The sequence below is a fragment of the Pseudovibrio sp. FO-BEG1 genome, from assembly GCF_000236645.1.
GTDB lineage: Bacteria > Pseudomonadota > Alphaproteobacteria > Rhizobiales > Stappiaceae > Pseudovibrio.
Genome location: NC_016642.1, coordinates 3,110,772 through 3,226,114, shown reverse-complemented (window position 1 = coordinate 3,226,114; position 115,343 = coordinate 3,110,772). Strand labels below are relative to the sequence as shown.

Below are 115,343 nucleotides of genomic sequence, written 5' to 3'. Positions count from 1 at the left end.
CTACACTCAGAAGGCTTCCGTTGGTGGCCACAAAGTGTACCTGACAACCGGCGAATACGAAGATGGCCGCATCGGCGAGATCTTCATCGACATGCACAAGGAAGGCGCTGCGTTCCGCTCGTTGATGAACAACTTCGCGATCGCGATCTCTCTTGGCCTGCAGTACGGCGTGCCGCTTGAAGAGTACGTAGACGCATTCACCTTCACCCGTTTTGAGCCGGCTGGCATGGTGATGGGTAACGATGCGATCAAGAATGCAACATCCATTCTTGACTACATCTTCCGTGAGCTGGCTGTGTCTTATCTGGGTCGTAACGATCTGGCACACGTTCCACCGGAAGCGCTGGACAGCGCAACCTCTACCTCCCGCTCTTCTGCTGAAGGTCAGGGTGATGAAGGTGGACCGGCTATCGTGTCTCACGGCCTTGTTCGTGGTCAGACCGAGAAGTTCCGTCTGGTTCCAGGTGGTGATCCAGCTGTTCAGCTGGCCGGTGCAATCACAGCTCAGTCTGATGCCATTGCAACCGCATTCCAGCGTGGCGGCGAAGCAACCGCAACAGCAACTGTTGGCACAGCAACTCCAGCTGCTGCACAACCATCCGTTGCCAGCCAGGTCGCTCAGGCCCGCATGAAGGGCTATGAGGGTGAAAGCTGCGCAGAATGCGGCAACTTCACCATGGTTCGCAACGGCACCTGCCTGAAATGCGACACCTGCGGCTCCACAAGCGGCTGTAGCTGATTGAAACCTGAGATCAGCGCGAGATAACTCCGCTGATCTTTGACACCTGATTACAAAAAAGGCCCTGAGCTTCGGTTCGGGGCCTTTTTTGTGTTTACAATTTGGAAAATGCCAAACATCGCATCACTAACTTCGCAAATGAAATGGACGTTGCCGATCAGGCTTATTTGACAGCAGCCTAATGCATTTCGCCAACTTGAAACTCACTAATTTTTCATACGGGCTAAGCGTGATTTACTTGAGCTGATTTCATTCATATTTTCAGGTGTTTCATGTCCCTCTTAAAATTCTTTTCTGCATTTTCTGCTGTTTGCTTGCTCATACTCGTTTCACAATCAAATGCGGTGTTGGCCGATCAGAAGTCAGAGATCGCATGTGTCCAGACCTTTCTTGATTTCTGGAAGTTAAAACCGGGACCAATCGACGGCGCTCTTGGAGCTAAAACAGTTAGAGCCTCTAAGGCTTTTCAGGAAAAAAGAGGTGGTGGCCTCCCTACTCTTTCCAGCGAGACTACTTATGAGTGGTGCCAGCATGCCCTTGTTTCGCGCCAATTTGCACGGTTGTTGGCAGGCGACAAGCAACCAGTAAAGTCATTCAGTTATGCAAAACCAAGACTCAGCGACATCTTTATAGGAGGTCATGGGAGTAGGTATGAGCAAGCAAAACGAAACATCAAAAACCCTAGAGCACTGGAGCTTGTGCCTCTTGCTGATGGAAGTGCAGCGGCCCGTATTGCTGTAAACTATGAAGACAAAGGACATCCTGATGATTGGCTAGAGCTCAAACAACCGGGAATGACACAGCGATATGAGTTGACTGAAAAACGCAAGTTGTTTCAGCGACCCGGCCAAACTTATTGGCACCGTATTTCGATATTCATTCCCGCAGGTACCCACATTAAAGATCATGTCACACTGTTTGGCATGCACCCGTGGGGGAAGACTATTGGTCTAGACCCTGTGTTTTATCTCATGATTGCGCACGACTGGTTACGCTTCCAGCACACCCTAGATGAAAGCTTTAAATGTGTTGTCGGACCAAGCTGGCGAGGCGGAGATGTCTCTTATTGTGATGCTGATATTACTATTGAGCGGCTCAAGCCTGTCTACAAAATAACCGGCAAATGGATAACGTTGGTGTCCCGTGTTTACTGGGGCAGTAAGCAAGGCACCTATCATTTGTGGATGAATAATGAGCTAGTCTTAGGTGTGAAAGGTCCAACCCATCCCCCCCGCACCATTTCGATCGGAAACAAGTTTGGAGTGTTGAGGGGCTATTATGAAACGCATGGCACGCCTTCCCCAGATCTCTCTATTTACTTTTCGAAGATAGGTCGGGCCAAAGATTGCAAGAGCCTGGAGCTTTTGAACTGCGCACAGTTTGAAGCAGACATCAAAACCTTTGGTAAGTTTACCGTTCACAGTACCAAGAAACTCATCACCCGCGAGATGAGTAAGTATTTGAAAAAAGGTGGTCGCGTTAGGTACCGAATGTATTAGCGCTGGTCTGTTCGCTGCTCGAACAGACATGACCCATCATATCAGGATAAAGCGCGATCTGGGTGCTCTGAAAGACAAGAAAGTACGTATCTCTTTAATAAAACAGGAGAAACAGGAGATGGTAGATGATTTACTATCTGCCGCTTCCCTCTAATTCCCAAGATTGTGGGCGCGAACTGTTCACTTTAGGCTGGCGGTGAGTGTCAGGTTTTTCCACCTGCCCCGCCAAAACAACGCCTTGACTGAATGGAGGCCTTCTTATGCCTGAGACTGCACCGAAAGCGCCGATGAAAGCTTCTGATCTTCTTGTGGCGGCACTGGAGGCGGAAGGGGTTGAGTACGTTTTTGCCGTTCCCGGCGAAGAAAACCTCGATATCGTTGAATCGCTGCGCACATCAACGATTGAGTTGGTACTCAACCGGCATGAGCAAGGCGCAGGCTTTATGGCAGCGACTTATGGGCGTCTGACGGGCAAGGCTGGTGTATGTATGGCAACGCTTGGGCCCGGCGCCACCAATCTGGCGACACCTGCGGCATACGCCTACCTTGGCGGGATGCCGCTGATCATGATAACAGGTCAAAAGCCGATCAAGCAATCCAAACAAGGACAGTTTCAGATCGTTGATATCGTGAGCCTTTATGAGCCGATCACGAAGATGTCGAAGGCCATTATCAACGGGAACACCATCCCTGCCCTTGTTCGTGAAGCCTTTCGGGTCGCGGAAGAAGAACGTCCCGGCACGGTACTTCTGGAGCTGCCGGAAGACATTGCAATCGAAGAAACGGATGAGCCACTGCTGCTGCCTCATCCGCGATACTATGCCATTGCTGGCGATACGGTGCTAGATGAAGCTGCGGAGATGATCCGCGACGCCAAGATGCCACTGCTCCTTTTAGGTGCTGGTGCAAACCGGAAGGATGCGCACGCTGCGCTGAGTGCGTTTGCTGAAAAAACACAGATTCCGTTCTTTAATACCCAGATGGGCAAAGGGGTGATCGATGAGCGCTCTGATCTGTTTTTGGGAACGGCAGCGTTATCTGATGGTGACTACATCCACTGCGCAATCGCGCGGGCGGATCTTATTATCAATGTGGGCCATGACGTGGTTGAGAAGCCCCCTTTCCTGATGGAGCCTGGCGGTACGAAGGTCATTCACTTGAACTATAAGGCCGCGCAGGTGGATCAGGTTTATTTCCCTCAGGTGGAAGTGGTTGGTGATCTTGCAAAATCCATTACGCGTCTAGGAGATATCCTCGGCGGACCGCTGGAATTTGATCGCAGCTATTTTGAGCGCATCAAAAAGGAAACGGACCTGCACACCTCAGAAGGGTCCGATGTCTCCCGCTTTCCAGTGATCCCACAACGGTTTGTGGCGGATACCCGTAGGGTGATGGGAGATGACGACATCATCGCCCTGGATAATGGCATCTACAAAATTTGGTATGCCCGTAATTACAAGGCTCATAAGCCCAACACCATTCTTCTGGACAACGCGCTGGCGACCATGGGCGCAGGTCTGGCGTCTGCCATGATGGCTGCCAAGCTTAATCCGGATAAGCGGGTCATGGCGATTTGCGGAGATGGCGGCTTCATGATGAACAGCCAGGAGATGGAGACCGCCGTTCGTGAAAAGCTCAATCTGGTGGTCGTTGTACTTGATGACAGGTCATACGGCATGATCCGCTGGAAGCAGGCCCATGCCGGTTTCCCTGACTGGGGCCTGCAATTCGGTAACCCAGATTTCGTTGCCTATGTAAACAGCTATGGTGCCACTGGCCATCGTATCACCCGCACAGAAGATCTGGTTCCCACGTTCGAGAAAGCCTTCGAGGCTGGCGGCGTGCATCTGGTGGATGTCCCCGTTGATTACAGTGAGAACCAACGGGTTCTGATTGATGAACTGGCGGCAAAGACCTGCTTGATTTAGCCGTTAGTGAGCCAATCCAAGGCGTTTTTGGAAGAAGGCTTCCAGCTGGGTGAGTGCGTCGTAGATCAGGACGGCGAACAGGCCGACGATGAGGCCGCCTTGCAGGACGTAGGCGGTGTTATTGGTGAGCAGGCCGGCGATGATGACCTCTCCCAGTGTGCGAGCTGCAACAGTTGAACCGATTGTGGCTGTACCGATGGCGATGACGACTGATAGGCGGATACCCGTGAGGATCAATGGGAGTGCCAAAGGGAGCTCCACCTGAAACAGGCGCTGGCGACGGCTGAGGCCTATTCCTCTGGCAGCTTCCATTGTGGCGGGTGGCAGAGTTGAAAGGCCGGTCATAGTGTTTTCAAAGATCGGCAGGATGCCATAAAGAAACAAGGCGACCAGCGTTGGGCCTGAGCCGAACCCCAGCATAGGTACAGCCAGCGCAAGCACGGCAACGGGTGGGAATGTCTGCCCCATATTCGCGATTGTACGGGAGAGTGGCAGAAAGGCTTTGCCCGACGGTCTTGTCACAAGGATAGCCAACAACACAGCTACAATGATCGCAGCCACTGATGCAGCCGCGACTATGCCAAGGTGGCTCAACGAGAGCGACAGAAGTGAAGCACGGTCGTAGATGATTGCAGCGCCTTGTGGTGCAAATGGCGCGAACATGGGTTCGAACCACTCAGGACGCAAAACAAGCGCCAGCATCAAGGCACAAACGACAGCTCTCAGGAGGTTAACCCAGCTCATGGGTGCCCTCCGCTCTGGACCGGATTGCCTTCAGAGTCACATGACCGATCAGAGCGCCATTTCGTTCTACTGGGACAGCATCTCTTCCACTCCACAGACACGCAGACAAAGCCTCTCGTAGGTTCGCCATCTCATCTATAGGCTCACCCTCAGCAGTTCCGTCCTCCAGAATGTCAGAGATGGGTAGCAAAGACAGCAAGCGGAGTGGTCGATCAACGCCGCCAACCATTTCTGCAACAAAGTCCGTCGCTGGGTTGCTGATGATCTCTGCAGGGGTTCCATGCTGGACCAGACGTCCCTGATCCATAACCGCGACCTGATCCCCCAGCTGGATGGCCTCTTCCATGTCGTGCGTCACAAGAAGGATTGTGGAGCCAAGAGTACGCTGAATGCGGTGCAGGTCTGCCTGGGCTCTTGTGCGGATGATGGGATCGAGCGCACCGAATGGTTCATCCATGAGCAGAAGATCCGGACGGGATGCCAGAGCACGGGCGACCCCGACACGTTGCTGCTGTCCGCCTGAAAGTTCTGCCGGATAGCGACCGCGAAACTCCTCGGGTGGCATCGAGAACAGATCGAGGAGTTCGTCGACCCGATCCTGTGTCTTTGCCTTGTCCCATCCCAGCAGCCTTGGAACAGTGCCAATGTTGCGGGCAACGGTGTGGTGCGGAAAGAGGCCGTGCCCCTGAATGGCGTAGCCTATCCGTCTGCGCAGCGCATTCTTCGCCATGCCCGTTGTTGGCTCTCCGTTGATCCGCACTTCGCCTGAAGTTGGTTCAACAAGGCGGTTGATCATGCGCAGCAGCGTGCTTTTGCCGGAGCCGGACGTGCCGACAATGGCGGTGATCGTTGCGCTCTCAATGGTCATTGAAACGGCATCAACAGCAGGGCGATCCTCATAGATCTTTGTGATGTTGTCGATCTCAATCATTGATGCCTCATTGTGTTTGGCTGGGCGAGCTCGACCAGAATGTCCATTGTGATCGCAGAGATCAGAGCCAGTGCAACTGTTGGCAAGGCTCCAAGCAGGATCAGATCTGTTGCGGTTTGATTGAGGCCCTGGAAAACAAAGGTTCCAAAGCCACCGCCGCCAATCAGTCCGGCGATGACAGCAAGGCCGATGTTCTGCACCAGAACAATTCGGATGCCTGCGAGCATGACAGGTAGGCCAAGTGGCAACTGGACTTGTAACAGTCGTTGATTGCGTGTCATCCCCATACCGCGCGCTGCATCCATTGCCGCCGGTGGAGCCGCCTCCAGCCCTGCAACGGTGTTGGCAACAACTGGCAGCAATGAATAGATGACAAGCGCCAGAAAGGCCGGGAGAAATCCAATCCCGGCCACGCCCAGTTCCCGCGCACCGGGCACTGTTGTACCAACCCATGCCAAAATCGGGATCATGATACCGAACATGGCGAGCGAGGGAATTGTCTGAAGAAAGCTGAGTATCGGCAGCACTGCACTGCGCAGATTTTCGTTTCGGTGGCTCAGAACACCAAGCGGGAAGCCGATGGCTGCGGCCACAGCCAAAGAACCGAAGGCTAAATCCTAAATGCCGTCCTGCAGCATCAAAGAAGGCATCCTGTCTGCTGGCGTATTCTTTGAAGATGGAAAGGTCAGTCAAAGCCCCTGACCACAGGATCAGGGCCAGAGTCGCTATCGTCCCAATCAAGAGCGCACCTCGCGTGAGCGGACCGGGGGCGAGATACGACAACGCATCAGCTGCGAGCAATAGCAGGATCGCAAAGAGGAACCAGAACCCGCTTCCTAAAGACACCCTTGCATACGTCCCTGCCCCTTGCAGGAGCGTTTCACTGCCTTGCATGAGCAACCAGACCAAAGCGGCTATGCCCAAGGCTGAACCCGCCAATCGCAGCTTGGGCAGAGTGGCAGGCAGGCCCAGAACAAGGCTCAGGGCTATGACGATCAGCCCGGGACCCGTCACTTCCGGTGCAGCAACTGCCCAGACAGGGATACCTTCACCTGCAACGATCCGGTTGGCGGCAAGCGTCAGAAAAGGTGCGAACAAGGCAAAAAGCCCCAGAACCGCGAACAAAAGTCCGGGCCCTGAGACTGTCGATTTGATCCTGCTAGGCATAACGTGGGTAATTAGTCCAGAACACCAGTCTTGGTCAGATAGTCCTTCGCCACTACTGCGGCTGGCTCACCACCAACCTGAATGCGGCCATTGAGTTCCTGAAGCGTTGCCAGATCCAGACCAGCAAAGATTGGGTTCAAAACATCAGCAACCTGCGGATACTCTTTCAGGGTTTCGCTGCGGATGACCGGTGCTGGCTCGTAGACTGGCTGAACGCCCTTGTCGTCGGTCATCACCACAAGACCTGTTGCTGCAACGCCGCCATCAGTGCCATAGGCCATGGCGGCATTCACACCGGAGGTTCCACGTGCTGCTGCCTGAATGGTTGCAGCGGTATCACCGCCAGAAAGAACAACTGTCTGATCTGGAGAGAGTTTGAAGCCATAAGCTTCCTGCATTGCTGGCAGAACGGCTGGGGACGATACGAACTCAGTTGAAGCAGCCAGTTTGACATCACCACCTTTTGCAACCCATGCGCCGAAATCTGACATGGTGGCAAGATTGTTCTGGCTTGCCAGAGCACCGGTTACGGCAATCGCCCAGGTGTTGTTCGCTGGAGCTGGCTGCAGCCAGACCAGACCGTTTTTCTCACCATCCAGCTCAGCTGCACGGGCATAGCCGGCCTTTGCATCTTTCCAGATATTGCTGTCTGCTTCGTTGTGGAAGTATGCGGCATTGCCAGTGTATTCCGGATAGATATCAATCTGATCCGCCAGCAGCGCTTCACGCACCACTTGCGTGCCACCGAGCTGCAAACGACGCTCAACAGGCAGGCCAGCATCTTCAAGTGCTAGAGCAATGATGTTTCCGAGGAGGCCACCTTCTGTATCAATTTTGGAAGAAACAACGATTTCAGCGTGAGCCGCAACTGTGAGGGCTCCGGTCATGCCGATTGCAGCAAGAATTCGATTAAGTGTCATAGCGAAGTAAGCTCCTCAAAGCTCTCTGTTTTTGGCAATGCAATTTGAATTTTTGATTATGGGAAGAATGTGACGTTCGTGAAAGGACGATTGTCCTAAATTTGCGGATGCCCGATGGAATCGATTTCGCAAATTCCTTTGAATGTCACCTGAGAATTCTCCTAGCTCCGCGGCTATGTTTGCCTTCCAGCACGCTCTTGTGGGCCAAACTTGGCTTTGAGCTGTGCTAAGGAAATATCCATATAGGTAACCGCTTGCCACCAGACAACCGGAGCCCACCGCAAATTTCCGATTAATCCATTGTTCTTGCTGTCTGTCAGTTTCTCAGCATAAACGCAGCTCAGCCCTCACCGCAAGGTTTTGCATTAGTTGACTTCACAACCAAAACCTACCAATGATCTTTATGATGATATTGGAACACAATCAATAAACTTGGGTACTCAGGTTTGAGTGTATGCTAAACCTGTTTTGCCAATCGTGCTTATCATTAAAGAGGTAAGCAGATTGAACTATTGAAGCAAGTTGGGCTACTTCCATTTAACAAGCAGCCCCAGCACTCTTGAGAGAGTACCAGGGCGAGGTGTTGCAGCGAGCTGCAATGACTGGGAGATGTGTTGTCATCAAACAGGCTGTAAGTTGAGGAACTTGCAGGTCAGCTTGGAGGCACACTCAGTTCTTGTTGTTATGGGAGTAACAAGTTGCTTTCACACGGTTGCTGAGCAGGTTGCTCTGTTATGAGCGGTGGCCTGCTTCTAACTCATTGAGGGAAGGCAATGTCGCGGGTGCCGTTGAAGTCGAGCACGTTGATGCAGACTTCCGGGCCGGCACAGCGATCTGAGTGAACGTCATCTGCTTTGATGCGGACGAATGCGTTTTGTGCAGTGATTACTTCTCTGCCTTCCTCATCGGTATGTGCCCAGTTTCCCTGAATTGCCATACCCCAGTAGTCGTGGGAGTGCGTGTGGGGTGGGATGCCGACCCCCGGCTGAATGCGGAAAGCATAAACTGCGCTGCCGTCTTCTTCCTTGCCCCACAAGACGGCCATTTCAGCCCCTTCCAGCCCTGTTTCCTGCCATGCCACATCATCAAATTTGAAGATGTGTTTTTCCTCTGCCGCTTGAGCTGATGCCAATAAACTCACCATTGTTGCTGCGGTGAAAACTCCGGTCGTTACTTGCTTCATAAACATGGGTTTGTCTCCATTTTTTTGAGAGTTCAGCTGCTCTGATTTTAAAAGTATGGACAGCTGTTTGCGGTGCAGGTTGATGGGGCCTGCACATTGTTTCAGAAGGCAAATCGGTGAGGCTGCGCACAAGGCGCACTCCTTCATTGGCAGAACACCACTGTTGCTGCCTTCCATTCATTTTGTTGTTTTGCGGATCAGTCGCTCAAAGAACTCGTAACAAGAACTCGACTGCCTGTGACACGGTGGCCTTCACGATCTCAGGATTATCGTAGATATCCGTCTGCCCTTCTGACGTAACAACTGCTTGTTCTTTAGGCCCTGGCACTGCCTTGTAGAACTTATCTGCCCACGATGGGTTGAGGGCATTGGGCCCGTGCACCATGAGAAAAGGCGTCCTGATGTGCGGCGCGGCACTTTGTACGTCAAACTCCAGAAAATACTCGCGCGACATGACAGCGAAGCGATTTTCGTAGTTCGGATGAACGGCTCGCTTTGTGTAATAGTCGAATGTGGATTGCATCGTCATAGCAGCATCCTGGCTCAACGCTGCTGCAGGGATGGTTTCGACATAGCTTGTCGCCTCGTAATGCATCCGTGCCTTCTTGCCCTGCGCAACTTTGTCGGCAAAGCCTATTGGATCAGCAGCTTTCATGGCTTCGACATCACGGTAGTATCCCGCAATCCCAACAAAACCGCGAATGTCCGACCGGTTTGCAATTGCATGCGCCATGTAACCACATCCAAGGCAGATGCCGACTGCACCTATCTGATGCGAGGCAACTTCAGGCTGAGCTGATAGGGCATGAAACGCTGCTTCGAGATCCGCAATCTTGTCCTTATAGAACTCATAGTGCCTTGGTTCCCCGGCGCTTTCGCCAAAGTGGCGATGGTCAAACGCCAATGCGGCAATACCCTGTTTGGCCAACTCAGTAGCATAGGTTCCCGTCACTTGCTCCTTTACGGATGTCATTGGGCCGCACGTTACGACAGCGGGGTGAACACCTTTACTGGAAGGCAAGTGGAGATTGCCAATGAGTTGATCTCCTGCAACATCAAAGCTGATCCTTTTAATCGGCATCTTTAGAGCCTCTCATCTAACCACGATGGTACAGAAATGCTGCGTTGGTTCCTCCGCCTTGTCCAACAGCCAGCTCAATATTCAGGTGTGCTATTGCTTCCAGATAACGTCCAACCATCAACTTGTTGGCTGTGACAGGTGCAAAACCGATGCTTTTTGCGAAGTCAGCAACCGTCTTAACCGCATCATCGAGGTCGGAAGCGACGAAGACTGTCACTGCACTGCCATTGCGCGAAAGACCTTCGGTACTCATGATGTCTGCGAAGACTGTGTTGAAGGCTTTTACAATTTTGGAGTTCGGCAAGAGCTTTGCGATCTCTTCTCCGGCTGAGGTGTTTTCTCCCAGCATACGTGGCGACCAATCGTCATTGAGAGGGTTTGTTGCATCAATCACAATCTTCCCGGCAAGCAACTCGCTCAACGGTTTCAGTGCATCTTCCACGGCGTGATAATGGACGGCGATGAGGACGATATCACCGTGTCTGGATGCATCAACAAGTGAGGTTTCTCCTTTACGGCTGCCAACCAACACATCATGTCCTGCTGCGCGGGCCAGTTCTGCAAGGCGTGTGCCGACGTTGCCTGCACCTAAGATTCCGATTTTCATCTGCTGCTCCAGTCTTGCTTCAAGATGGAGTATAAATCTGCAATCTGGTATCTATAGTCAATTAGGTACCTGATGGTAACTATGTGCATTTTTTAGCTTTAGTGATAGGAATTGAGAGCGAGCCGAAAGCTAAACGAAGGTGACTTGCTCATTTTAAAGCTAGCTATTTCAATTAGTTATAATGAAAGAAAAGCATGCGATGGAGCGTGTCTATTTTTGAGATTAGAATTTCACCCACCCCTGTTGTTGCTCGCTTAATGCATCAATTTTTGATGGAGTTGATAGGTGCAATGAACGCGAATTAGCACCTTATTGGAGGCGTTACTGGGATGATTTGATTGAGCAGACGCGATGGGCGCGATGTGATGTGCAGCAGTTCGTTTCTGCCTCTCCCATCTCACGTGTTACTGCGCCACAATCTCATTGAAGTGGGCTTCACACCACTGCTTGATTTGTTTGATGAGAGGCAACAGGTCTTTGCCTAAGGCGGTCAGCTCGTATTCCACCCGTAGCGGCATTTCATCATAGACCTTCCGCGTGAGAAGCTTGTCCTGCTCGAGGTTTCGAAGAGTTTGGGTCAACATTTTTTGCGAAACGCCTTCCACCTTCCGCTTCAAATCTCCAAACCGTAGTGGCCCACCCTCTAGGGCAACAATCGTAAGCATTGTCCATTTTTCAGCCAACCGCACCAGCACCTGCCTCGACGGGCAAATCGCCACAAACGCATCCGGCTCAACTTTCTCGGCACTGCTCATTTAGTCACCTTTGGGTACTGTCCTTTAGTTTAACTCCAAATTTAGTGCATAGGGATTCTGAGATTCAATAGCAACTTCCATCTATAGAAAAGCAAACAACTGTGACTCTAAACAGCAGCTGACTTCTTCTCATTTAAAATCCAAACGTGAATATTCTGCACTGAGAACTGACAATTTTGGAAGTTTTCGCAGCGTGTTACAGCTTGCATTCATATAAGTTTAACGACGCGGCAGCAGCGCTTTCAGGGAAGTCAGAAAATGATTAATTTCGATGCTCTCAGGGCCTCCAATACTCGCACAAGTCCTTTCCAATACATGGTTGGAGAGAATGTTCTTACCAAAGAACAAGCTGCTGACATTCGTCGTGATTATCCTGAGATCAAACAGACTGGCTACTTACCTCTGTCCAAGTTGGAATCTACTGGAGCCTTTCAGAGCTTGATTGAGGATTTACAGAAGCCTGAATTGGCGGAGATCCTTTCTGACAAACTTGATCTGGATCTCATAGACAAACCACGGATGATCACCGTGCGCCGCCTTTCCAAACATGGAGATGGCCGGATACATAACGATTCCAAGTCCAAGATCTGCACCATGCTGATCTACCTCAATGATGATTGGGACAACGCAGAAGGTGGGGCTATTCGCGCACTGAACGGTGACAAGGACATGGATGACTATGCCGAAGAGGTGTCTCCTCTTGCTGGCAATGTTTTCGCCTTCAAACGCTCAGAAACAAGCTGGCATGGACACCCGTCGTTCAAAGGTGAGCGCTACGTGGTGCAAACGACGTTCTTGATTTCAGAGGAAGAGTTGGCACGCAAGGAAAAGCGTGGTGGTTTTCAAACAAAGCTGAAGCGGCTGCTACGGATTAACTGATCCAGCTAATTCGTTGTGGCTGAGTGTGACGGTTGAGAGCTTCCTTAAATCTCATAGCTGTAAGTGACGTTGCTTGTCAGTTGAATAGCAAGCGATACTGATGGAATGAGCTGCATGGCATTCAGCCCTGCATTGATGGCGGTCTATGGCTCTAAATCGCACTAGTTGGCAACGACTATTTTGGCCTTCCAACATTCTGCTGACTGATAGAACGTGTCGGTCGGTTTCTGCTCTGTGACAAGCGCATCAATCAAAGTTGGATCGCAGACATTGATGGGGGCTGTTCGGGTGAATTTTCTGGAATCTGCAGCTACGATTTTGCAGCTGGCGTGTTGCATGACTGTTCTGGAGATTTGAGCTTCTTCAAGGTCAAACAGCATGATGCCTTTGCTTGGGCTTATGGCAGCAGCCGATAAGATTGCGTAGTCTGTCTGGAAGTTCTCGAAGAAGCTTGCTGCAGTGGCACCAAAAGCACCGCCATCATGGGCGCGCAGTTCTCCACCGGCCATAAAGACACGGTTGTCATTTCGTGTGGCGAGTTTGTAGGCAACGGCTACCGAGTTGGTGACGACCATCAGGCGCTTATGGTCTTTAAGCGCATCGGCGATAAAAGCGGTGGTGCTGCCCACATCCAAAAAGAGTGAGCTTTCGTCTTCGATCATGTTTGCGACTGCTGCTGCGATTTTTCTCTTTGCTGCCGGGCACTCAAGCATTCGTGCGTGGAAGTCGCTTTCCTCATTGTCTTCATGGAGCAGTCGCACGCCCCCATGGACTTTCTCAAGAAATCCTTCTTTCGCGAGCGATTTCACGTTGCGGCGGATGGTTTCTTCGGAGACTGCAAGGTGCCTGGCAAGGCTTACGATTCGGCTCGTTCCTCCTGCCTTTCTGACTGCTTCCAGGATTTCACTTTGGGTTTGATTATTGATGTTTTCCATGAAATCCGCTCCACAACAGCTTTGTATATGCCAGTGTTAAGTCCCGTTATTCAAAACACAAAATACCTCAAATAGCCACATTAACCCACACATAAGCACATTATTTGAGAATTATATCTGTGGGATTATGTTGATTTTCTCAAATACCTCACCGTAAGCTAAGTGCGCGCTGATGGAGTTGTTCGGGGGCTGGGTTTCAATTCTTGCAGCGTTGAGATGAGGAAAATCATCTGTAGGAGGGGACAGGATGAAATACTCTGAAATTCCATCAATTGCTTTGGTCATGGCTTTGAGCATCAGTGCAGCCAAAGCCGACGTTGAATCTCTCGATCCAATCAAAATCACCACGCATGACTGGTCTGGACAGATCATCACCACCACCATCATGGGGGAAGTTCTGAAACGGGCTGGCTATAACATCGAGTATGTACAAGCCGACTACATTGCCCAGTTTGCTGGCCTGAAGACCGGCGATCTGCACGTTGCCATGGAGATCTGGGAAACCACAGGTCGGGAAGCGATGGATGAAGCCATTGAAACCGGGAATGTAGTGAGCCTGGGTGAAAGCGGCATGATTGCCATCGAGGAATGGTGGTATCCATCCTATATGGAAGACGTTTGTCCCGGCTTACCAAACTGGGAAGCTCTTAAGGACTGCGCCGAGGCATTTTCAACCGCAGAGACTGCACCATTAGGGCGTTATCTGGGTGGCCCGGTCACCTGGGGCGGGTTTGACGAAGAGCGAGTTGAGGCTCTGGAACTAGATTTTGAAGTTGTCCATGCCGGTACCGATGCTGCGTTGTTTGCAGAGTTGGAGTCTGCCTATCAACGCAAGGCGCCCATCATTCTCTGGCTTTATGAGCCGCATTGGGCGCCTGCAAAGTATGACGGTAAGTTCATTGAGTTTCCGCCCTACTCTGCCGCCTGCTATCAGGATGCGACAACGGGAGTTAACCCCAGTGCAGCCTATGATTGTGGCAAACCCACTGGCCCCATCTGGAAGGTTGCCTGGGCGGGTCTAGGTCAAAAATGGCCAGGCGCTGCTCAGGCAATCTCCAACTTCCACGTCAGCAATGCTGAAATGAGCGCCATGATCTCCAAAGTGGATCTGGAGGGGCAAGCTGTGGATGTCGTTGTCGGTGAATGGCTCTCTGCAAATGAAGAAAGATGGCAGGGCTGGTTGAAGTAACTCTGCCCCGGATCTGGCCTTGATACGAGGCCAGATCTTCCTTTGCTTTCAGTTGACGATCAGCGCTTGTGGGGACGTTTCATGAACCAGTCTGTCCTTTTGGATTGCCAGGATCTTTGGAAGATCTATGGGACTAACGCAGAAACCTTTCTGCGTGACAGACCGTCCACACCAGACCTTGAGGCACTGGATACTGCTGGGCTGACAGGTGCTGTTCGCGCAGCCAATCTGCAGATTATGAAGGGCGAGATCTTCGTAATCATGGGTCTTTCCGGTTCTGGCAAATCAACTTTGGTGCGCTGCCTTTCCCGTTTGGTGGAACCCACCGCAGGTGCAATACGGTTTAAAGGGCAAGACCTGCTCAGTATGTCTGAGCGCGAGCTCATTGAAGTACGGCGCAAGAAGATGGGGATGGTGTTTCAGCAGTTTGCCCTGCTGCCGCATCTGACTGTCCTTCAAAACGTCGCCTTTCCATTGGATGTGCAGGGTGTGCGTCGCGCGGAACGCGAAGCGCGTGCACAGGAGATGATTGACACCGTTGGCCTGACCGGGCGTGAATCCGCCTATCCTAGGGAGCTTTCTGGTGGGCAGCAGCAGCGGGTTGGGATTGCGCGCTCGCTCGTTGGCGATCCTCATCTCTGGTTTCTGGATGAGCCCTTTTCTGCGCTGGATCCCTTAATCCGGCGTGAGATGCAGAATGAATTTTTGCGACTTCAAAGCAAGCTTCACAAGACGATTATCTTCATCACCCATGATTTTGAAGAAGCTATTCGGTTAGCGGACAGAATTGCTGTGATGAAGGATGGCGAGATCGTCCAGATTGCAACGCCGGAACAGCTGGTCACTCATCCGGCAACAGAGTACGTGGAAGAGTTCACGCAACATATTCCTAAGACCAAAGTCATTCAGCTTGCAACGATCATGGAGCAAGGATGCTCCGCAGGCTCGTATGCCGGAGATTTGAATGCGCACCAGAAGGTCGCGGATGTGGCGGTTCAAGTTGGAAAATCAAACCGTCCATTTCGTGTGATGAATGATGATGGTGAGCCGATTGGAACCATAGATCGCGATAAGATTGTGAGCCTGATGCTGGAACAGGAGTTGGTGGAATGATCAACCAACTCTCGGAACGCTTTCGCAGTCCTGCTCTGTTTTGGGGTGTGCTTTTTACCGCAACCTGGTTGCTCTCCAACTATTCCTTTCAGCTGTACAAAGCCTTTGGGGCGCGATGGATCATTAAATTTCCCAGCGCGTGGGAATGGCAATTGGACAACCGGATCAGCGGTTTCATGTCGTGGTTGGTTGAAGAGGCCAGTTTTGGGCTTTTCACATTTCGTGAGCTCACACGTTTCTTTTCTGCCTTGATTGAAGTTCCCTATGATGCTGTGAGGGCTTTGCTAGCGGACGGTTTTAACTCCGGTGTGGGTCAGCAGGCTGTTGAGGTTCTGCCGTCCTTAAGCTGGATTGCAGTTACGCTGCTGCTGACACTAGTGGCACTTCGTGTTGGTGGCAGGCGTTTGGCGCTGTTGGTCGCTGGCTGCTTCTTTTATCTCGCGATCTTCGGGCAATGGCAAAGCGCGATGGTCACGCTGGCTTCAATTGCTATTGCGGTGCCATTTGGTGTGATTGGCGGACTTGTGCTTGGCATTCTGGCTTACAAGTCTGCGAGTTTTGAACGACTTCTGCGTCCGGTTCTGGATCTTATGCAGACCGTTCCCATCTTCGCCTATCTGGTGCCCATCCTGTTCCTGTTTGGCTTTGGGCCGGTTTCCGCGCTGGTCGCAACCATCATCTATGCCATGCCACCCATGGTGCGCGTTGTGTTGGTTGCTCTTCAATCCGTGCCAACACAGCTGCATGAAGCTGGGCAGATGGCTGGGTGTACGTCTCGACAGATGATGTGGAAGGTTCTGCTGCCTTCTGCTCTGCCAACACTGATGGTTGGCGTCAATCAGGTCATCATGCTCTCCCTGAACATGGTCATCATTGCATCAATCATTGGCGCCGGCGGGTTGGGTTATGACGTGTTGGCAGCCCTGCGGCGATTGGATATTGGCGGAGGCATCGAAGCTGGATTGGCAATCGTAGTTATCGCAATTGCATTGGACCGGTTGAGCCAGGCGTTTTCTCAGCAAGACCACGGACAAAGTGACGGGCTCGGTATTGATCGTATCAAGCCGCTTCCTCTCGTTGGGATTGCCCTTCTCAGTATTGTTGGGCTGGCATTGCTGGGCAAGTTGTTTCCATTTCTGCAAAGCTATCCAGAAACATTAACAATCACGACCGGTTCCTTTTGGGATGAGGCTATCAAGTGGATCAACATCAACTTCTTTGAGGTGTTTGAAGCGTTCAAGACCGCACTGCTGACCTATCTTCTGTTACCGATAAAGCGCTTTTTTGTTGGCATTCCGTGGGCATGGGGCATTGTGGCACTGGGGCTTGTAGGGTGGCGTGTTGGTGGCCTCAAGCTTGGCTTACTCTGCATCTCTCTTGCTGGGTTCATCGCGGTAAACGGTCTCTGGCGAGATGCGATGATCACCGTTTATCTTTGCGGGGTATCCGTCTTATTGGCCGCTGCCATCGGCATGCCACTTGGGGTTTGGGCGGGGCGGTCTGAACGGGTGAACCGTGTTCTTGGCACACTGGTTGATACGCTGCAGACGCTTCCGAGCTTCGTTTATCTCATTCCGGTTGTCATGCTGTTCAGGGTTGGCGAATTTTCCGCCATGGTGGCGATTGTGCTTTACGCTATGGCGCCCGCTTTACGGTATGCCGCTCACGGCATACGCGAGATCAATCCGCAGGTTATCGAGGCTGGCAAGGTTTCAGGATGCACGCGCTGGCAGTTGCTCTGGCATATCAAACTGCCATTGGCGGTCCCTTCCCTTCTTCTGGGATTGAACCAGACCATTATGCTGGCCCTTTCTATGCTTGTGATCACCGCATTGGTTGGAACACGCGACCTGGGCCAGGAAGTTTACATTGCTCTTACCAAAGCAAACACCGGGCAAGGCATCGTGGCGGGTCTTGCTGTTGCTTTCATTGCCATCATTGCGGACCGTATTTTATCCGCGCTCGCTAAATCCTCTCAAGCAAGATTGGGGCTGGTGACATGACTGAGACGTTGACGAAGGAATTAGCCGTAACCAAAGCACTTGAACTGCCGTTCTGGAAAGCGCCCAGCAATGCTGAGATACTTGGCGGTGGCATTACGAACTTCAACGTGAAGATCACCGATGAAGGCCGCACATATGTTGTTCGGCTGGGGGAAGACATCGTCGAACATGGGGTGATGCGATTTAACGAGCTTTCGGCCTGCCGGGCCGCTCATGCAGCTGGTGTTGCCCCTGCGGTTCGATACTTTCAAAAAGGCGCGCTTGTTCAGGATTACATTCCAGCTGATCCACTAGTTGAGGAAGAAATACAACAGCTAAAGATGCTTGAGTTGATCGCTGCTCTGCTCGGAAAAGTTCATAGAGACGCAACTCAGCTGATCCGGGGGCCTGTTTTGGCTTTCTGGGTATTTCATATTCTGCGGGACTACACAGAAACCCTGCGCTTACTCGATTCTGATCACATATCCAAGCTGGATGACCTGATGCAAAAAGCGCAAAAGCTTGAGGCTGCTGTTGGCAACGTACATCTGGTGCTGTGCCATAACGATTTGCTGCCCGCCAACATTTTGAATGAGAACGGTCGGCTTTGGCTGGTGGATTGGGAGTATGCCGGCATGAACTCTCCCTTGTTTGATCTTGGAGGTTTAGCCACCAACGCCGGCCTTTCAGAAGGCCTGCAGAAATTGCTTCTGGAAACGTATTTTGACACGCCCGTCTCAGATGAGTTGTGGGAGAGATACAACGCGATGAAATGTGCGTCTTTGCTGCGCGAAAGCATGTGGAGCATGGTTTCCGAGCAGACATCCAAGATCCAGTTTGATTACGCCGATTACACCAGAGAAAACCTGCTCCGGTTTGAACGTGCTTTTGCTGAGCTCCAGTTAAAATGAGGTTGCAATGAAGGAATTACCGAAAACGGCCAAAGCTGTGATCGTTGGTGGCGGCATTGTTGGATGCTCAACAGCGTATCACCTTGCCAAACTGGGCTGGGACGTCGTGTTGCTGGAGCGGAAGAAGCTGACCTCCGGTACGACCTTTCATGCTGCCGGCTTGGTGGGGCAGTTGCGGTCAAATGCCAACATCACGCAGCTGCTTGGCTACTCCGTAGATCTTTATAAGCGCTTAGAAGAGGAAACCGGGCAAGCGACGGGCTGGAAGATGAATGGCGGGCTTCGGCTTGCCTGCAATCATGAACGCTGGACAGAGGTTCAACGACAAGCAACGACTGCCCACTCTTTCGGGCTTGATATGCAATTGCTGACACCTAAGGAGGCACAGGAGTTGTGGCCGCTGATGCAGGTGGACGATGTGGTGGGGGCCGCCTTTTTGCCCAGTGATGGTCAGGCAAACCCATCGGACATTACTTTATCGCTTGCCAAAGGTGCACGGATGGCTGGTGCGCAGATCTTTGAAGATACCAAGGTGCTGAGCGTTGACGTTGAAAAGGGTGTGATCAAAGGAGTTGAGACTTCCCGTGGTCGGATCGGCTGTTCTGTTGTGGTGGCGTGCTGCGGACAATGGACACGAGACTTTGCTAAAAGCGTTGGTGTGAATGTGCCGTTGGTTCCGATGCAGCATCAGTATCTCGTGACTGAACCCATTCCTGGTGTTCCCAGAGATCTGCCGACATTGCGGGATCCAGACAGACTGACCTACTACAAAGAAGAGGTCGGCGGCCTTGTGATGGGTGGATATGAAGCCAATCCGCTGAGCTGGGCAGAGGACGGTATTCCAAAAGGCTTCCACTACACCTTGCTCGACAGCGACTTTGGCCACTTTGAGCCTTTAATGGAACTTTCCCTTGGCCGAGTACCAGCACTGGAGACTGCCGGGATCAAGGAGCTGATCAATGGACCGGAAAGTTTCACCCCCGACGGCAACTTCATCATGGGGGAAGCCCCGGAGCTGAAGAACTTTTATGTCAATGCGGGCTTTAACGCCTTTGGTATCGCTGCTGGTGGCGGGGCTGGCATGGCCCTGGCTGAATGGATCGCCAAAGGTGAGCCGCCGTTTGATTTATGGCCCGTTGATATTCGCCGCTTTGGTCGCCCGCATTTTGACAGTGACTGGATCAGAACGCGTACCAAAGAAGCCTACGCCAAACACTACACAATGGCGTGGCCCAATGAAGAGCATGAAAGTGGTCGCCCCTGCCGCAAATCACCACTTTACGAGTACCTGAAAGCAGACGGTGCTGTGTTTGGTGAAAAACTGGGCTGGGAGCGGCCCAACTGGTATGCAGATATCAAGAACGGTGAGCAGCAGAAAGACATCTACACGTTCTCACGGCCAAACTGGCACGAACCTGTGGGCCGGGAACACGAGGCAGCGCGGTCTGCTGCCGTTCTTTTTGACCAGACGTCCTTTGCCAAGTTTACTCTGAAAGGCCCTGATGCGGTTGATGCGCTCAGCTGGATCGCTGCCAACGATGTCGACAAGCCAATTGGCACATTGATCTATACCCAAATGCTGAATGATCACGGCGGTATCGAGTGCGATCTGACCTGTGTTCGCGTTGCGGAGGACGAGTACTACATCGTCACTGGAACTGGGTTTGCGACCCATGACTTTGACTGGATCTCGCGCAATATTCCCGTGGGGATGAATGTTCAGCTGATCGATGTCACCTCTGCTTATTCGGTGCTCTCCCTCATGGGGCCAAAATCACGCGACATCCTGGAGCGCGTGACGCGAGACGATGTGAGCAATGAGAATTTTCGTTTCGGTCAAGCGCGCAAGATCGGCATTGCAGGTTGCCCGGTCCACGCACTGAGAGTGACCTATGTGGGGGAACTCGGCTGGGAGCTTCACTTGCCAGTGGAGTATGCCACCAGTGTTTATGCGGCTCTGCATGAGGCTGGTAAAGAGTTTGGCCTCCGAAATGCGGGGTACCGCGCCATTGAAACATTGCGTCTGGAAAAAGGGTATCGTGCATGGGGCAGCGATATCGGGCCCGACCATACGCCGGAAGAAGCGGGCCTTGGATGGGCTGTGAAGCTGAAAAAGAACATTGCCTTTAAAGGGCGCGACGCGATCGAACAGCAAAGGACCCACGGCGTTAAGAAGATGCTCGCAACCTTTGTAACAGGTGGCGACATCATCCTCTCAGGCCGCGAGACGATCTATCGCGATGGGGTTCGTGTCGGCTGGCTATCCTCAGGCGGCTTCGGACATACCCTGCAAAAATCCATTGGCCTTGGATATGTCCGAAACAGCGATGGTGTCGATTCAGATTTCGTTTTGGATGGCCACTACGAACTTGAAGTCGCCACAGAACGTGTCCCCTGCGAGGTACACCTTGCACCGCTATATGATCCAAAGATGTTACGTGTGAAAGCATAATCTACGAAGCCTGCTTCACCTCAAAACCACCCTGCTCTTCGAGAAACGCAAGAACCTCGGAGAGCCCTTTTCTGCTTTTCAGGTCGGTAAACTGAAACGGTTTACCCGAGCGCATTTGAGTGGTGTCGACCTTCATCACGTCAAGATCAGCATCTACAAAAGGCGCGAGGTCTGATTTATTGATCACCAGCAAGTCAGATCGCGTTATGCCGGGACCGCCTTTACGAGGGATCTCCTCGCCCTGGCATACTGATATGACGTAGATCGTCAGGTCGGCTAAATCTGGTGAGAATGTCGCTGCAAGATTGTCTCCGCCAGACTCAATGAAGACGATATCCAGATCCGGATGACGCCTGTTTAACTGATCAATAGCCTGCAAGTTGATGGTGGCATCTTCGCGAATGGCAGTATGCGGGCAACCGCCAGTTTCAACACCGATGATCCGATCTTCCGAAAGGGCCTGCATTTTCACGAGCGCGAGAGCATCTTCCTTTGTGTAAATGTCATTGGTGACTACTCCGACTGAGAGTTTGTGGCGCAGTGCTGAGCAAAGAGCTGCGGTCAGACTGGTTTTACCGGAACCAACCGGTCCACCGATACCAACACGCAACGGTCCGTTTGAAGAGGTCATGATCTAAAAATCCTTGTGTGCTGGTGTTCGTGTGCAATGGCAAGAAAATCGCCATGGAGTGTTGCGCTGCCAAGATCGTCTAGGCTTGCAGTAGCTGCCCTCTTGGAGAGTTCAGTCAGATGAGGTTCCAGATCTGCGAGAATTTGCATGCCATCAGTCTGTCCAAGTGGAACCAGACGCATCATGACGCTGACCAGATTTGCACAGAAGCTGTGTTGATATGCGGCTAGAGTTACTATCAGGGGAACGCGGTTAGTTGCTGCGATTGCGGCAACGGCAATGGGATAAGCAAGATCAGCACTATCGAACTGAAGAGAAAATTTCTTAGAGCCCCATGGTTTTGCTGCTTTTAAAAACGCATCCCCTTGCAAGGACGTTTCCAGAAATCGCTCTTCTCCTGGACAAAGAGCAAGTGCAAGCTCATTCAGTTGGCCAAGAAATAGATTATCTTCTTGTGTGACCGCTTTCCAAGATAGTGATGCGAGGACCAAATCATTCCATAGGCTACCGGTGTGAACTAGATCATGTAGGTACTCCTCTGCATCGCTCCTACAAGTGATCAACTCTCGCTGGATCGCGCTTTCAAGCCCATGACTATAAGCGAATGCTCCAGTCGGAAAACTGGGTGAAAGCCAAGTCATGAGTTTTAGAAGAGCCGTAGTTGGAGCGACTTCATTCATGACTATGCTCATGGGCGTGACCACCATGTTTATGATAGGCACCACGCACCGGCGAGAACGGCAGTTCTACTTCCTCTATCCTTGCTCCAAGTCCTTCCAACATATGATAGATGACATGGTCTCGACCAATGAAGATGGCAGGAGGCGTGATTTGTGCCGGTAAATGCCTGTTGCCCAAATGCCAGCAAAGCTCAGCATAATGCAGCGGATCACGCGCTGTAACTTTGTAGAGTGGTTCAATCGTTGCAGCGACCACTGCAAGCTGGCCATCGGCTAACACAAGGACGTCCCCCTCACCCAGAACAACTGGTTCCGGCAAATCCACAATAATGCCTGTTCCACACGTCGATGTGAGGCGTTTGCGCCGTAAATGGCGTTCATCATGAGCGAGTGTGATGGTGAATGCGGGGGTGCCAGCGTAATCGCCAGCTCTTTTCAAAGAAGTTGCTTTGATCATCAGAACAGAAAATACCTTTGTGCCATTGGAACGATTTCAGCAGGTTCACAGGTCAGCAACTCACCGTTTGCACGCACTTCGTAGGTCTCGGGATCAACTTCCATGTGCGGCATCAAACTGTTGTGCACCATGGACGTTTTAGAGAGGCCGGAACGGGTGTTTTCTACTGCTATCATCTGCTTTGCAGTGCCGAGTTTTTCTCGCAGACCAGCCGCTTGAGCGGCCTTTGAAACCAACACGACCGAGGAGTTTGCCAGGCTCTTGCCAAATGAGCCGAACATTGGTCGATAGTGGACAGGCTGAGGGGTTGGAATGGAAGCGTTTGGATCGCCCATCACAGCATTTGCAATGGTGCCACCCACAAGTACCATGTCCGGTTTGACACCAAAGAAAGCTGGAGACCACAGCACCAAGTCCGCACGTTTGCCAACCTCAATGGAGCCTATATGTCTGGAAAGACCATGAGCTATGGCAGGGTTTATCGTGTACTTGGCGATGTAACGTTTGACGCGGAAGTTATCGTTTTCTCCGGTTTCTTCAGGTAGCGGTCCGCGTTGACGCTTCATCTTATCCGCAGTTTGCCAGGTGCGTATGAGCACTTCGCCTACACGGCCCATAGCCTGACTATCAGAGGCGATGATCGAAAAAGCACCCATGTCGTGGAGGATGTCTTCCGCTGCGATGGTTTCCTTGCGAATACGGCTTTCCGCAAAGGCAACATCCTCTGGAATGTTGGTGTCCAGATGGTGACAGACCATCAACATATCCAAATGTTCCGCCACTGTGTTTTCAGTGTAAGGGCGCGTCGGGTTGGTGGATGACGGGATCACATTAGGCAGACCGCAGACCTTGATGATATCCGGCGCATGCCCGCCTCCTGCTCCTTCAGTGTGGAACGCATGGATCGTGCGGCCTTTGAGGGCTGCAACTGTATTTTCAACAAACCCGCTTTCATTCAGCGTATCTGTATGGATCATCACCTGCACATCGTGTTCATCCGCCACGCTCAAGCAGGTATCGATTGCTGCAGGAGTTGTGCCCCAATCCTCATGCAGTTTCATGGCGCAAGCACCAGCGAGTACCATCTCTTCCAGTGCCTTGGGGTGTGAAGCATTGCCTTTACCGGCGAAAGCAAGGTTCATTGGAAATGCATCTGCCGCTTCAATCATGCGTGCAATATGCCACGGGCCTGGGGTGCACGTGGTTGCGAGGGTGCCGTGGGCTGGTCCCGTTCCTCCACCGAGCATTGTCGTGACGCCAGAGGTCAGCGCTTCCTCGATCTGCTGCGGGCATATGTAGTGGATGTGTGCATCCATTCCACCAGCCGTCAAGATTTTGCCTTCGCCTGCGATGGCCTCAGTTCCGGGACCAATAATGATGGTTACACCATCTTGCGTATCCGGGTTACCCGCCTTTCCGATAGCGTGAATTGAACCGTCTTTCAGACCGACATCCGCTTTGTAGATACCGGTGTGATCGACAATAAGTGCGTTTGTGATGACCGTATCTACGGCGCCGTCGGCTCGCGATAACTGACTTTGCCCCATGCCATCACGGATGACTTTGCCTCCACCGAATTTCACTTCTTCGCCGTATGTGGTCAGATCGGCTTCAACTTCGATGAAGAGCTCCGTGTCCGCAAGACGAACTCTGTCTCCAACAGTTGGCCCAAACATATCGGCATAGGCTGCTCTGGAAATTGTGGCTGCCATTTAAGCGGTCTCCACTTCTTTAATCTGAAATCCGGTGAGAGTTTGACTACCTCCAAAGGAGATCAAAGAGACTTCTCTGGTTTGCCCCGGTTCAAAGCGCACGGCAGTTCCTGGCGCGATATTCAGGCGCATGCATTGAGCTGCTGCACGATCGAAGCTGAGCGCACCATTGACCTCAGCAAAGTGGTAGTGACTACCCACTTGCACCGGTCGATCTCCAGTGTTGGAGACTTTAATCGTTACACTCGCACGACCTTCATTTAGGGTCAGCTCACCTGAGGATGTTATGAATTCTCCAGGGATCATGAACGCCTCCTACCGGATCGGATTGTGGACGGTGACGAGCTTGACTCCGTCCGGAAATGTGGCTTCCACCTGAATGTCATGGATCATCTCAGGGATACCTTCCATCACCTGCTCTCGGTTCAACACGTCAGCTCCGTTTGACATCAACTCGGCAACGGTTCGACCGTCCCTTGCACCTTCAACAACGAAGTCGGTGATGAGGGCAATACTTTCAGGATGGTTGAGTTTGACACCTCGCTGAAGTCGATTACGTGCGACTTGTGCGGCCATGGCGACCAGCAGCTTGTCTTTCTCTCTTGGTGTAAGGTTCATGATTTCTCCCGATATTTCTTAAAGGTTCCAGAGCTTCGGCAGCTCACGTCCCAACCGCAGACTTTGTAAAAGCGGGATCAGGGTTTGGCGCAAAGTATAGCCATCTTGCGTCATCACCCGTCCAACGAGCTTTCCTCGAAAAGCACTGAGGGCTACTTGCTTGGGATCTTGCAGTTTCTGGAGGTTTTGCGCGCGTGCCTTCAAAAGGTCTTCCTCATCTGGCCCGATATAGAGAATGGAGGCGAAGGCCCGTGCTCCGTTAAGGACTGCAGCATTTTTTGCTCTCGTTCCCAGACCACCGTTTAAAAGCACATCATCTGCATGAATAAGCTTTCCAGCTTTGCGTACACGCCATGTGTCTTTGAAGTAGGCGCGTTCAACTGTTTCCCCCATGGCCTGACGACCCAGTATGACTGCTTCAACCGCAAGAAAGCGCGCTGAGGGGGCGAGATCTACTTGAAGCGCTCGAGACAGGCTGGCCTCATTAAACAGGATCGTTTCCTGTGGCAGCCAGTGCAGTTCAGCATCATCTTTTACTTTCAATGTGTTGGTGATCTGTGCAGTGCCTTCTGAAGACTTGTAAATCTTCTCGCAAGCCTGTGTGGTCAGCACGGCTTTGGCACCTGTCTGCAGGTTCACGTGCCAATTCAACACGTCCCCGCCTGTTACACCGCCACTGGTGTTTATGAGCGCGGCCTCGGCCATATCATCGTAGACCTTTGGCAGACGGATTTTGGCTGCACCTTCCTGATAGAGTTCCTGTAAGGTTGGAGGCAGTCCATCGTGCTGAGCGGCTTTAAACCCTACTCTGCCAGTGCCTTTTGTGCGCTGCATAGCCGGTACCCGAGACACTTTCGATTCGAGTGGCTGGCTAACTAGCTTAAACGGTAAGATGCTGGCGGACATGGTCTTTATCCAGATCACTTGCCGGTCCTGTATGGACGATCTCACCACGGTCAAGAATGTAAACTGCATCAGCAAGTTCTCGGCAAAACTCGAGATACTGCTCTACAAGCAGGATCGTTAGCCCCTCCTCTTTCAGCTGTTTGATGGCTCTGCCTATATCTTTGATAATGGAGGGCTGAATGCCTTCCGTTGGTTCATCCAGCACCAGCAAGCGTGGGCGTGTTACCAATGCACGGCCAATGGCCAGCTGTTGTTGTTGCCCGCCTGACAGGTCTCCTCCCCGGCGGCCCATCATTTTTTTGAGGATCGGGAACAGCTCAAAGACCTTCTGCGGAATGAACCTTTCCTTGCGTGGCAGGCGAGCAAAACCGGTTTGCAGGTTCTCGCGCACGCTGAGCAGAGGAAAGATCTCCCTGCCCTGAGGCACATAGGCGATGCCTTGTGCGGCGCGGGCATATGGCTTTGAGCTGCCAAGGCTCGCTCCATCCACGCAGATGTCCCCATCAGAAATCCGTTGATGCCCTGTTATGGCACGCAGAAGCGAGGTTTTACCGACACCATTGCGGCCCAACACACAGGTGATCTGTCCTTCTTCCACATTAAGAGAAAGACCGCGCAGGGCTTGCGCAGCACCATAGTGCAGATCCACACCGCTGACTTCCAAGTTCAGCATGCTTTACCTCCCCAGATAGCTTGAAATGACTTTTTCATCGGAAGAAACATGGGCCAGAGAGCCTTCGGAAAGTACAGAACCTTCTGCCAAACATGTCACCTTGACGTTCAGATCCCGAATGAAGCTCATGTCGTGTTCAACGACAATGACGGATCGGGTTTTGGCGATCTCCCGCAGTAAACGAGCGGTTTCGATGGTTTCTGCATCCGTCATGCCTGCAACGGGTTCGTCGACCAGCAACAGTTTGGGGTCCTGTGCCAGCAGCATGCCGATTTCGAGCCATTGCTTCTGACCGTGAGAAAGGTCTGTTGCCAGTACATCACGGCGCGATGTCAGGCGGATTGTCTCCAGGATCTCTTCAATCCGCTTGTGCTGTTCTTCGTCCAGGCTATGGAACAGCGCTGCAAAAACACCAGGATCACCTGCTAGAGCCAGTACCAGATTATCGAAGACACTCTGGCTTTCAAAAACGGTTGGTTTCTGAAATTTTCGGCCGATCCCTATACGGGCAATATCGGCTTCATCCAATTGCGTCAGGTCAGTGCTTCCTTCAAAGAAGACTTCACCTTTATCGGGTCGTGTCTTGCCAGTGATGATGTCCATCATGGTGGTTTTCCCAGCACCGTTTGGGCCGATGATGGCGCGCATCTCCCCCTTTTCAACCACGAGCGACAGGTTGTTGATGGCCTTGAACCCATCGAAACTGACTGAAACGCCATCTAAGTAAAGAAGGGGTGCGTTTTGCGTCTGGATCATTCCGCGGCCTCCAGTGTTGCTATACTTTGCTTTTGAGGAATGCGGCGTGCCAATGAGTGGCGTAACTGTTCCATCAGACCGACAATGCCTTTAGGAAGGAAAAGAGTGACGATGATAAACAGGCCACCAAGGGTGAAGAGCCACAGATCCGGGAATGCAGCGGTGAAGTAGCTTTTGCCGCCATTGACGAGCACTGCGCCAATGATCGGACCAATCAATGTTCCCCGGCCACCGACAGCAATCCAGATCACCACTTCGATAGAGTTGGCTGGCGCGAACTCTCCCGGATTGATGATGCCCACTTGTGGGACATAGAGCGCCCCTGCGATACCGGCGATCATGGCAGAGAGGATAAAGGCAAACAGTTTCACATGCTCAACACGGTAGCCGATGAAGCGTGTACGGCTCTCAGCATCACGGACTGCCAGCATGACCTTGCCGAGTTTGGACCGCACAACAAAGGAGCACGCTACAAGTGACATTGCTAAGAAAACAGCTGTTGCAGCAAAGAGCACTGCCCGGGTTTCAGCAGCTTGTAATGAGAAACCGAGAATATCCTTGAAATCTGTGAGGCCGTTGTTGCCTCCAAAGCCCATATCATTGCGAAAGAACGCCAACAGCAAGGCGTAGGTCATCGCCTGTGTGATGATGGACAGATAAACACCTGTGACCCGTGAGCGGAATGCCAGATACCCAAACACGAAGGCCAACATACCTGGCACAGCGAGGATCATCAGCGCTGTGAACCAGAACTGATCAAAGCCATGCCAGAACCAAGGCAGTTCCTGCCAATTGAGGAACACCATGAAATCTGGCAGTACCGGATGAGCATAGACACCCCGGTCACCAATCTGGCGCATCAGGTACATGCCCATGGCATATCCGCCGAGCGCGAAGAAGGCTCCGTGACCAAGCGATAAAATTCCGCAATAGCCCCAGACTAAATCAAGGGCTAGCGCCAGCATAGCGTAGCACAGGTATTTGCCCAGCAAGCCGACAATGTAACCCGGCACATGCAAGGGGTGTTCGGCCGGTACAACCAGATTGAAGAGTGGCACGAGAACAGCCAGCATCATGATAACAGCTGCAAACCAGAGGATGTGTCCTTCCAGTTTTTCGAGAAGAAATCGGGAGATCATGCTTCTACCGCCCGTCCTTTCAGCGCGAACAGGCCGCGCGGTTTCTTTTGGATGAACAGGATAATGGCCGTGAGAGTGAGAATTTTTGCCAGAACTGCGCCAGAGTATGGCTCAAGGAACTTGTTGGCCACGCCGAGGCTCATGGCTCCAACAAGCGTGCCCCACAGATTGCCAACGCCGCCGAACACGACGACCATGAAACTGTCGATGATATAGAGCTGGCCGAGATTTGGTGAGACGTTAGAGATCTGAGAAAGAGCTACGCCGGCGATCCCGGCGATGCCCGAGCCAAGAGCGAATGTGAACGCATCGACCCATGGCGTGCGAATGCCCATGGAGGCGGCCATGCCTCTGTTTTGTGTGACGGCACGCATTTGCAGGCCGAAGTGCGTGCGTTTGAGGACCACGAGCAACACCGCGAACACAAACAGCGCAAAAACCAAGATCCAGAAACGATTAGCTGTAAGTGTGAGGCCGCCCAGTTCAAACGCACCGGACATCCAGTCTGGATTGCCGACTTCCTGATTGATTGGGCCGAAGATGGAGCGTATCGCTTGCTGGAGCATCAGTGAGACACCCCAGGTCGCCAGCAGAGTTTCCAGCGGCCGACCGTAGAGAAAGCGTATCACACTGCGTTCCAACGCAAATCCGACAGCGCTTGAAACGAGGAAAGCGGCAGGCAGTGCGATGGCCAGTGAATACTCAAAGGCTCCCGGGAAGCTGGTGCGGATGAGGTCCTGCACCACAAATGTGGTGTAAGCGCCAATCATCACCATTTCGCCGTGGGCCATGTTGATGACGCCCATAACACCAAATGTGATGGCAAGCCCAATAGCTGCCAGCAACAAAACTGATCCGAGCGACAGGCCATACCAGATGTTCTGTCCCGCTTCCCAGAAGACCAGTGTTTTTTCGACAGACGCAAGAGCCGATTGAGCAGCAGCCTGTTCCTGCGGCGAAGAAGCATGCGCTGCAAAAGCGGATATGATTGCGAGTGCTTGCTGGTTGCCCTTTTCTTTAAGGAGAATGAGGGCCGACAACTTTTCCTCTTCGGTTGCCTCAGGATCTTTCAAAGTCAAGGCTGCGATAGCGTCTGACAGCGCTGTTTTGATGGCTTCATGCTGCTCTTTTGCAAGGGCTGCCTTCAAATCCGGCAAGGCATTATGGTTTCCAGCTTTTGCAAGAGCATTCACTGCTTGCAAGCGCATACCTTCATCAGGGCTTGCTAATGTGAGATCCGCAATTACGGCTTTCAGTTGACGACGCAGCTTGTTGTTGACCTTGATTTTACGCAGGTTCTTTTGGGCTTCGGTCGCCACAATTGAACCGGTCAACGGCGCTATAAGCTGAAGTCCATCCCTGGTTGGCGCAGTTCTGAATACCGCTTTGTCGCTCTTCCGGTAAAACAGTGTCCCTGCCCCGAGAGCCTCCAGTACGGGAACCACGCGCACATCCTGAAAGCTTGCCAGTTGATCAATCTGGGTGGCTCGTTCTTTAAGCTTACCCGTTGCCAAAGTCTGAACAGCTTCTTCCAGTGTCGCGCTTGCATGTGCCGGCACTGCCAGGACAAACGCCATGAACAAGCAGAGTACTATTGGGTAGATCCTCTTCCCCATGTGCTCCTCATTTTTAAAGGGTCATATGATCGCGGATGCGTTTTGAGCGCACCCGCAATGGCTTGGTGGGAATTGGATCAGTTGGTGGCTGCGCCACCACAGGAGCCGGCAGTGACGTTGAAGTTTCCGCAGGAGAGCGGTTTGCGCCAGTCAGCTATGAGTTTGGAGGATTTTGGCAGGTAGTCAGACCATGCATCGCCTGCAACAAGACCGTCCGTTTCATCGACGATATCAAACTGGCCATCTTCCTGAATTTCACCGATCAGAACCGGCTTTGTGATGTGGTGGTTTGGCATCATGGTGGAGTGACCGCCGGACAGGTTGGGCACAGATACACCAACGATTTCATCAATCACGCTGTCCACATCCGTGGAACCTGCTTTTTCGACGGCCTTCACCCACATATTGAAGCCAATAAAGTGGGCTTCCATCGGGTCGTTGGTGACACGATCTTCATCACCCGTATAGGCCTGCCATGTTTCGATGAACTCACTGTTGATCTCTGTGTCGACAGACTGGAAATAGTTCCATGCAGCCAGATGACCGACGAGTGGTGCAGTATCCAGACCTGCCAGTTCTTCTTCTCCAACTGAGAAGGCCACAACCGGGATATCTTCTGCGGAGATGCCCTGGTTGCCCAGCTCCTTATAGAATGGCACGTTCGCATCGCCGTTGATGGTGGACACAACGGCAGTTTTCTTACCAGCTGAACCGAAGGCTTTGATATCAGCAACAATCGTCTGCCAATCCCCATGACCAAACGGAGTATAGTTGATCATGATATCTTCTTCAGACACACCTTTGGACTTCAAGTAGGCTTCTAGAATTTTGTTAGTCGTGCGCGGGTAGACATAATCAGTTCCCACCAGAATCCAGCGCTCCACTTCTTCGTTTTCAAGCAGATAATCAACTGCTGGGATGGCTTGCTGGTTTGGGGCCGCACCGGTGTAAAAGACGTTCCTCTGGCTTTCCTCGCCCTCATATTGCACTGGATAGAAAAGGATACCATTCAGCTCTTCAAAGACTGGCAAAACAGATTTACGGGAGACCGAAGTCCAGTTGCCGAATACCGCTGAGACCTTATGTACTTCCAGCAGTTCACGTGCTTTTTCCGCAAACAAAGGCCAGTTGGAAGCAGGATCGACAACAACGGGTTCCAGCTTTTTGCCAAGAAGACCACCCTTCTCATTCTGCTTTTCAATGAGCATGAGCATGACGTCTTTGAGTGAGGTTTCTGAGATGGCCATGGTACCTGAAAGTGAGTGAAGGACGCCAACCTTGATGGTATCTTCGGCCTTCGCTGCTCCGCTGATGATCGTAGATGCCAAAAGAGATGCACCTGCTGCTGAAATCACTTTTTTGCTGAAACGAACCATTCCCAACTCCAATTGTATGAGTGACGGCACCACTGGTTGTTCCAGAGTGCTCGGCGACCACAAAACGTTTAGGTCAGCATGAATTCAGCAAATCCTGTGCCAGAGCATTTCGAGGAGTTGAGAAAAATCAATATTGCTTTGTAATATTTGATTATTTTACATTTCTTTGAGCGCACGGAGTTTATCAGGCACTGCTCATAAGTGAGTATTTTTGATTATTATTTATGCGTTTTCTGGTCGTGACTATATTTTAGACACAACTTCATTTTTTACAGGTACCGTTTTCGGTGAGGGCATCTTAAGGAACCGACCGGCTTACGGTTTTCTTGTTTACTGAGAGCCCTTAAGTTAGAAGGCAGCTTGAGAATTGCCTTAGTTTTGCGCTTCGGGTTGGATCATGACAGACATCTTCATCATTGTCGGCGCTCTCTTCGGGATTATCGTTGTCCCTCTGGGCTTTTTTGTCGGTCTGCAGGTTTCGCCTGTGTTGGCGAACATACTCCTCCTACCCTTAATCACTATCAGCTGGTCCTCTGGTATCCCATTAGGAGATATGTCAGCACTGCTGCTTGTGTGGTCAACAGTACTCTCGGTTGCTTTCTGGGCGACTGTATTTGGGCTGATCGGTTTTGGGATTAAAAAACTGCGCGGCTAAGCTATCTTGGATTTGCGATAGGTGCTGGCGGTTTGGCCGGTGTGTTTTTGGAAGACCTTGTTGAAGTGGGATGCATCGAAGAAGCCGGAGCGGATTGCTACATCTGTTACGGTGGCGTCTGTTTCATCCAGTAAACGCTTGGCTTCTTCTACACGGATGTGACTGAGGGCTTCGGCGGGAGACTTCCCCAAGTCGGCTTTGAACTTCATCTCCAGACTGCGGCGCCCTACTCCCAGCATTTTGCAAAGTTGTTCGATACTGCGCAGGTTTTCTGTTTCCTGCTGCATCATGAGGACTGCACGCTGGACCAAGTTATCTTTGGCCTTGATAGATGTGGGTAGGAACGGCTGAGCTTTACTGTCATCCTGCGCTTCATCCACCATGAGGATGTTCAGACTTTTGCGCGCCTGGCGCAGACCGACATGTCGCTCCACCAAATAGGCCGCCACGTGCACAGCGCTTGTTCCGCCAGAGCAAGAGATCCGGTCCCGATCTACTACGAAGATCCGGTCCGAGACTGGCTCCAAGCCATCGAACTGTTCCAGAAAATCAGTACGGTGGAACCAGCTGACGCAGCATTTGTATCCATTCATAAGGCCGGCCCGGTGCAGAATAAAGCTGCCGGTACATAGGCCTATCAGCGGGACATCCTTAGCCACAGCGCTTTGCAGGTAGTCTACATAACGACGATCCAATCGCTCGATGTGCTCAATCAGGCCGCCCACAACAACCAGATAATCAAAGCTTGATGGATCAACCAGGCCATTATCAGGATGAATGCGCACGCCGCAACTGGCGCGGATGGGTTTCATGTCGGGAGCAATAACACTCCAGTTACAAAGGATCGGACGACTGCTGTCCCCTTCGTCTGCAGAAAGGCGCAGGACATCGATGAAACTAGCGAAAGCGGAAAGCGTGAAGCGGTTGGCAAGAATGAAGCCAACATTGAGTGCAGATCGAGATTTCCGGGAAGGACTAACGGTATTTGCCATCTGCACCCCTTGCGCAAAAATACTCCAAATTCTTCGCAAGAGTACCATACACGATTTTACTTAGTGGGCAAACTTGCTTGAATTCCAAGGAGGTAGCCTTGTCAAAATTTTCCGCAGTATCGCTCCTGAAGGGCGCGCTTACGGGCTATAAGAATGTTGAGCCGCAATGGCCTGATGCTGAGCTTAAGAGCGAGTATGACGTCATCATCGTGGGGGCTGGTGGCCATGGTCTTGGTGCAGCCTATTATCTGGCCAAGGAACATGGCATCACCAATGTGGCGGTGATTGACAAGGGATGGCTTGGCGGTGGCAATACGGGTCGCAACACCACTATTATCCGCTCCAACTATCTTTATGACGAAAGCGCGCGCTTATACGACCATGCTGTGGATCTGTGGGATGGGCTTAGTCAGGATCTCAATTACAACGTCATGTTTTCGCAGCGCGGCGTGATGATGCTGGCGCACAATATTCATGATGTGCAGAGCTTTAAGCGTCATATCCATGCCAACCGACTGAACGGTGTCGACAATGTGTGGCTCACACCCGAGCAGGCAAAAGAGAAGTGTCCGCCGCTCAACATCTCGCCAAACGCACGTTACCCGGTGATGGGAGCAGCCTTCCAGCAGCGTGGCGGGACTGCGCGGCATGATGCAGTGGCTTGGGGCTACGCGCGTGCAGCTGCAGCGCGTGGTGTTGATATCATCCAGAACTGCCCCGTTCTTTCCATTGAGCGCGGGCCTGACGGAGCCGTGACTGGCCTGCAAACGGCGCGTGGCTTCGTGAAAGCGAAGAAAATCGCGGTGTCAGCGGCAGGTGGCACATCTGTTGTGATGGATACGGCTGGGGTTCGCCTGCCGCTGGAAAGCTATCCCTTGCAGGCGCTTGTCTCAGAACCCGTAAAGCCTATCTTCCCTCAAGTGGTTATGTCCAACACCGTGCACGCTTACATCAGCCAATCTGATAAGGGCGAACTGGTGATTGGGTCCGGAACTGACCAGTATGTATCTTACTCCCAGCGCGGCGGGCTTCCGCTGATTGAGCATACGCTGGCTGCGATTTGCGAGGTGTTCCCGATTTTCCGACGCATGCGGATGCTGCGCAAATGGGGCGGTGTTGTTGATGTAACACCGGATCGTTCTCCAATCCTCGGCAAGACACCAGTGCAAGGGCTTTACCTCAACTGTGGCTGGGGCACGGGTGGCTTCAAGGCAACGCCGGGCTCTGCGCATGTGTTTGCGCATACAATTGCACAAGATGAACCTCACCCGATCAACGCGCCATTTACGCTTGAGCGTTTTGAAACCGGACGTCTGATCGACGAAGCAGCCGCTGCTGCTGTTGCGCATTAAGGAGGTAGCAGATGCTTTTAATTCACTGTCCTTATTGCAAGGAAAAACTACCCGAACTTGAATTTGAATATGCAGGACAAGCGCATATTGATCGTCCACTGAACCCTGCTGAGCAGAATGATGCTGAATGGCGGGATTACTTGTTCATTCGCTCCAATGTGCGCGGTGACCACGCTGAGCAATGGCGCCATACGCATGGATGTGGGCGTTATTTCAATGCCTTGCGCAACACCGTAAGCGACAAGTTTATCGCGACCTATGAGATTGGGCAGGCTCGTCCGACTGGTTCTGAAGAAGGTGAAGAGAGCAATGAGCAACTTGAGAGTTGATGGCAAAGGTCGTATCAATCGCGACAAGCGCATTCGCTTCACCTTTGATGGCGTTTCCTATGAAGGGTTTGAGGGCGATACAGTTGCTTCCGCCCTGCTGGCGAATGGCGTGCATCTTATGGGGCGTTCGTTCAAGTATCATCGCCCTCGTGGGCCTGTTACTGCAGGATCAGAAGAGCCCAATGCGCTGATTGGGACGTCTCGTGGAGGCGCCGGGCGGTTTGAGCCGAACACACGCGCCACGGTCCAGGAGATCTATGAGGGATTGACAACGGTCAGCCAGAATAAGTGGCCGAGCCTGAACTTCGACGTTGGCGCGATCAACGACAAGCTGCATAAACTCTTTGCGGCTGGCTTTTACTACAAGACCTTCATGTGGCCGAAGAGCTTTTGGGACAAGGTTTACGAGCCGGTTATTCGGGCCTCAGCTGGTTTGGGTGTTTCACCAAGTGAGCCGGATGCAGACACCTATGCATCGCGCTACTTATACGCTGAGCTGCTGATTGTTGGTGCTGGCCCTGCAGGGCTTGCTGCGGCGCTCACTGCAGCGCGTAATGGCACGGATGTGGTGTTGGTGGATGAAAACCGGGAGCTGGGTGGCTCTCTGCTTTCTGAAGCACCAGCCAGCATTGATGGTAAGCCTGCTGAGGCGTGGCTTTCTGAGTGTATTGAAGAGCTAAAAGCCTGCCCGAATGTACGCATCATGACACGGTCTGTTGCGATTGGGTATTACCATGAGAACATGGTGGGCGTGGCTGAGAAGCTGACGGACCATCTGGCATATCCGCCAGCAGGTGCACCGCGAGAGCGGATGTGGCGTATTCGGGCGAAAGAAGTCATTCTGGCTCAAGGGGCGCTGGAGCGGCCTTTGGTGTTTGATGGCAATGATCGCCCGGGCGTGATGATGGCAAGTGCTGCGCAGACTTACCTCAATCGGTATGGAGTGAAGGTTGGCACTGCGGCTGTTGTTATGACTTCGCACGATTCTGCCTGGTATGCGGCGTTTGATTTGGCTGATGCGGGTGTGACGATCGCTGCTCTGGTTGATGTGCGCTCTTCCGTTGGTGATCACTTGCTATCTGAGGCGCGAGCGCGGGGCATAACTGTCAAGACAGGTCACACAGTTACGAGTGTTGCAGGTAAGAAACGCGTTTCAGGCACTCAGGTTGGAAGGGTAACCGGTGACGGTAAGGTCGCTGATATTACGCAGGTTTCCTGCGATATAGTGTTGATGAGTGGCGGTTGGACGCCGTCGCTACATTTGTTCTCTCACACCAAGGGCAGCTTGCATTGGGATGAGGAAAACGAGGTCTTCCTTCCCGGTGAGAAAACCGAGCGCTGCCATATTGCGGGTGGTGGTCGTGGTTTGTGGAGCCAGCAGGCGGCGTTTGATGATGGCGTGCATGCAGCAGAGCAAGCACTGGTGTCTTTAGGTCAGACTGCGAAAACTATTTCGGTTGATGTGGATGGAGACCGTGCCGGATCTGGCATCGTGATGGAAGAGCTTCCGAGCAATGATGATAAGTTGGCGCGACGGGCTTTTGTTGACTTCCAGAACGATGTGACAGCGAAGGATATTCGTCTTGCTGTGCGTGAAGGTATGCTCTCTATTGAGCACGTAAAACGCTTTACAACCAATGGCATGGCGACCGATCAGGGCAAGATGTCCAACATGAACGGGCTGAAGATCGCAGCTGACGAGTTGGGACGCCCTGCCCCCAAGGTTGGTTTGACAACTTTCCGCCCGCCTTACACGCCGACCACCTTTGGCACCTTTGCTGGCTACCATAAGGATGAGCTGTTTGAGGTGACGCGCAAGACCAATATTGACAGTTGGGCCGAAGAGAACGGTGCTGTTTTTGAGCCAGTCTCGCTCTGGCGCCGTGCTTGGTACTATCCAAAGGCTGGGGAAGATTTACACGCGGCTGTTGCACGAGAATGCAGAGAAACCCGCGCTTCTGTGGGCATGTTCGATGCTTCTACTCTCGGTAAGATCGAGGTGGTTGGGCCTGATGCTGCCGAGTTCATGAACCGGATGTACACCAACCCTTGGACCAAGCTGGCGCCGGGGCGGTGTCGTTATGGTTTGTTGCTGGGTGAAGATGGATTCATTCGTGATGATGGCGTGATTGGGAGGATAAGTCAGGATCGGTTCCATGTGACGACGACAACTGGCGGTGCTGCGCGGGTTTTGACCATGATGGAGCATTTTTTGCAGACGGAATGGCCGGATCTGGATGTGTGGTTAACGTCAACAACGGAGCAGTGGTCCACAATTGCGCTCAATGGTCCGAATGCGCGTAAGGTATTGGAACCATTTGTCAAAGGCACTGATCTTTCTGCCGAAGCGTTTCCGCATATGGCGCTACGGGAGTGTACAGTTGGCGGGTTTGAGGCGCGGTTGTTCCGGGTGAGCTTTACCGGGGAGCTTGGTTTTGAGGTGAATGTTCCATCTGAGCATGGGCGGGCACTTTGGGAGATGCTTTATCAGGAAGGCAAGAAATATGACATGTGTGTCTACGGCACTGAAACCATGCATGTTTTGCGCGCAGAAAAGGGTTACATCATTGTCGGACAGGACACCGATGGCACAGTAACTCCTGCTGATGCGGGACTGACCTGGGCGATTGGTAAGAAGAAGCCTGACTTTGTTGGCAAACGGTCTTTAACGCGGCCTGATATGTTGCTCGCAAACCGCAAGCAGCTGGTTGGGCTTTTGACGGAAGATCCGAGTGTTGTGCTGGAGGAAGGCGCGCAGATTGTGGAATCTGGAGATACCTCCATTCCGGCTAAGATGTTGGGACATGTGACATCTTCCTACTGGAGTGAAGCTTTGGGGCGTTCCATTGCTATGGCCTTGATTGAAGGTGGTTTTGAGCGAGACGGTAAGTCGATTGACGTTCCGATGCCGGGGCAAACCCATCGTGCAACCGTTACCGGGACCGTGTTTTACGATCCTGATGGCGAGCGAATTAATCTTTAAAGGAGCGGCGCAAATGGCTTTCAACACCACAGTCGAAACTCTGCCAGCGATGGGCCGTTTTAGTTTGCGTTGTAAACGCGAAAACACCGTTGCTATGTCAAAAGCCCTCGGATTTGAGCTGCCTTCCTCCATCAGCGAGCTGGTTCGGTCCGGCAACGTGACTGCTCTCAAGTTGGGACCGGATGAGTGGATGCTGACCTGCCCGATGGATGGGCGAGCGAAGATCAAAGAAGCTCTGGCGGCAGTGTATGCAGATGCTGTTCATAGTCTGACGGAGGTTTCCAGCCGTGAAGTGAGTATCCGGGTTTCGGGACCGGAAGCTGAGGAGCTGTTATCCACGTCATGTCCCCGCAACTTGAGGGAGCTGACTGTTGGGCGTGGAGTACGCACGATTTTTGATAGTGTGCAGGTGATCCTGACACGGGAGGAGCAGGACCAGTTTCGGCTAGATGTCTGGCGATCGTTTGTGCCCCATGTGGTGGGGCTGCTTTCCGTTGCTACAAAAGAGTTTGAATGCGGCCTTTAGGGCCGCATTTTTTATGGCACTCGCCTTGAGTGATCAGCAAGGTCTAACAGTTTCCACCAGAAGTATTGCGACATGGGCTGCATCAGCATCCGTTGATTTGGCAAGGCGTTGCTGCGTGCAGTTGAGCGCTTGTCATGATTACACCAATCACAGTGTTCAGGCGTCGCATTTTTACTGGCAAAATGCCTCAAACTTCCTGCCAGTGTGAGATTAATTCGAACTAGATTTCCTGATTACTCTCGATTTTTCGGTGCGTGACGCAAAGATACGGCACCTGAAAATTAGGGGAGCTGCCGCACTATAAGAGGGAGGCTTAAAGTGTATCAGTCAGCATTTTTCAGGGCTTGTGCTCCGCTCAAGTCTTCCGGATTGCAAGCAGACCAACGGCTCTTCTGTGCTGAGCCAATGGTGGTCGCTGATCATTGTCCCCCTCAGGTTCGGCAGAGCTATAATAAAGTCTCCCGACGCCTTTTACTTGTCACTTTAACCAGATGCCCCAAGCATCTAAATCCCAAAAGGAATCTGCACTCGTTTTCCCTAGAGTCAGATTCGCCCCTCAACTCACTCGTTTGTCGCGATCAGGTTACATCCCTGATCATCTCAGCAACCTGCACCGGTCAACTCCCCAGGCACCATTTTTAGCCGAGGTATCTGAACATGAGCGTTCCGTCTTATATCAAAGATCTTATAGCTCACCGCGAAAAGGGCAAAAGCCTCAGAGCCCCCTTCTACAGTGCTCCCGACATTCTTGATCTGGACATGGAAGTGTTTTTTCGCAAGCACTGGATTTTCGTGGCTGTTGAACCTCAACTTCCCGAACCAGGTGATTGCATCACCGTCGAGATTGGCAAGACATCTGTTTTGCTTTTGCGCGGTGATGACATGGAGATCCGTGGTTTTCACAATATCTGCCGACACCGCGGCGCGAAGCTCATTGATGAGCCTGAAGCGACCATCGGCAACATCGTGTGTCGCTATCATGGCTGGACCTATAACGAGGATGGTGAGCTCATTCTGGCCGAGCATATGGGCAAGGACTTTGACAAGACCTGTCATGGTCTGAAGACCGTTCATGTCCGTTCCATTGCTGGTCTGCTCTTCATCTGCCTTGCCAAGAACCCGCCGGAAGACATCGAAGAGATGGCGCAGACCATGGAGCGATATATTGCGCCTCATGATATTGCCAACTGTAAGGTGGCTTACACCGCTGATCTTGTTGAGGAAGGCAACTGGAAGCTGACGCTTGAGAACAACCGCGAGTGCTATCACTGCGAAGGTACGCATCCGCAGCTGACCGTGCCGCTTTCCGAGTTCGGCTTTGGCTTCTCGCCTGATGAGATGGATGAGCGGCGCACTGCGGACGTCAACAAGTACCTGTCTCTGCTTGAGAGCGAGCATAAGCGTTGGGAAGCTGCAGGCCTACCTTCTGCTGAGGTGGACAAGCTTTCCAACACGACCAGCTTCCGCTGTATTCGCTTGCCGTTGATGGGCGAAGGCGAGTCTCATACCCTAGACACCAAGATTGCCTGTAAAAAGCTGCTTGGTGATTTCAAAGACGCCAAACTTGGGGGCTTGAGCTTCTGGCACAACCCCAACTCATGGCACCATTTCATGAGCGATCACATCGTGACGTTTGCGTCCTTCCCGCTGTCGCCGGATCGCACGCTGGTGCGGACCACGTGGCTGGTGCACAAGGATGCGATTGAGGGAGAGGATTACAATCTCGATAATCTGAAACAGGTCTGGATGATGACCAACCAACAGGATGCTGATCTTGTGCGGTTGGCACAGCTGGGCAGTGAAGACCCGGCTTATGAGCAAGGCCCTTATTCTGAGTACACGGAGCCTCATGTGGAAGCGCTGTGTGAATGGTACATTGAGCGTCATAAAGCGCACATGCCTGCCGATACAATTGAAATGGCGGATGCATGACCCAGAATGTAACTTTTGATGATCTGAAGACCGTCACGGACTACGATGAAGAGCACTTCACCGAAGCAACCCGGATCCCCATGTGGGATCCGGAGGTGGATGATGTTCTGGTCTGTCGGCAGGTTCGGCAGGAAACGCATGATGTGAAGACATTCCTGTTTTCGGCACGTGAGCCCCGTGTTTTCAGGTTTTATCCTGGCCAGCACATGACCTTTGAACTTCCTGTCGAAGGCATGATCATGCGCAGCTATACGATTTCAGCCAGTGCTGCGCGGCCTTACCGCATTGAAATCACAGTCAAACGGGTGCCGGGAGGTCCGGGGTCCAACTGGCTGCTGGACAATATGGTGCCGGGCAAGGAAGTAAATGTAACCGGTCCTGCTGGCGAGTTCACCACGGATGCGACGCAGGAAGAGAAGCTGCTTTTCATTTCGGCTGGCAGTGGCATTACACCGATGATGTCCATGACGCGCACGGCCTGTGATCTTTGTGCGCCGACTGATCTGCATTTTATTCATGCAGCACGCACTCCGGCAGATATCATCTTTAAGGATGAGCTGGAGTTGTTGGCAGCGCAAAACCCGGCTTTCAAGCTGTCTTTCACGTGCAGCACCACATCCGGCCATAACAGCTGGAGCGGTTTCGAGGGACGCTTGAGCCTGCAGATGCTTTCGCTGATGTCACCGGACTTCAAGGACAGGAAGATCCTGTGCTGTGGCCCTGCCCGCTTTATGGAAGGCGTGCAGAACATGCTGCTGGAAGCAGGCTTCGACATGGCTAACTACCATGAAGAAAGCTTCGACTTTGGTGCGGAAACAGCTGGCACGTTTGAAGATCAGGTTGCCGCACCAGAGATCAGCGATCAGACCTACCGCATCAGCTTCACCAAGACCGGTCATGTGGTGGAATGCGGTCCGGGTATGACGATCCTTTCTGCGGCCCGCGAGGCTGGTATCTTGCCGATGGCGTCCTGCCAACGCGGCATTTGCGGGACATGTAAATCTCAACTCGTTTCGGGTGAAACCGACATGCAGCATGGCGGCGGCATTCGCAAACGGGAGATCGATCAGGGCAAAATCTTGATCTGCTGCACGACACCACTTTCTGACATTGAAGTTGAACTTTAGTGTTAAACGCTCCCCCAACCATTGAAAACAAACACAAAAAACGGGTATCCGATCAACAAGAACGATAAGAAAGGTCCAGCCAAAGGATCTCTCCTGACCACAAAATAGAAGGTCCAACACAGGAGAAGCTGCATGACTGATTTACGCAATTCCGACCGCCCCCCAGCGGGGGTTTTAGATAGTCCATCGGACGAACTGGCAGACTCGGATTACAGTCTTGGCCAAGATAATATTGAAGGAAAACTTGGGCCAATCGGCTTTGACATTCACAATCCGGTATTTGCGATCTCAGCGCTGACTGTTGTTGCTTTTGTTGCTTACACCCTCTTTTTGCCAGAACAGGCAAACTCCGTTTTCAGCCTGCTGTTTTCGACAGTGACCAAAGGCTTTGACTGGTTCTTCATCGGCGCCGCCGATATCTTCGTTATTCTGTGTCTGGTTCTCGTGGTCAGCCCTTATGGCAAGATCCGCCTTGGCGGTAAGGAAGCGACCCCTGATTTCAGCTATATGAGCTGGTTTTCCATGCTGTTTGCCGCTGGTATGGGCATCGGCCTGATGTTCTACGGCGTTTCTGAGCCGATCAGTCACTTCTCCTCCGCCCTTGGAGGCACCGCTGTTGGGGCTGATGGCGTGCGCACAGACTGGGCACCGCTTGGGGCTGCGGCGACGCAGGAAGAAGCGATCCGTCTGGGCATGGCGGCCTCCATCTTCCACTGGGGTCTGCACCCATGGGCGATCTACGCTGTGGTTGGTTTGAGCCTTGCGTTCTTCAGTTATAACAGAGGTCTGCCGCTCACCATCCGTTCTGCTTTTTATCCGATCTTCGGTGAGCGTGTGTGGGGCTGGCCGGGTCACATCATTGATATTCTGGCAGTGTTCGCGACCCTGTTCGGTCTGGCAACCTCTCTCGGCCTTGGTGCCGTGCAGGCAAACTCCGGCTTTAACAAGCTGTTTGGTATGCCGATTGACAGCACTTGGCAGGTTATTCTGATTACCGGCATCACCGCTGTTGCTCTGGTTTCTGTTGTGCGCGGGCTGGAAGCAGGTGTGAAGCTGCTTTCTGAGATCAACATGGGCCTTGCCGTTCTGCTGGTCATGTTCGTTGTTATTGCTGGCCCAAGCATGATCCTGCTGCCGGATGTTCTGAACTACCTCGGCGCTTACCTGCAGTATCTGCCTGCGCTTTCCAGTCCGGTGGGCCGTGAAGATGTAAACTTCATGCAAGGCTGGACCTCATTCTACTGGGCCTGGTGGATCTCCTGGTCGCCGTTTGTGGGCATGTTCATTGCACGCGTGAGCCGTGGGCGTACGGTCCGTGAGTTCCTTGTCAGCGTGTTGCTGATCCCGTCACTGGTGTGCGTGCTCTGGATGTCTATCTTTGGCGGCGCTGCGATCAGCCAGATCGTCAATGACGGCTACACTGCAGTTCAGCAGGCTGCTCTGCCGGTTCAGCTGTTCACCATGCTGGACGCTATGCCATGGGCAACCATCACAAGCTTTGTCGGTATCGTTCTGGTGATCGTGTTCTTCGTCACCTCCTCCGATTCCGGCTCACTGGTGATCGACACTATCGCAGCTGGCGGTAAAGTGGATGCGCCTGCACCACAGCGTGTGTTCTGGTGTCTGTTTGAAGGCCTGATCGCGATTGTGCTGCTGCTTTCTGCAGGTGGTCTGAAGTCGCTGCAATCCATGGTGATTTCAACTGGTCTGCCGTTCACGATCGTGCTGCTTATCATGTGCGTTGCGATTTGGCGTGGTCTGGCGAACGAACCACGATAAAGCTGACTAATATTGCGAATGAAAATGCCGCTGAGGTTTAAGCCTCGGCGGCATTTTTTGTGTCAGGCAACCTGTTCTTGAGGCGCTGGCAGGCCGCGCAAGACTTGTGGCGTGCACCCATACCGGCGGCGGAACATGCGGCTGAGATGAGATGAATCGCAGAACCCACAGTCGACCGCAATTTGCGCAACAGACTTCTGGCTGGTGAGTATGAGATGTCGGGCGAGATCCAGACGGATGTTGAGGAACGCGACTTGTGGGGATGTTTCCAGAGACAGGCGGAAGTAACGTTCAATCTGCCGCTTGCTCTTGCCCATGCGCTGCGCGATTTCCTGAATGGAGATCGGAGCGTCGATGTTCTGCTGCATGATGTGCAGCGCACGTTGCACGATGGGGTTTTGGGTTTTCAGATCCAACGGGATGCCCGGTTGAGGCTTTTCCGCCTGATGGGCATCATCAATGATCATGATGTGCAGGCTTTTGTTGGCATGTGCCGTGCCCACGTGCTTGTCCACCAGATAGGCGGCCAGATGGGCAGAGCTGACGCCGCCAGCACAGGTGAGACGATCTCTGTCGACGACAAAAATCTGATCAGTGACCGGATCCAGCCCATCAAATTGCTCTTTGAAATCGGAGTGGCTGAACCAGCTGACGCAGCTGCGGTACCCATCCAGCAATCCGGCGCGGTGCAGAAGGAATGCGCCAGTGCAAACGCCCACGAGTGGCACTCCGGCGGCGGCGGCTTCCTGCAAGAAGTTCTGATAACCCGCGCTCAGATCTGTGCCGTCTTCAATGAGACCACCAACGACAACGATATAGTTGAACCTACGCGGATCACCCAGCCGTTCTTTTGGATGCACGGAGATGCCGCTGCTTGACGGGATCGGGTCCATGGTGTCGGAGAGAACCGTCCAGTTGCACAGGATCGGGCGGCTGCGATCACCTTCATCAGCGGCAAGGCGCAGCACATCCACGAAGTTGGCAAAGGCGCAGAGGGTGAAGCGTTTAGCGAGGATGAAGCCCACGGACAAGCGGGTTTTCTCCTGCCTGGCAACAGGTTTGCGAAGCGCGGTGGTCGATTGCGAGGTCGCTTGTGTCATACAAGATGCTCTCCCAAAATGCGGAGCGGTCTCAGCCCATGTCTCCATTGGCGTTCGCGCTCCGGGTCCATGCGATCCCGGTCAGTTTCCACCTGTCTTCAGTGGCACAAATATCCTGTTGCTCTGACCATCTCGACTTGATCTGCACTTGTCATTCCCCTTCCCGTTGGTGGCCTGTTTGATCGTGGACCTGCCAATGAGAAGAGATGCAGCAAACGCATCTAAGTCATGCAGTATTTATACTTAATTTGAGTCTGGTTGGCTATGCAATGAATTTGCTTTGCCGTGAAAATTGATCAGGCGTGAGCTCGGGAGTGTTGGGGCCGGCAAATGTCGTCTGGGTAATCCCATTGTGACGCAAATCTCCTATTTCCGGGCGGTAAATCTCGCCAAATTGATGGTTTGATGATGCCAAGGTCGCTGCAAAACGCCTTGTTTCATTTGGGAATTTGATTGGGAGAGACAATTCCAGTGAGTGAGACCACCTTCATCCTCCGCTTCACCTGTGTTGATCAGCCGGGCATTGTTTCGACAGTGACCTCTGCTTTGGCGTCGCGCGGCGCGAATATTGTTGAAGCGAACCAGTTCTGTGATCGCAAGACCAACCAGTTTTTCCTGCGCGTAGCCGTGCGTGTGCCTGAAAACATCGACAAGGCCGCGCTGGAGCTGGCCATGTCACCTGCGGTCGATCGATTCAAGATGCGGCTGAAGGTGGAGGATTTCTCACGGCGACCCAAGATCATCATCATGGTCTCCAGATTTGATCATGCGCTGCTGCATCTGCTCTATCAGATCAAAGTGGGCTGGCTGGATGCGGAGGTTGTGGCAATCGTCTCCAACCATGCGGATAGTCAGGGTGTTGCAGATCACGAAGGTATTCCGTTCCATCACTGGCCGATCACCAAGCAGAACAAGCTTGAACAAGAAGCCAAGCTATCGGAACTGATTGAAAGCACCAATGCTGAGCTTGTGGTTCTGGCGCGTTACATGCAGGTGCTGACCGATGAAATGTCGAGCAAATTCTTCGGCATGATCATCAACATTCACCACTCGTTCCTGCCAAGCTTCAAAGGCGCAAAGCCCTACCATCAGGCCCATGACCGCGGTGTGAAGCTGATCGGCGCGACGGCGCATTATGTGACGCCGGATCTGGATGAAGGGCCGATCATTGAGCAGGAAACCGAGCGTGTGAACCACGGTATGACAGCCGAGGATTTCGTGGCAACGGGCCGCGATATTGAATCGCGCGTGCTGGCCCGGGCGGTCAAATACCATCTGGAAGGCCGTGTCATGCTCAACGAAAACAGCACCGTCGTCTTCACCTCATAAATGCTCCCCCACACCAGCGAGTGCTCTACTGAAGTAAAGGATCGAGATCATGTCCGCATTTCCAAGCAAAGCGAAAGTTGTGATTGTTGGCGCTGGCGGCATTGTTGGAGCCTCGGTCATTCATCACCTCATTGAGAACGGCTGGGACGACATTGTCGGCATCGACAAGTCTGGCATTCCGACAGATATCGGGTCCACGGCGCACGCCTCTGACTTTTGCTATGCCACCAGCCACGATCTACTGACCTGTTGGACCACCATGTATTCCATGGATTTTTACGAGAAGATGGGCCATTACGCGCGCATCGGCGGTCTGGAAGTAGCCCGTGTGGGCGATGACGAACGCATGGCAGAGCTGAAGCGGCGCGTGGATTCTGGCAAGGCGTTTGGCACCAATGTAAAGATCATCAGCGCAGCAGAAGCAAAAGAGAAGTTTCCGCTTCTGGAAGAAGATCAGATCCAGGGTGCTATGTGGGATCCAGATGCGGGCCTTGTGGTACCGCGCTCGCAGACCGTAGCGGGTAAGCTGATTGATCAGGGCGTTGACAGCGGCAACTTGAAGATTTTCGCAAACACCTCCGCGCTTGAACTGGTGACAGAAGATGGCCGTATCACCGGCGTGGTGACAGAGCGTGGTACGATCCATGCAGATCATGTGGTGGTGTGTGCGGGGCTGTGGGGCCGCCTGATTGCGGAGATGGCAGGCGAAGACCTGCCCGTTATGCCAGTGGATCACCCCCTCACCTTTTTCGGCCCTTACAACGAGTTTGAAGGCACCGGCGCCGAGATCGGCATGCCGCTTTTGAGAGATCAGGGTAACTCAGCCTATATGCGTGATACAGGCGATCCGAAGAGCACTGAGGGTGGCCAGATCGAATGGGGCTATTATTACGAAGAGAACCCTCGCCTTGTGCACCCACGTGAGATTTTGGAGAAAGATCAGGCCCGTCTATCGCCATCTCAGCGAGATCTGGTGCTCGAAGACGTGATTGAACCGCTTGAGAAAGCCATGGAGCTGACACCGGTTCTGGCAGAGCTGGGGTTCAACGAAAGCCATTCTTTCAACGGTCTGTTGCAAACGTCTATTGATGGTGGCCCGTCCATGGGTGAAAGCCGCAAGCTGCGCGGGCTTTGGTATGCGGTTGGCATCTGGATCAAAGATGGTCCGGGCATGGGCAAGCTGATTGCCGACTGGATGACCTACGGCAAGACCCATATCGACCACAACTCCGTTGATTTTTCCCGGTTCAACGAATTCCAGCTGAACGAGCAGTACATTCATGATCGCTGCTGGGAAACAGCGAAGAAGATCTACAACCCGCCGGTTCATCCGCGTGAACCGTTTGCCAATGCGCGCGGCATCCGGCGCTCGCCGTTTTATGAGCGTGAGGTTGAGCTGGGCGGATACTTCATGGAACTTGGCGGTTGGGAACGTGCCCATGGGTATGCGGCCAACGAGCATTTGCTGGTCAAGCACGGCAACCGAGTGCCTGAGCGCGAGAACGAGTGGGACAACCGACATTTCTGGCGGGTTTCCAATGCTGAGCATCTGGAGATGAGTGAGGATTGCGGCATCATCAACCTTTCGCACTTCCACATCACGGATATTTCCGGCCCGGACCATATCACGCTTATGGAGTGGTTATGTGCGGCCAAGATTGGCGGTGACAACAACATCGGCAAAGGCATTTACACACATATGCTGGATGATGATGGCAATGTGCGTGCAGACTTTACTCTGTTCCGCATGGAAGATCGCTGCAGACTGGTGAATGGCGCTGATGCAGGGCCACGTGATCTTGTTTACATGCAGCGCGTTGCGGATGACAACGGCTGGGACGTGACCATCACCGATGTGACTGAGGACTACACCACCATTGGCATTTGGGGCCCGAATGCCCGTGAGAACCTGCAGAAGGTGGTTGATGATCCTGACGCTTTGAGCGTGGAGAACTTCCCGTTTGCAGCTATCCGAGAGATTACTATTGCAGGCAAAACGGTTTCTGCCTTCCGCATCTCCTATGTGGGGGAGCAAGGCTGGGAGCTGCATATGCGCTATGAAGACGGCCTTGCCGTTTGGGATGCCCTTCGTGAGATTGGAGTGATCGCGGTTGGTGTTGAGACCTACGCAAACTCGCGCCGTCTTGAAAAATCCCTGCGCCTGCAAAATGCTGATTTGCATACACAGTACAATCTGTTTGAAGCTGATCTGGCCCGTCCGAAGGTGAAGGCCGCAGATTTCCGGGGCAAGGAGAAGCATGTTGTGTATCGTGCTCGTGAGGCTCAGCCAGCGATGCTCTGCACTTTGGTGATGACAAACAACATCGACAAGGATGGAGTGGCCCGCTTCCCGGTTGGCAATCTGCCTGTCATGCATCCTGAGACGGGTGAAACCCTGATGGATGAACTGGGGCGGCGCTCCTATACAACCTCTATCGCCTATGGCCCGAGCGTCGGCAAAAACATCGCGCTGGCCTACCTGCCCAAAGAGTACTGCAAGGAAGGCCGTAAGCTTGAAGTTTCTTACTTCGACGAGGTCTATCCGGTAGAAGTTGTCGGCATCGGCTACGCTCCGCTGTATGACCCGGAGAACCTGAAACCGCGGAGCTGATTTGCGGTTCTCAACTCCAACGCCTCAAAACAAAAATCCCGGGCTGTGACCCGGGATTTCTTTTGGTTTAAGTGCTTTCAGCTCAATCAGCTCTTCTTGTTATGGAAGATGAAGCCGATAAAGTTGAGGAGGAGTTGGGCGGCGAGGATCTGGGTTGAATCAGATGGGTCATATGCTGGGGCTACTTCCACCAGGTCCATACCGACCACATCGCCGCGTTTGCTGAGGCCCTGCAGGATTTCCAGAACATCGTAGTACTGGAAGCCGCCATGGCTTGGGGTGCCGGTGCCGGATGCGATGGATGGGCAGAAAGCGTCGATATCAATGGTCACGTAATAACGTGCGCCTTCCGGAATGCGGCTGAGTACAGCTTCCGTACCCAGTTCACGCACCTGACGGACGGACAGGATGTCAGAGCCTCTTGCGCGAGCATCGTCGTAGCCTTCTTTGGCGGTTGAGGACACGTTGCGGATACCAAGCTGGGTCATGCCGGAAACGTAGTCTTTCTCAATCGCGCGGCGCATCGGGTTGCCGTGGCCCTCAGTCACGCCGTGGCGCTCATCCACGAAGTCCAAATGTGCATCGATCTGAATGACGTGGATTGGACCATTCTTGGCACAGTCTTCCTCAAACGCACGAATACATGGGATGTTGATGGAGTGATCACCACCGATCACCACAGGCAGCGCGCCGGCATCCAGGATTTTCTTTACGCCCACCTGAATGTTTGCGTGGCTTTCCTCCGTTTTCGTATGAATGATATCTGCATCTCCGATGTCAACGATACGGACATCCCCGCCCAGATAGGTTGCATCATCCTCATGGTCGTAAGCCCCCGCGTGACCGAAGGAAAACAGCGTGGATGCTTCGCGGACAGCACGTGGGCCAAAACGAGCACCGGAGCGCCACTGGGCACCGAAATCAAATGGTGCGCCCAGGACTGCAACATCTGCATCAATGGCATCCCAATCCCATACGTATTCTTTTTTGCCAAAGGTTGAGATGCCGACAAATGGCAGGTTCAAACGCCCGGACGCATATCCATGTTCAGACATATTTTTTCTCCGTTACTTGATTATCTGTAGGCGAGTTCCGGGAGGAACAACGCAATTTGTGGGAACGCCATCACCAGTGCCGTGGTCAGCAGTAGGATCAGCAGGAACGGCGGTACGCCGCGCACAACATCCACGAAGGGTCTGCGGAACACAGCTATGGCCGTGAACAGGTTGCAGCCGAATGGCGGTGTGGCTGCCCCAATGGCGACCTGCAATGTAATGAGAACACCGACCAGAACCGGATCCAACCCTGTGGATTTGATGAGCGGTGCGAAGATTGGCACCAGGATCAAAATCACCACGATTGAATCGACAAACATACAGCCGATGAAAAAGGCCAGAATGATCGCCGTCAGCGTGAGCATTGGACCGGCTTCGTTGAGGCCCAGTGAGCTGATGATGGTTTGTGGCACCTGCGCAAAAGACAGGGTCCATGAGAACGCCGCGCCAGCCGCGATCAGGATGAACACCACAGAGGTGATTGCGCCCGTTGAAAGCGCGATATCCGGCAGGTCCCTCAGGCGGATGGATCTGAAGATCAACGCTTCCAGAACAACCGCATAGAGCACACAGATGGCCGCAGCTTCTGTTGGTGAGAAGACACCGCCATAGATGCCGCCAACGATGATGACCGGGAAGCCCATGGGCCAGACGGCACGTCTGACAGCCGTAAGTCGCTCGCCCCAGTCTGAGCGTTCCAGCACCGGAATGTCGTGCTTATAGGCATGCCACATGCAGTAGGCGGAGAAGAACGCCACGATGATCAGTCCTGGTACAATTCCCGCGATGAAGAGCTGAGAGATCGAGGTGCCTGAGACAACGCCGTAAATGATCATGCCGATGGATGGTGGGATCAGGTAGGCCAGATCAGCGGCGTTGACGATGAGGCCGATGGTGAAGCTGTCTGAATAGCCGGACTTGAGCATGCGTGGACGCATGGCGCCACCAACCGCCACTACGGTGGCCTGTGTTGAGCCGCAGACCGCCCCGAACAACGCGCAAGCGCTGGTGACTGAGATGGCCAGACCGCCTTTGATATGCCCCATGAACCGCATCACCACATCAATCAGGCGATCGGCTGAATGACCTCGTGTGATCACATCTGCTGCCAGAATGAACATGGGCACGGCGACCAAGGCGGATGGCTTGACGCCGCCGATCATCTGCTGGATCAGGATTTGCGGACTGAAGTTTGGAAAGTAGATCAGAAAGCCGATGAACGCCGCCGAGATCAGCGGCATCTTCATGGGAAAGCCGAAGAGCAGCAGGGCGATCATGACCGTGAGCATGAGTTCTGTCATTTTGCAGCCCCCTCTTCTTTTTCCACGAAGCGCGCCACAGCAGCGGCTGTTTCCGGGTCTTCGTAGCTGTCCACTTCCAGATAGGAGACGTAGATCTCCTCCTCAGCCAGATTGAGGTTGCGTAGGGCTGTCAGGAGATATTGCAGGGTTGCCAAAGCGAGGCCGATCACCACCCAGATGTAGGTGAGATAAAGCGGCACCTGCAGCGCTGGTGTGACCCGGCCACGACTGGCGACTTTGGCAACATATTCAACGGCGTACCATGTGAGGATGGCCATCATTGTTGCGGTCATGATTGTGATCAGAATCATCAGAATCTTGCGCATCTTTTTCGGCAATGCGTCGTAGATGGCGGACATGCGAATGTGGATGCCCTTTCGCGTGGCATAACCCAGTCCCATGAACGTGATGATGACGATCAAGAACTCGTTGAGTTCCTCTGAAAAGTAGATCGACTGATGAAAGACATAACGCCCGAACACATTCGCGATGGTGTTTACGGCCATGGCGATGATGCCCCAACTGAGGATGAAGACCTCAATCTTGCAGATTATGCCGTCAACTTTCCCGAGGAGCTTAAAGGGGACAGAACGGGGTTCCATCGGTTCCCTCCTCCAGTGAGCCCACACCCCATGCCACCGGCTGGAGTGTGGGTATTCCTTTATTGATGAGTTGACGCGATCTCAGTTCTCAGAGCGTCGAGCAGTACTTTGCCGCGATCTCCAGCTGCTTCCACATAGGCGCTTTCGGTTGCTTCGCTGCGGGCGCGGAAGACATCACGCTCTTCTTCTGACAGAACAACGAGATTGATATCCGGCTTGCTGGACTTGATGATATCGAGGCGCTTCTGGTTGAAGTCTGTGACAACACCATCGATAAACCCGGACATGCTGGCCATGGTTTCCCGGACCAGTTTCTGACGATCTGGTGAGAGTGTGTCGAACCAGTCTGTACCGGCAACAACTGTGGTCACCAGCTCTTGCTCACCTGCCCAGATGAGGTAATCGGTTACTTCATAGAACTTCATTTCCTCGATGGTTGGGACCGGGTTGACCTGTCCATCAACGGCACCGAGCTGCAATGCGCCAAACACTTCGCCAAATGGCAGCGGTGTCGGGCTAGCGCCCATGTTCTTGTAGGTCTCCAGCAAGATTGGAGAGACCATCACACGCATCTTGAAGTTGGAGAAATCATCCGGGTTTCTGATTTCTTTGTTTGTCGTCCAGACCTGCGGTCCTTCGGAGTACATGGTCAGCACTTCCAGACCACGCTTTCGGAAATCATCATTCAGATCACCGTAGATGGTCTTGGAGTTGTTCAGAATGTCAGAGACTGCCTTGGCATCAGAGGGGAACAGATAAGGCAGCAGGAATATCTGACTTTCCGGGACAATGGTACCCAGATTGCCGATGGAAACATTGGTGAACTGGATCAGCCCGTCCGTTGCCTGTTCAACCGTGTCTGTTGGTGTGCCAAGTGTGCCCATCGGGAAGATTGTGATGGTCACATCCCCGTTGGTTTTGGCTTCAATACGTTTTTTAAACTCCTGCGCATACGCATCCATGATGGAGCCTGGAATTTCCTCAATAGCGAACTTCCAGTCTTCCGCATGGGCGCTGAGCGGTGCAGCACTCAGAACCATTGCAGCAGTCATTGCTTTTAGCGACTTAAGAATTGAGCTCATTTGATCCTCCCACAGAACTCGCTCTTCCTTCCTCGCCACCAGCACACTCGATGTTGAACTGAGAAAAAATATCAAATAAGTTATGTTTACATGAAATATATCAATGTAATTAAATTATCTGAGAACAGAAAGAACATTAGATGAAACTTCTCAGAAACAACCTCCTGGAAGCATTTTGTGCTGTGGTGGAATGTGGTGGTTTTTCAGAGGCTCAGTTCCGGTTGGGAATCTCTCAATCTGCCATCAGTTGCCGGATCCGAGATCTGGAAATTGCGCTGGGATATCGCGTGTGTGAGCGTGGGCGCAGCGGCTTTCAACTGACCGAGCGCGGCAAAATCGCCTATGAAAAAGCCTGCGAAATCATCCGGATGGTTGAGGACTTTGATGCAGAGCTTCTGGAGCTGCGCGGAACCATCACCGGGCAGTTGCGCATTGGCATCGTGGATACGGTGATCAGCCTGCCGGGCTTTCCGCTTGTGCCTGCACTGCAGCGGTTCTTTTCAAAGGAAAACGACGTCAATCTGGAGATCGTCGTTGCCTCTCCCAATGATCTGAAAGAAGGCCTGATCACCGGCAGCCTTCATATTGCGTTGGCGCCCTTTAAACGAAAGCGAGATGAGCTGGAGTACATCAAGGTCTGCAGCGAGAACCACTTTCTTTATTGTGGTCGCGAGCATGAGCTGTTTGACGCGGGCAAGGACGAGATCTCACCGGAGATCCTGAGCAATCACGCTGTGTGCCAGCGCTCCTATGATATGATTGTCGCGCGCGATGCCAAAACACCTGAGCCAAAGGCAATAGTGACCAACATGGAAGCTGCCGCTGCGCTTATTCTGAGCGGTAAGTTTCTGGGCGTTTTGCCAGATCATTATGCTACGCAGTGGGTTGAAACCAGCAATATGCGTTTGCTGGAGCACCCTAACCTGACGTGGACCTCTGAATTTTACGTAGCCTCTCGTAAATCCCAGTCTCACAGACAGGCCGTGGAGTGGTTCATCAAGGCCTTGCTGCAGGACAGAGTGATTTAAACGCTTGAGAGGAGGATGCTGGTTTCGCTGTTCATGACACCTTCAATCAGGCGCACCTCTCGCAACACGCGGTCAAATTCTGAGAGGTTTTCGACACGTATGTCTGTGACCAGATCCCACTTTCCACTTGTGGTGTGCAGCACCTGAAGCTCCGGCAATCCGCGAAGCTTTTGAATAACTTGCGAGGTGTTGCGCCCCATCACCTCGATCATCATGACCGCTCTGATTTCGCCGCTGTCATAATCTTCACGTACTCGGGCAGTAAACCCAAGAAGTGCTCCCGTCTCCAGAAGACGATCCATACGTGCCTGCACGGTCGCCCTTGAGACTCCCATAATCTGAGATAGTTTTGAAACCGGAGCACGCCCGTCCTGACGCAACAGGCCGATCAGTTGTCTGTCAAGGTCGTCATATATGTGTTTCGCAATCTGGTTTTGCTTCATGCCCCGCCTCAACCCATGGATTTAACAATAATATAAAAATCACATAGCAATCTGTCAAAAACTATCTTGCATACTTAGCAAGATTGATATGTTTTTTGCAATTTGTACAGTTGATACTAGGGAAACTGTAATTACTTGAGGAAAGCTCATGTCACCCCCTGCCCCGTCAGAACGTGCATTCGTTCCATTCGTCAGCGTCGACAACATGATGAAACTGGTTCACCGCATTGGCGTTGAAACCATGCTCTCCGGCATTGCCGAGTATGTGGAAGAGGACTTCCGTCGCTGGGAGCTGTTTGACAAGACCCCTCGCGTGGCCTCCCACTCCAAGGAAGGCGTTATTGAACTGATGCCGACCTCTGATGGCGTGACCTACGGCTTCAAGTATGTGAACGGCCACCCAAAGAACACCAAGGAAGGTCTGCAGACTGTGACTGCCTTTGGTCTTCTGGCTGATGTTTACACCGGCTACCCGGTGCTGCTGACCGAGATGACCGTGCTGACCGCTCTGCGTACTGCTGCAACTTCTGCCGTTGTGGCCAAGCATCTGGCTCCCAAGGATGCCCACACCATGGCCATGATCGGCAACGGAGCCCAGTCCGAGTTTCAGGCGCTGGCCATGAAGGAAATCTGCGGCATCAAAACCTTGCGCCTTTATGACATCGATCCGAAGGCGACGGAAAAGTTGATGCGCAATCTGGAAGGTCGTGGTTTGACCTTGCAGCCATGCAAGAGCCCGGAGGAAGCTGCTCTTGGCGCGCAGATCATCACCACTTGTACGGCTGACAAGCAGAACGCGACCGTTCTTTCCGACAATATGGTCGGCACTGGTGTACACATCAACGCGATTGGTGGCGACTGCCCGGGCAAAACCGAGCTAGCAAGCGGCATCCTCTCCCGCTCTGACGTGTTTGTTGAGTATCCACCGCAGACCCGCGTTGAAGGTGAAATTCAGCAGATGCCTGAAGACTTCCCGGTTACTGAAATGTGGAAGGTTATCACCGGACAGGCAGAAGGCCGCACCAGCGACCGTCAGATTACTCTGTTTGATGGCGTTGGCTTTGCGACAGAAGACTTCTCCGCTCTGCGTTACGTTCGCGATCAGCTGGAAGGCACTGGCCTTTATCATGATCTGGACATGCTGGCAGATCCGGATGATCCACGCGACCTCTTTGGGATGGTGATGCGCGCCAATCCTGAAGGTGGAGAGACTGCATGAACCGGACCTCAGTTCAGGCCCCGGGTGCCGTTGTGATGGTTCGGCCCCATCACTTCTCAGTTAACGCTGAAACTGCTGCTGACAACGCCTTTCAGGCTGAGATCACGACAGATGCGGACCATGCTAAGCAAGCTTACGATGAGCATTCTGCTATGATTGCACAATTGGAAGCTCATGGGGTTCGGGTGCATGTGTTTGAGGGCGACAATCCGGGGCTCCCGGATTGCGTTTTCCCAAACAACTGGTTTTCTACCCATGCGGGCGGTCATGTGGCCATCTTCCCGATGAAGGCAGAAAACCGCCGCCTTGAGCGTCGTCAGGACATTCTTGAGATGCTCAAGAGCAACTACCGTGTACAGGATGTGATTGATTACTCCGGCCTTGAGCAGGATGGCCTTTTCCTGGAAGGCACGGGCGCCATGGTGCTCGACCATATCGACCGTGTGGCCTATGCGGTTGAGAGTGACCGGACCAACCCGATTGCACTGGAGCGCTTTTGTACGCACTTCAACTTCGAGCCAATGGTGTTCGCGGCGGAAGACGACAAAGGCACCTCCATCTACCACACCAATGTTTTGATGTGCGTTGGAACCAACTTTGCGTTGATCGGGACCGAGATGATCACCGACACTGCACGGCGTGCTGAAGTGATCTCCCGTCTGCAATCGACTGGACGGGACGTGATTGAACTGAGCAATGCGCAGGTGTCTTCCTTTGCAGGCAACGCAATCGAACTGATGGGCAAAGACGGCCCGCTGCTTGCGCTTTCGCAGACAGCTTATGATGTGTTGACGGAAGAACAGCGGGAACGAATTTCAGCTTCTGCGACATTGCTGCCGCTAGCTATTCCGACACTGGAACTGGCTGGAGGTTCCGTGCGCTGCACGATTGCGGGACTGCACTTGTCACCGCGCCACTGATATGAATTTTCATGCCCGCCGCGCTCAATCTCGGCGGGCATGAGTTTTAATGATCAATCATTTAACCCAAGCAGCTGGTCGATCAATGTGGTGAACATTGCTGTACCTATTGGGATTAGCTCATCTGGGAAGTCATAGTCCGGATTATGCAGCTGAGGTTGGTTTTCGCCTGAGCCTAAAAAGAACATAGCTGATTTGGCTCCATCCAATCCGAACCGACCAAAATCTTCTGACCATCGCATTGGCAAGTCCAGTTCCTTCAGCGCCGCACCATTGTGCCTTGCTGCTTTAATGATGTGATCACGACTCTCTGGATGGTTGACGCAAGCCAGGAAGATATCGTGCCAGGAGATAGAGACTTCCAGCTCTTTCGTTGCACTTGCAACAGCTTGCTCTGCCCGCGCGACCATATCATCCATCAAAGCATCACTGATGGAGCGCAGCGTGACGCGCAGCTCGCCAAAGCCCGGCGCAATGCCAAACGTCGGCTCTCCCAAACGGGCATGGGTTAAGGTGCTGAGCGCAAACTGATCATTCATCTCTCCGCCAGCACCTAGTGCAGCCAACTCTCCCATGAGTGTTGCCATTGCAGTACCTGGAGACAGGCCATCTTCCGGAGCTGCCGCGTGAGAGCTCTTGCCACGCAGGTTGATCTGCATGCCGCGAGATGCACAGTTGGCATATTCCCGACATATGCTCAGCTCTCCCATCGGGCGTCCCGGCAGGTTATGTAATGAGAATGCAAAATCAGGGCGGAACTCAGCGAACTTTGGATCCGCAATGACAGCTGGCGCACCTGACCCGGTTTCTTCCGCAGGCTGGAACATGAGCAGTACACGGCCCTTTTGCGGCGTATGCTTTGCCAGCATATGCGCAACGCCCAGTACCATCACCATATGCCCGTCATGCCCGCATAGATGGCCCCTACCCGGAACTTGTGAGCGATAAGAAACCTCAGAGATTTCCTCAATAGGCAGACCATCCAGCTCACACCGGATCATTACCGTTGGCCCGTCTGCAGCCCCTTGGTATTCGGCAATAACACCAAAGCCGCCAATCCCGCTGACAACACGGTCCGCACCAATCTCTTTCAGCTGCTCCACCACAAACCGCGCCGTCTGCTCTTCTTCCCCAGAAGCTTCCGGCGACATGTGCAGAGTCTGGCGAACCTTCGTAAGCTCCTCCAGCTGCTCGTCCGTCAGAGCCTTAACAGCCGCATCCAACATAAAACATCCTCCCCGAACCCGAGCGTCTGCTCAAAGTGTTTTGAGGAAACCTATATCACCTCACCTACGACGCAACAGATTTTGCCGGTTTGGGCCGGGTTATTTGTTGGTTTCGGAGCCGTCCTCAAAACTGTGTCATTTTATAGGGCACCCAGTAGTCCGCCAGTTCACTTGTATAGAGCCAATAAAACTGCGTGAGGAACAAATAGGCGCACAGCAGTGATGTCGCGATAAAGCGAAGTGCGTATCCATGGAGCAGAGATACGAGGAGTGGGAAGAACAGAATTTGAACCGGGAGGAAGTACTTGCCAATGCGGTCAATGATGACGGCAGAGGGGAGCAGTGGCAGCACCATAAGGGAGATCACAGCGGACCATGCCATGGCGCGCATCACCTTATCCAGTTTTTCGGGAAGATTTGCGTACTTTCCATAGATCAGGAAACCTACCGCTGGCAGAGCATTCAGAAGCAGCCGGATCAACGCCCCTCTAGAGCCTGCTGAAGTTTCGACATAGCGCAGGAAATAAACCCCTATCTGATCTGCCAGCAGGAACTTCATGAGGATAGCGCTGATGCCAAGCACGGCTGGATAAAGCAGCAACCGATTTTTTTGGACAAGAAACAATCCAAAAACGAGACACATGATGCCAGTGCGATGGAACAGAGCGCCTAACACGATGCAACCCATAAACGCCCAAACCCGGTCACGAGCCAGAAGAGCAAGACCAATCAAGATGAAGCCGAGCGTCGTTGTTTGCCGTATGTGATCCATGGCCATGATCGTTACGATATGGGGCATCGCAATGGCCATGGCCAGCCAGGGATAAGGTGTTAGCGCAGCAAACATCATCAGCCCGACAACAAGAACGACTGCGCAAAAGAAAAAGACCGCTGAGATACCAAAGCCTAATTGAAAGGCAAGCCAGTTTACAAAACTGTAGCCAACATCAGTGAAGTCCATTGCTTCGACAAAGGGCAGCTCGGTTATCAGCTTGAAGATGTAATTGTACTGGATCCAGTCTTTTCCAACTTCAAAACGAAAACCGATGAAGGCACTTAGTGCGATGGCAAAGGATGCAAGCACAGTCCAGCTCAGGACAGACGTACGCCTGTCAAGAACTGAGAGAATGCTGCCAGAGTAAACAACCCCACTGATGATGACATACGGCCACATAGGTACTAGGCCCTTTGCTCTAATGATCCTGTATGCATGTCTCCAGTTTGGCTCGCTTTCACGAACTGCAGGCCCATTTGCAGATCGCCCTCTGCTGGACAGAACCGCCCTGCTCCATTTTCAGGAAAGAACGTCATTTCACCCAGTTTGAGACCTGATGGAATGAAGTAAAAATCAACACGGACAAATCCGAAACCTTTTGACAGCTGGCGAGCTGTTGCCAACGCTTCATCCAGCAAAGCTGGTCTTGGCATTGGAGCTGGATCACGCTCATAAATGGTTGAGTATGGAAGTAGCTGCCAATTAGCATCATAGAGCTGACGGGTGTGACGCGTGTGACGGCCATGATCGACCTGGATCACGAATGGTTCCCCATCTGCACAGAAGAACTTGTAGTCTTTGGGTAGACCACCTGTCTCATCACGCAATACTGGTTCTACAATAATGCGTTTGCGTAGACCTTTGTAGTTCGGCTCGCGGCTTCGCTTGTAGTAATCTTCGGTGAACCACGTGCGAAAGACTTCCATATCTTCCATGGAGAACGCTCTGCCATTTTGAGCAGTCCGGATCACTGCTTTACCGCTTCCATGAGTGGACTTGGCAATCAGTTCTCCTGCAAAGTGGAATGCGTCTATTTCCCACGTATTTTCGAAGACACCCAGAGTTGGAACAATCAAGTGCTCCATACCGATTTCAGTCAGCCAGTTTTTTACTTCGGCTTTATCGGTTACCCGACTTGCCAATGACAGATCACCTTTGAACGCCCATTTCTGCGCGAGGATGTGCTCGTTGAAGCTACGCGGATTACGTGGGTTTGGAAAATATCCCAAACGCTTGCGTGCATTTAGAATTGACAGAGCGTTGTCCCAGAAATGTCCGGTTGGGAGGAAGTTTTGTAACTTCATGGTTTTTGCTCCTGAAGGCGTGGTGAAAGTGTAAGAAAGGATAGTTGCCAGACATCGCAGGCTAACCAGCGGAGCCCGAGGGACCACGTGACAATGGCGGTTGAGGTTGCAATTGCAGCACCGTTGATTCCCAGGTACGGAATCAGTGAAGCATTTGCGACAACTGATAGGACACCGGCAGCAAAGAAGATCCAGGCCGTTCGTTTCTGATGGCCCTGCATGTAAAGCGCCTGCATGGTTGCACCATTTACAGCGACGGCAAGATTAGCGGTGCATAGGACGAGCATGACCGGGTAGGCTTCCAGATATTCAGGACCAGCCAATAGCCTGATAACCTCATCCCCCCACAGCGCCAGCGTGATCAATGCAAGCCCGCCAAATGCGACTGAGAACAATACGCTTTTGCGCAAGTAACCTGAGATTTTGGATGACGCTGCGGTTTTATCTGCTGTTGCGAGGTATGGTGCATACAGATGGCCAATAGCCTGCATTCCAAATGTGACGAGCACAGAGGCTTGAGCTGCTATGCGGTAGATACCGGCTTCTTTTTCGCCAGCAAGTGTTCCCAGAAGGATGGTGTCTATTTGCCGGTTGAAGATCAAAAGTCCAGTCACAATGGCGAATGGTGCGACAAGGCTGAGCCATTCGGTGCCATTCATTGATGAACTGTCGTGTTGTGAGAACAGTGAGCGAAGGTAAGGCCATGCGAGTGCGATGCTCAAAACAGTGATTGCTGCACCGGCTCCGATGTAAAGGTGTACAGCGTAGGCCCATCCCTGATTGCGCATCTGCTCTGTTAAAAGGAACGCAACACCAAGGACCAAGAGCGGCACGAGAACAGTGCCGACTAGGATGGCAGCATTTGGACGAAAACTACCGCGTAAAACACCTTCCATCAGGCCTGTCACGCACAGGAATGGCAGCACCAGAGAGAATACCGCAACGCTCGCAATAAACACGTTCTCGCTATCGCTCATCATCACGACACCCCAAAGAGCCATGATGATTGCAGATGCGTAGATCAATGATAGGCGTATGCCTGTCTTTAGGAGTGGTGAGGCTTGCTCGGCACCATTACCTTCTCGAGCGATCGCCACGTGTTTGGTGATCAATGTGGAAGCGCCATTCTTGATCGGAATCGCCAGCAGCATGATTGTAGCCAAGCCAAAGGCAAACACGCCAAACTCTGCGGGCCCAAGAATGCGCGCCAGATAGATCGTCATGGCCGCACCTGCCAGTGCCTCGGTTCCTTTAAGAACGAGTACCTTAATGCCAGCTGCATGTCTTAGCAGGCGCGAGATCATAGATGCGTCCTTTTACGGCTTTTCTGATTGTTCATTGAAGCTTGCACGGATCTAGAAGTATCTTTCAGGAATGCGGATGCTATCGCCCGGACGCAGGTAAAGGCGAGCACCGGTGAGGTTTACAGGGACCTCATAGTTACTCCCTACCGGACGGATGAAAATACTCGATGTGTTTGCGCGGTAGGAATAACCGCCTGCAACAGCAATAGCATCTTGCAGGGTCAATCCATTTTTGTAGGAGTATTCACCCGGGCGGGCCACCTCACCCTGGATAAAGAATGGACGAGAGCTAAGCACTTCCAAGCTTACACGCGGCTCTTTGAGATACCCATCTTTAAGGGCAGATACGATACGGCTCTCAAGTTCTTTTACGCTGCTGTTGTTGGCCGAAATGTCGCCGATGAGTGGCAAGTCGAGTTTACCCTGATCATCAACCACGAACTCACCTGACAGGTCCGGCTCTCCAAACACCATAACGCGTAGCTTGTCACTGGGGCCAAGGCGATAAGCTTCGGGCTGAGAAAAGATACGGTCAGACGTTATCTGGTTTTGCGCTTCCTGTCCTGCAAACTCACCTGAAGCGCAGCCCTGCAAGAGACCGAGGATAAAGAGGCTTGTTAAGCCATTGAGCCATCTTTGCTTCACGCCATTTCCCTTTTCTTTTGTCCCATTCCTCATCTCTGTAGTGATCATCGAACGTGCGATCACTGCATCCTGAGAAGAGTAACTCTACGAGTTTTCTATGTGATCTGACCCTGTACAGCCCATGCTACCTTAAGAGGCTTGCTGCAGAACTGAGGTGTAGTGATTGATAACGATCCGCTCATCGAACGTTTGCTCAGCTTTTCTTCGTGAGGCCGAGCCCATTTCATTCACGGCGGTTTCACTCATCAAAAGAAATTGCCGCATGGCGGTTTCAATTGACTGGCCACTTCTTGGCTTACAAAGAAAACCGTTTTGCCCCTCATCGACCACGTCCTTACATCCCGGCATGGTTGTGGTGATGATCGGGCGTCCCATTGCAGCAGCTTCAAGCAATGATCTGGGAGTCCCTTCTCGATAGTAAGAGGGCAGAACCACGCAATCAGCGTCAGCTACAACAGGCCGAACATCTTTAACTGACCCGCGATACTCAACTACGCCATCGGCTGTTAGCCTCTTTATGTCAGCTTCATCTAGTCCACCTGCCTTTCCGGAACCTGACGGGCCTAGCAGGACGAAACGTGCATCGGGAAAGTTGGGAGCTAACGCACGTGCAGCTTCAACAAACTCCAAGACCCCTTTCTCTTTCAGCATTCTAGCGACAAGAGTGAACGTTCTTTGACTGCCAGTGCCAGGCAATGCTGTGATCTGGAAGTTTGTCAGATCCACACCGGAACCGGGTAACAGGCATGCTTGTTGTTTTGTAATGAGGCCGCTTCTTACGAAGTAAGCCAAGTCCTCAGGGTTTTGAAGAAAAACACGAGGGCAGCGCCGGAAGGCGGTTTTATAAAGTGTCTTGATCAGACGCGCGAACAAGTCATCACGATCGAAAACACTACCCATCCCAGTAATATTGGGAATGAATGGCACACCAAGCAAACGAGAAGACATTGCGCCATAGATGTTCGGCTTAATCGTGAAGCCAAGCGCAGCATCAGGCTTATGCTTTCTTGTAATTTCAAAAATCCGTAACAACAACTTCAGCTCTGCAACAACAGAAGTCCCTGTGGCATCCATAGGAAGCTCAACATAAGTCACTCCCATTTTTTGAAATTCAGACGTGTACTCATCACGCGGAGTGGCAGCGACAAGCTCATGCCCTTCTCGCTGTAGTTGTTGAAGTAAAGAACGCCGGAAGTTGATTAGCTTAAAGCTACTATTAGCAACAAGAAGTATTCGCATTTGTCTTGGTCGATCAAGTAAACTAGATATGGTGATCGAACTCAATTGCCATAATACCGCACTCTCTCGAGCTAGCGGCCTCTCTCATAGCAATGAGACGTGATCCAAATGAGACTGGTGAACAGCCTCCGCTATTGTTGCCTTTAGTTTAAACTTTTACTCACTTACCCCAGTGATCATCTAACATTCAGAGCAACCTGAAGGGTAATATTTCGACACACACAAGCAAGTCAATCCAATAAAGCAAAAACAATAAGTATTATGAGGATTATTGGAATTGATATCTAACTTAATAAATTGCCATTACTATTTCATTATAATTATATTCAATTACACACTGATAAAATACAATCAATCATACCAAATTAAGTTAACTACATATAACTATACACCAATCAAAACTTCAATTGCGTAGCCCTCCCCCTCTGAAAACAAATTGAGAAATCAAATTTGTCAAAGCTATTTTTGGCAGAAATCAGCCAATAATAAATATCAAGAATTTTAGTGAATTTTGATGAAACATTACACCCTTTCATTAAAGTATATATTAGTTAAAATATTCATATAATCCCGAGTTAAGATAGTTAAACTATTATATGTAGTTTTATGAATTAAGTTGTGTGGCTATCTATATTTATTTCGTTGACTTTAATACTTAGAATCAAATACCTAGCCCAACTGAAATCAGATTGGCATTGGTGAGATTTCTATGAAAAATCTAATCAATACACTGCCACATAGGATTTCTGTTGCGTTAAATCGCAACCTGTTCGTGAGGTGGCTCTTCTGAGGGTGTTGGGGGCTTGCTCAAATTGAGACCATGACGGAGCGAAGTAATTCGCGCCGTGAGTGACAGTAGTTGAAATGCACCATGATTAGAATATTCGATATAGTCTTTAGTTTTGCTGTCTTGCTGTTTGTATCACCTCTGATGATTATCGCAGCTATTTTGGTGCGCACGAGACTAGGAAGCCCTATTATCTTCAAGCAAGACCGTGCCGGGCTGAACGGCGACGTGTTCCAGATCTACAAGTTTCGCAGCATGTCCGATGCGCGCGATGCACATGGAAACCTTCTGCCAGACGATCAACGCCTCACAACATTCGGACGCATTTTGCGTGCGACAAGTGTCGATGAATTGCCAGGTTTCCTGAATGTTCTCAAGGGTGAGATGTCTGTTGTTGGTCCTCGCCCACAGCATGCTGGTTTTCTGAAGCATTACTCCAAGCGTCAGATGATGCGTCATTTTGTGAAGCCAGGCATCACCGGTTGGGCTCAAGTGAATGGACGTAACAACATCGACTGGGATTCTCGCTTTGAGCTGGATGTCTGGTACGTGGAGAACAAGAGCTTCTGGCTCGATATGAAAATCATCTTCATGACTATGATCATCGTTCTAAAGCGTGAAGGCATCAGCGCAGCGGGGCATGCAACCATGCCAGAGTTTCGGGGAAGTCAGCTCTCAGTGCAGCAAAAGGACTAGGCTTCGACGCATGAGCTGAAGCAGAGCTGCTTGAAAACCGAGAGATGCTGCCACTGCACATTGTGTAGATGGCAGCAAACCATTTTCGAAGCTCCCAAGTCCCTCAGCACCTCTCTTGCATGAAACTTCCTGAGCACCACAGTCAAGACTGCGCTCCTCCCTTTTGACACAGAGTTTGAAACAGTCACGGAAAATGAGTTTCTCCCAATGCGCAGCTTAAAGTTCATTTTGGCAACTTGCATGGCCGGTTCTGCTTTCGAGGCGGCAACCGCTTCGGATCTTTCAGAGGCTTTGCTGCAAAACGCCGGAGGATATGGCCTTAAGTCTCATCCAGAGTACAACGCCAAAGGCATTCGACACGCCAACTGGATTTTCATGCCCTCCCTAACCTCCGGCCTCTATTTTGACAGCAATCTCTATAAGACCAGAAGTTCTGCCGATAGCAGCATGGTTGGTCTATTTGCTCCTTCACTGTCCATTAGCTCAGAGATCTCTCGTCATCGGTTTCGTGTAAACCTATCAGGCCAGAAAAAGCATGCTTTTTCAAAACCGAACGCCTCCACCTTGTCTGGCCGCGTTTCTACAGGCGCGAGGTTGGAAGTTCTCAGAGACTTTACGCTGGATCTGGGCGCTGGCATGGAAGCAAGACAGTATGAACTGGGTGAAGCCGATACGTCTTCGGATGCCAAACACGGCATTCGACGGGAAGCTTACTCTGCGACGACTCGTATATCCAAAGTTTTCAATCGTCTGAGGTTCATCGGCGGAGGTACCGTCAGTCACTTTAACTATCATGACGTTGAAGCAAGAGACGGCAGCACCATCGATCAGGATACGCGCGATGGCACGCGATACAGTTTAATTGGCAAAGTGAACTACGCTTTCTCGCCTGGGCTGAGCACCTTTGTGAGTGCGGAGTATAACGCACGCAACTGGAGAGCTTCTGGGGAAGAAAACCGAGATTCAAGCGGCTTTGAGGTTCTGGCAGGGCTGGAAGTTGACAAACGCGGCAACTTCCATGGCGCTGCAGGTGTTGGGTATCTCAATCAAAATTATCAGCTGGGTAGCCGCGGGGATATCTCCACCTACTCCTTCAATGTGGACATGCAATGGATGCCCTCTCCGCTTTTGGTTGTAAAAGTCAAAGGGCGACAAGCCGTTGAAGAAAGCTCACTTGATGGACAGGTTAGCAAGCTTACTTCGAATGCCAGGCTGTCATTGGATTACGAACTCCGTCGTAACCTCATCCTTTCACCGCTTCTTTCTTTCAAACGTGAAGATTACGCCGGCTCGGATCGCCGCGACAACACCTTCCGTGCACGACTGGAAGCAAAACATCTTATCAACCGCAACCTGAAATTCGGTGCCTACTATGACTTTGAAACACGCAAGTCATCTGAAGCTGACAACAGCTACGACCGGCATCTGATAGGGATAACCGCAAAAGTAGAGTATTGAGAGTCATGCAAAACTCCCTGGCATCGAATGCCCCGACAGAAGATATTATCAATCTTCGCCTGGCCTTTCAGTATGTACGCAAGTATTGGTCACTGATCCTTGGTGTTACCGGTTTTGTGACAGTGCTCGGCCTCACCTTTGCGTTTCTTGCAGCGCCTAAGTATACAGCTGTGACCTCCGTTTACATCGAAACGCGCGCGTCTAATGTGGTTGACGTAAAAGCTGTTCTGAGCGGCTTTGGCTCTGACAACAAGTTGCTGCAAAGCCAGATTGAGATTATCGGATCGAATGCGGTTGCCAAACGCGTGATTGCAGAAAACGATCTTGAGAACTCGCCAGCCTTTCAATCAAAGCCTTCTTTGTTGTCGGAAGTCTTTACGAAAGTGACAGGTGAGCCACCAGCTACGGTCAGTCTTGAGCAGCGTGTGCTTGATGGGCTTCACGTGACTTTGAACCGTAATACGACCGTGGTCGACCTTTCCTATCGGGCACATTCTCCTGAGATGGCTGCCCAACTTGCTAACGCGTTTGCTGAAGCTTATCTAGCAGATCGTCTAGCGACCAAATACGATGCCATTCGTCAGGCCAGTGAATGGCTTAGCATTCGTTTGTCCGAGCTAGGTGTTAAGGTTCGCAGCTCGGAACAGGCTGTTGAACAGTTCAGAAACGAGTTCAACCTTCAGGTTGCTGGTGGCGGTACTATCAACGAAAAGCAGATCGCGGCATTAAACCAGCAACTCGTCTATGCCCGGACAAAAACTGCTGAAGCTCAGGCGCGGGTTGATCAGATTGATAAAGTGCTGGTGCGTGGCGGTTCCACTTCTTCCTTTGCCGATGCCGCCCAATCTGCCGTTATTACACAACTGCGCGCGAAAGCTTCTGAAGTGGAGCGTAAGGAAGCAGCGCTCACAGTGAAATACAGCCATAAGCATCCATCTGTGGTCAGTGTTCGCTCACAGCTGAAAGACCTTCGGGACCAGATCGAGAAAGAGCTCCAGCGTATTGTTGATACGGCGCAGAATGAGCTGGCTGTTGCTAAACGTCGTGAAGCTTCCATATCCGACAGTCTTGAGCAACTGCGTGATGTCACCAACTCAGAGAACCACGCTCAGGTTTACCTGCGTGAGTTGATCCGTGAAGCCCATGCAAACAGAACTCTTTATGAATCTTTCCTTGCACGCCTGAAGGAAACCCAAGAGTTCGAGAAAATGAACTCTGTCAGCAGCCGCGTGCTCAGCCCGGCTGAGGTTCCAAGCATTGCAAGCTTCCCGAACAAGAAGCTTTTCCTGCTGGTCTCTGCCGTTGTAGGCCTCATTCTGGGAACCGCTCTTGCCCTTCTGATCGAGCAGTTTGACAACACACTGAAATCTAAAAGAGATGTCGAACGCCGTCTCGGCCTTCCTCTCTACTCTCAGGTGCCGCTGATTGAAGGTTATGCGTCAACTTCAACGCTCCAATCCTTTTTCGGATTGCTGTTTGGCAAGGGTTTGGTGAGATCAAAAACTGCCGGTAATGATGACGCCACGCGGTCTGAGGTTGCGCAATTTGCATCTAAAAATCCTTTGAGCCACTACGCTGAGTCAATTCGCGCTCTGCGATCCTCCGTAAAGTTTGCGAGGATGGACGAGCCTATTAAGACACTGCTAATCACCTCAGCGATCCCGGGTGAAGGAAAGTCTACGATCTCTCGCAATCTGGCTCACTACGCGGCCAAAGCTGGAGAACGAGTGCTGTTTATTGATGCAGATATGCGCAGACAGCTAACCTCCGAAACTCAGGGAGATTCAAGCGAGAAGAACCTAGCTGATGTGCTGACAGGCAAAGTGACTATTGCAGATGCCGTAAAGCACGAGGAAGGATCAAACTTCTACGCTCTTCCTGCTCCAAATCATCGCGAGCTTTGGGAAACTGCCGAGCTTCTGTCCTCTCAAGCGATGAAAACGCTTTTGGAAGGTGCTCGTAAGAGTTTTGATCTCATTGTGATTGATAGCCCACCCGTCATTCCCCTCATTGATAGCCGCGTACTGTCTCATGTAGTTGACGGCACTGTGCTGGTTGCTTCGTGGAACCATACGGATGGTGGGCTTGTTGAGCAGGCGAAGGAGTTGCTTGATCAGACACCGGGTAAGACGCTTGGTGTGGTGTTGAACAACTTTGACGTCAGCAAAGCACGTCTCAACAAGCATCAGGCATCCTATGGGTATGGCTATTATAATTGATAGTTCTGTAAGCTTTGATTTTTGAAAGACGCCTCCATGATCTTCCTGAAAATGATCATGGAGGCGTTTTCATTTTGGGGCTTCGATTTATCAGTGCGTTACTCAGTGATCCTGAGCAACTGTGCGATGTTGCGCATTGCGTCAGTCGTTGATCGTGGGGTAGGAAGCGGCATGCTCGGCTCTTATGATCAGGAAACGCACCTTGTCTGAACAAATCGAAATCGCTGCCAGGACGCTGGCTGATCTTTTTGATACTTCCAGCCCGCTTTTGCCGACGGCAAGTGGGTCTCCCAAAGCGTTTGCCAATAGTTTGGATGATGCGCGGAAGCTTATTGAAGAGCGCTTTAATGCGCTGAGTGAGCTGACTGTTTTGCTGAACGGTGAGAGCGAAAAAAGCGATGCGGTACAAGGTGCTGCGATCGATTTGTTCCAGTGCTCAGGTTTCTTCTATCTTGCTTTGATGCAGTACTCAGAAAACCTGCCGAACTCACTGCTGATGGCGGGATATGATATCTCTGTCGGGCGCATGCCACCGGTGGTTTCCAAAGCGTTGAAGCGTGTTTCATTTGCGATGAAGAGCGCTATTGCCGAAGACATCACCTTCATGTGCCCTCACCTTTCCAACATGACTGAGCAGAAAGAGTTTGAAGGTCGCGCACAGGTCATCCTGGATAAGGTTTTGGCGCAGGCAATTGCCCGGACTGAACATGCTGTTTCAGCTTTGCAGGAAAATGAGAAGTTAGATGGCTACGAGCCTACTGCAGAAGACAAAGCCCTGCGCGCGCGCTGTGTGACGATTGTGGAGTTGCTTGCCAAGTTGAGCCAACACTCTGCAAATCCTCGTGATCTTGCTGTGCGCATCAATGCGTTCAAGGATAGTCTGGGTTAAGGCTGTCAGCTAACGATGGGTGTCGTGGTGTGCTGCAAAGCGGCCTCGACCGCCCAAAGGCGATCTTGCCCCCAGATTGCGGTTGTGCCGACACGATAGCTCGGCACGCCCCAGAGGCCGAGAGCGGTCAGATCTTCCCGGTTCTTTTCAATCTGCACACGCCAGTCATCGTTGTCGACAATGGTTCGAGCTTTGCTCCAATCCAGTCCAGCTGCTTCTACGATCTTCGCCAGTCCGTTGTCTGTGCCTGCATCCACTCCTTTGGACCAAACACTTGTCATGAAGGCACTGCAATATTCTCTGAGGCGTCCTTCTTCTTCGGCATACTGCAACAATGAGTAACCACGTTCGATCGGGCGTCCCAACGGATCGCAAATTCGACCAAACGGGATGCCGTGGTAGCGGGCTTCGCGAGCAGCATCCATGAGGATGTACTTTCGCTTAGCCGGTGGTACTGGCAGGCCACGCATGACCATGGGCAGTACGGGGCGAATGTTAAGTTTGCCTCCCAGCCGATCGCTGAGTTCGCATGTTCTGTTGAAGGCGAGATAAGAATATGGACTTCGGAAGGATAGGAAGAGATCTATTTCATTGCAGGAAATCCTGGCATCACTCACGCCTTGATCCGGATCGTTTCTTCGGTCACTGGAAGGCGCTGGCCCTAAGCCGAGCTGTTGCAGGCGCTCTTCTAGATAATGGAGTCGATCAACGCCCCAGTACCATTCTCCTCCATAGTAGAATGTGGCGCCGAGGTAATGGCCGAGTTTTTCAAGCAAGGCATCTCCCTGCGCCTTTACAGCTTCTACATTCACTTCAGAGACCGGTGCAATTTCGTTGTTTGACCACAACGCGTTACTGATGTCCTGCAGCTTCCCGATATCCATGCCCGCATTGAGGTAAGCTGCCATTGCAGCTTCAGCTTGGGCGATACGTTCCGTACTGGGCGTTTTTTGAGAGACTCCAGATAATCCCAAATGCACCGCGAGCTGGTTGGCATCCTTGAAAGCATATGCATCCAAGCCGGTCCGATCAGGTGTTGCCCATGCAGGTGGGCCTGAGATGAGGTGGATCGTCAGCTTGATTTTGTAGCTATGTTGGAACCCTGACAGTTTTTGAAGTGTCAGATGTGAGTATGGGTCAGACACATGATGGAAGTAATGAACCTCATGAGGACGGCCCTGACGCTTTCGCTGCTTTTCAAAGACCTCGCGTTTTCTGCGTAATCTGATTTCACTTGTAATGTATTCCGCAATTCTGGATTTAATCATCGAGCGAAATGACATGCAGATTACTCCCCACGTTTACAGGCTAGCTCCTCAGATTTTTCCAGCTTATCTGCCAGTTAAAGCCGCTTGCAAGTGAAACATCGTTTCACATGACTTCCGTTTCCGCCTCATCCAGTTCGGGCGAATTGGACCCATGATTTCTTATGGGTTGCTGCAAAAAGTTTTCTCAGATTACGCTCAAAGCGTCCGAATTGTGAGATTTCTATGCAGGAACGATTGATACAGCTTCTGGAATCTGTCGCGGGGTCTGCCAAGCCTGTCAGTGCGAATGATCTTGCGCAGATGACGAAGCTGCCACGAGCAACGATTTATCGGAATCTCTCGTCTCTGCTGGACTGTGGCTTTCTGGATGAAGTGGATGACGGCAAGCGGTATGTTCTTGGCATCCGCTTTGTCAAAATTGCCCTGACAGGTAAATCGGATTCCCATGTTATCAAAGCTGTGATGGCTATGATCCACCGGCTGGTCATCGATATTGGCGAGACTGCCTATCTGGCCCGTTATCGCGGGGGACGGGTTGATCTCATTCACATTGAAACGCCGAGCGATCCAGCGATCCCCTACATTTATCCAGGCCTTGGCATCAGGCCAGCCCATGCGTGCTCCTCTGCCAAAGCCATTGCTGCTTTCATATTGCCGGAGCTGCGCGAGGAGTTACTCGCAGGCGAGCCACACGGTTTTACCGCAAACACGCTGACAGACGCCTCTCAAATCGCGACGGAGTTGGAGCAAGTCCGGCGCTCTGGGTATGCGTTATGCGATGGTGAGATCGAGGAAGGTGTTACCAGCGTTGCCGTTCCGATCAATGTGGATCGGCTTGGGTCCATCTTCAGCATGGGTGTAGTGGGCCCAACAAACCGGATCAAAACGCACCTTCACAGCCGTATTCTGCCGATTTTGATGGAAGAGAACATCCGGGCGGCGGCAGCGATACAACATTGTTCAATTGTAGATGCAGAAAGAGTGCATTCAGAAGCTCTTGCGAACTAACCGGAGGCACCACGGAATACTCATTTATTGATTTTGGGGAGGATATTATGAATAGACGGGAATTTGTTGCGTTGGTTGCAGCTTCTGCGGCCATGACGGCTCCATTCAGAGCCTTTGCGGATGAGACCTGCCAGTCACCATACATGCCTAAGATTACGGGTCAGGAAGAGTTCGTTTATGTCTGGACACTGGGCGTGGAAGGCATGGGCGATGAGCAAGATAAACTGGTCACTGTTGACCTGCGTCCAGACTCGCCAACGCGTGGTCAGGTGATCAACAGCCTGTCCGTTGGTGGGCGCAATGAAGCACATCACGGAGGGTTTTCAGCGGATCGCCGTTACTTCTGGACAGGCGGACTGGACACCAACCGCATCTTTATTTTCGATGTGCATACAGATCCTTCAAAACCGATCCTGCACAAGACCATTGAGACATTCGTCAAGGATTCCGGCGGTGTTGTTGGCCCACATACCTTCTTCGCCCTGCCCGGCAGTATGATGATCACCGGACTTTCCAATGATGATGATCATGGAGGACGTACCGCGCTGGTAGAGTACAACGATGCTGGTGATTATGTGGCGACCTACTGGATGCCGACGACAGCCAACATGCAAGGAGCCGTTGCCGTTGGGGATGCTGTTGCTGATGGGTATGGGTATGACATTCGTGCGCTGATCCGCAAGAACGTCATGTTGACCTCCTCTTTTACTGGCTGGTCCAACTACATGATGGACTTTGGCCAGATGCTGCAGGATGCCGACGCCATGAAGCGGTTCGGAAACACCATCGTGCAATGGGACTTGCATACACGCCAGCCACGCAAAGTGTTCAATGTGCCGGGAGCTCCATTGGAGATCCGTTTCCCGTGGGGGCCGAATGCGAACTATGCCTTCTCAACCACAGCCTTGACCTCCAAACTCTGGCTGATCTACGAGGACGAAGATGGCGAGTGGCAGGCCAAGGATGTGGCGGACATTGGCAACCCGGCAGACATTCCACTACCGGTCGACATTTCCATCGCGGCTGATGACCAAACCCTTTGGGTCAACAGTTTCATGGATGGCAAGACCCGCCTCTTTGACATTTCCGATCCGCATAAGCCTTTTCAGATTTACGAGAAAACCATCGATCGGCAGGTCAATATGGTCAGCCAGAGCTGGGACGGCAAACGCGTGTACTTTTCATCCTCTCTGCTCGCCAACTGGGACAAGAAAGGTGATGATGACGTCCAGTATCTACGGGCCTTTAACTGGGATGGCAAAGAGCTCATCGAAGACTTTAACATCGACTTTTACAAGCTTGGCCTTGGGCGCGCGCACATCATGCGTTTCGGCAGCTCAGAGCTTTACTCAAGCTAACTCCGGTTCGACACGGGGCGGCTTGATTGCTGCCCCGTGCTTGTTTCATGAAGCTGGTCGGTAACATGCGTTTACTCAAGAAAATCCTTGCGGTGAGTTGTCTTGCTGCGGTTGTGCCTTTGCTTTGGTATGCCATGGTAACTAGTCAGGCGGCTGCCTCACGCCCCTTCGCAGCGGCCTTCAGTGCCAGTGAAGAATTCCAGTTTGAACCACCTGCACCGGGCTCTTATCGCCTGAACACATTCAAAGCTGCACCTGATGGGCAGGTGCTCGATGTTCACGGGGCATCCAAGAACCTGAGCGATCTCACTGGCGGCAAGATTAGTCTGGTGAGTTTCGTTTATCTCATGTGCGGTGATGTCAACGGTTGCCCGATTGCAATGTCGACGCTCTTTGAGATTTACGAGACAAGCGAGAAGCTTCCAAGTCTTCGCAAAGATGTTCAACTAGTGACTATCAGCTTTGATCCCTCACGCGATACGGTGGAGGCAATCAACTCCTTCGCCTACCCCATGCAGATTGATGAACATGCCGAGAAAAAACTCCCCTGGCATGTGCTGACGACCTCCGGCATGAAAGCCTTGCAGCCTATTCTGGATGGATATGGTCAGGTGGTTGACCGTTCTAACGATCAGGATGTGATCAACCACCTGCTGCGAATGTATCTGGTTGATCGTCAAGGGAACATCCGCAACGTTTATGGATTGGGGACGATTGATCCACGCTTGCTAATCACGGATGTTGAGACACTTATGATGGAAGAAAGCAGGTCCTGATGCGGCGCTTCTCATTATCATGCATCTTGCTTGGTCTTCTGATTTCCTCGGGTAACACAGCCGCGCAACCGAGTTGTGAGGTTGATCCGGAAAGCTGGTCTGAGGCCGCTTTACAACGCTCTCTCTCCACTCCGCTCGGATTGCCTCCCATTCCTCATCCCGCAGATAATCCACCAACACGAGCGAAGATTGAGCTGGGCCGAAAGTTGTTTTTTGACCGACGTTTATCCATCAACCGCACCATGTCCTGCGCCATGTGTCATGTACCGGAGCAAGGGTTCACCAACTGGGAGCTGAGCACGGCGATCGGTGTTGAAGGACGCAGCATCAAGCGAAATTCGCCCAGTATTCTCAATGTTGGGTATCTCAGCGCTCTCTTCCACGATGGACGTGATCCTTCGCTGGAAACTCAGTTCATCGGACCTCTTACAGCACGCAATGAAATGGCCAACCCATCGGCTGGTCATGTGGTCTCGCTTTTAAACGATTTGCCTGAGTATAAGCCGTTGTTTAAGAGCGCCTTTGGCGCACATGCTTCTCTCGACCGCATTGGCATGGCTCTTGGGGCCTACCAGCGGTCTGTAATGGCCGGAAACAGTCCCTTTGACCAATGGCACTTTGGAGGAAACGAGGCAGCTGTTTCTGACGCAGCAAAACGCGGCTACGAGATCTTTACAGGCAAAGGCGGCTGCAGCGATTGTCACTTGATTGAGGAGGAGCACGCTGTTTTCACCGATGATCAGTTTCACGACACCGGCTATGGCCAAATGCGCGAAAATGAGCGGCAAAACCCACCGGCAAGCATCCCAGTACAGGTTGCACCCGGCGTTGTGCATCAGATGGACTTTTCCAAAGTGCTCTCCGTCAGTGCAACGCGAGAAGCAGATCTGGGGCGTTATGAAGTCACTGAAGTCCCATCCGACCGCTGGAAATTCCGTACCCCAACGCTACGCAACCTCACCGTCACCCCACCTTACATGCATGATGGACACTTCAGTACCTTGACCGAGGTCATCAGGTTTTACGATCAAGGCGGTTCAGGCCTGCCCGGTCAAGATCCCCGAATACGTCCGCTGAAGCTGACGGGCACTGAGAGAACTGATCTCGAGGCGTTTCTGCGAAGTTTAACTTCGCCAGATCTGGATTGCCTGACCGCTGAGGCCAGAGTTGAGCAGCCTGATAATTATTAGGATCAGGCTGCTTTTCTAGGGTGTTCCAGCTTACTTTTTCTTCCGCTTCAACATGTCTTTTAGCTTCTGGCGTCTGGAGACGTGGCGGCCTAGGATTTTTTCCAGGTTGCCTACGTGAGACCGCAGAGTGTCCATTTCGTATTTGACTTTGCGGATGTTCTTTTCGTTCAGCATGCGGATAATCTGGTACACTGAGGCACTTGCTGCATTACGGACGGTATCGAACTCTTTCTGTTCACTCGCATCGCCAATTGTGTTGCGTTTAAGATTGAGCAGGATGAGTGTCTGACCGATTTCATCAATCTCTTTCTGATAGTCCGGCGCTTGTTTCGATGTCGCCACACCTACCTTGTGAGCATCCTGTAGTGTGTCCAAGGCCATCTTAAGCAACTCAATGCTTTCTTCACCTTCCTCGAGCTTGTTATTCTCAAGATGGTCCTTCGCAGCGGCTGCATGCTCCTCTGCTTTTTGGAGGATCAGGCCGTAATACTCAACCTCAGAGACATCAAGTATGTCCTTCACATTGGCTTTGGCTGTCTCCAGAAGACCATCAGTAATCGCAATGGCTTCCTCAAGCTTGTCTTTACGCTCTTCATCATCGGTCGGATCAAAGCTGTTCTCACGTTCCAGCTCCAGCTCTTCTGATGGCTTGACGGTTACTTCACCTGCGTTGGCCACTTCATTTTCAGAGCCAGACTTTTTCTTTCCAGACTTGCGCTTCGGTCCTTTTGCGCCTTGTTTGTCGAGAATTTCCTCCATCTTATCGAGGAAGTATTGCAGCGCATTCAGTGAGGCCTGGGCGCGTCTGATTTCGCCTTTGAGAAGGAAGTCTTTCGCTTCCAAAGCGGTCCGAATACCAATGGAATGATACTTGCCGTAGTTTGCGGCATCCTCTTCATTTTTGATGGTATCGCGCAGTTTTTCCATATCTGCGAGGTCAGTCGTGACGTCCTCAACTTCCTGTTCAAGCTCAGGAACTTGATCTGCGATCGCTACACCGGAATCATGCCTTGTCTGCAGTGCATCATTGATGACCCGGAGAGCAAACAACTCAAACTCAGCTTTTTCGTAGTCTCCCTTGTCCATCAACTGCTGTGCTGCTTCGGCGTGTTCTTCGCCCCGCACTTGCATGGCCGCGAAGACTTCCTTGTCCATGCCATCCTTGATGTCTTCTTTCATGGCCTCAAACTCGGCCAGTTTTTCCTTGTTCTGCTTGACTGCTGTGCCAAGTTTTTCAGGATCCTTAGATAGAGGGACAGCCTCCTGCAGGAGTTCAAGCAGGCGATCCTGCTGCCGCAGAATGTATGCGCTTTCCTTATCAGGTCCGAAACGATCGCCCAGATTTATAAGATCAAGTGCACGCTCAATTGCCTGAACTGCTGAACGCTCACAGTCATCAAAATCTGCGGCAAGATGTTTGATGTTCTCCAGTTCCGGGCGCCGCTTCACAGTCTCTGCAATCTGCTGTCGGTAGAGTTCAAATCCTTCTGCAAAGCTAGCTTTCGCATCTTCAAACAAGCCAGCGTAATGTTCCTGCTCGTCTTCAACCGCTTTTACTGCGGTGCCTACCAAAACGTTGAGGTCCCGAGCTTCGACGTGATCTCTTCTTTGAAGAGCCCCTCTCATTTGCTCAATCAACCCCTTTGCTTCATTGTAGCTTGTGTCGAAATCGGCAAAGTCCAGGCCCCAATCTGCATATTTATCAAGGCTGAGGCTCAAGTTATCGATGCGCTTCTCATGCAAGTCGGCCCATTTGCTCAGGCCCTTCAGTTGAGAATTGACAAACTGCTCACTGACATTGCGGATCCCCTCCATTGAGCTGTAGTAATTCCGAGCATCCTTTAGCAGCGCCCTCATGTTTTCAGTGACCGCTTCGATATCCGCGCGTTCCACGCCTTGGGGGATCTTGTGTAACTCTTCTACGCTTTGCTTTAAGCCTTCAAAATACTGGTTGAATATGTCCTCATATTCCCCTCTACAGAAAGGAAGCCATTTTTCGTAGGATGCGGGGGCAACTTCGGCCAGTTTGTCGGCATCCTCTAAAATCTTATCCCTTCGCATCTGGAAAACGGTCATCTCAGCAAGACCTTGTGCTTGATCTTCCAGTTCTGCGTTGGCCAGAGCGATGCCTGCGTCGGCAAGAACATCTAACAGCTTGTTGTTGACCTCCTTGATTATTAAGAGTTCCGCTGTCGCAGCTTTTCCGGCCTCTGATTTGACAAGTTCACCAACTGTTTTGAATCTGTTGAGGATATCAGCCTCTAAGCCATCATAGAGTTTCTTCAAATCTGGGAAGTTTGCTACATTTTCCCTTTGATTGGATGCGCTCATATAATCGGATTGCACATCTGCATATAGAAACACGAATGCGTTGTGCTCGATTTCCCTTTGGTTCAGCGCCAGATCTCCACTCTTGAGGAAGTCCTGACGATAGGTTTCGGCTTTATCCAGACACTCTCGACCAGTTTCAACATCTTGATTTTCAATGGCAACCTTCAGCTCAGCGATGTTATCCATTGCTGCAAGGTAAGCGGCATCAAAGGTGGTGAGATCGACATCCCATCCGCGGACGTACTCGTGGATTTTGTAAATGCCTTCAACAGCAGCAAGATAGTACTTTGCACCTGCTGAGAGACCGGAGAGCTCGGATGTCATGATTTGCTTGCTGACATCGAAGGCGTTTTGCATTTCCCGGTAGGCTTTTTTGGCTTCTGAGAGAGGTTCTCTTGCGCTGGTGAGGAAGAGTTCCTGGTTTTCTCTCATTTTCGGACCGGGAGTGGTCATCTTGCCGGCGTTGAGTGTCCAGTCGGTTGCGTCGCTGAGGCTGGAGTTGGCTTGTTCGAAGGCAGTCTGGAAGCGTTGCAGGTAGTCGCCGGTGCAGAAGCGTTCCCAAACTTTATACCCCTCCTTAACAGCGGTTTTCATCTGCTTGATCTCGTCAAGCAGCAGCTTCAACTCACTGGCAAACAACACAAGATCTTCCTGGTCCTGTTTTTTCGCCAGCTGCTCCTCAGTGGGGTTGTCCTCGATGATTACCCATTCAGGTTCATCTAGCTGACTGCCTTCTTGCTGCATTGGTTGTGGTGGGTTGGTGAGGAAGCCGTTGAGGTTTGTCATGGCTTGCTTCAGATCAGCAAGCGCACTTAAGGCATTGGTGATGCGGCCTTGATTGATGTAATCCAGCGCTTCGTTTACGTAGTCTGTGGCCACCATTTTGTAGCTGAGGAACTCCCCGCGGAGCTCTTCATTTACGATAGCTTTGGCAACGTTTTCAAAGGATTGGACCTTATCAGCTGCCTCTTTTACCTCCAGCTTAAGCTGCTCAACTTTTGCTGCGGTTTGAACGCCTCTTTCGTAGGCTATTTCGAGACCGCTCAGGGCGATGTTGGAGTTATCGATCGCATCATCAGCTTCCTCAAATTTCTTGCGTTTGAAGAGGATTTCGGCCTGATTGGCGTAGTTGGCTGCTTTTTCGTATAGATTATCGAATATTGCTTCTTCTTCTTTGTCCTTAAAGACGTCATCGCGATCATTAAAGTAAGCGATATCTTCGCGCAGCTTGTCCAGTGTCTGGGCGAACAGCTCTGCGTTCTCTTCCTTGGTGGCAGCGGTTTTGACCGTATTAAGGTATTGAAGTTTCTTCACTTCTCTCTGCAGCTCGGGCACGGCTGCCTGTCCATAGGCGATTTCCTGATTGGCTTCGCTCAGGTTTTCCTTTGCGATGGCCGTTTCCGCCTGACTGATGTGATTTTCCACTTCACCGACAACCAGATCAAACTTCTCCAGATACCGAATGTTTCTGTCATCTGTCTCAGCGAGTTTTACATACTCCTGACGGCGGGCAATCATTGGTGCCACTTGTCTTTGAAAGAGAGAAAGCTGTTCTGCTGCAATATCAATGGCAGACTGGGCCTCAATAGTGAGACCGCGCATGGCAGACAGATTATGTTGGGCGCGTATGAGCTTGGTTTCAGCCGCCGAGACATCTCCTGTAAGGAGATCATTTTGCGCTTCTGCAATGGCGGCACGAGTAGACTTATCCGCGTCTTTAAACTGCGGCAGCAGGCCGTTGCTTCCCTTGATGAGGTCTTCCTGAGTGAGCAGTTCATCTGCTTTTCTGGTCAGCTCAATTGCATCACCCAAAAGCACCTTCACTTCACTTTGGTTGCCGCCTTCATCCTGAGAGGTTTCAGGTGCAGATGCCAGGCTTTGGAGCATAACCTGCTGGAGCGTACTGAAGTGAGCCTCAGCGCTTTCTATGGCTTTGACAGCCTCAACACCCTTGCCAGCGGATGCAGAGACAGACGCCTGCTTACAGTCCGCTACGACAGCATCGTGCTCTCTTTCAAAGTCAGCCAACACTTTGGGATCATGTTCGATTTCAGTTTTGCGCGCACCGAGCTCAGCTGTTGCAGTTTCCGTCGCCTGAACCCTGTCTTCGACGTCTTTTTTCGCTTCTTCCACCTGCGTTTGCGCTTTGGCCAGCACTTCTCTGAGGATTGCAAGATTGTTGGAGGCAGCGAGCATATTTTGCTTCGCAGTCGCGACGCTACCGCCATTCAGTGCTTTGTTCAGCTCTGTTATGCGGTCACAGGTTTGCTCATGGACATCGTCCAGCCTTGTTAGATCAACACCCCAGGCTTCTGCCGGTGTACGCTGCTTGTGCAGGTCATCTGCTTTCTTCTGAAGTTCAGCAGATAGTCCCTTCATGCCTTCAACGCTGATCTCCTGACCTTCTTTGAAGTTGGTCTGCATGATCCGGAGGTATTCTTCCCCGCGATCCATGAAGGCCTGCATTTTATCGAGATCGACAAAGCCTTTTTTGTCCGGCTTGTTCATGATCTCATTGGCTTGCCTGATGTTGGCTTCTGCCAACTGTTTGGCATCATCAAGGACTTTTTTCGTGACGTCCTCAATGAACACGTCACTGCGTCTGCCTGCTATATGTACAGCTTTAGCAAGCGCCTTTAAGTGCCTGCTTGTTTTAGATAATTCTTTTTGGTGAAGTGCTTTTTGTGCTGCAAGATCTTTTGGATCGGGCTGCTCTGCAGCAGCTTTTGGCGGAGTTTCCTGAGTTTCGGGGGCAGCTGTTTTGTCGTGCCCATTTTCGCTGTCTGATACCTGCTCGTCTTCCGGCACATCAAACTCGACATTGTATCCAACTTTGATTGCTTTCAGGACTTCATGTGCCCAGTTTTCGTGCTCTTGAGGGAGATCATTCTCAGGCATTTGGAAACTCCGAAGTTCGGGGAAACTGCTGTTTCACACTCTAGTCGCGCTGCGCATAATTATGCGTTGCTGCACTTCGGATATGGGAAAATTCAAGTCTTTCGCTGAAAAATGCGTTGCTGATACTTGATTAAGTTAAGGTAAGTTTAGATCCAGTGTGAATCTGTATTTGAGGCAAGATTTATATACGCAAATCAGAGCAGGCTTTACATCAGGAGCTGATAGAAAAATGGTTTTGCGTTGGTTTGCGTTGAAATGTGGACGCATTGCCCCGGAGAAGAGCCAACATTCCTGATAAATTGAATCAGGAATGTCATATAATTCATTGATATAGCGCCTTATATATTCAATCTGCACCTAAGAATTTTTGCCCAACTTCAGCAAAAAGGTTCAGGTCATTTGCTGCGTCGGTTAGCGTTGTTTTGTATGACGCTCCGTCGGTGACTGCTTTGTAGAACGCATCGAGCTCAATGCGGAATGGATCCTCATAGGATGGGCCTATCACCTCTGTGATGGTCTGCTCATCTGTAGAGCGGGTGATACTGAGCTGTGTCGGCAGGTTACGGATGTACGGTGTGTCGTAGGTAGCGTGGTACCGCTCACTCTGCGTGAGCACTTCGATGCCTGCATCAAATTCAGCAATATCGGAAATGACAGCTTCGTACATTGCTGTGAAGTGACCGTAGTCAAACAGGACCATAACCGTCTCGCCGCCGTGCTGCTTGGCGTAGCTGACGGACTTTGGCAGGCCGAGCAACTCGCGCATGGCGGAGAAGCTGTGGGAGGACAGGCCGGTGAGCACCTGATAGGCGCGCAGTTGATCTTTTGTGGCGTCCTCTCCCATTATCTCGCGGAGCATGGCTGTGGTACGTTGCTGACCGTCCGCAATCACCTCCTGCGGCACATCCTTGCCTCGGACCACTGGTCGTGTCTGGCGGGTGAAGTATGGCGCTTCGCGGATGATGTCGCGGATGCGGACATGGCGGATGCTCTCCAAGTCTGGCATGTACTCCTTCAGCGCCAGGAAGCTGCGGGAGTAACGGCGCATGTAGCCGACAAACACAACGCTGCTGCACTGCTTCTGCTCTTCCAGCAGTGCCGGGATCTGATGTTTGTTGAGGCAGACCGGTTTTTCGATGAAGACGTGCTTGCCAGCTTTCATGGCTTCGGTCAGAAGGTCTGCGTGCAGGTGATCGGGCGTCAGGATGAAAACAGCATCCAATGACGGATCGGCAATCAGATCAGAAGCGGCTGCGTAGCGTTTCTCGACGTTGTAGCGCTGGCCCACATACTCCATCAGCTCCTCAGAAACATCGCTGATGGCTACAATGGTGAAGCGTTGATCGTCTGCCAGCAATGGCAGGTGCATCAGCTGCGCGACTTCGCCCAGCCCAATAATTCCAACGGACAGTGACATTGTTGTTTTCCTTAGGCTTGGCTCATTTCGGCGATGTAGGAGTAATTGCGGCGGGCCAGTTCCAGCGGTGTTTCCGTTGCATCCCCTGCAACGTCCTGTTCCACAACAACTGGCCCCTGAAAATCCCTTGCCCGTAGGAAATCCATAACTGCCGCAATTTCAACGGCCCCTTCTGCAAGCGGGCACATGACGCCAGCGGCCAGAGACTCCTGAACACTGATTTCGCCAGAAAGAACACGGGCACACACATTTGGATCCACGTTCTTCAAGTGCATGTAGTCGATGCGATCCCAGACACGTTGCATATAGGCCAGAGGATCCTGATCCCAGAACGCATGGTGGCCGGTGTCGAGACACAGATTGAGCGGCGTGTTTTTGAGCAGGTCGTCGATCTGCGCTTCCAGCTCAACGCATGTGCCGATGTGTGGGTGAAAACTCAGTGCGATGCCGAAGGTTTCTGCCAGCATGGTGTGAGATTTGGTGAGGTCTGCATACATCTGCTGACGTGCGTCAGGTGTGATCATGCCCAGTTGGCCAGATGGGTAGACATTGCTTTCGTCCATCACCACAAGGTGCTTTGCGCCCAGTGATGCCAGAAGCTCGCCCTGCGCCTGCATATCCGCATGGAACTTGTTACTGGTCTCAATTAGAGAGAACGTGTGCACGTGGGTGGCACCGATCAGGGTCAGGTTGCGCTTTGCCAGCATGGTCTTCAGCTGGTCTGCGTCCTTTGGCAGGTATCCCAATGGCCCGAGTTCGGTCCCTCGGTAACCCGCGCTTGCGACCTGATCTAAATATTCATCTGGCGTGTATGCGTTGCCAGTCGGGTAGCAAATTCCCCATGAACACGGTGCATTCCCAATCAACATGCCGTGCTGTCCTATTCCGTTTTTATGTATATTGGATTGGAAAGAGCCCGGATGATGGGCTGTTCCCGTATCTCTTCCTCAGACAATCCCAGAGGAAGTTTCTTGCCTTTGAAGGCTCCCAGAAATTCTTCGAGTAAATCCTGATGGTTCGCTCTGGCGACGATCTCCGCGCGCAGGAACCCTGTTACCGGCTCATTGAAAGAGAGCTGTGCTGTATCGCCTGAAATGAGTACTTCCTGACGACATCCACTGGCATCCACCCAACGCAGCAGATCACCATTGGCGCCCTCCACATGTACGGAGAAGCTTGCAGTATCTGCCGTAACCTCCTCGCCCATGCGGGCCATGCCGGAGGTGAGAGACAGGTGCGGTCCGTCTGGGCCTTCTGTCACGTAACCAAGGCCTGTTTTCATGGCATTCAGCACGGCTTGTTCGCTGAGCTCCTCCAGCCAGAGCACTGTTGTTGGGCGGGCCAGCACCAGCGGGCCTTCCGGCAGTAGCCTATCCGGCTGGTGGAAGTCGCTGCCACCAATCAGCGAGATACGGTGACCATCGCTCAGGCGCTTTTGGTAGCGGGCCAGAGAGACCCAGTTGTACATGAGCCATGCAGATTGCCAGACTTCCATGCAGTCGGTTTCCGGCAGCTCATAGGTCCAGTCGATGGGCGGCTTGTCGTGATTGATGGAGAACAGACCACCACGATCATGGGCCGCTTTGGCGACGATATGGGAGTGGTCTGGCTGCGTCATGCGGAAATCAAGCCAATCATCTATGCCGAACACATTGGCGTGGCCGACGGCAGTGGTGACTTCCATGCCGCGCACGAACACCAGATCTTCAGAGGAGTGCGGATGGAAGTATCTGCGCTGGGTCGTGGTGTTGTGATCTGCAACTGCCAGAAAATCCAGTGCAGCCTGTTTAGCAGCTGCATGGAGCAGCTCAGGTCCGCCGCGTGCATCGGAATGGAAGGTATGACAGTGCAGATCTCCCTTGTACCACCCTGCCCCTTGTCGCACTGGATTTGGCGTGACGGGCTGTGGCGCAATCTTTCTGGGTGTCTGATCAAAGGAAATGGTGAGGTCTACATCCGCACCGGTTTCCGGCAGTTTGTAGAGGCCAAGGATGATTTGCCATGTGCCCGGCTCTATCTTGCCATGCACATAGCCTGGTGTGGCGTCATCCAGTGCGATAAAGAAGCTGTCGCGGGCGCCCCCGCTCCAGCCACGAAACCCCGAGCTTGCCGGAAACGGCGTAATGTCAGGGTCAAGGCATCCAAGATCAATGATGCAATCTTCAGCCTTGGGATATTCCAGTGACACGTCAAAGCGTGTCGTGCCTTCGGGCACCTCAAATTCCAGATAGAAGTACGGATCAGCTATCTGATCCGCCTTCGTGATGTGTTTGTGGAGCTTGAGGAGGTCCAGCGTTTCACTCATCATCAAGCGCCAGTCTGTTTCCATCTGCATCAAACAGGGTGATGTGCTTGCTTGAGAAGCCAAGCGCGACGTCTTCGGTCAGAATGATGTCGTCATCGGTGAAGATGCGCGCGGTAAAGCGGGCTGCATCAGGACGCTCAATGGTGACGAGCTTTTCAGCACCCATGTTCTCGTTGGCAAACAGTTTGCCGCGCACCACGTTTTCCGCTTCTGCGGTTGCGCGCAGGTGTTCTGGACGCACACCCATGGTAATTTTCGAGTTGCCTGCAACGGCTTCTGCGAAGGAGCGCTGCATCGGGATATCTGCGACTTCCAACCCATCTGCGCGGACTTTGAGCACATTATCAGCAACCATTGCTTCCACTGGCAGCAGGTTCATGGGTGGGTTGCCGACGAAGTTTGCTACGAAGGTGGTCGCTGGTTTGCGGTAGATCTCCATCGGGGTGGCAAACTGCACGATACGGCCTTGATCCATCACCGCGACACGGGTTGCCAGCGCCATGGCTTCGGCCTGATCGTGAGTCACGTAGACGGAGGTCATGCCCATGCTGTGCTGCAGGTGATGCAGGAAGCCGCGGGCTTCAAGACGCAGTTTGGCGTCCAGGTTGGAGAGTGGCTCGTCAAACAGGTAAACCTGGCTTGGGTTGACCAGTGCGCGCGCCAGAGAGGTACGCTGCTGCTGGCCACCGGAGATCTGGGCTGGCAGGCGGTCCAGCAGGTGGCCGATTTTCAGCACATCAGCCACTTCCTGTGCGCGCTCACCACGTGTTGCCTCGTTCTCACCGCGCACCTTGAGTGGGTACGAGATGTTGTCGGAGATGTTCATGTGCGGGTAGAGGGCGTAATCCTGAAACACCATGGAGATCTTACGATCACGCGGATGCAGGGCTGTGACGTCCCGATCGCCGATATAGATGCGGCCAGAGGTTGGGGTTTCCAGACCGGCGATCATGCGCAGGCTGGTGGTTTTACCGCAACCGGATGGGCCAAGCAGGCAGATGAACTCGCCGTCGTTGATTTCAAAAGTCGCGTTTGAGACAGCATTGAAGTCGCCGAAAGATTTGGTGACGTTTTGGAATGAAATAGAAGCCATTTTTGTTCTTTCGATTATGCCTTGATGCCGCCAAAGAACCGGAAACCGAACTTCCAGTTTACGAACAGATAGAGTGAGATGACCGGGAACGAGTAGATCAGCGCATAAGCTGCCAGCAGCGTGACGATTGGGGTGCCTGCTTCTGAATAGAAGGAGTAGATGGCCACAGAGGCTGGCATCAGCTCGTCAGAGCGCAGCAGGATGAACGGGATCAGGAAGCTGCCCCAGATATTCACGAAGGCCCAGACCACCACAACCACGATGCCCGGACGGATGACTGGCAATGCAACATCGCGGAAGGCCTGCATGGAGGAGGCTCCGGCGACCATGGCGCTTTCCTCGTAGGATTTCGGGATACCATCAATGAAGTCGCGCAGGATGAACATGGCAGTTGGCAGAAGGCCACCTGCGAACACCAGAATAACGGCGATGTGGGTGTCAATCAGGCCGAGGCTGGAGATGATCAGGAAGATCGGCACCATGGCCGCACTGCCGGACACCACGGAGGAGAACAGCAGGAGGATGTAGGTGATGCTCTTTTTGCCAGGCACGTCAGAACGTGACAGCGCATATGCAGCCAGCGTTGCGGAGATGCCGACAAGAACCACACCGCCCACACTCTGAATGAAGGAGTTGAGCAGGCCGCGCATGGCGAACTTGTTTTCAAACACCGTGTAGAAGTTCTGCAGTGTGAAGACCGACGGAATCTCAAGGCCGAGCTCAGCACGTGCGTTGAACGGTGCGAACAGGAACCACAGCAGAGGCAAGGCAAATGCGATGCCGATGATGGCGGTGAGAACAGAGAAGCTGATGCGGGACAGCATTTGATGGAATGAGAGTGTCATTATGCTGCTCCTTTGTTCTTCTGCTTGGCGATGCGCAGGTAAACAAGTGCGAAGGCCAGATTGATCAGCATGATCACCACGCCCACAGCAGCGCCTTTACCGAACTCGAAGTCTTTAAAGGCCACGCGGTAGGTGTAGATAGAGAGCAGCTCTGTGCGGTAGGACGGGCCACCGTTGGTGAGCAGGAACGGCGTGAACACGTTGAAGGTCCACATGGTGATGAGGATTAGATCGGTGACCACATGGCCTTTGATCAGCGGCAGCGCGATGTCCTTGAACTTCTGGAAGGAGGTTGCGCCTGCAACGTCTGCGGCCTGGAAATAGCTTGGCGGAATGGAGGAGAACGCGGAGTTGAACAGCATCATGGAGAACGCTGCACCGCGCCAGGTGTTGAAGAAGACGATCACCCAGAACGGATTTTCCAGCAGCCAGTCTCCGGGTTCCAGCCCCAGCGACGTGACCAGCATATTGAGCGTGCCGTTGTCGTAATCAAGGAAGGCGAACCACGCAAAGCCGATGACCACTTCCGGCAGGATCCAGGCAACGATAACGGCGGATTCTGAGAAGACCTTCACATATTTAGGCGTGGACTGGAGCAGCCATGCGAGCACCATGCCGAGCAGCGCCTGACCGACAAGAGCGGAGAGCAGCACGAACTGGATGGTCAGGATGAGGGAGAAGCCGAACTGACCACGGGTGAAGAACGTGCTCATGTTGAACAGGGCTATGTAGTTATCAAACCCGACAAATTCAGGATTGAGAGCCGTTTTTCCGAGCAGAGTTCTGTTGGTGAAGGAGACAAAGATGACCCAGAAAAACGGGACAATCACAAACGCTCCGACAAGGGCTGCTGCAGGGGAGAAAAACAACGCTCCCGCGCGCGCAGACAACAATGAGAAGTTCTTCAAATTACACCTTCCCGGGAGGGAAACATTCTTCTTATTGGAAGATCAGAGGGCGCAGGAGCGCGCCCTCCCGGATACAACAGAGCGATGGATGCTCTGTTGTCCTTTTTTCGGCTGATTACAGCTTGCTGACTGTGTTTTCTTCGCCAACGATGGCGATCACGTCAGACTTGTACTGTGCCATTGCTTCTTCTGGTGTCTGTTCACCGGAAACAACCGCTTCGGTCATACGCTGAACTGCAACAGAGACTTTGTTGTAGTGAGCGTTGTTTGGACGCGCTGTAGTCAGAGGCAGAAGTGTCTGTGAGGTCTCTGTCAGGAAGTCAGAGTTTGGAATCCAGACGTCATCACGGATACGAACGCGTGGGTTGATGGCCTGGAAGGCATCCAGCTGCTCTTTGGAGTTCATGTAGGACAGCAGTGCCCAGGACTCTTTTGGCGCTTTGGTGTTTGGATTGATCACAAAACCAGTACCACCAGACATGGTCACAAAGTCCTGACCGCGGAAGCCCTTGCCCGGTTCCTGAGCTGGCATCTTCTTCCATGTCATGTTGACGTCACGGTCTTTGACTTCAAACTCTGCGCCCGGCTTGGTAACTGAGCGATAGAACCAGTCGCCTTCCACCAACATGGCTGTTTTGCCATCGCGGAAGTTTGCAAAGGTGCGGTTGCGGCCATCGCCGAGCAGCTGAGCGCGTTTGTCGCCAAGCTTTTCGTCAATGTAGATGGTTTTGTACAGGTTCAGTGTATCCAGAATGCCTTGTGAGGACACGATCCACTTGCCGTTGTCGTCCAGCATGCCTTCGCCCGTGCCAAGGATTGCCATCCAGTAGCCCTGCATGGTGGTTGCTTCACCCATGGACACACCAGCGTTCAGCTGAAGTGGTGCGGACTTTGGCATCGCCTTTTTGATGGTACGTGCGGCATCCAGAACGTCTTCCCATGACGTTGGCTGCCATGTGTCTGCATCAAGGCCGGCCTGTGCGAAGATGTCTTTGCGCACGAAGATCATGCGGCTGTCAGTGCCCAGTGCGATGCCGTAGGCTTTGCCGCCGTAGGACATCAGCTCCTTGGAACCCTCAGAAATGTGGGACCACCCTTCCCAAGTGTTCACTTCTGCGCCAGCAACATCTTCCAATGGCTTCAGAAGACCTGCGTCTACGAAGTTTGGAATGAGGAAGCCATCAAACGAGGAAACGTCTGCACCTGCCCCGGTTGAGAAGTCCAATGCGAGCTGCTGGGTCAGCTGCTCATCTTTGCCTGCGAACTCCTTGAAGTTCACTGTTACGTCCTTGCCGGTGGCTTTCATCATCTTTTCGAAGCCAGGAATGACGCTTGTTTTCAGCCAGACAGCGGCTGCACTGTTCACGCCGCCTTCCACACAACGGCAAGTGATGGTTACGTCGGTTGCCATCGCTGGCCCAGCAAGCGCTGTGGCAGCTGCAAGACCCAATGCATAACTACGCAATTTACTCATCTAAAAAATCCCCCCAGGGCATCCTGTGTTGGTGTGCCTTGTCACTAATCATGAGAAATCGATCAGTGAAATTAGAATGAACACGTTTTCACTATCCGTCAATACTATTGAAAAAATCAAGAGGATTCTGAAAATGGCTGAGAGCAGATATATTATATAAACGGCTTAAAACTGTCATATTTTCGTCGTGCATAAAGATTGTTCGATTGACATCCTAGGGTTAGATACGGCATTAATAGTGAACACGTTTTCACTTATCGAGTAATTTTGAGTGTCTGATCAATCAAGCATCCAAGAGGTAAAACGCCCGGAACGCGCTACGGCAGATACAGTTGCCAAGCTTGCCGGTGTTTCGCGAGTCGCTGTTTCACGCGCCTTCAACCCGCATGCCTCTTTGAAAAAGGAAAAGCGCGAACTGATTCTCAAAATCGCAAAGGATGTGGGATACACGCCGGACATGGCGGCCCGCGCATTGGTGACACGGCGCTCGCATCTGGTGGGCGTGATCGTGCCGGATGTGTGCAGCCCCTGGGAATCGCAGGAGATTGATGCGCTGACCTCCGCTCTGCAGGCGGAAGGATTTGCTACACTGCTCTTCAAGACCCGCACTGATCAGAGCATGGATGAGCGGTTGCTGACCTATATGAAGGGCTTCAATCTGGACAGCATCATCGCCTTTGCGGAGAACGTGACACCGGACACCCTCGCCCATTCTCTGGGCCGTGCGGTGCCGATTTATGTGAGCTATTCTGAAGACGGCAGCCTGCCGAACCAGCCGAAGTCTACGTCTGTGTTTGACCGATTGATCGTGGACCAGAAAAACGGGATCGATCAGGCGGTTGCTTTGATGCAGGCTTATGGCTGCAAACGATTTGCCTATCTGGGCGGTACAACAACTTCCCTTGCAAACACAGAGCGTGAGCGCGCTTTCAAATGCGTAATGAATGAGCGCGGCCTGCCGGAACCGCTGGTGCTGCAAGGTGATTATACCTATGAGAGCGCCCTCGCCTCCACGCTTGATCTGTTTCAGGTTGGTGAAGGTGTTGATGGCATCTTTTCAGCCAACGACGTTGGCGCCTTCGGGGTGATTGATGCACTTCGCTTCAAACTGGGCCTGCGGGTTCCGGAAGATGTGAAAGTGGTCGGCTTCGATGACATCGCTCAGTCCGGATGGCTGAGCTATAACCTCACCACTGTAAAGATTGATCTGGAAGACCGTGTGCGTGCGCTTGTGCGCCTGATTTTGCGGCGCCTGAAAGACCCCAATGCCCCTGCCATGATCGAGACACTGCAGACCCGCCTGATTGTGCGCGGTACTGTGGGCTCATAAATAAGCAAAGAAATATGTCCCCAAATACTATTCACCTGATTTTCAAAACCCATCTGGATATCGGTTTCACTGATCATGCAGAGAAGGTTCGCCAGCGCTATCACAAGTACTTCCTGCCACAAGCGCTTGATACGGCAGAGCATTTCTACTTTGAAAATCCGCAGGATCCTAAGTTTCGCTGGACCACCGGTGCATGGTTGATCTGGGACTATCTGAATGAGGCTGGTGCAGACGACGTCAAACGTCTGGAAGCTGCCATTGAAAAGGGCCTGATCCGCTGGCATGGCCTGCCGTTCACCACGCATTCTGAGCTGATGTCTCCGGCGCTGTTTGAGGCAGGTCTATCTTATTCCAAAGAGCTGGATGAGCGGTTTGGGGTGCAGACTGTTGCAGCCAAGATGACGGATGTTCCGGGTCATACTCTGGGTATCGTGCCGTTGATGGCGAAAGCGGGCATCAAGTTCCTGCATCTTGGTGTGAACACCGCTTCCCCAACGCCGAAACTGCCAGAAGTGTTCCGCTGGCAGGCTCCAACAGGTGAAGAGATTCTAGTGCTCTATCAGAACTCCTATGGCGCGACGCAGTTCATTCCCGGTGTGCCTGATGGCCTGAGCTTTGCGCATACAGAAGACAACATTGGCCCGCAGAACACCGGCCAGACTGTTAACGTGTACCGCGCCATGGAGCGGCAGTATCCGGATTATTGCATCAAAGCGGCGACGCTGGATGAGTTTGCTGAGGTGCTGTGGCCACATCGCGAGAGTTTCCCGGTTGTGACGCAGGAGATCGGCGACAGCTGGATCCATGGCTCTGCGACAGATCCTGTAAAGTCCGCATGCTACCGTGCTTTGCAGCGGGTTTACGATCGTTTCGCTGAAGACAAAATCACGCCGTCCCGTCTTTCCTTTGGCCGCAAGCTTTCCATGGTTGCTGAGCATACGTGCGGGGTGGATATCAAAACTTATTTGCGCGATGAGCAGGCGTGGAACCGGGATGACTTTGAAGCGGCGCGGGAGAACGATCCGCGCTTCCAATATGCAGAAGCCTCCTGGCAGGAACAGCGCGCTTATTGTGATGATGCGGTTGCCGCCCTTGAAGCGAACGATCAGGCCGTTGCGAAAGCCGCTCTTTCTGAAATTTGCTGTCCGCTTCCTCATGTAGGGCCGTTTGAGATCGACAGCGAAGCTGAGTTTGGCGGTTGGTCCATCAAGATTGACCGGGACAGCGGCGCGATCAAACACCTTAAATCACCAGATGGCAAAGAGTTGTTCGGGCTGGATGACAATCTGATCTCATTTGCTCATGAGACCTATAATGCGGCGGATGTGAAAGCGCATATGGATGCCTACCTCACCCATGAGGAAGAGTGGGCTATTCTGGATCACATCAAGCCGGGGCTGAATAAGGCAGCGACAGCTGTTTCCAAGAGCCACCGCCCGATGTTTGAAGGGCTGGCAATTGCAGATGACAGGGCTATTTTATCTTATGTGATGTCCTCTGACATTCCCGGCGCAATCCATAACATTCAGCTGGTTCTGAATGGAGAAAGCGACAAGCTGGAGATTACACTTCGGCTTTACGGCAAGATTGCCAACCGGATGCCGGAGGCTGGTTTCCTGCGGTTTGCACCGGATGGCGCTAAGAGCTGGCAGTTCAACAAGACCGGCTTCTGGGTGGATGCCCATGATGTGCCGGATATGAGCGGTGGTCAGTTGCAGGCGATCTTTGGTGCGAAGGCTGATGTTGGTCAGGAGATCCGCATTGCTCCGCTGGATACACCACTTGTGGCACCTGCTGAGCTGCCGTTCATGCCGTTCCAGCATCAGGCACCGGCTTATGGTGAGGGTCTGCGGTTTAACATCTACAACAACAAGTGGGGCACCAACTTCCCGATGTGGTGGGAAGGTGATTTCTGCGCTCGCTTTGTGCTAGAGCTGGGCGACTAACCCGCTCCCTAGCCCGCTTATCCAACAAAAAAGCCAGCTCACGGCATTGGTCGTGAGCTGGCCTCTCGGGAGAGCGGGAATTTCAGCTTATTCAGCTGCAACTGACTCGCTGTCAGAGCCACGGGCATCCCACAGGCCCTGATAGATTTCGACCATTTCTGCGATGGTTGGGGTGATCGGGTTGTTGCCCGGAGACCCAGAGGCCAGCGCCTGTTCTGCCATAGTCTCGCAACGATCCATGAAGACCTGACGTTCAATGCCAAACTCTTCCGGTGTTGGAACGGAGAGCTCATCATTGAGAGCGCGCAGCTCGATCAGGAGCTTGCGGTTTGCCATGGCATCATCATCTTGCTCAGAAGCGAAACCAAGCGCGCGAGCCGCTTGCGCGTAACGCTCAGGTGCTGCTGGAATTGAGAAGGCTGTCACATCCGGCAGCAGCATGGCGTTGGAAAGGCCGTGCGGCACATGGAAGAACGCGCCAATCGGGCGGCTCATGCCATGAACGAGCGCAACGGAAGCAGCAGAGAATGCGACACCGGCCAGCGTTGAGCCGAGCATCATTTCCTCGCGGGCCTTTTCGTTTGTGCCGTTGTGGTAGACCTCACGCAGGTTCGGGCCGATCAGCTTGAGCGCTGCCAGTGCCTGACTGTCGCTGTACGGATTTGCCTTCTTGCTAACGTAGGCTTCCAGTGCGTGGGTCATGGCATCGATACCGGTGTCTGCGGTGATGCGTGGTGGCAGGCTCATGGTGAGTTTGTAGTCCACCAGCGCTGCAACAGGCATAAAGCCGATGCCAACGCACAGCATCTTCTCGCCGCGCTCTTCATCCGTGATGATGGTGAAGCGGGTCACTTCTGTACCGGTACCGGCTGTGGTTGGCACTGCGATGACTGGCAGGCCCTGCTCTGTGACGTCTCTTGGGAAACGATAGTCCCGCATTTCGCCGCCGAACTTTGCCAGAATCGAAATTGCCTTTGCACTGTCGATCGGGCTACCACCGCCGAGGGCCACAATGCAGTCATAACTGTCGGCTGTTGCCTTTTCCACACCCGGAAGGATGGAGGCAACTGTTGGTTCAGGCAGGGTATCAGCAAAAACATCGCTTTCGATGCCCTCAGCCTTGAGGCTGTCCTGAATAGATTCGGAGTATCCCAGCTGAACCATCATTGGGTCTGTGACGACGAGAGGCTTTTTGCAGCCGATTTTTGCCAGAACTGCAGGCAATTGGAGGCTGGCTCCCGCACCAACTTGCATGATGCGCGGCAGAATGATCTGAGATGTCATTAGAATGAACCTTTAGTTGTGGTTGTCATCTGGGATGCCGGGAACATCCCAGATGACTTAGGGGGCGAGCTTCTTACTCAGCCGGAGTTGCAGCGGAGGCTGCGCCGTCTGCGGAGTAGGAATGCTCTTCATCATCGACGGTGGAGATGATTTCAGAGACCTCAAGGTGCAGTGACTTCAGCAGACCCCACGTGGTGAGGATCAACACGAAGGAGTACGGAAGAGCTGCGACGATCGAGGCTGTCTGCAGGGCTCGCAGGCCACCTGCGAACAACAGCACCGCGGAAACTGCGCCAATGGAAAGGCCCCAGAAGATGCGGTAGCGGTTTGCAGGGTTCTCATCACCCATGGACAGGATGGTGCAGATGACGAGTGTTGCGGAGTCTGCAGAGGTGACGAAGTAGGTCACCAACAGGACGGTACACATAGCTGCACCAAGGATGGTGAGCGTTGAGCCGAGATCCAACAGCTCGATTGTTTTGTAAAGAGCCGAGGTCATGTCTGCATTCACTGCTTCTGTCACGCCGCCAACGCCGAACAGTTCAAGGAACATTGCGGTGTTGCCGAAAGTTGTGATCCAGAAAGTGGAGAGCAGTGTTGGTGCCAGAAGAACGCCGAGCAGGAACTCTTTTACGGTGCGGCCTCTGGAGATGCGAGCAATGAAGATGCCAACGAATGGTGCCCATGCAATCCACCAGCCCCAGTAGAAGATGGTCCAGCCACCCTGCCAGCTGTTATTTGGATCGGTTTCCACCCAGAAGCCAAGCGGAATGGCGTTCGTCAGGTAATCACCCAGGTTGGTTGCGAAAGACCCGAGAACGTAAACGGTTGGGCCAAAGATGAGGAAGAACACAAGCATGACCATTGTCAGGTGCATGTTGAACTCACTCAGGATCTTAATACCCTTGTTCACGCCACTCAGAACGGACATGGTCGCCAATACGGAAACAATCACAATGATGATGATATTGTTCATGATGCTGACTTCAAAGCCGAACAGGTAGTTCAGGCCGGTATTCATCTGCTGGGCTCCCAAACCAAGAGATGTTGCAATACCGAAGACAGTGCCAAAAACTGCAAGCAGGTCAGCTGCATGACCGATTGGGCCATAAATCTTATCACCAAAAATCGGGTAGAGCCCTGAACGAACGGACAGCGGCAGGCCCTTGCGATAGTGGAAATAAGCGAGACCCAGACCAGAGAGTGCAAACAGTGCCCAACCGTGCAGTCCCCAGTGGAAAATACTAATACGCATTGCAATCTGGGCTGCCTCTACGGAACTCTCCTGCCCTTCTGCAATGAACGGATTGCTTTGGAAGTGGTAAATTGGTTCTGCGATACTCCAGAACAGGATACCGATGCCGATGCCTGCTCCAAAAAGCATCGAAAACCAAGAAAAGAAGCTGTATTCCGGCTTCTCGTCATCCTTCCCCAAGCGGATGTTGCCATAGCGGCTCATGGTCATCGCAAAGGCAAGGAACAGGAAAAAGCTGACCAGACCGATATAGTACCATGATAGATTATTTGCGATGAAACCTTTAGCTGAATTGTAAATTGAGCTGGCGGTCTCAGGAACAATTACAGTAAACAAAACAAACGCAACAACGAGTACAGTAGACCCGACGGCCATAACAGGATTAACACCTGTAAACAGGCCCTCCCCCGTCCTTCTTCCAGTATTGCTGTTATTATACATTTGTCCCCCTCAAGCTTTATTTTTGCTGTCCTGATTGAAGCTTGAATTTTTGCCGGAGGGTTAAATTGTTATCAATCAACAAAAAAAGACCCAATGATATAAAAATATTTATGAATAGTTTTACGTAGAATATGGAATTCTACCCATACGAATGGGAGAACCAAATGAAGAAGAATTTACCCCCGCTCAATTGGCTCAGGGCATTTGAAGCGTCCGCGCGACATTTGAGCTTCACGCATGCCTCAACAGAGCTCAACCTTACGCAGGCTGCGATCAGTCACCAGATCAAGGGACTGGAGTGCCAGCTAGGGTGTGTATTGTTTAAGCGTCTGCCACGTGGGTTGGAGTTGACAGACGCCGGGGCTGCGTATCTTCCTGCGGTTCATGAGTCCGTTGAGCGCTTGAAGGCGGCGACCGAAGAAATCTTCGGTCAGGGGCAAAACAATCTGCTGACAGTGAAGATCAATATGGTGTTCTTCATGCGCTGGCTTGCACCGCGTATGAAGGAGTTCCGCCGTTTGCATCCGAAGATCAATCTGCGCATCACCTCCAACATCTGGCTGGACAACAAGGAAAGCTCTGGCGATTGCGATATGGAAGTGCGGTATGGCCGGGGCAAGTGGCCGTCCCTGCAGTGTGATCGGCTGACACGGGATGAACTTTTTCCAGTCTGCAGCCCGTGCTACCTGGAGGAGAACGGGCCTCTTACCTCACCTAAGGATCTGCCAAACCACACGATTTTGCATGTGATCGGTTATCAGGAAGGTTGGGGTTACTGGCTGAAGCAGACCAAGCATAGTGATCTGGAGTTGGGCCAGAGCTATCAGTTTGATACCCTTGTAACTGCATTGGAAATGGCCGCTCTGGGAGAAGGCGTTGCGCTGGGGAGAACCAGCCTTGTGGAAAATGCAATCAAGTCCGGACAGCTGGTCGCGCCGTTGGAACAAAGGGTTCCGACGGAAGAAGCGTTTTACCTCGTGTACTCCAATAACAGTCTTGAGCACCCCCATGCGGTTGCTTTCAGAAACTGGATTTTGAACGAAATACATGAAGGCTAAGCAGCCTTTTTGCCGGTAACGGTCTATTTCAATCCAAAGATCAATTTTCGGGAATGGTGGAAGGAAATTCATCTTCCACCAACCCTTCAAAGACCCGTGCAGTCAGTTCAGAATTAGTCGAGCTACAAATAATTTTATGTCTGCACCGAAATTTAAATTGCTGGTTTCTACGTATATGCCTGCCTATTGTTTTTTCAATGAAATGACCCGCAGCTGCGAACCATTTCACTCATAACAATCTGAAATAAAAGACGAATTATGTCTGGAATAAACTGAGATCCGTTGAAGGACGGTTTCTGAGGATGATGTTGCATGGAAAAAAGACTTCCCCTTGAAGGTGTCAGAGTTGTCGACTTCGGTCAGCAAATTGCAGGTCCGGCTGTTGCCATGATCCTTGCGGATATGGGCGCAACCGTTATTCACGTTGATCCGCCTCAGGGGCCACAATGGGATCATCCAGCTAATGCGATTTTGAACCGCAATAAGAAATGCATCCGGCTGGACCTGAAGTCTGAGGATGGTTTGCAGCAGGCGTTTGAGCTGATCGCCAACGCTGATGTGGTGGTTGAAAGCTTCCGCCCAGGCAAAATGAAGGGGCTTGGCGTTGATTTCGCTGCGCTGCGGGCTGAGCGCCCTGAACTGGTGACCCTTTCTGTGCCGGGTTTTGCCAGCAATGACGAACTGCGCCGTGAATGGAAAGCAACTGAAGCGATTGTTGCGGCTACTTCCGGTGCGTTTACTGATATGGGTTTCAACCGCGTGCTGATGGGGCTGAACCCTAGCTTCTCCCCGCTCCCACTCGGTTCTTCCTATGCCACAACAATGGCAGCAAGCTCCGTGGTTATGGCGCTGCTTGCCCGCGAAAAGACTGGCCGCGGTGACACTATTGAGGTGCCGATTGCAGCTGCTCTGATGGAAGGCCTTTCTTACAACTCTGTTGTGATTGAAGGCATGCCAGAGCGCTATATGACCATGCGCGAGCACGAAATTTCCCATCGCCGCGACAACGACATCGAGATGGACCTGTCCTACGAGGATCTTCAGGAGTATCTCGATCCGTTCTACCGCACCTATGAATGTGCGGATGGCCGTTACTTCTACGCGGTTTGCCCGTCTCACAGAAACCATGCCCGCCGTTGTCTTCAGGCACTTGGCATCTATGAGGAGCTGCTGGCGGAAGGTCTGCCTGAGGTGAACGATCTGCACCTGCCAATCAAAGAGTGGGACGGTGAAACCTCCATTGGCGTTTATCCGCTGCCGAAGAAGTGGGCGGATATCATTTCAGCAAAAATGAAGAAGGTGTTCCTGACCAAAACTTCTGAGGAATGGGGCGTGATCTTTGGTGAAGGCCAGATTCCGGGTGCACCACACCGCACCACTCAGGAATGGGTGAACAGCGAACACACCAACACCTCCGGGCTGATCGTAGAAGTGAACGATCCGGAATACGGCGTGATGAAGCAGCCGGGTCCAATCGTGTGGTTTGAAGAGATTGCTGACTATCTCCTCACCCCCAAAGCCCGCGAGAACGTGAGCTATGATGAGGCACTTGCTGCTCTGAAAGCTGTCGGCAACAACGATAATTTGCCAGCCCCTTCCGCTCAGTCTGCCGACAAAGCTGGCTGGTTGAAAGACTTGCGCATTCTGGACCTGACCAACGTGATTGCAGGCCCGCACTCCACTGCGTTCCTTGGCCGCTTTGGTGCTGAGGTGGTGAAGCTGGATCCGGTAACGCCGCTTTATGATCCGCTGATCGGTACGCTCTTCACCTTCCAGACTAACATCGGCAAGAAGAGCGCTCTGGTGGACATCACAACCGGCGAAGGCCGTGAAGCGTTTGAGCGTCTCGTGAAATCCGTAGACCTTGTGGTGATCAACGCGCCAGACCGTCAGATGAAGCCGCTTGGGCTGGATCATGACAGCCTGCAGGCGATCAATCCGGGCGTTCTGTTCTGCCGCCTTGACTGTCTGGGTGGCCCTAAGCCGGGTCCTAAGACCAACTACATTGGTTATGATGATATCATTCAGGCGAACAGCGGTATCATGAGCCGTTTTGGCGGTCCGGATACACCAGAGGAGCACGCACACCTTGGTACGCTGGACGTGAACTGTGGCTTTGCAGCTGGTCTGGGTATGGCGCTGGCGCTTTACCACAAGCACAAGACCGGTGAGACCTCCCGTGCCCGTACGTCTCTGTCTGCAGTGACCAATCTGGCGCAGGTGAAGTTTGCGTTTGATTATGAAGGTCGTGCTGCGTTTGACGAAGCCTCTGGCCGTGACGCACTTGGCAACCACGCGCTTTCTCACTTCTACAAAGCTTCTGATGGCTGGCTGTTCATGGACGCTGAAGAACATGAGCTTGCCAAGCTGGCAGGTGTGGAAGGCCTTGCAGGTGTTGATGAAGCCAATGACACCGCTGAGTTCCTCCGCGTTGCGTTTGCGCAGGACACTGCAGAGAGCTGGTGTGAGAAACTGAGAGCTGCGGATATTGCGGCTGCCCAGCCACTTGGCATCGAACACTTACGTGATTCTTACACACGCACCGCCGATGGCACCGTTGGCATCGACCGTGGCAGCTATGCGTTCTCCACCTATGAGGACCATCCAAGCGGACACCGTGTGACGCTGATTGATCACTACTCCATCCGTCCGGAAGAAGCAGCGATCAAGGCATTGCCAAGCACGGAAGCTTACGGCAACTCCACCCGCGAAGTACTGGCCAGCGTTGGTTACAGTGATGAGCAGGTGAGCGACATGATCGAGCGCCGCATTGCGGGCACCGGCTGGGGCAAGGAGTTCCTGCCGAGCTAACGATTACCCCCGAGGCCTCTCTCTTTCCTAGAACCAGAACCCACGGTTTGGAGAGAGGCTTTGAAAGAAACCCTCGCTGCCCGCTCAGGCCGTGAGGGTTTTCTTTTTATATGCCTATGAGCTCTTATTTATGCGTATCTTTATCCGAAAACCGGTTACCACTTTTCGGAGATACGCTCTATTGCATCAGGCCAGCTGAAACAAAGGTGAGCAATCCGGCGCAGATGACTGTTATGGCGACGATCATGCTGGAGAGCATGGAAAGCCATGCGGGGCACCTGTTCAAGCCCAGATATTGGGTGAGGATGATACGGGCTTTGAACAGGATCAGGGCTGCGATGATAAGCGGGCCGACATAAACCAGCAGCTCGCTGTTGATCAGGCTCAGTGCATATCCCAGCACTGTGAGAGCGATCAGCACGACCCATGCTTTGAAGAGATCGTTCATGGGAACACTGCGGGATGTGGTTTTCTCGTTCTGCATGACTACACTCCCTGCCCCATGAGATAAAAGATCGGGAAGATGATCACCCAGATCAGATCCACCATGTGCCAGAAGGCTGTTCCCGATTCCAGATTGTCCTCCGTGGGCCACAAGGCAACGATGCTAAGGATGATCAGGCCGAAAATGACATGGGCCAGGTGGAACCCCGTGACCAGATAGTAGAGCGTATAGAAAGTATTGGTCTCAACATCGAGGCCGAGGGCAAGCTTTTCTTTATACTCATAGATCTTGAGTGCCATGAACACGACACCCAGAGCCCCAGCACCCAGCAGGGACAGGCGTGCCTTTGCTACTTCTTTGACCTTACCAAAGCGAACTGCAATGGCTGCGAACAGGCCGGAGGTAAGCAGGATGATCGTGTTGAGGGTTGCCAATGGCACATTCAGGTGGGTGCGAGCCTCGCGGTAGATCTCAACATTGAGCAGTTCATTGCCCGCAAACGCCCAAAGCGCACCGCCGAATACGAGGATTTCGCTGACGATCAGGATCCACATCATGGGATCGCCCGGCAGATTTTCTAGTGCCCATGGAGAGACCGGCTGGCGGTAGACCCGCTCCATGCTCTCTTCTTCATTCTGGCAGATCTCGTCCATTACACCCTTCCAGCGGAAATTCTAGTTTTCTGCAGCTTAGAATGATTTGCAGCTGTCTTCCTTGTCCGAGCGCTAACTGGGTGATTTCTCGGCTACTTGATGGGCTGGGCAATGGTTTCCTCCACCCAGCTCTGCCAGGAACTGACAAAGGAGCCGGCAAGGCGTGAGAGCGGGCGCTGGTGTGGCACCACGATGGAGTATCCGAACGGGACTGCGGGCTCAAACGGCAAGAAGACAATCTTTGAGGCATCTCCCCGGCTGCGCTGGTAACTGACGGCGCTGAGCACATCGACGATGGAACAGATCTGCCCTGCCTCGACAAAATGGAACAGCGGCAGGAAGTATTGGGTGTCGATGCGGATATTGAGGCGCGCGCCTTGCGCCTGAAACGCAGCCTTTGTGGCTTCATAAGTGGAATGGCTTGGCTGCAGCACACCCATAGGCATGCCATCCAGATCCTTGGCCTGAATGACTCTTTTCTCTGCCAGTGGAGACGATTTTGGAACAGCACAGACGCAGGTGCACGGGATTGTGGTGTTATGGAACAGCTTTTCCTGCTCTGAGCCGACAGCGGCATCACAGAAGCCGACTTGAAAACTTTGGGCGGCGATGAGGTTGAGGATCTGCGGTGAGCTGCGGGTCGCGAGGGTGACTTTCACCTGCGGCTTGTCGGCAGTGAACTGGCTGATGAACTCTGGCAGCAGATAGGAGGATGGGCCCGGCATGGCAACGATGCCCAGTGAGCCCTGCACCTGATCTCGCATGTTGCCGAGGTTCTGTTCGACTGTCTTGAGGCGGTCGAGAATGCCTGAGGCTTCTGAGAGAAGATAATGGGCTTCAGGCACAGGAATCAGTCTTCGCCCTTCGCGGATGAACAGCGGCATATCCAGATCATCTTCCAGCGCTTTGAGCGAGGCACTCACTGCGGGCTGGGTGCGGTGCAGGTTGCGCGCGGCATGGCTGACGGAGCCCGTTTTCATAATCTCGCGGAAAACCGCCAATTGCTGCAGATTCATGCGCCCCTCAATACATAAACGAAATCTATCATAACCATAATATTTCGAATTTGCTTTTATGCATAAGGCTACCCCACCATGACACAAATAATCAGAAATACGGATCATCTTTATTTGGGAACATCTACATTTGTTAGAGGGGGGATATCATGGGATTTTTCAGTAAGTTCGCAGGCGTAGCACTGGCCTGCACAATGATGAGTGGAGCTGCGGTTGCGCAGGACATCAAGTTTTTCCGCATTGGCACGGGCGGTGCTGGCGGCACCTACTTCCCGATTGGTGGCATCATTGCCAACGCTATTTCCAATCCACCGGGCTCTCGCCCGTGTGATCAGGGCGGCAACTGCGGTGTGCCAAATCTGGTGGCGATTGCTCAGTCCACCAACGCATCAGCGCACAATGTGAATGCGATTCAGGCTGGTCAGATGGAAGCGGGTCTGACGGGCGCTGCGACCCTGCACTTTGCTTATCACGGCAGCGGCAAATATGAGGGCAATGCCAAGCCGGACCTGCGCGTGATTGCAAACCTTTATCCTGAGGATCTGCATCTTGTGCTGCCTAAAGGCGGTGAGCTGGCGAGCCTTGCGGACCTGAAGGGCAAACGCGTTGGTATTGCGCAGGCTGGGTCCGGTACTCAGATTGCTGTTGAGCTGATCCTTGCGGACCACGGCGTCAACCGTGACAACATTGATGAAGCCGAACTGAACAACGCACAAAGTGCAGAACGGACGGCTGATGGTCAGCTGGATGCTTATTTCTATGCAGCAGGTACTCCGGTTGCGGCGATGATCCAGCTGGACAACACCAAGGGCATGGATCTTTATTCCTTTACCGATGAAGAGGTCGCACAGGCCAACAAGACTGTACCCTATTACATTCCGTCCACCATTCCGGCTGGCACCTATCCGGGCGTGACGCATGACACCAATACGGTGGCAGTGAGCGGCATGTTTGTGACCAATGCCAATATTGATGAAGAACTGGTCTACGAGATCACCAAAGCTCTATGGTCCAAGACAGCGCGTAAACTGCTGGATAACGGCCATCCAAAGGGCAAAGTGATCACCATGAAGACCGCTCTGGACGGCATTGATGGCATTGGTGTGCCGCTGCATCCGGGCGCTGAGCGCTTCTACAAGGAAGTTGGTCTGCTCGACTAACAGCAGCAATACTCTGAGCAGCAGCGGGAGCTCTCTTCCGCTGTTGTTTGCTGCCACCGGTGGGTCTTCCCATGGCTTTGATGCGCGCCTTTTGCTTTTGAGCAGTTGAGTGCTGCCAACCATGTGCCACCGCATGACACATCCCCATATCCCGGAGGGTTTCATGCCCCTGCAATCGCACCTTGATAACAAGGCTCTGGAAGAGCTGGAGAAAAAGTACGACTCGGCTCTGCACACCCGTGACAACGGACCTTTCCTGACCAAAGTGGTTTACTGGGCGACCATTGCGTATGCGCTCTACCACTTCTGGACTGCGGGGTTTGGCACGCCGGTTGACTACGTTCATATGGGCATTCACCTTGCCGGGCTCTACTTCTTTATCTTCCTCGCTTTTCCGTTTCTCAAATCAGATAGCGCCTATGCCAATACGCCTGGCAAGTTTCTGAGTTTTGGCAATGTGCCGCTGTTTGACTGGGTAATCATGGTTCTGGCCATGATGGGATCGCTCTATCTGTGGTTCAGCTGGCGCGGGTTTGATCTGTTTGGCTTCAATGTGTCCGAACAAGCGTTGCGACAAGGCAATCCTGCCGGGCCAGACATCTTTTTTGGGACGATCATAATCCTGTCGGTGCTGGAGATTGCACGGCGGACCATCGGCATTGTGTTGCCGCTGATCATTTTGGTGTTTATCGGGTACGCGCTGCTCGGACCTTACATTCCGATCCAGATCCTGAAACACCCGGGTGTGGATTGGCGTCAGTTCGTCAACAACATGTACTTCCCGTTTGAAGGCATCTTTGGGGTGACGCTCTGGGTGGTCTCCACTGTTGTCTTCCACTTCGTTCTGTTTGGTGTTGTGGCGCAGCGCATGGGGCTTGGGCAGTTCTTTGTCGACAACGCCATGATCCTTGCCGGTCGCTATACGGGCGGTCCGGCGAAGGTTTCCGTTGTTTCTTCCGCCTTCTTCGGTACGATTTCCGGCTCTTCCATCGCCAACACGGTTTCAACTGGCTCTCTCACCATCCCAAACATGAAAAAGCTTGGCTATCCGGGCCACTTTGCGGGCGGTGTGGAAGCGGCGGCCAGTGCGGGTGGGCAGATTACGCCTCCTATTATGGGCGCCGCGAGCTTCCTGATGGCGGAGTATCTGGAGGTTCCCTACACAACAATCGTGATTGCAGCGATTATCCCTGCCCTGATGCACTATATCGGCGTCATTTCCATCGTGCACTTCACCGCAAAACGCCTTGGGCTGGAAGCCTATCCGAAAGACCAGATCCCGCAGTTTGTGCAGGTCTGGCGTGAGGGGTGGTTCACCGTTCTGCCGCTGATCGGGCTGCTGGTGGTGCTGTTCTCCGGTTATTCGCCCAACATGGCAGCATTCATCGGCATCTCGCTGTGTATCGTGGTGGGCTTTTGTGCCATCGACAAGCCGCTCTCGCTTGCTGTGCCATTGATGCTGCTTGGGTTTATCTTCTGGAAGGCCTCACCTTACTCCGGTGAAGGGTTTTCTCCAACTATGGCCGGAGTGTTGGGTGCTCTGACCCTGCTGGGATGTTTGCATCGCAATGAGCGGCAGAGCTTCAAAGACCTGTTCGACAGCTGTCACGTCGGTGTTCAGTACGCCCTAGCCGTTGGTGCGGCATCTGCGGCGGTTGGTATTGTGGTTGGTGTGATCAACACCACCGGTGTTGGGTTCCGTCTGGGCTTCATGGTCACCAACGGGGCTGCTGATATGGCGGCCTCGTTGGCTCCACTGCTGGACTGGACTTCTCTTGAGGTGTTCGAGCAGTCTTCCATTCAGCAGTTCCTGTCACTGGTGCTGATTGCCATTGCCTGTATCCTGATGGGGGCTGGCCTGCCAACAACAGCGCTTTACATCATGCTGGTGGCTGTGGCGCAACCAGCGCTGGCACAGCTGGGCGTGCCTGCTCTCGCTACCCATATGTTCGTGCTCTATTACGGCGTTATCTCGGAGATCACACCACCAGTGTGTGCCTCAGCCTATGCAGCGGCGGGGATTGCGGGCGCTAATCCGTTCCGGACCGGTGTGAATGCATTCACGCTGGGGCTGGGCAAGCTGATGGTGCCGATGGTGTTTGTTTATGCGCCGACCATGCTGATCGTTCTGCCAGAGTACTTCACGCTAATGTCGTTCCTGCAAGTGACACTGACCTGTGCGCTGGGTGTGTTTGCCATTGCCACAGCGGTTTCGGGTTACTTCATTGCTCCGCTTAACGGCATCTGGCGTGTGCTGATGGCGATTGGTGGTCTGATGCTGGTGGCGCCGAGCCTGGGCTCTGACATGGCCTCCCTTCTGGTGATCGCGCCTGTGCTGATCCAGCAGTTTGCCAGCCAGCGCACTTTGCAGGAAGCCACGCAATGACAGGATCTGATGTAACTGTTCTAGGTGCCGGCCTCGTCGGCATCTGCTCTGCACTGTCACTGGCTGAAAAAGGCTTTCGCGTGCACATGGTTGACCGGGACGCTCCCGGTCAGGCCACCTCTGCGGGGAATGCGGGCATCATCTCACCATGGTCCGTGGTACCTCAATCCATGCCGGGGATCTGGAAGAAGGTGCCGGGCTGGTTGCTGGACCCGCAAGGACCGGTGAGCATCAAGCCCAGCTATCTGCCGCGCGTGGCTGCATGGGGCCTGCGGTTTCTTTATGAGGGACGGCAGGAACGCATTCAGCCCATCAGTAATGCCATGTATGCGCTCAATCATGATTGTGTGGAGCTTTACCGGCATCACCTGGCGGGCACTGGCCATGACCATCTGCTGCAAGACAGCTGGTATGTGCATGCGTTCCGCGATGCTTCACAGGTCAACCTGTCGTCGCCTGATTATGCCATGCGCAAGGCTGTTGGGGCGGAGATTGAGCAGATTGGCGCCTCTGATCTGCGTGAGTTGGAACCATCCCTCACCCACGACTTTGAGGCTGCAGTTTTGATCAAGGGACAAGCACGGGCCGTTTCTCCCGGCAAGATCGGCAAAGTGCTTGCTGAAAAGCTTTTGGCCATGGGCGGAACCATTGAGCGGGCCAAGGTGCTCAAGATCTGTCCGCAAGAGGACGGCAGCTGGACCTATGTGACTGAGCAAGGTGAGCACTCTACGCCCAAGCTTGTGCTTTCCATGGGGGTTTGGTCTGCGGAGCTTTTGAAGCCTCTCGGGATCAAGATTCCAATGGAAGCGGAACGCGGGTATCACGTCTCCTTTGATAATCCGGGCGTTTCTCTGAGCCATTCCGTGATGGATATGGACATGAAATTCGTCGCCTCATCCATGGAAAAGGCAATCCGGGTTGCGGGAACGGCTGAGTTCGCCGGGTTGGATGCGCCGATCAACCAAAAACGGCTGGATGCCTTGGTTGCCCTTGCGAGCAAGCTGCTACCGGATCTGAATACAACACAGATCAGTACATGGTCCGGTCAGCGGCCCAGCCTGCCAGACAGTTTGCCGTGCATTGGGCAGATCGTTGGTTTTCAGAACCTCATCGGCGCTTTCGGACACAGCCATTACGGCCTGATGATGGCCCCGAAAACCGGAGGTCTGGTTGCGGACCTTGTTGCCGGACTTACCCCAAACATCGACATGTCACCTTATCGCGTGACGCGCTACTGAAGGAAAATCTATGACTATTCATAGTGGCGGCCAGAACATCTGCGGCGTTTCAATCGGCGTTCTTTCGCTGGAGAGCTATTTTCCGAAGCCTCCGGGACACATCAAGAACCCCTCCAGCCTGCCATTTACAACGACCTATGAGATCCTTCATGGTTTGACTGTGCAGAAGCTGCTGGCTGATCCCTCGCCAGAACTGCTGGAGCCGATTATCAGCGCGGCGAAGCGGCTGGAGGATCAGGGTGTCCATGCGATTACCGGCTCCTGCGGGTTTCTGGCGATCTTTCAAAAGGAGATAGCCGAAGCGGTTTCCATCCCCGTGTTTGTGTCATCTCTTATTCAGGTGCCGCTCGCCTATCATATGACCAAGGCTCCTGTTGGCGTTATCACGGCCTCAGCGTCTTCCTTGACGGACAAGCATCTGGAAGGTGTTGGTGCCTCTGATGTGCCAATTGTGGTGCAAGGGCTGGATGAGGCGCCGGAGTTTTCTTCCGTGATCCTGCGCGGTGAGCGCACGCAGATGGATCTGGGCAAAGTGACTAGCGAGCTGTTGGCTGCTGCTGAAAGCATGGTGGAGCGCTCGCCCGAGATTGGTGCGATCGTGCTGGAATGCACTGACTTACCGCCGTATGCGCATCAGCTGCAGGCCAAGGTCAACCGACCCGTGTTCGACATCATCACCCTTGCGAGCATGGTGCACACTACATCCCATCGCATGGCCTTTCCCGGCTTCATCTAGCCTCTTCCATCTGCCCTTCATAGGACGGGAGTGGCGGTTCGATGTCATCGGTGCAGAGGTAAAGATCCTGCAGGTTGAGCAAGGGCATCGGGTTTTCTGTCAGATTGGACATGATGTTGAGCGCGAAAGTTAGTCTGGCATTGTTGCAAGAAGGCTTGTGCGTCTCAGCCCAGGCTGTGATAGACTTGGCAATGTTCTTGATGATGTTCCCCTTCGGCTTGCCTTTCGTGGTTATGCTGATCGGGGTTGGCGGCAGGAGTGCGATTGGCAAATCAATCGGTTCTTCTGTCAGTCCCTCAGCAAAGTGATAGGCATAGCCGATGTTGAGCTGGAGGGTGACGTCACCAACAAACTCATTCTTGAACAGCCTGCAAAACAGATTGTTCAGATGCTCTGTCAGACTGCATTTGCTCGGCTCTCCCTTCGGTTCATCCAGCCACGCGATGTTAAGCGGCTGATAGCTGGAGAGAGTTGGGTGGAACGGGTTTTTGAAGGTAGCTGTCGGCGTTCTGAAGACAAAGCCCTCATTGATCTTGCCGAAGATGTTGTTGTTTCGGGTCATATACATGGAAGCGATGGCATCCTGTCGGGCCAGCACCTGCATCCCCGGTAGAATCACCTGCCGGTCACTGATGGACTGTGCGATGTCCTGCGTCAGGTACGTGGTCTTCTTCTTTTTCTCCTGCGTGTAATAGTAGGTGTAGGTTTTCTTGCCCTTTTCGCAGGCTTTTGAGGCCAGATGGCTGGTCCACTCAGGGATTTCGACAGAGGGTTCTCCGGTGAGGCCTTTGAGACTGTTGCAGTCTTCTATAATGAGTTTGACCACCCAACGATCTGCAGTGCCTTCGTTGTTTGAGGTGTAGGCCTGATTTTCCTCCAGAATGCTGAACTTGTAGCTCTCAGCGCCTTCCTTTGTTACCGGGGCTGCCAGCATGCTAAGATTTCCAGCGGCTGAGGCTGCTTTTATGATGTCCTCATTGATCTTGATGATCGCGGATAAGACGCTGGCTGCATCTTCTATTGCCGCGTCGTCCTGCTTTGCCGCGCTGATGACGGGTACGTATTGGTCCAGAATGGCTGAGAGATTGTTTGCAACGGAAATGAACTGGGCCAACTGAGCAAATGCATCGAGGAAGCCTGCGAGTTCATTTGCAGGTTTATCCTTGATGTTGAACTGGATCTGGCCGTGGGCTTTGTCCTGCAAGTAGTGGAAGTTCAGGCCGTAGGTGTATTCATAATCCCATCGGGTGATTTTGCTCAGCTGCGTGGCCTTCTTATCAAAGGCTGGGCCAGCTTGTGAGACCATGCGCGGGGTTTCGGGGAAGCTGCGCAACAGGATTGGCAGTTTGAAAGAGCCCAGAGACTTTTCCAGCACCGGCGTGTCTTCGGCTGTGATTGGCGACAACCAGCTGGACGCCTTATAGCCCTCGATATTTTTTACAGGACTGATCTGGTGTTCCAGAGCCGTGACCTTGTAGCAAAGATCCAGACAGAGACACTCTGTGGTCTCACCCAGTTTCTCAGAAGCTTCCAATAGGAATGTGAGTGGCTGTTCCTCGTCCTGCTGAAGCTTCAGTTTTGGCGAGGTCATGGAGATCAGGCTGGCGAGCGTCTTGCTGGTTGTCGGGCTCGCGTTTTCCTCAGCTTGCGGCGGGCAGTTTTTGATGCTGTTGAGGTTTATGTTGCCGTAAAGCTGGGGTGTTTCTTCGTTTCCTTGCAATTGGATGCTGGCGGTCACATCGGCACCAAAGGAGATGGCTGCTTGTGTGGTGTAGAGGTTGGAGAGCTCATTCAACAGGGACTGGCGGAAGGTTTCTTGCGCTGAGGCCAAGCGGGTGCTCGTCCCATCCTGATAGATCGGCGCGAGCATATTGGCCGTGATCCCGGCAAGGCTTTCCTTCTGTTCTGCCAGTTGCTCCATAAAGCCAGTGGGCTTCGACGTTCCATCTTTTACGGCCTGAGACTGCAGATGATGGTCGATGAACAGGATGGAGGATGAATACTTTGGCGAGAGCAGACCGTCGAAAAACTCGAAGTATTGCTTAAGCCACACATCCATTTCCACGTTGGAGAATGTGCTTTTGACTGGCGTGCCCGTGAACTTACCCGTTTGAGGGTCGAAGTCATCAAGACTGGTGTACGGAAAGACGGAGGCACTGCGGGAGATCAGTGTGTTGCTGACTGGCAGTGGCGCGTAGAGTTCTGGTTGACACTCATCGGTGATCCGGAACGAGATTGGCTCCCCATCTTGGCGCCCTACTCTGACCGCCCATGTGGCGTTGGAAGACAGGCCCGCAGACGGGGCGTAGCGGTTGATGCCAGAAGCGACCATCATCTGGAAATCTGGCCCCTGAATAGCTTTTGCAACGCATTCTGCGAACTCTGCCAGGATATCCGGTTTGGGCTTCTTAGGCTCTTTGTCAGAGTGTTTTGGTGCGGAAACGTTGGTCTTAATGGCGATTGTATTTGCCACTGAACGCGCCAGTGGGTCCGCTGCATAGTCTCCCACCGCGATGCCATGGGTGCGTTTGAAGATGAGCTTTGTCACCAGCTCGAAAACCTGATCAGTACGGACATCCGCAAGCGCCATTGTGACCGGAAGTTTCAAAGATGGAATGATTGGTTTGGGGTCTGCTTCGCTCCCTTCCGCAGCACTGTGTTCCTGAAGGAACTTTTGAATATGCTGCCACCAGCCTATGAGTTGCTTCAGTTCGCTGGCTGTCAGCGCATAAGTTTCGCTTACCAGTGACGTGTCGACCTCCACTTCAAACCCGTTGGGGTCTTCAAACTGAGCCAGCATATCTTCCACGATGACCAGAGCTGAACCTGCGCGTTGCTGGGCTATGGATGGGTTCTGACCCTTTTGTGGAATGAAGGGGCTGGTATCGAAGCTGAAAGAAACCATGAGCGTGAAGATCTTTTCAGGTTCCTTGCTCACTGCAACAGTCCAACGGGCGGATGTGGAAGGCCATTGGGAGAGCGGGATGATCTGGTCCGTGTAGCCTTGCAGAGCGGGCTTGTTGCTGAGCTTTCCGGTTGGTTTGGCATAATCATCCAGAGTGGAAAGGATGGTATTGCCGTAATAGTCGTTCCAGCCGAGTTTGGTTTGCAGCAGTCTGCCGTTTGCGATGTAAGGGTTGAGCGGCTTGTCCTTTTCTTTGTTTTTCACAAGACCCAGATAAGAAATAGCGCCATGATACTGCTCAGCATCACCAGCTGATGCTTCCAACACATACCTGACTTTGTTTTCATCAGGTGATGTGGACTTGCCGGAGGCACCAATGGGGAGCCCCATATTGCTCGATTTGAAGTCCTGATTTTCTGTCACCTGATAGGCCAGCAGGCTGTAGTTGTTGAGAAGCAGAGCCTTGGCGTAATCAATGTCGGTACCACCTGATGGGATTGGCTGCGGTTTGACTCTTTGGGCGTTGAGCACCTGAACTCCTGGATGCTCGCCCGGCTGTACGGACAGTGGGCCAGCACGCATGGTGAGGGTCTGGCCTGGTACCAGAAGGTCTTCCTGTTCTGCATTGCTGTTTGCGATCACAATCGGCTCGGTGTCGTAGTACTTTGCGATATTCTTCAGATCCGTCAGTTTGATCAGATCGTTGCTGAGGGTTTTCGCGGCAATGGTCAGTTCAATGGCAGGCAACCGCAAAGCTGTGCCTGCGGGCAGGTTTTCGCCTTTCAGGCGCGGGTTGATCTTCTCGAGTTTATCGACGCTCGTGCCAAACCGCAGGGCAATGCTGGCAAAGGAGGCTCCAGGCGCACTGGTGCCTTGTGGGACCATGTAAGTGCCCTGCTTTATGGTGATTGTTTTGCCTTTGGTCAGCTCGATATCAGCGCTATCCGACGACAGAGTGTTAGTGATGAGTGAGTTGAGGTTGGAGTGGTAGAACCGTGCGATGCTTGCCAGTGTATCGCCCTGTTGCACGGTATGCTCCACCAGTTCCCCTTTGGCCGAAGCTGTCAGTGAGGCCTCAGAACTTGCCAATGGCTGTGCTGTTGCCAGGCCGTTGAGATAGGGATGCAGGTGTTGCTGGTCCTCGTGAATGATCACGAGCGTTAGTGTGGCCTCGCCCTTTTCGTTGAAGATGCTTGAAGGGAGGCCCGACTCTCCATCATCAGCGGTGTAGTAGAGGTAGAACCCGCCCGAGTTGGTGATGCCTGCTTCCCACAGCAGTTTCACAAGGTTCATCGGCGTGTTGAGCAGCGTTGGACTTGAGATTTGGCTGCTCTCTTGCAGGAAAAGCTCGCCACCCGGATTTGTGACAGTTGAAAGGTTCGTCTGCGAGACGCCAAAGGTGACGTTGCTGCCACCCTCGCCGACAAAATGAGTTCCGCTGCTTTGAGAGCCTTTGGTGTAGCCCAGGGTGATGGAGGTGAAGCTGTGGTCATCAGGCAGCGATTGCAGCATACGCTCCAGCACTACAGTGCCGGATGAGCTGACACCGTTCAGTTCATAGGTGTTTTTCAGCGCATTCTCTGATGATCCTGTAGCCTCATTACTCGTTCTCTTGTGCTGTTGAGGCAGTTTTTTGATGGAGAACTCGATGGTTGACGTCCAACCGAAGTTCACCAACGGTGTTTTGATGGTTTTGCCAGTGGCCGCATCCTGAGCGGCCTGCTCGACGATCATGCGCAGTGGTAGCGCATCACCATCCTGCGTTCCCAGTGCTGTCAATGCTCCTGAGAGTGTCCAGAGGCGTAGGTACTGGGAGTTGGATTTCTGTGTGCTGGAGCTGGAAGGAACCGGGATTGGCTCTGCGCTCTGCCAGTTGATGTAATGCGGGATTGGGAATGCGCTTGGCTGCTGATCAACACTTGCAAGCAGAGAAAGCTGACAGGGTCCTGCTGGTAGATACCCTTTTGCACCGCATTTGATTATCGCTTCAATGCGCTCATAGTCTTTGCTGGGTTTCTCTTCATCCTTCGGCACTACCACCGGATACTTCAGCGGGTTTGTATCGTTGCCGAGTGTGATCCAATCGGCATCCTCAGGCTTGCCGAGCAGCATGGAGAATGAGGTGGTGAGCGGTGTTGGGATGGGGATCTGCTGCCCTGAAAGCGCAAATAGGCCAGCTTTTTCCGGCAGGGTGAGTTTTCCGGCCTCATCCTTTTGAACCCACATGCCTTCTGTCAGTGGTGTGATGCCTTTTTTGAGCGATGCGATGTTTTTTGTGGGCAAGCGCATGCCGTGGAAGTAATAGCGCGATGCCATACCGGACAGATGGGTTATGCCGCCTGTGCGCTGCACTTCCTTGATGAGTTCGCCCACACAGAACTGCGGCAGATGCGCGATGCTGAGGCTGCTTGAAGAGCCACCAGAAGGCACGACGAACAGGTCTGTGATGGTTCCATTTGCTGGCAGAGCGAGTGCTTCGGCCTTTGTCTCAAACTTCTGAGCGACTGAAGAGAGCGTATCGGCGTCGCCTGTCTTATGCGTGAACTCAGGCAGTTGCAATGTTGTGCCGGCAACCAGCAGAATTGGCTGGGTGGGGATTGAGCTGTTGGTGCTCAGCTCTTCCAGTGAAACACCCAAAGCCTTGGCCACGGAACAGAAGGTTTCACTGCCTGACGTGATGTGGGAGGTTTTGGTGCCATCAGATGCTGTGTAGGTGATCTTCGCTCCATTGATCAGCAGACCTGCGACGTCTTTGTTCTTGCAGATGAGATCAGCGACATTGACCACCGCGTTGAGCTGGTTCTTTTCAGAAAGCTGCTTGAGGGTTTTGCCTGCAGGCACCACCAATGATGCGGTTGGGATTGTGAGCTCAACATTGCTTGTTAGCGGGTGGGCTCCGTTGGTCTTGAAAAGGTCCGCCAGCGTGTAACCGGCTCCACCTTTGCCTTTCACCCAAGCCACGATGCCATCTGGTGTTTCCCCTGAAACAAGCGGATAGTTGAAGTCGCGCAGACTATCCAGAAGGCTTTGCATCATCTGCTTCATGATCAGCATGAAGTAGTTCTGATAAATGTATGATGCAATTGATATTTGTGCGTTTTCAAATGTGATTTCAGAAGGATCTTTTCCGCTTTCTTTCTCCACCTGAATGGCAAGCTGGTTAAAGTAATGTGTTAAGTCCTGCAGATAGTTGGAGCTGATTTTGTTGAACTCGGCAAAGCTGTAGGAAAGTGTTGTTTGGCCTCCCACTTTCAGCGCGAGGCTGAGGTCCGGCACCATTGGGAAGTAAGTGGCCTGTGCCTCGCCAGTCCTTGCTGGCACCGCAATATCCAGCTGGAACTGCTGCTGAAGGAACTTCGAGATATCGCTTTCGGTGAGCGCATCGGGAGAGGTTTCCAGAGTGCTCAGACTGTCCAGAATGGAGCCGATCTCCACTGCGCTGATGGGGTGACTATCGACCTCTTTTGCGGTCACTTCCTCATCACCCATTGTAGCTGCGATCAACCACCGCGTGGTCATCTTTGCCAGAGCTTCAAAGGCAGTGTCCGGCTGCGCACCAGAGGCTTTCTCAAAGAGCTCGGTGTCCTGTGGCTTTGCTGGTGCTGGCGCTTCAATGAACAGATTGGCCACGTAGCATGGCAGTTGTGGTGGGCGGCCCTGCGCTGATGGGGACCAGTTTTCATCTTTGGCCAGCGTCAAGCCGAAGCCCAGATGGATCTCCAAACGGTTCTTTGAAGGATCTGAGGCCGCTCTCAGATTGGCCCAGTTGAACTCCATGGGCTCCGCTTCATAGCCAGCTGGCAGCATCGGGAAGCGGCTGTAGAGAGCCAGACGCTCTGCCAGTGGTGATGCCAACAGCCCCTCGTGGTTTTCTGAATGATCCAGCCACGGTGCGTCTTTTGGGTTCTGAAGCGCGCCTAATGTGAAGGTGGTGTGCACATGGGCGGAGAAGCTGAAGCTTACTTTGATGGTGAACAGACCAAGATCGATGCTTGCAGAGGCGCTGACGTCCACTTTGGCTGCGATGGTTATCGGGATTGGTTCATAGGACGCAAGCTTGATCTGGGCGCTAACCTCGATCCTGATGTTCACGGAAGCTTTGATGATGGCGAAATCAATGGAGCCGTAGAGTTTGCCGATAATGCCAAAGGTACCGGTGAGCGAGAAGAAGTATTCCCCCTGCAAGGACAAGGCGTTACTGCTGTCGGTATACTGGTCTTGGTACGCATTCCATTTGGCCAGAATGCCTTGCAGAATGCCGAAGGCCGTAAGGCTGAAACCTGCTTTCAGAATGCCCATCTCGAAGGACTTCCCGAGCCCCAGCTGAGCTCCGAAACCGAAGACCAGATTGGGATTGAAGAAGCCATTTTTCGATATAGGTAGACCCTTTACTGAAGCTGCAGGTAACTTGCCAAAGTAGAATCCGCCACCGCCCTTGACCGGGATGCCCGGAGGCACGATGGCCTCAACGGAGAAGGACTGAGAGAAGTTGTTGTTCCAGGGAAAGCCCACATCGATCTGGAAGTCTCCGTTGGTGTAGACTTCAATGCCAAACGTGGGCAGCGTGATGGTGACGGCCCCCACATCAATGCGGCGCATAATCTCCGGCAGTTGGATGGAAGCCGAGAACTTGCCAAGCCCTTCTGAGACCTTCTTGTAGATCACCTGAAAGTCGAGACCGGAGAATACCTTGGCGGCTTTTCCGTTGCACGCGATACGCAGGGCGTAGAGACTGGGATCCGTCAGAACGACTTGCAGCGTGAACGCATACTGGGCACCGCCTTTTTCCAACTCTCCCCAATGCTCCTGTCCAAGTTCTTTACTGGAGTCGATACGCAAAACACCAAAATCCGTGGCGAACAGCCAGTTGATATTGCCGTCAAAGCCAATATCCGGGACCTTGTCTGCAGATGGTTCAGGAAGGCAGCCAAGAATATCAACGGCTTGCTGCGCCGTATTGACCTGCTGCAGCCCTTTGACATCCACATGCTGACCACCTGCCAGAAGCCTCAGATCCAGATACTTGTTTCCTGCTCCACCGGGGCTTGGGGTTGTTGAGGGTTGGTCGGCGCGCCACTTAGGTTTCGCACTTTTTTCCAAACTGTGAACCGACCAAAGGAAATCACCATCCAACTCGACCCAGACACCAGAATTCCTATTATAACTCAGAGAGATACCTTTAACTGAGGCAAACACCAGATCAATAGGTCCAATATCAATCTTGAAGCACACTTTCTCGTTCTTGAGATCCCAGGTGAGTTCAAGGTCGGAGAGTTTCACGTCGTTGAGCAAATCAAACGGTGCGGCAAGGCCAAATCTGGCGCCTGTCATCCACTCGACAAAGGTTTCAATAATGCCACCAAGAGTGGTTGCCTCGGTGAACTTAATCTTGGCAATCTGCTGCTCGTTGACCTCGGCACTCAAAGCACCCCACTGAATGCCGAAGGCGGACTTCTTTTTTCCGTATTGGTAGAACGCTGTCAGGTCGATTTTGTTCCAGACAATATCAGCGGTCAGCAAAGCATATTGGTTGTTGTTGGAAGCCTTCTCAAAGCGAGGAAGTGAATGAGCTGGTTCCAGAAAAACGATCTCTTCATGACCGTTCAGCACAGGAATGCGGGCTTTGTTGATGGGGCGCAAAAGTTCGTTGCTACCGGAGTTGCCAATCTTTGCGGTGAAGGTGACGTTTTCAGGCAGCCAACTGACTTTATTCTTGCCTTTATTTGAAAAGTTGACTGTGCCGCCAAACTCGTAGCTGGAAGCGGTTTTTCCGCTACCCGTTGAGAACGTAACATTCAGGCCAGTAACATCTAGATCGAACTTGTCGGTTGCCCAACCACTGCCGAGATAGGCTGCAATGATCTGGCTGACCTTTATCGGTGTGTCGCCCTGCTCTCCTGTAAAGGTCCAGAGATGGTTTTGTGTATCGAAGGTTGCAGAGACATTCACAGGCACCGCCTTTACGCGCGGTAGCCCCTCAAACAGCATTGTGGAGGCTTTTATGGTGCCAGTGGAGTTGCTTCCGATGCCCTTGACATCGATATAGATGTCCTTCAGCTCAAAGTTTGCCGGGGCCAGAGAGATTTCCCAGCCTGCCAGATCCACCGCGGCCTGCACCGCGTATGTACTGCTGCTGTTGCTTTGTCCTGGGCTGTACTCCAGAGACAGGTTCGCGATATTGGCGTCCACATTGAGGTGATAGCCTTTAGGCAGCAATGCATCGACGAGATCTTCGACCGGTAAGCTTGGTCCCTCCGGGTTTAGCGTTGCAGTGACTGTGGTTTGCGGATAGGTGGCGGAAACATTAAGCGTTGGTGGGTTCTTGCTTGTTCCAATCACGGCTTGTGTAGAGGCAACCCAACTGACCTTGCGAGTTCCAGTCGGCTGCTGTGCGGTTACATCAAAGCTCAGATCTTTGATGCTCAGCCCGCCAAACAGATCCCATTCCTTGTCATCTTTCAGCGAGATCTGAAAGCTCTCGATAGTTTTGGCCGTTGAATCGTAGTTGAACCGCAGTCCGTCGATATTTAGTTCCTTCAGATCCGCAAACTCCGTCTGGATTGAGTTGGCGAAGTTCATGCCGCCTATTAGAGTGAACACAGCATTCAGCGATGGCGTGGCTTCGTTGGCGAACGCCCCCTGCACCACCATTTTGTTGCTGGCAGAGCTTGGGAAGTTCATCTGGAACGGCACCAGCGTTTCACCAAGTTCAACCGAGGTTTGTACACCGCCCGTCAGTCTTGCGCCATTGCTTGAGAACTCCGCGAACAAGTCTGTGTTCTCAAGCGCGAACCATTCCACACCGGGCAGCGAGAGTTTTTGCAGGTCAACTTCCAAGCGGACCTTATAGTTTTGGCCAGCTTTCTTCGTGGCACGGCCTACGCTGGAGACGGTGAGCGTGACTGTGAGTTCTGTGCCGAGAAAATCGGATGTCTTTCCTGTGACAATGATTTGGCTGAACTTCTTCGCCCTATAGACAGGCTTGATGGAGACCGGATTTTTTGCAGAGCCTATACTGAGAGTACCGCCCCTTAAGATGCTCGTGAGGAACTGGTGAAATGGTCCCTCTGTCACAACGTCAGGGATGAGCGATAGCTTGCCGTCCGTCGTTGCCTCCTGAAGAGTTTCTTTCAGCTTGCTCAAATCGGCGAAAATACTGCCTGCCATTTTGATAAGGGCAAATCTGGCAGCAAGAAAGCCAAGTGCTTGCAGGAGTTTATCGTTTTGCGGGGCGGTGTAGTACTGTTTGAGGCCGTCAAAATATTCGAAATACTCACCTTTTCCGGATCTGTACTGCGTGGTGATCTCGGAAATTGATCTGG

88 protein-coding genes (2 of these 88 cut by a window edge) are annotated in these 115,343 nt (G+C 52.6%); 39 read left to right on the top strand and 49 right to left on the bottom strand.

Annotated features, from left to right (window positions below; all coding sequences use genetic code 11):
• The 3 genes from PSE_RS14590 to PSE_RS14580 form a co-directional block, all read left to right on the top strand.
• On the top strand, nt 1-739 hold the end of the coding sequence (locus PSE_RS14590) for a vitamin B12-dependent ribonucleotide reductase (RefSeq protein ID WP_041768531.1). Its footprint begins 2,933 nt before the window's first position; 739 of the gene's 3,672 nt are visible here — the last part of the coding sequence; the start codon falls outside the window, past its left edge; the stop codon is at nt 737-739.
• Between the two features lie 272 nt (nt 740-1,011).
• On the top strand, nt 1,012-2,238 hold the full coding sequence (locus PSE_RS14585; RefSeq protein ID WP_014285565.1) for a heparin lyase I family protein: 1,227 nt from the start codon (nt 1,012-1,014) through the stop codon (nt 2,236-2,238).
• Between the two features lie 260 nt (nt 2,239-2,498).
• Nucleotides 2,499-4,166 (top strand): acetolactate synthase large subunit, encoded by a 1,668-nt coding sequence (locus PSE_RS14580; RefSeq protein WP_014285563.1) that lies wholly within the window; start codon nt 2,499-2,501, stop codon nt 4,164-4,166.
• Nucleotides 4,167-4,169: 3 nt separating this feature from the next.
• Here PSE_RS14580 and PSE_RS14575 read toward each other — a convergent pair whose 3' ends face one another.
• The 8 genes from PSE_RS14575 to PSE_RS14540 all read right to left on the bottom strand — a co-directional run bounded on the left by PSE_RS14575 (nt 4,170) and on the right by PSE_RS14540 (nt 11,554).
• Nucleotides 4,170-4,868 (bottom strand): ABC transporter permease, encoded by a 699-nt coding sequence (locus tag PSE_RS14575; RefSeq protein ID WP_014285562.1) that lies wholly within the window; start codon nt 4,866-4,868, stop codon nt 4,170-4,172.
• 28 nt (nt 4,869-4,896) lie between these two features.
• The gene (locus PSE_RS14570) at nt 4,897-5,841 is read right to left on the bottom strand and encodes an ABC transporter ATP-binding protein (RefSeq protein ID WP_014285561.1); all 945 of its coding nucleotides are present in this window, start codon (nt 5,839-5,841) and stop codon (nt 4,897-4,899) included.
• Nucleotides 5,838-6,434 (bottom strand): ABC transporter permease, encoded by a 597-nt coding sequence (locus PSE_RS27665; protein WP_244421386.1) that lies wholly within the window; start codon nt 6,432-6,434, stop codon nt 5,838-5,840. The genes PSE_RS14570 and PSE_RS27665 overlap by 4 nt, the downstream gene beginning before the upstream one ends.
• Before the next feature lie 585 nt (nt 6,435-7,019).
• Nucleotides 7,020-7,928, bottom strand: coding sequence for an ABC transporter substrate-binding protein (locus tag PSE_RS14560; protein ID WP_014285559.1), 909 nt, complete (start codon nt 7,926-7,928; stop codon nt 7,020-7,022).
• A gap of 757 nt (nt 7,929-8,685) precedes the next feature.
• The gene (locus PSE_RS14555; protein WP_041769018.1) at nt 8,686-9,117 is read right to left on the bottom strand and encodes a cupin domain-containing protein; all 432 of its coding nucleotides are present in this window, start codon (nt 9,115-9,117) and stop codon (nt 8,686-8,688) included.
• Nucleotides 9,118-9,316: 199 nt separating this feature from the next.
• Nucleotides 9,317-10,192 (bottom strand): alpha/beta hydrolase, encoded by an 876-nt coding sequence (locus PSE_RS14550; RefSeq protein ID WP_014285557.1) that lies wholly within the window; start codon nt 10,190-10,192, stop codon nt 9,317-9,319.
• Between the two features lie 16 nt (nt 10,193-10,208).
• On the bottom strand, nt 10,209-10,799 hold the full coding sequence (locus PSE_RS14545; RefSeq protein ID WP_014285556.1) for an NADPH-dependent F420 reductase: 591 nt from the start codon (nt 10,797-10,799) through the stop codon (nt 10,209-10,211).
• A gap of 404 nt (nt 10,800-11,203) precedes the next feature.
• Nucleotides 11,204-11,554 (bottom strand): helix-turn-helix domain-containing protein, encoded by a 351-nt coding sequence (locus PSE_RS14540; RefSeq protein WP_008552743.1) that lies wholly within the window; start codon nt 11,552-11,554, stop codon nt 11,204-11,206.
• 258 nt (nt 11,555-11,812) lie between these two features.
• On the opposite strand from PSE_RS14540, the gene PSE_RS14535 reads away from it, so the two are divergent.
• Nucleotides 11,813-12,433, top strand: coding sequence for a 2OG-Fe(II) oxygenase (locus tag PSE_RS14535; protein ID WP_208608680.1), 621 nt, complete (start codon nt 11,813-11,815; stop codon nt 12,431-12,433).
• A gap of 161 nt (nt 12,434-12,594) precedes the next feature.
• Here PSE_RS14535 and PSE_RS14530 read toward each other — a convergent pair whose 3' ends face one another.
• Nucleotides 12,595-13,368: a DeoR/GlpR family DNA-binding transcription regulator gene (locus PSE_RS14530; protein ID WP_014285554.1), complete on the bottom strand. Its 774-nt coding sequence runs from the start codon at nt 13,366-13,368 to the stop codon at nt 12,595-12,597.
• Between the two features lie 247 nt (nt 13,369-13,615).
• Here PSE_RS14530 and PSE_RS14525 point away from each other — a divergent pair, with 247 nt between their 5' ends.
• From PSE_RS14525 to PSE_RS14505, 5 genes are all read left to right on the top strand, one after another.
• Nucleotides 13,616-14,557, top strand: coding sequence for an ABC transporter substrate-binding protein (locus PSE_RS14525; RefSeq protein WP_041768529.1), 942 nt, complete (start codon nt 13,616-13,618; stop codon nt 14,555-14,557).
• An 81-nt stretch (nt 14,558-14,638) separates the two neighbouring features.
• A complete protein-coding gene (locus PSE_RS14520; protein ID WP_041768528.1) occupies nt 14,639-15,670 on the top strand; it encodes a glycine betaine/L-proline ABC transporter ATP-binding protein in 1,032 nt (343 codons plus the stop codon).
• A complete protein-coding gene (locus tag PSE_RS14515) occupies nt 15,667-17,673 on the top strand; it encodes a proline/glycine betaine ABC transporter permease (protein WP_014285550.1) in 2,007 nt (668 codons plus the stop codon). Before PSE_RS14520 ends, PSE_RS14515 begins: the two co-directional genes overlap by 4 nt.
• On the top strand, nt 17,670-18,563 hold the full coding sequence (locus PSE_RS14510; protein WP_014285549.1) for a choline/ethanolamine kinase family protein: 894 nt from the start codon (nt 17,670-17,672) through the stop codon (nt 18,561-18,563). Before PSE_RS14515 ends, PSE_RS14510 begins: the two co-directional genes overlap by 4 nt.
• A gap of 7 nt (nt 18,564-18,570) precedes the next feature.
• The gene (locus tag PSE_RS14505; protein ID WP_014285548.1) at nt 18,571-21,015 is read left to right on the top strand and encodes an FAD-dependent oxidoreductase; all 2,445 of its coding nucleotides are present in this window, start codon (nt 18,571-18,573) and stop codon (nt 21,013-21,015) included.
• Nucleotide 21,016: 1 nt separating this feature from the next.
• Here the strand turns inward: PSE_RS14505 and ureG are convergent, their stop codons facing one another.
• From ureG to urtA, 12 genes are all read right to left on the bottom strand, one after another.
• Entirely contained in the window at nt 21,017-21,646 is a 630-nt protein-coding gene (ureG, locus tag PSE_RS14500; protein ID WP_014285547.1) for an urease accessory protein UreG, read from the bottom strand.
• Entirely contained in the window at nt 21,643-22,326 is a 684-nt protein-coding gene (locus PSE_RS14495; RefSeq protein WP_148266150.1) for an urease accessory protein UreF, read from the bottom strand. Before PSE_RS14495 ends, ureG begins: the two co-directional genes overlap by 4 nt.
• Complete coding sequence (locus PSE_RS14490; RefSeq protein WP_014285545.1) at nt 22,319-22,783, bottom strand: urease accessory protein UreE; 465 nt, start codon at nt 22,781-22,783, stop codon at nt 22,319-22,321. Before PSE_RS14490 ends, PSE_RS14495 begins: the two co-directional genes overlap by 8 nt.
• Nucleotides 22,783-24,495, bottom strand: a complete 1,713-nt coding sequence (gene ureC / locus PSE_RS14485) for an urease subunit alpha (RefSeq protein WP_014285544.1) — start codon at nt 24,493-24,495, stop codon at nt 22,783-22,785. The genes PSE_RS14490 and ureC overlap by 1 nt, the downstream gene beginning before the upstream one ends.
• A complete protein-coding gene (locus tag PSE_RS14480) occupies nt 24,496-24,801 on the bottom strand; it encodes an urease subunit beta (protein ID WP_041768525.1) in 306 nt (101 codons plus the stop codon).
• A gap of 9 nt (nt 24,802-24,810) precedes the next feature.
• Complete coding sequence (locus tag PSE_RS14475) at nt 24,811-25,113, bottom strand: urease subunit gamma (RefSeq protein ID WP_008546448.1); 303 nt, start codon at nt 25,111-25,113, stop codon at nt 24,811-24,813.
• 18 nt (nt 25,114-25,131) lie between these two features.
• Complete coding sequence (locus PSE_RS14470; protein ID WP_014285542.1) at nt 25,132-25,947, bottom strand: urease accessory protein UreD; 816 nt, start codon at nt 25,945-25,947, stop codon at nt 25,132-25,134.
• A 46-nt stretch (nt 25,948-25,993) separates the two neighbouring features.
• Nucleotides 25,994-26,692 (bottom strand): urea ABC transporter ATP-binding subunit UrtE, encoded by a 699-nt coding sequence (gene urtE, locus PSE_RS14465; protein ID WP_014285541.1) that lies wholly within the window; start codon nt 26,690-26,692, stop codon nt 25,994-25,996.
• 3 nt (nt 26,693-26,695) lie between these two features.
• A complete protein-coding gene (urtD, locus tag PSE_RS14460; RefSeq protein WP_014285540.1) occupies nt 26,696-27,448 on the bottom strand; it encodes an urea ABC transporter ATP-binding protein UrtD in 753 nt (250 codons plus the stop codon).
• Nucleotides 27,445-28,587, bottom strand: coding sequence for an urea ABC transporter permease subunit UrtC (gene urtC / locus PSE_RS14455; RefSeq protein WP_014285539.1), 1,143 nt, complete (start codon nt 28,585-28,587; stop codon nt 27,445-27,447). The genes urtD and urtC overlap by 4 nt, the downstream gene beginning before the upstream one ends.
• Nucleotides 28,584-30,203: an urea ABC transporter permease subunit UrtB gene (urtB, locus tag PSE_RS14450; protein WP_208997942.1), complete on the bottom strand. Its 1,620-nt coding sequence runs from the start codon at nt 30,201-30,203 to the stop codon at nt 28,584-28,586. The genes urtC and urtB overlap by 4 nt, the downstream gene beginning before the upstream one ends.
• Nucleotides 30,204-30,280: 77 nt before the next feature.
• Nucleotides 30,281-31,579 carry an urea ABC transporter substrate-binding protein gene (urtA, locus tag PSE_RS14445; RefSeq protein ID WP_014285537.1) on the bottom strand — a complete coding sequence of 433 codons (1,299 nt, stop codon included), beginning with the start codon at nt 31,577-31,579 and terminating at the stop codon, nt 30,281-30,283.
• A 397-nt stretch (nt 31,580-31,976) separates the two neighbouring features.
• Between urtA and PSE_RS14440 the strand changes: the two genes are divergently transcribed.
• A complete protein-coding gene (locus PSE_RS14440) occupies nt 31,977-32,234 on the top strand; it encodes a hypothetical protein (protein WP_014285536.1) in 258 nt (85 codons plus the stop codon).
• On the opposite strand, the gene PSE_RS14435 is transcribed toward PSE_RS14440, so the two are convergent.
• Nucleotides 32,231-33,226 (bottom strand): GlxA family transcriptional regulator, encoded by a 996-nt coding sequence (locus PSE_RS14435; protein ID WP_041768523.1) that lies wholly within the window; start codon nt 33,224-33,226, stop codon nt 32,231-32,233. The two genes, PSE_RS14440 and PSE_RS14435, sit on opposite strands and share 4 nt — an antisense overlap.
• Before the next feature lie 98 nt (nt 33,227-33,324).
• Here PSE_RS14435 and PSE_RS14430 point away from each other — a divergent pair, with 98 nt between their 5' ends.
• The 7 genes from PSE_RS14430 to PSE_RS14400 all read left to right on the top strand — a co-directional run bounded on the left by PSE_RS14430 (nt 33,325) and on the right by PSE_RS14400 (nt 43,254).
• Nucleotides 33,325-34,578: a sarcosine oxidase subunit beta family protein gene (locus PSE_RS14430; RefSeq protein ID WP_014285534.1), complete on the top strand. Its 1,254-nt coding sequence runs from the start codon at nt 33,325-33,327 to the stop codon at nt 34,576-34,578.
• 11 nt (nt 34,579-34,589) lie between these two features.
• Nucleotides 34,590-34,907 (top strand): sarcosine oxidase subunit delta, encoded by a 318-nt coding sequence (locus PSE_RS14425; protein ID WP_014285533.1) that lies wholly within the window; start codon nt 34,590-34,592, stop codon nt 34,905-34,907.
• On the top strand, nt 34,888-37,890 hold the full coding sequence (locus tag PSE_RS14420; protein WP_014285532.1) for a sarcosine oxidase subunit alpha: 3,003 nt from the start codon (nt 34,888-34,890) through the stop codon (nt 37,888-37,890). Before PSE_RS14425 ends, PSE_RS14420 begins: the two co-directional genes overlap by 20 nt.
• Before the next feature lie 13 nt (nt 37,891-37,903).
• The gene (locus PSE_RS14415) at nt 37,904-38,416 is read left to right on the top strand and encodes a sarcosine oxidase subunit gamma (protein WP_014285531.1); all 513 of its coding nucleotides are present in this window, start codon (nt 37,904-37,906) and stop codon (nt 38,414-38,416) included.
• 657 nt (nt 38,417-39,073) lie between these two features.
• Nucleotides 39,074-40,348, top strand: coding sequence for an SRPBCC family protein (locus PSE_RS14410; protein ID WP_008547298.1), 1,275 nt, complete (start codon nt 39,074-39,076; stop codon nt 40,346-40,348).
• Nucleotides 40,345-41,475, top strand: coding sequence for a hybrid-cluster NAD(P)-dependent oxidoreductase (locus PSE_RS14405; protein ID WP_014285528.1), 1,131 nt, complete (start codon nt 40,345-40,347; stop codon nt 41,473-41,475). Before PSE_RS14410 ends, PSE_RS14405 begins: the two co-directional genes overlap by 4 nt.
• A gap of 132 nt (nt 41,476-41,607) precedes the next feature.
• Complete coding sequence (locus tag PSE_RS14400) at nt 41,608-43,254, top strand: BCCT family transporter (RefSeq protein ID WP_014285527.1); 1,647 nt, start codon at nt 41,608-41,610, stop codon at nt 43,252-43,254.
• A gap of 62 nt (nt 43,255-43,316) precedes the next feature.
• Here PSE_RS14400 and PSE_RS14395 read toward each other — a convergent pair whose 3' ends face one another.
• Nucleotides 43,317-44,354, bottom strand: coding sequence for a GlxA family transcriptional regulator (locus PSE_RS14395; RefSeq protein WP_014285526.1), 1,038 nt, complete (start codon nt 44,352-44,354; stop codon nt 43,317-43,319).
• 471 nt (nt 44,355-44,825) lie between these two features.
• Here PSE_RS14395 and purU point away from each other — a divergent pair, with 471 nt between their 5' ends.
• Both purU and PSE_RS14385 read left to right on the top strand, forming a co-directional pair.
• Entirely contained in the window at nt 44,826-45,683 is an 858-nt protein-coding gene (gene purU / locus PSE_RS14390) for a formyltetrahydrofolate deformylase (RefSeq protein ID WP_014285525.1), read from the top strand.
• Between the two features lie 49 nt (nt 45,684-45,732).
• Nucleotides 45,733-48,294 carry an FAD-dependent oxidoreductase gene (locus PSE_RS14385; RefSeq protein WP_014285524.1) on the top strand — a complete coding sequence of 854 codons (2,562 nt, stop codon included), beginning with the start codon at nt 45,733-45,735 and terminating at the stop codon, nt 48,292-48,294.
• Nucleotides 48,295-48,380: 86 nt separating this feature from the next.
• On the opposite strand, the gene speB is transcribed toward PSE_RS14385, so the two are convergent.
• From speB to dctP, 4 genes are read right to left on the bottom strand one after another with little or no spacing between them, the layout of a single operon-like run.
• On the bottom strand, nt 48,381-49,349 hold the full coding sequence (gene speB, locus PSE_RS14380) for an agmatinase (protein ID WP_014285523.1): 969 nt from the start codon (nt 49,347-49,349) through the stop codon (nt 48,381-48,383).
• A gap of 20 nt (nt 49,350-49,369) precedes the next feature.
• Nucleotides 49,370-50,650 (bottom strand): TRAP transporter large permease, encoded by a 1,281-nt coding sequence (locus tag PSE_RS14375; RefSeq protein ID WP_008546870.1) that lies wholly within the window; start codon nt 50,648-50,650, stop codon nt 49,370-49,372.
• A complete protein-coding gene (locus tag PSE_RS14370; RefSeq protein ID WP_008546333.1) occupies nt 50,647-51,252 on the bottom strand; it encodes a TRAP transporter small permease in 606 nt (201 codons plus the stop codon). The genes PSE_RS14375 and PSE_RS14370 overlap by 4 nt, the downstream gene beginning before the upstream one ends.
• 59 nt (nt 51,253-51,311) lie before the next feature.
• Entirely contained in the window at nt 51,312-52,334 is a 1,023-nt protein-coding gene (dctP, locus tag PSE_RS14365; RefSeq protein ID WP_041768521.1) for a TRAP transporter substrate-binding protein DctP, read from the bottom strand.
• A gap of 140 nt (nt 52,335-52,474) precedes the next feature.
• Between dctP and PSE_RS14360 the strand changes: the two genes are divergently transcribed.
• Entirely contained in the window at nt 52,475-53,362 is an 888-nt protein-coding gene (locus tag PSE_RS14360; RefSeq protein ID WP_014285521.1) for a LysR family transcriptional regulator, read from the top strand.
• Here the strand turns inward: PSE_RS14360 and PSE_RS14355 are convergent.
• The gene (locus PSE_RS14355; RefSeq protein WP_075697437.1) at nt 53,359-53,805 is read right to left on the bottom strand and encodes an Lrp/AsnC family transcriptional regulator; all 447 of its coding nucleotides are present in this window, start codon (nt 53,803-53,805) and stop codon (nt 53,359-53,361) included. The genes PSE_RS14360 and PSE_RS14355 overlap by 4 nt on opposite strands.
• Nucleotides 53,806-53,953: 148 nt before the next feature.
• On the opposite strand from PSE_RS14355, the gene PSE_RS14350 reads away from it, so the two are divergent.
• Together PSE_RS14350 and ctlX are read left to right on the top strand one after the other, a co-directional pair.
• Nucleotides 53,954-55,024 carry an ornithine cyclodeaminase gene (locus PSE_RS14350; RefSeq protein WP_014285520.1) on the top strand — a complete coding sequence of 357 codons (1,071 nt, stop codon included), beginning with the start codon at nt 53,954-53,956 and terminating at the stop codon, nt 55,022-55,024.
• Nucleotides 55,021-55,944, top strand: coding sequence for a citrulline utilization hydrolase CtlX (gene ctlX, locus PSE_RS14345; protein WP_014285519.1), 924 nt, complete (start codon nt 55,021-55,023; stop codon nt 55,942-55,944). The genes PSE_RS14350 and ctlX overlap by 4 nt, the downstream gene beginning before the upstream one ends.
• A gap of 53 nt (nt 55,945-55,997) precedes the next feature.
• Here the strand turns inward: ctlX and PSE_RS14340 are convergent, their stop codons facing one another.
• The 6 genes from PSE_RS14340 to PSE_RS14315 form a co-directional block, all read right to left on the bottom strand.
• Nucleotides 55,998-57,170 (bottom strand): amidohydrolase, encoded by a 1,173-nt coding sequence (locus PSE_RS14340; protein WP_014285518.1) that lies wholly within the window; start codon nt 57,168-57,170, stop codon nt 55,998-56,000.
• 124 nt (nt 57,171-57,294) lie between these two features.
• Nucleotides 57,295-58,344, bottom strand: coding sequence for an EpsG family protein (locus PSE_RS14335; protein ID WP_014285517.1), 1,050 nt, complete (start codon nt 58,342-58,344; stop codon nt 57,295-57,297).
• 5 nt (nt 58,345-58,349) lie between these two features.
• A complete protein-coding gene (locus PSE_RS14330) occupies nt 58,350-59,249 on the bottom strand; it encodes an ATP-grasp fold amidoligase family protein (protein WP_014285516.1) in 900 nt (299 codons plus the stop codon).
• Nucleotides 59,246-60,553 carry an oligosaccharide flippase family protein gene (locus tag PSE_RS14325; protein ID WP_014285515.1) on the bottom strand — a complete coding sequence of 436 codons (1,308 nt, stop codon included), beginning with the start codon at nt 60,551-60,553 and terminating at the stop codon, nt 59,246-59,248. The genes PSE_RS14330 and PSE_RS14325 overlap by 4 nt, the downstream gene beginning before the upstream one ends.
• A gap of 51 nt (nt 60,554-60,604) precedes the next feature.
• A complete protein-coding gene (locus tag PSE_RS14320) occupies nt 60,605-61,198 on the bottom strand; it encodes a polysaccharide biosynthesis/export family protein (RefSeq protein ID WP_208997941.1) in 594 nt (197 codons plus the stop codon).
• A 129-nt stretch (nt 61,199-61,327) separates the two neighbouring features.
• Nucleotides 61,328-62,482 (bottom strand): glycosyltransferase family 4 protein, encoded by a 1,155-nt coding sequence (locus tag PSE_RS14315; RefSeq protein WP_193384368.1) that lies wholly within the window; start codon nt 62,480-62,482, stop codon nt 61,328-61,330.
• An 826-nt stretch (nt 62,483-63,308) separates the two neighbouring features.
• On the opposite strand from PSE_RS14315, the gene PSE_RS14310 reads away from it, so the two are divergent.
• From PSE_RS14310 to PSE_RS14295, 5 genes are all read left to right on the top strand, one after another.
• Entirely contained in the window at nt 63,309-63,920 is a 612-nt protein-coding gene (locus PSE_RS14310) for a sugar transferase (protein ID WP_041768519.1), read from the top strand.
• 240 nt (nt 63,921-64,160) lie between these two features.
• On the top strand, nt 64,161-65,378 hold the full coding sequence (locus PSE_RS14305; RefSeq protein WP_208997940.1) for an outer membrane beta-barrel protein: 1,218 nt from the start codon (nt 64,161-64,163) through the stop codon (nt 65,376-65,378).
• Nucleotides 65,379-65,383: 5 nt separating this feature from the next.
• Nucleotides 65,384-67,597 carry a polysaccharide biosynthesis tyrosine autokinase gene (locus PSE_RS14300; protein WP_014285510.1) on the top strand — a complete coding sequence of 738 codons (2,214 nt, stop codon included), beginning with the start codon at nt 65,384-65,386 and terminating at the stop codon, nt 67,595-67,597.
• A gap of 36 nt (nt 67,598-67,633) precedes the next feature.
• The gene (locus PSE_RS27325) at nt 67,634-67,807 is read left to right on the top strand and encodes a hypothetical protein (protein WP_158309190.1); all 174 of its coding nucleotides are present in this window, start codon (nt 67,634-67,636) and stop codon (nt 67,805-67,807) included.
• Nucleotides 67,800-68,486 carry a hypothetical protein gene (locus tag PSE_RS14295; RefSeq protein WP_014285508.1) on the top strand — a complete coding sequence of 229 codons (687 nt, stop codon included), beginning with the start codon at nt 67,800-67,802 and terminating at the stop codon, nt 68,484-68,486. The genes PSE_RS27325 and PSE_RS14295 overlap by 8 nt, the downstream gene beginning before the upstream one ends.
• A 5-nt stretch (nt 68,487-68,491) precedes the next feature.
• On the opposite strand, the gene PSE_RS14290 is transcribed toward PSE_RS14295, so the two are convergent.
• Entirely contained in the window at nt 68,492-69,769 is a 1,278-nt protein-coding gene (locus PSE_RS14290) for a 2-hydroxychromene-2-carboxylate isomerase (protein WP_041768515.1), read from the bottom strand.
• A gap of 207 nt (nt 69,770-69,976) precedes the next feature.
• Here PSE_RS14290 and PSE_RS14285 point away from each other — a divergent pair, with 207 nt between their 5' ends.
• From PSE_RS14285 to PSE_RS14270, 4 genes are read left to right on the top strand one after another with little or no spacing between them, the layout of a single operon-like run.
• Nucleotides 69,977-70,762 carry an IclR family transcriptional regulator gene (locus PSE_RS14285; protein WP_014285506.1) on the top strand — a complete coding sequence of 262 codons (786 nt, stop codon included), beginning with the start codon at nt 69,977-69,979 and terminating at the stop codon, nt 70,760-70,762.
• 47 nt (nt 70,763-70,809) lie between these two features.
• Nucleotides 70,810-72,120 (top strand): selenium-binding protein SBP56-related protein, encoded by a 1,311-nt coding sequence (locus tag PSE_RS14280; RefSeq protein ID WP_014285505.1) that lies wholly within the window; start codon nt 70,810-70,812, stop codon nt 72,118-72,120.
• Nucleotides 72,121-72,167: 47 nt separating this feature from the next.
• Entirely contained in the window at nt 72,168-72,896 is a 729-nt protein-coding gene (locus PSE_RS14275) for an SCO family protein (RefSeq protein ID WP_014285504.1), read from the top strand.
• Nucleotides 72,896-74,086: a cytochrome-c peroxidase gene (locus PSE_RS14270; protein WP_041768514.1), complete on the top strand. Its 1,191-nt coding sequence runs from the start codon at nt 72,896-72,898 to the stop codon at nt 74,084-74,086. Before PSE_RS14275 ends, PSE_RS14270 begins: the two co-directional genes overlap by 1 nt.
• 30 nt (nt 74,087-74,116) lie before the next feature.
• Here PSE_RS14270 and PSE_RS14265 read toward each other — a convergent pair whose 3' ends face one another.
• From PSE_RS14265 to PSE_RS14230, 8 genes are all read right to left on the bottom strand, one after another.
• Complete coding sequence (locus PSE_RS14265; protein ID WP_014285502.1) at nt 74,117-79,315, bottom strand: hypothetical protein; 5,199 nt, start codon at nt 79,313-79,315, stop codon at nt 74,117-74,119.
• A gap of 346 nt (nt 79,316-79,661) precedes the next feature.
• The gene (locus tag PSE_RS14260; protein ID WP_014285501.1) at nt 79,662-80,732 is read right to left on the bottom strand and encodes a Gfo/Idh/MocA family protein; all 1,071 of its coding nucleotides are present in this window, start codon (nt 80,730-80,732) and stop codon (nt 79,662-79,664) included.
• 11 nt (nt 80,733-80,743) lie between these two features.
• On the bottom strand, nt 80,744-81,601 hold the full coding sequence (locus tag PSE_RS14255; protein WP_208997939.1) for a sugar phosphate isomerase/epimerase: 858 nt from the start codon (nt 81,599-81,601) through the stop codon (nt 80,744-80,746).
• Nucleotides 81,602-81,612: 11 nt separating this feature from the next.
• A complete protein-coding gene (locus PSE_RS14250; protein WP_244421313.1) occupies nt 81,613-83,067 on the bottom strand; it encodes a CehA/McbA family metallohydrolase in 1,455 nt (484 codons plus the stop codon).
• Nucleotides 83,030-84,130 (bottom strand): ABC transporter ATP-binding protein, encoded by a 1,101-nt coding sequence (locus PSE_RS14245; protein WP_014285498.1) that lies wholly within the window; start codon nt 84,128-84,130, stop codon nt 83,030-83,032. The genes PSE_RS14250 and PSE_RS14245 overlap by 38 nt, the downstream gene beginning before the upstream one ends.
• Before the next feature lie 14 nt (nt 84,131-84,144).
• On the bottom strand, nt 84,145-84,975 hold the full coding sequence (locus PSE_RS14240; protein WP_041768512.1) for a carbohydrate ABC transporter permease: 831 nt from the start codon (nt 84,973-84,975) through the stop codon (nt 84,145-84,147).
• Nucleotides 84,975-85,883, bottom strand: a complete 909-nt coding sequence (locus PSE_RS14235) for a carbohydrate ABC transporter permease (RefSeq protein ID WP_014285496.1) — start codon at nt 85,881-85,883, stop codon at nt 84,975-84,977. Before PSE_RS14235 ends, PSE_RS14240 begins: the two co-directional genes overlap by 1 nt.
• Nucleotides 85,884-85,998: 115 nt before the next feature.
• Entirely contained in the window at nt 85,999-87,357 is a 1,359-nt protein-coding gene (locus PSE_RS14230; protein ID WP_041768511.1) for an extracellular solute-binding protein, read from the bottom strand.
• 271 nt (nt 87,358-87,628) lie between these two features.
• Between PSE_RS14230 and PSE_RS14225 the strand changes: the two genes are divergently transcribed.
• Nucleotides 87,629-88,687: a LacI family DNA-binding transcriptional regulator gene (locus PSE_RS14225; protein ID WP_014285494.1), complete on the top strand. Its 1,059-nt coding sequence runs from the start codon at nt 87,629-87,631 to the stop codon at nt 88,685-88,687.
• A 14-nt stretch (nt 88,688-88,701) separates the two neighbouring features.
• Entirely contained in the window at nt 88,702-90,633 is a 1,932-nt protein-coding gene (locus PSE_RS14220) for a DUF5054 domain-containing protein (protein ID WP_014285493.1), read from the top strand.
• Between the two features lie 87 nt (nt 90,634-90,720).
• Here PSE_RS14220 and PSE_RS14215 read toward each other — a convergent pair whose 3' ends face one another.
• Nucleotides 90,721-91,917, bottom strand: coding sequence for an iron-containing alcohol dehydrogenase (locus tag PSE_RS14215; protein ID WP_014285492.1), 1,197 nt, complete (start codon nt 91,915-91,917; stop codon nt 90,721-90,723).
• Between the two features lie 73 nt (nt 91,918-91,990).
• Nucleotides 91,991-93,613 carry a BCCT family transporter gene (locus PSE_RS14210; protein WP_208997938.1) on the bottom strand — a complete coding sequence of 541 codons (1,623 nt, stop codon included), beginning with the start codon at nt 93,611-93,613 and terminating at the stop codon, nt 91,991-91,993.
• Between the two features lie 164 nt (nt 93,614-93,777).
• On the opposite strand from PSE_RS14210, the gene gcvA reads away from it, so the two are divergent.
• Both gcvA and PSE_RS14200 read left to right on the top strand, forming a co-directional pair.
• Nucleotides 93,778-94,671, top strand: a complete 894-nt coding sequence (gcvA, locus tag PSE_RS14205) for a transcriptional regulator GcvA (protein WP_075697419.1) — start codon at nt 93,778-93,780, stop codon at nt 94,669-94,671.
• Between the two features lie 312 nt (nt 94,672-94,983).
• Nucleotides 94,984-97,482, top strand: coding sequence for a CoA transferase (locus PSE_RS14200; RefSeq protein WP_014285489.1), 2,499 nt, complete (start codon nt 94,984-94,986; stop codon nt 97,480-97,482).
• 178 nt (nt 97,483-97,660) lie between these two features.
• Here PSE_RS14200 and PSE_RS14195 read toward each other — a convergent pair whose 3' ends face one another.
• The 3 genes from PSE_RS14195 to PSE_RS14185 all read right to left on the bottom strand — a co-directional run bounded on the left by PSE_RS14195 (nt 97,661) and on the right by PSE_RS14185 (nt 99,596).
• Nucleotides 97,661-97,966 (bottom strand): hypothetical protein, encoded by a 306-nt coding sequence (locus tag PSE_RS14195; protein WP_014285488.1) that lies wholly within the window; start codon nt 97,964-97,966, stop codon nt 97,661-97,663.
• A 2-nt stretch (nt 97,967-97,968) separates the two neighbouring features.
• A complete protein-coding gene (locus PSE_RS14190; RefSeq protein ID WP_014285487.1) occupies nt 97,969-98,580 on the bottom strand; it encodes a cytochrome c oxidase subunit 3 family protein in 612 nt (203 codons plus the stop codon).
• Nucleotides 98,581-98,672: 92 nt separating this feature from the next.
• Nucleotides 98,673-99,596, bottom strand: a complete 924-nt coding sequence (locus PSE_RS14185; protein WP_014285486.1) for a LysR family transcriptional regulator — start codon at nt 99,594-99,596, stop codon at nt 98,673-98,675.
• A gap of 149 nt (nt 99,597-99,745) precedes the next feature.
• On the opposite strand from PSE_RS14185, the gene PSE_RS14180 reads away from it, so the two are divergent.
• From PSE_RS14180 to PSE_RS14165, 4 genes are all read left to right on the top strand, one after another.
• Nucleotides 99,746-100,756, top strand: a complete 1,011-nt coding sequence (locus PSE_RS14180) for a TAXI family TRAP transporter solute-binding subunit (protein ID WP_008546398.1) — start codon at nt 99,746-99,748, stop codon at nt 100,754-100,756.
• A 163-nt stretch (nt 100,757-100,919) separates the two neighbouring features.
• Nucleotides 100,920-103,142 carry a TRAP transporter permease gene (locus tag PSE_RS14175; RefSeq protein WP_041768509.1) on the top strand — a complete coding sequence of 741 codons (2,223 nt, stop codon included), beginning with the start codon at nt 100,920-100,922 and terminating at the stop codon, nt 103,140-103,142.
• Complete coding sequence (locus tag PSE_RS14170; protein ID WP_014285484.1) at nt 103,139-104,380, top strand: FAD-binding oxidoreductase; 1,242 nt, start codon at nt 103,139-103,141, stop codon at nt 104,378-104,380. The genes PSE_RS14175 and PSE_RS14170 overlap by 4 nt, the downstream gene beginning before the upstream one ends.
• A gap of 10 nt (nt 104,381-104,390) precedes the next feature.
• Nucleotides 104,391-105,116, top strand: a complete 726-nt coding sequence (locus tag PSE_RS14165) for an aspartate/glutamate racemase family protein (RefSeq protein ID WP_014285483.1) — start codon at nt 104,391-104,393, stop codon at nt 105,114-105,116.
• On the opposite strand, the gene PSE_RS14160 is transcribed toward PSE_RS14165, so the two are convergent.
• Nucleotides 105,109-115,343 carry the 3' portion of a LysM peptidoglycan-binding domain-containing protein gene (locus PSE_RS14160; protein ID WP_014285482.1) on the bottom strand. It continues 1,510 nt past the right edge of the window, so the window shows 10,235 of its 11,745 coding nt (coding positions 1,511-11,745); the start codon falls outside the window, past its right edge; it ends in the stop codon at nt 105,109-105,111. The two genes, PSE_RS14165 and PSE_RS14160, sit on opposite strands and share 8 nt — an antisense overlap.

Coding starts and splice junctions, on each gene's coding strand:
- PSE_RS14310 (WP_041768519.1), top strand. CDS start 63,309: ATGATTAGAATATTCGATATAGTCTTTAGTTTTGCTGTCTTGCTGTTT.
- PSE_RS14270 (WP_041768514.1), top strand. CDS start 72,896: ATGCGGCGCTTCTCATTATCATGCATCTTGCTTGGTCTTCTGATTTCC.
- urtD (WP_014285540.1), bottom strand. CDS start 27,448: ATGATCCAGACGCAAAACGCACCCCTTCTTTACTTAGATGGCGTTTCA.
- PSE_RS14535 (WP_208608680.1), top strand. CDS start 11,813: ATGATTAATTTCGATGCTCTCAGGGCCTCCAATACTCGCACAAGTCCT.
- PSE_RS14475 (WP_008546448.1), bottom strand. CDS start 25,113: ATGAACCTTACACCAAGAGAGAAAGACAAGCTGCTGGTCGCCATGGCC.
- PSE_RS14555 (WP_041769018.1), bottom strand. CDS start 9,117: ATGTTTATGAAGCAAGTAACGACCGGAGTTTTCACCGCAGCAACAATG.
- ctlX (WP_014285519.1), top strand. CDS start 55,021: ATGAACCGGACCTCAGTTCAGGCCCCGGGTGCCGTTGTGATGGTTCGG.
- PSE_RS14260 (WP_014285501.1), bottom strand. CDS start 80,732: ATGTCACTGTCCGTTGGAATTATTGGGCTGGGCGAAGTCGCGCAGCTG.
- PSE_RS14420 (WP_014285532.1), top strand. CDS start 34,888: ATGAGCAACTTGAGAGTTGATGGCAAAGGTCGTATCAATCGCGACAAG.
- gcvA (WP_075697419.1), top strand. CDS start 93,778: ATGAAGAAGAATTTACCCCCGCTCAATTGGCTCAGGGCATTTGAAGCG.
- PSE_RS14245 (WP_014285498.1), bottom strand. CDS start 84,130: ATGGCTTCTATTTCATTCCAAAACGTCACCAAATCTTTCGGCGACTTC.
- PSE_RS14165 (WP_014285483.1), top strand. CDS start 104,391: ATGACTATTCATAGTGGCGGCCAGAACATCTGCGGCGTTTCAATCGGC.
- PSE_RS14280 (WP_014285505.1), top strand. CDS start 70,810: ATGAATAGACGGGAATTTGTTGCGTTGGTTGCAGCTTCTGCGGCCATG.
- PSE_RS14530 (WP_014285554.1), bottom strand. CDS start 13,368: ATGGAAAACATCAATAATCAAACCCAAAGTGAAATCCTGGAAGCAGTC.
- PSE_RS14540 (WP_008552743.1), bottom strand. CDS start 11,554: ATGAGCAGTGCCGAGAAAGTTGAGCCGGATGCGTTTGTGGCGATTTGC.
- PSE_RS14570 (WP_014285561.1), bottom strand. CDS start 5,841: ATGATTGAGATCGACAACATCACAAAGATCTATGAGGATCGCCCTGCT.
- PSE_RS14180 (WP_008546398.1), top strand. CDS start 99,746: ATGGGATTTTTCAGTAAGTTCGCAGGCGTAGCACTGGCCTGCACAATG.
- PSE_RS14385 (WP_014285524.1), top strand. CDS start 45,733: ATGTCCGCATTTCCAAGCAAAGCGAAAGTTGTGATTGTTGGCGCTGGC.
- PSE_RS14495 (WP_148266150.1), bottom strand. CDS start 22,326: ATGAATGAAGTCGCTCCAACTACGGCTCTTCTAAAACTCATGACTTGG.
- PSE_RS14250 (WP_244421313.1), bottom strand. CDS start 83,067: ATGCAGATGGAAACAGACTGGCGCTTGATGATGAGTGAAACGCTGGAC.
- PSE_RS14360 (WP_014285521.1), top strand. CDS start 52,475: ATGAAACTTCTCAGAAACAACCTCCTGGAAGCATTTTGTGCTGTGGTG.
- PSE_RS14230 (WP_041768511.1), bottom strand. CDS start 87,357: ATGAGTAAATTGCGTAGTTATGCATTGGGTCTTGCAGCTGCCACAGCG.
- PSE_RS14585 (WP_014285565.1), top strand. CDS start 1,012: ATGTCCCTCTTAAAATTCTTTTCTGCATTTTCTGCTGTTTGCTTGCTC.
- PSE_RS14220 (WP_014285493.1), top strand. CDS start 88,702: ATGTCCCCAAATACTATTCACCTGATTTTCAAAACCCATCTGGATATC.
- PSE_RS14275 (WP_014285504.1), top strand. CDS start 72,168: ATGAAGCTGGTCGGTAACATGCGTTTACTCAAGAAAATCCTTGCGGTG.
- PSE_RS14545 (WP_014285556.1), bottom strand. CDS start 10,799: ATGAAAATCGGAATCTTAGGTGCAGGCAACGTCGGCACACGCCTTGCA.
- PSE_RS14400 (WP_014285527.1), top strand. CDS start 41,608: ATGACTGATTTACGCAATTCCGACCGCCCCCCAGCGGGGGTTTTAGAT.
- PSE_RS14240 (WP_041768512.1), bottom strand. CDS start 84,975: ATGACACTCTCATTCCATCAAATGCTGTCCCGCATCAGCTTCTCTGTT.
- PSE_RS14340 (WP_014285518.1), bottom strand. CDS start 57,170: ATGTTGGATGCGGCTGTTAAGGCTCTGACGGACGAGCAGCTGGAGGAG.
- PSE_RS14350 (WP_014285520.1), top strand. CDS start 53,954: ATGTCACCCCCTGCCCCGTCAGAACGTGCATTCGTTCCATTCGTCAGC.
- PSE_RS14435 (WP_041768523.1), bottom strand. CDS start 33,226: ATGGCAAATACCGTTAGTCCTTCCCGGAAATCTCGATCTGCACTCAAT.
- ureG (WP_014285547.1), bottom strand. CDS start 21,646: ATGACCTCTTCAAACGGACCGTTGCGTGTTGGTATCGGTGGACCGGTT.
- ureC (WP_014285544.1), bottom strand. CDS start 24,495: ATGGCAGCCACAATTTCCAGAGCAGCCTATGCCGATATGTTTGGGCCA.
- PSE_RS14185 (WP_014285486.1), bottom strand. CDS start 99,596: ATGAATCTGCAGCAATTGGCGGTTTTCCGCGAGATTATGAAAACGGGC.
- PSE_RS14425 (WP_014285533.1), top strand. CDS start 34,590: ATGCTTTTAATTCACTGTCCTTATTGCAAGGAAAAACTACCCGAACTT.
- PSE_RS14395 (WP_014285526.1), bottom strand. CDS start 44,354: ATGACACAAGCGACCTCGCAATCGACCACCGCGCTTCGCAAACCTGTT.
- PSE_RS14210 (WP_208997938.1), bottom strand. CDS start 93,613: ATGTATAATAACAGCAATACTGGAAGAAGGACGGGGGAGGGCCTGTTT.
- PSE_RS14515 (WP_014285550.1), top strand. CDS start 15,667: ATGATCAACCAACTCTCGGAACGCTTTCGCAGTCCTGCTCTGTTTTGG.
- PSE_RS14550 (WP_014285557.1), bottom strand. CDS start 10,192: ATGCCGATTAAAAGGATCAGCTTTGATGTTGCAGGAGATCAACTCATT.
- PSE_RS14415 (WP_014285531.1), top strand. CDS start 37,904: ATGGCTTTCAACACCACAGTCGAAACTCTGCCAGCGATGGGCCGTTTT.
- urtE (WP_014285541.1), bottom strand. CDS start 26,692: ATGCTGAACTTGGAAGTCAGCGGTGTGGATCTGCACTATGGTGCTGCG.
- urtA (WP_014285537.1), bottom strand. CDS start 31,579: ATGGTTCGTTTCAGCAAAAAAGTGATTTCAGCAGCAGGTGCATCTCTT.
- PSE_RS14470 (WP_014285542.1), bottom strand. CDS start 25,947: ATGCAGCGCACAAAAGGCACTGGCAGAGTAGGGTTTAAAGCCGCTCAG.
- urtC (WP_014285539.1), bottom strand. CDS start 28,587: ATGATCTCCCGATTTCTTCTCGAAAAACTGGAAGGACACATCCTCTGG.
- PSE_RS14290 (WP_041768515.1), bottom strand. CDS start 69,769: ATGTCATTTCGCTCGATGATTAAATCCAGAATTGCGGAATACATTACA.
- PSE_RS14405 (WP_014285528.1), top strand. CDS start 40,345: ATGACCCAGAATGTAACTTTTGATGATCTGAAGACCGTCACGGACTAC.
- PSE_RS27325 (WP_158309190.1), top strand. CDS start 67,634: ATGATCTTCCTGAAAATGATCATGGAGGCGTTTTCATTTTGGGGCTTC.
- PSE_RS14440 (WP_014285536.1), top strand. CDS start 31,977: ATGACAGACATCTTCATCATTGTCGGCGCTCTCTTCGGGATTATCGTT.
- PSE_RS14285 (WP_014285506.1), top strand. CDS start 69,977: ATGCAGGAACGATTGATACAGCTTCTGGAATCTGTCGCGGGGTCTGCC.
- PSE_RS14195 (WP_014285488.1), bottom strand. CDS start 97,966: ATGCAGAACGAGAAAACCACATCCCGCAGTGTTCCCATGAACGATCTC.
- PSE_RS14510 (WP_014285549.1), top strand. CDS start 17,670: ATGACTGAGACGTTGACGAAGGAATTAGCCGTAACCAAAGCACTTGAA.
- PSE_RS14560 (WP_014285559.1), bottom strand. CDS start 7,928: ATGACACTTAATCGAATTCTTGCTGCAATCGGCATGACCGGAGCCCTC.
- PSE_RS14265 (WP_014285502.1), bottom strand. CDS start 79,315: ATGCCTGAGAATGATCTCCCTCAAGAGCACGAAAACTGGGCACATGAA.
- PSE_RS14355 (WP_075697437.1), bottom strand. CDS start 53,805: ATGAAGCAAAACCAGATTGCGAAACACATATATGACGACCTTGACAGA.
- PSE_RS14520 (WP_041768528.1), top strand. CDS start 14,639: ATGAACCAGTCTGTCCTTTTGGATTGCCAGGATCTTTGGAAGATCTAT.
- PSE_RS14215 (WP_014285492.1), bottom strand. CDS start 91,917: ATGACATCTCAGATCATTCTGCCGCGCATCATGCAAGTTGGTGCGGGA.
- speB (WP_014285523.1), bottom strand. CDS start 49,349: ATGTCTGAACATGGATATGCGTCCGGGCGTTTGAACCTGCCATTTGTC.
- dctP (WP_041768521.1), bottom strand. CDS start 52,334: ATGAGCTCAATTCTTAAGTCGCTAAAAGCAATGACTGCTGCAATGGTT.
- PSE_RS14325 (WP_014285515.1), bottom strand. CDS start 60,553: ATGATCTCGCGCCTGCTAAGACATGCAGCTGGCATTAAGGTACTCGTT.
- PSE_RS14300 (WP_014285510.1), top strand. CDS start 65,384: ATGCAAAACTCCCTGGCATCGAATGCCCCGACAGAAGATATTATCAAT.
- urtB (WP_208997942.1), bottom strand. CDS start 30,203: ATGGGGAAGAGGATCTACCCAATAGTACTCTGCTTGTTCATGGCGTTT.
- PSE_RS14490 (WP_014285545.1), bottom strand. CDS start 22,783: ATGATCAAAGCAACTTCTTTGAAAAGAGCTGGCGATTACGCTGGCACC.
- PSE_RS14305 (WP_208997940.1), top strand. CDS start 64,161: ATGGCCGGTTCTGCTTTCGAGGCGGCAACCGCTTCGGATCTTTCAGAG.
- PSE_RS14200 (WP_014285489.1), top strand. CDS start 94,984: ATGGAAAAAAGACTTCCCCTTGAAGGTGTCAGAGTTGTCGACTTCGGT.
- PSE_RS14480 (WP_041768525.1), bottom strand. CDS start 24,801: ATGATCCCTGGAGAATTCATAACATCCTCAGGTGAGCTGACCCTAAAT.
- PSE_RS14255 (WP_208997939.1), bottom strand. CDS start 81,601: ATGTTGATTGGGAATGCACCGTGTTCATGGGGAATTTGCTACCCGACT.
- PSE_RS14335 (WP_014285517.1), bottom strand. CDS start 58,344: ATGTGGCCGTATGTCATCATCAGTGGGGTTGTTTACTCTGGCAGCATT.
- PSE_RS14410 (WP_008547298.1), top strand. CDS start 39,074: ATGAGCGTTCCGTCTTATATCAAAGATCTTATAGCTCACCGCGAAAAG.
- PSE_RS14170 (WP_014285484.1), top strand. CDS start 103,139: ATGACAGGATCTGATGTAACTGTTCTAGGTGCCGGCCTCGTCGGCATC.
- PSE_RS14175 (WP_041768509.1), top strand. CDS start 100,920: ATGCCCCTGCAATCGCACCTTGATAACAAGGCTCTGGAAGAGCTGGAG.
- PSE_RS14580 (WP_014285563.1), top strand. CDS start 2,499: ATGCCTGAGACTGCACCGAAAGCGCCGATGAAAGCTTCTGATCTTCTT.
- PSE_RS14375 (WP_008546870.1), bottom strand. CDS start 50,650: ATGACAGAACTCATGCTCACGGTCATGATCGCCCTGCTGCTCTTCGGC.
- PSE_RS14330 (WP_014285516.1), bottom strand. CDS start 59,249: ATGAAGTTACAAAACTTCCTCCCAACCGGACATTTCTGGGACAACGCT.
- PSE_RS14505 (WP_014285548.1), top strand. CDS start 18,571: ATGAAGGAATTACCGAAAACGGCCAAAGCTGTGATCGTTGGTGGCGGC.
- PSE_RS14575 (WP_014285562.1), bottom strand. CDS start 4,868: ATGCTGGCGCTTGTTTTGCGTCCTGAGTGGTTCGAACCCATGTTCGCG.
- PSE_RS14525 (WP_041768529.1), top strand. CDS start 13,616: ATGAAATACTCTGAAATTCCATCAATTGCTTTGGTCATGGCTTTGAGC.
- PSE_RS14190 (WP_014285487.1), bottom strand. CDS start 98,580: ATGGACGAGATCTGCCAGAATGAAGAAGAGAGCATGGAGCGGGTCTAC.
- PSE_RS14370 (WP_008546333.1), bottom strand. CDS start 51,252: ATGGAACCCCGTTCTGTCCCCTTTAAGCTCCTCGGGAAAGTTGACGGC.